General features: G+C 46.0%; 95 protein-coding genes, 1 tRNA gene and 1 other RNA gene (1 of these 97 running past the window's edge). 26 read left to right on the forward strand and 71 right to left on the reverse strand.

The genetic code is table 11. The annotated features are described in order from the left end of the window. Positions 1-61: 61 nt before the first annotated feature. From queA to lepB, 6 genes are all read right to left on the reverse strand, one after another. Positions 62-1105, reverse strand: coding sequence for a tRNA preQ1(34) S-adenosylmethionine ribosyltransferase-isomerase QueA (queA, locus tag DC28_RS00535; RefSeq protein ID WP_037544570.1), 1044 nt, complete (start codon positions 1103-1105; stop codon positions 62-64). Next, a complete protein-coding gene (gene ruvB / locus DC28_RS00540) occupies positions 1080-2102 on the reverse strand; it encodes a Holliday junction branch migration DNA helicase RuvB (RefSeq protein ID WP_052078335.1) in 1023 nt (340 codons plus the stop codon). The genes queA and ruvB overlap by 26 nt, the downstream gene beginning before the upstream one ends. An 85-nt stretch (positions 2103-2187) precedes the next feature. Next, on the reverse strand, positions 2188-2850 hold the full coding sequence (gene ruvA, locus DC28_RS00545; RefSeq protein ID WP_052078273.1) for a Holliday junction branch migration protein RuvA: 663 nt from the start codon (positions 2848-2850) through the stop codon (positions 2188-2190). After that, on the reverse strand, positions 2822-3328 hold the full coding sequence (gene ruvC / locus DC28_RS00550) for a crossover junction endodeoxyribonuclease RuvC (RefSeq protein WP_037544571.1): 507 nt from the start codon (positions 3326-3328) through the stop codon (positions 2822-2824). Before ruvC ends, ruvA begins: the two co-directional genes overlap by 29 nt. Before the next feature lie 22 nt (positions 3329-3350). Next, positions 3351-4088, reverse strand: coding sequence for a YebC/PmpR family DNA-binding transcriptional regulator (locus DC28_RS00555; RefSeq protein ID WP_037544572.1), 738 nt, complete (start codon positions 4086-4088; stop codon positions 3351-3353). 210 nt (positions 4089-4298) lie between these two features. Next, on the reverse strand, positions 4299-5081 hold the full coding sequence (gene lepB, locus DC28_RS00560) for a signal peptidase I (protein ID WP_037544573.1): 783 nt from the start codon (positions 5079-5081) through the stop codon (positions 4299-4301). A gap of 106 nt (positions 5082-5187) precedes the next feature. Between lepB and smpB the strand changes: the two genes are divergently transcribed. The 3 genes from smpB to ssrA all read left to right on the forward strand — a co-directional run bounded on the left by smpB (position 5188) and on the right by ssrA (position 6821). Further along, positions 5188-5652, forward strand: a complete 465-nt coding sequence (gene smpB / locus DC28_RS00565) for an SsrA-binding protein SmpB (RefSeq protein ID WP_037544574.1) — start codon at positions 5188-5190, stop codon at positions 5650-5652. Beyond that, a complete protein-coding gene (locus tag DC28_RS00570; RefSeq protein WP_052078274.1) occupies positions 5639-6442 on the forward strand; it encodes an inositol monophosphatase family protein in 804 nt (267 codons plus the stop codon). Before smpB ends, DC28_RS00570 begins: the two co-directional genes overlap by 14 nt. 31 nt (positions 6443-6473) lie before the next feature. After that, positions 6474-6821: a transfer-messenger RNA gene (gene ssrA / locus DC28_RS15995) on the forward strand. 492 nt (positions 6822-7313) lie between these two features. Here ssrA and DC28_RS00575 read toward each other — a convergent pair. Genes DC28_RS00575 through DC28_RS00590 form a run of 4 tightly spaced genes read right to left on the reverse strand, consistent with a single transcriptional unit; the run spans position 7314 to position 11049 of the window. Beyond that, on the reverse strand, positions 7314-8630 hold the full coding sequence (locus DC28_RS00575; protein WP_052078275.1) for a M18 family aminopeptidase: 1317 nt from the start codon (positions 8628-8630) through the stop codon (positions 7314-7316). 15 nt (positions 8631-8645) lie between these two features. Beyond that, positions 8646-9809 carry a THUMP domain-containing class I SAM-dependent RNA methyltransferase gene (locus DC28_RS00580; RefSeq protein WP_037544575.1) on the reverse strand — a complete coding sequence of 388 codons (1164 nt, stop codon included), beginning with the start codon at positions 9807-9809 and terminating at the stop codon, positions 8646-8648. Between the two features lie 12 nt (positions 9810-9821). Continuing rightward, positions 9822-10826 carry a calcium/sodium antiporter gene (locus tag DC28_RS00585; protein WP_037544576.1) on the reverse strand — a complete coding sequence of 335 codons (1005 nt, stop codon included), beginning with the start codon at positions 10824-10826 and terminating at the stop codon, positions 9822-9824. Positions 10827-10845: 19 nt separating this feature from the next. Continuing rightward, complete coding sequence (locus DC28_RS00590) at positions 10846-11049, reverse strand: hypothetical protein (RefSeq protein WP_037544577.1); 204 nt, start codon at positions 11047-11049, stop codon at positions 10846-10848. A gap of 149 nt (positions 11050-11198) precedes the next feature. On the opposite strand from DC28_RS00590, the gene DC28_RS00595 reads away from it, so the two are divergent. From DC28_RS00595 to DC28_RS00605, 3 genes are all read left to right on the forward strand, one after another. Then, positions 11199-11271: transfer RNA gene (locus tag DC28_RS00595), tRNA-Val, on the forward strand. 604 nt (positions 11272-11875) lie between these two features. Continuing rightward, the gene (gene fusA, locus DC28_RS00600) at positions 11876-13900 is read left to right on the forward strand and encodes an elongation factor G (RefSeq protein ID WP_037545004.1); all 2025 of its coding nucleotides are present in this window, start codon (positions 11876-11878) and stop codon (positions 13898-13900) included. An 86-nt stretch (positions 13901-13986) separates the two neighbouring features. Continuing rightward, complete coding sequence (locus DC28_RS00605) at positions 13987-16074, forward strand: elongation factor G (RefSeq protein ID WP_037544578.1); 2088 nt, start codon at positions 13987-13989, stop codon at positions 16072-16074. 362 nt (positions 16075-16436) lie between these two features. Here the strand turns inward: DC28_RS00605 and DC28_RS00610 are convergent, their stop codons facing one another. From DC28_RS00610 to mfd, 4 genes are read right to left on the reverse strand one after another with little or no spacing between them, the layout of a single operon-like run. Next, positions 16437-17789, reverse strand: coding sequence for a citrate/2-methylcitrate synthase (locus tag DC28_RS00610; RefSeq protein ID WP_037544579.1), 1353 nt, complete (start codon positions 17787-17789; stop codon positions 16437-16439). A gap of 42 nt (positions 17790-17831) precedes the next feature. Then, on the reverse strand, positions 17832-18563 hold the full coding sequence (trmB, locus tag DC28_RS00615; protein WP_037544581.1) for a tRNA (guanosine(46)-N7)-methyltransferase TrmB: 732 nt from the start codon (positions 18561-18563) through the stop codon (positions 17832-17834). Next, positions 18556-20868 (reverse strand): phosphoenolpyruvate--protein phosphotransferase, encoded by a 2313-nt coding sequence (gene ptsP / locus DC28_RS00620; RefSeq protein ID WP_052078276.1) that lies wholly within the window; start codon positions 20866-20868, stop codon positions 18556-18558. Before ptsP ends, trmB begins: the two co-directional genes overlap by 8 nt. Before the next feature lie 26 nt (positions 20869-20894). Further along, a complete protein-coding gene (gene mfd / locus DC28_RS00625) occupies positions 20895-24419 on the reverse strand; it encodes a transcription-repair coupling factor (protein ID WP_037544583.1) in 3525 nt (1174 codons plus the stop codon). A gap of 47 nt (positions 24420-24466) precedes the next feature. On the opposite strand from mfd, the gene DC28_RS00630 reads away from it, so the two are divergent. The 3 genes from DC28_RS00630 to DC28_RS00640 all read left to right on the forward strand — a co-directional run bounded on the left by DC28_RS00630 (position 24467) and on the right by DC28_RS00640 (position 26462). Further along, on the forward strand, positions 24467-25420 hold the full coding sequence (locus tag DC28_RS00630; protein WP_156104519.1) for a hypothetical protein: 954 nt from the start codon (positions 24467-24469) through the stop codon (positions 25418-25420). Beyond that, positions 25420-26085, forward strand: coding sequence for a hypothetical protein (locus tag DC28_RS00635; protein ID WP_037544585.1), 666 nt, complete (start codon positions 25420-25422; stop codon positions 26083-26085). Before DC28_RS00630 ends, DC28_RS00635 begins: the two co-directional genes overlap by 1 nt. 62 nt (positions 26086-26147) lie before the next feature. Next, on the forward strand, positions 26148-26462 hold the full coding sequence (locus DC28_RS00640) for a hypothetical protein (RefSeq protein WP_052078278.1): 315 nt from the start codon (positions 26148-26150) through the stop codon (positions 26460-26462). A 288-nt stretch (positions 26463-26750) separates the two neighbouring features. On the opposite strand, the gene DC28_RS00645 is transcribed toward DC28_RS00640, so the two are convergent. From DC28_RS00645 to DC28_RS00655, 3 genes are read right to left on the reverse strand one after another with little or no spacing between them, the layout of a single operon-like run. Beyond that, a complete protein-coding gene (locus tag DC28_RS00645; RefSeq protein ID WP_052078279.1) occupies positions 26751-27275 on the reverse strand; it encodes an OmpH family outer membrane protein in 525 nt (174 codons plus the stop codon). A 38-nt stretch (positions 27276-27313) separates the two neighbouring features. Further along, entirely contained in the window at positions 27314-29926 is a 2613-nt protein-coding gene (gene bamA, locus DC28_RS00650; protein ID WP_037544587.1) for an outer membrane protein assembly factor BamA, read from the reverse strand. Between the two features lie 24 nt (positions 29927-29950). Continuing rightward, positions 29951-34369 (reverse strand): translocation/assembly module TamB domain-containing protein, encoded by a 4419-nt coding sequence (locus DC28_RS00655; protein WP_037544589.1) that lies wholly within the window; start codon positions 34367-34369, stop codon positions 29951-29953. Positions 34370-34455: 86 nt separating this feature from the next. Between DC28_RS00655 and tmk the strand changes: the two genes are divergently transcribed. Together tmk and DC28_RS00665 are read left to right on the forward strand one after the other, a co-directional pair. Further along, entirely contained in the window at positions 34456-35088 is a 633-nt protein-coding gene (gene tmk / locus DC28_RS16060; RefSeq protein WP_037544591.1) for a dTMP kinase, read from the forward strand. Next, positions 35089-35706, forward strand: coding sequence for a hypothetical protein (locus tag DC28_RS00665; protein ID WP_052078281.1), 618 nt, complete (start codon positions 35089-35091; stop codon positions 35704-35706). A gap of 61 nt (positions 35707-35767) precedes the next feature. Here DC28_RS00665 and dtd read toward each other — a convergent pair whose 3' ends face one another. The 5 genes from dtd to rpe form a co-directional block, all read right to left on the reverse strand. Further along, positions 35768-36223, reverse strand: a complete 456-nt coding sequence (gene dtd / locus DC28_RS00670) for a D-aminoacyl-tRNA deacylase (RefSeq protein ID WP_037544592.1) — start codon at positions 36221-36223, stop codon at positions 35768-35770. Positions 36224-36230: 7 nt separating this feature from the next. Continuing rightward, positions 36231-37319: a tetratricopeptide repeat protein gene (locus DC28_RS00675; protein WP_156104520.1), complete on the reverse strand. Its 1089-nt coding sequence runs from the start codon at positions 37317-37319 to the stop codon at positions 36231-36233. Between the two features lie 18 nt (positions 37320-37337). Then, positions 37338-38435, reverse strand: coding sequence for a hypothetical protein (locus DC28_RS00680; protein ID WP_156104521.1), 1098 nt, complete (start codon positions 38433-38435; stop codon positions 37338-37340). Positions 38436-38476: 41 nt separating this feature from the next. Continuing rightward, a complete protein-coding gene (locus DC28_RS00685; protein WP_156104522.1) occupies positions 38477-39460 on the reverse strand; it encodes a tetratricopeptide repeat protein in 984 nt (327 codons plus the stop codon). 83 nt (positions 39461-39543) lie between these two features. Next, positions 39544-40215: a ribulose-phosphate 3-epimerase gene (rpe, locus tag DC28_RS00690; protein WP_037544602.1), complete on the reverse strand. Its 672-nt coding sequence runs from the start codon at positions 40213-40215 to the stop codon at positions 39544-39546. A 59-nt stretch (positions 40216-40274) separates the two neighbouring features. Here rpe and DC28_RS00695 point away from each other — a divergent pair, with 59 nt between their 5' ends. The 10 genes from DC28_RS00695 to DC28_RS00740 all read left to right on the forward strand — a co-directional run bounded on the left by DC28_RS00695 (position 40275) and on the right by DC28_RS00740 (position 53000). Next, a complete protein-coding gene (locus tag DC28_RS00695; RefSeq protein WP_037544604.1) occupies positions 40275-41213 on the forward strand; it encodes a tetratricopeptide repeat protein in 939 nt (312 codons plus the stop codon). A 103-nt stretch (positions 41214-41316) separates the two neighbouring features. After that, the gene (gene greA / locus DC28_RS00700; protein WP_037544606.1) at positions 41317-44058 is read left to right on the forward strand and encodes a transcription elongation factor GreA; all 2742 of its coding nucleotides are present in this window, start codon (positions 41317-41319) and stop codon (positions 44056-44058) included. A 242-nt stretch (positions 44059-44300) separates the two neighbouring features. Continuing rightward, a complete protein-coding gene (locus DC28_RS00705) occupies positions 44301-45590 on the forward strand; it encodes a hydroxymethylglutaryl-CoA synthase family protein (RefSeq protein ID WP_052078283.1) in 1290 nt (429 codons plus the stop codon). After that, positions 45577-46677, forward strand: coding sequence for a type 2 isopentenyl-diphosphate Delta-isomerase (gene fni / locus DC28_RS00710; RefSeq protein ID WP_052078284.1), 1101 nt, complete (start codon positions 45577-45579; stop codon positions 46675-46677). Before DC28_RS00705 ends, fni begins: the two co-directional genes overlap by 14 nt. Next, on the forward strand, positions 46674-48155 hold the full coding sequence (locus DC28_RS00715) for a phytoene desaturase family protein (protein WP_037544608.1): 1482 nt from the start codon (positions 46674-46676) through the stop codon (positions 48153-48155). The genes fni and DC28_RS00715 overlap by 4 nt, the downstream gene beginning before the upstream one ends. Further along, positions 48148-48996 (forward strand): phytoene/squalene synthase family protein, encoded by an 849-nt coding sequence (locus DC28_RS00720; RefSeq protein ID WP_052078285.1) that lies wholly within the window; start codon positions 48148-48150, stop codon positions 48994-48996. Before DC28_RS00715 ends, DC28_RS00720 begins: the two co-directional genes overlap by 8 nt. Positions 48997-49007: 11 nt before the next feature. Further along, positions 49008-50486 (forward strand): phytoene desaturase family protein, encoded by a 1479-nt coding sequence (locus DC28_RS00725; protein WP_037544610.1) that lies wholly within the window; start codon positions 49008-49010, stop codon positions 50484-50486. A gap of 1 nt (position 50487) precedes the next feature. Beyond that, on the forward strand, positions 50488-51156 hold the full coding sequence (locus tag DC28_RS00730; protein WP_052078286.1) for a carotenoid biosynthesis protein: 669 nt from the start codon (positions 50488-50490) through the stop codon (positions 51154-51156). Positions 51157-51201: 45 nt separating this feature from the next. Next, positions 51202-51906 (forward strand): fatty acid desaturase, encoded by a 705-nt coding sequence (locus tag DC28_RS16895; protein ID WP_408020223.1) that lies wholly within the window; start codon positions 51202-51204, stop codon positions 51904-51906. Further along, positions 51906-53000 (forward strand): polyprenyl synthetase family protein, encoded by a 1095-nt coding sequence (locus DC28_RS00740; protein WP_052078287.1) that lies wholly within the window; start codon positions 51906-51908, stop codon positions 52998-53000. The genes DC28_RS16895 and DC28_RS00740 overlap by 1 nt, the downstream gene beginning before the upstream one ends. Positions 53001-53129: 129 nt before the next feature. Here DC28_RS00740 and DC28_RS15015 read toward each other — a convergent pair whose 3' ends face one another. The 8 genes from DC28_RS15015 to DC28_RS00775 all read right to left on the reverse strand — a co-directional run bounded on the left by DC28_RS15015 (position 53130) and on the right by DC28_RS00775 (position 62354). Continuing rightward, the gene (locus tag DC28_RS15015; RefSeq protein ID WP_052078288.1) at positions 53130-53936 is read right to left on the reverse strand and encodes a GNAT family N-acetyltransferase; all 807 of its coding nucleotides are present in this window, start codon (positions 53934-53936) and stop codon (positions 53130-53132) included. After that, on the reverse strand, positions 53917-54903 hold the full coding sequence (locus DC28_RS00750; RefSeq protein WP_037544612.1) for an aldo/keto reductase: 987 nt from the start codon (positions 54901-54903) through the stop codon (positions 53917-53919). Before DC28_RS00750 ends, DC28_RS15015 begins: the two co-directional genes overlap by 20 nt. 12 nt (positions 54904-54915) lie before the next feature. Then, entirely contained in the window at positions 54916-55821 is a 906-nt protein-coding gene (locus tag DC28_RS16065; protein ID WP_081941752.1) for a GNAT family N-acetyltransferase, read from the reverse strand. Next, positions 55818-56525: a DUF2161 family putative PD-(D/E)XK-type phosphodiesterase gene (locus DC28_RS00755; protein ID WP_037544614.1), complete on the reverse strand. Its 708-nt coding sequence runs from the start codon at positions 56523-56525 to the stop codon at positions 55818-55820. Before DC28_RS00755 ends, DC28_RS16065 begins: the two co-directional genes overlap by 4 nt. A 97-nt stretch (positions 56526-56622) precedes the next feature. Then, positions 56623-58173 (reverse strand): glutamine-hydrolyzing GMP synthase, encoded by a 1551-nt coding sequence (gene guaA / locus DC28_RS00760; RefSeq protein ID WP_037544615.1) that lies wholly within the window; start codon positions 58171-58173, stop codon positions 56623-56625. Then, positions 58158-59387, reverse strand: coding sequence for an adenylosuccinate synthase (gene purA / locus DC28_RS00765; protein ID WP_037544617.1), 1230 nt, complete (start codon positions 59385-59387; stop codon positions 58158-58160). The genes guaA and purA overlap by 16 nt, the downstream gene beginning before the upstream one ends. An 18-nt stretch (positions 59388-59405) precedes the next feature. Further along, positions 59406-60842, reverse strand: a complete 1437-nt coding sequence (gene guaB / locus DC28_RS00770; RefSeq protein WP_037544619.1) for an IMP dehydrogenase — start codon at positions 60840-60842, stop codon at positions 59406-59408. Between the two features lie 69 nt (positions 60843-60911). Beyond that, positions 60912-62354 carry a lyase family protein gene (locus tag DC28_RS00775; RefSeq protein WP_037544621.1) on the reverse strand — a complete coding sequence of 481 codons (1443 nt, stop codon included), beginning with the start codon at positions 62352-62354 and terminating at the stop codon, positions 60912-60914. Positions 62355-62435: 81 nt separating this feature from the next. Between DC28_RS00775 and DC28_RS00780 the strand changes: the two genes are divergently transcribed. After that, positions 62436-63977 carry a pallilysin-related adhesin gene (locus tag DC28_RS00780; RefSeq protein ID WP_037544623.1) on the forward strand — a complete coding sequence of 514 codons (1542 nt, stop codon included), beginning with the start codon at positions 62436-62438 and terminating at the stop codon, positions 63975-63977. Between the two features lie 239 nt (positions 63978-64216). Here the strand turns inward: DC28_RS00780 and DC28_RS00785 are convergent, their stop codons facing one another. The 6 genes from DC28_RS00785 to folD form a co-directional block, all read right to left on the reverse strand. Continuing rightward, positions 64217-65383, reverse strand: coding sequence for an SPOR domain-containing protein (locus tag DC28_RS00785; RefSeq protein WP_156104523.1), 1167 nt, complete (start codon positions 65381-65383; stop codon positions 64217-64219). After that, positions 65383-65706, reverse strand: a complete 324-nt coding sequence (locus tag DC28_RS00790; protein ID WP_052078289.1) for a lipopolysaccharide assembly protein LapA domain-containing protein — start codon at positions 65704-65706, stop codon at positions 65383-65385. The genes DC28_RS00785 and DC28_RS00790 overlap by 1 nt, the downstream gene beginning before the upstream one ends. Positions 65707-65770: 64 nt before the next feature. Continuing rightward, on the reverse strand, positions 65771-67024 hold the full coding sequence (locus DC28_RS00795; protein WP_037544627.1) for an IMP cyclohydrolase: 1254 nt from the start codon (positions 67022-67024) through the stop codon (positions 65771-65773). Then, positions 67014-67727 (reverse strand): hypothetical protein, encoded by a 714-nt coding sequence (locus DC28_RS00800; protein ID WP_037544629.1) that lies wholly within the window; start codon positions 67725-67727, stop codon positions 67014-67016. The genes DC28_RS00795 and DC28_RS00800 overlap by 11 nt, the downstream gene beginning before the upstream one ends. 20 nt (positions 67728-67747) lie before the next feature. After that, a complete protein-coding gene (gene folE2, locus DC28_RS00805; RefSeq protein ID WP_037544631.1) occupies positions 67748-68521 on the reverse strand; it encodes a GTP cyclohydrolase FolE2 in 774 nt (257 codons plus the stop codon). 40 nt (positions 68522-68561) lie between these two features. Continuing rightward, on the reverse strand, positions 68562-69464 hold the full coding sequence (gene folD, locus DC28_RS00810) for a bifunctional methylenetetrahydrofolate dehydrogenase/methenyltetrahydrofolate cyclohydrolase FolD (protein ID WP_037544633.1): 903 nt from the start codon (positions 69462-69464) through the stop codon (positions 68562-68564). 154 nt (positions 69465-69618) lie between these two features. Here folD and DC28_RS00815 point away from each other — a divergent pair, with 154 nt between their 5' ends. Both DC28_RS00815 and DC28_RS00820 read left to right on the forward strand, forming a co-directional pair. Further along, positions 69619-70275 (forward strand): TP0733 family outer membrane beta-barrel protein, encoded by a 657-nt coding sequence (locus DC28_RS00815; RefSeq protein WP_156104524.1) that lies wholly within the window; start codon positions 69619-69621, stop codon positions 70273-70275. Between the two features lie 16 nt (positions 70276-70291). Next, on the forward strand, positions 70292-71557 hold the full coding sequence (locus tag DC28_RS00820) for a hypothetical protein (RefSeq protein WP_037544637.1): 1266 nt from the start codon (positions 70292-70294) through the stop codon (positions 71555-71557). Positions 71558-71767: 210 nt separating this feature from the next. On the opposite strand, the gene DC28_RS00825 is transcribed toward DC28_RS00820, so the two are convergent. The 33 genes from DC28_RS00825 to DC28_RS16580 form a co-directional block, all read right to left on the reverse strand. After that, positions 71768-76798 (reverse strand): chitobiase/beta-hexosaminidase C-terminal domain-containing protein, encoded by a 5031-nt coding sequence (locus DC28_RS00825; RefSeq protein ID WP_037544640.1) that lies wholly within the window; start codon positions 76796-76798, stop codon positions 71768-71770. Between the two features lie 22 nt (positions 76799-76820). Beyond that, on the reverse strand, positions 76821-77429 hold the full coding sequence (locus tag DC28_RS00830) for a phosphoribosyltransferase (RefSeq protein ID WP_037544642.1): 609 nt from the start codon (positions 77427-77429) through the stop codon (positions 76821-76823). Positions 77430-77443: 14 nt separating this feature from the next. After that, positions 77444-78904: a Do family serine endopeptidase gene (locus DC28_RS00835; RefSeq protein ID WP_037544645.1), complete on the reverse strand. Its 1461-nt coding sequence runs from the start codon at positions 78902-78904 to the stop codon at positions 77444-77446. A gap of 15 nt (positions 78905-78919) precedes the next feature. Continuing rightward, positions 78920-79669 (reverse strand): type I methionyl aminopeptidase, encoded by a 750-nt coding sequence (gene map, locus DC28_RS00840; RefSeq protein ID WP_037544647.1) that lies wholly within the window; start codon positions 79667-79669, stop codon positions 78920-78922. Beyond that, positions 79666-81399, reverse strand: coding sequence for a hypothetical protein (locus DC28_RS00845; protein ID WP_037544649.1), 1734 nt, complete (start codon positions 81397-81399; stop codon positions 79666-79668). The genes map and DC28_RS00845 overlap by 4 nt, the downstream gene beginning before the upstream one ends. Before the next feature lie 12 nt (positions 81400-81411). Next, complete coding sequence (nusB, locus tag DC28_RS00850; protein ID WP_037544650.1) at positions 81412-81825, reverse strand: transcription antitermination factor NusB; 414 nt, start codon at positions 81823-81825, stop codon at positions 81412-81414. Between the two features lie 7 nt (positions 81826-81832). Next, a complete protein-coding gene (locus DC28_RS00855; protein ID WP_156104525.1) occupies positions 81833-82882 on the reverse strand; it encodes a peptidyl-prolyl cis-trans isomerase in 1050 nt (349 codons plus the stop codon). Positions 82883-82911: 29 nt separating this feature from the next. Then, positions 82912-83694 (reverse strand): J domain-containing protein, encoded by a 783-nt coding sequence (locus DC28_RS00860; protein ID WP_037544652.1) that lies wholly within the window; start codon positions 83692-83694, stop codon positions 82912-82914. A 29-nt stretch (positions 83695-83723) separates the two neighbouring features. Next, on the reverse strand, positions 83724-84134 hold the full coding sequence (locus DC28_RS00865) for a hypothetical protein (RefSeq protein ID WP_037544654.1): 411 nt from the start codon (positions 84132-84134) through the stop codon (positions 83724-83726). 61 nt (positions 84135-84195) lie between these two features. Beyond that, positions 84196-84567: a preprotein translocase subunit SecG gene (gene secG, locus DC28_RS00870; protein WP_238565735.1), complete on the reverse strand. Its 372-nt coding sequence runs from the start codon at positions 84565-84567 to the stop codon at positions 84196-84198. Between the two features lie 275 nt (positions 84568-84842). After that, the gene (gene tpiA, locus DC28_RS00875; RefSeq protein WP_037544657.1) at positions 84843-85595 is read right to left on the reverse strand and encodes a triose-phosphate isomerase; all 753 of its coding nucleotides are present in this window, start codon (positions 85593-85595) and stop codon (positions 84843-84845) included. 18 nt (positions 85596-85613) lie between these two features. After that, positions 85614-86795 (reverse strand): phosphoglycerate kinase, encoded by a 1182-nt coding sequence (locus DC28_RS00880; protein WP_037544660.1) that lies wholly within the window; start codon positions 86793-86795, stop codon positions 85614-85616. A 169-nt stretch (positions 86796-86964) separates the two neighbouring features. Next, positions 86965-87981: a type I glyceraldehyde-3-phosphate dehydrogenase gene (gene gap, locus DC28_RS00885; RefSeq protein WP_037544662.1), complete on the reverse strand. Its 1017-nt coding sequence runs from the start codon at positions 87979-87981 to the stop codon at positions 86965-86967. A gap of 306 nt (positions 87982-88287) precedes the next feature. Further along, on the reverse strand, positions 88288-90315 hold the full coding sequence (locus DC28_RS00890) for a tetratricopeptide repeat protein (protein WP_162180174.1): 2028 nt from the start codon (positions 90313-90315) through the stop codon (positions 88288-88290). Positions 90316-90320: 5 nt separating this feature from the next. Further along, positions 90321-91091 (reverse strand): hemolysin family protein, encoded by a 771-nt coding sequence (locus DC28_RS00895; RefSeq protein WP_037544665.1) that lies wholly within the window; start codon positions 91089-91091, stop codon positions 90321-90323. Then, positions 91088-91567 carry an rRNA maturation RNase YbeY gene (gene ybeY, locus DC28_RS00900; protein ID WP_037544667.1) on the reverse strand — a complete coding sequence of 160 codons (480 nt, stop codon included), beginning with the start codon at positions 91565-91567 and terminating at the stop codon, positions 91088-91090. Before ybeY ends, DC28_RS00895 begins: the two co-directional genes overlap by 4 nt. Then, positions 91564-92544, reverse strand: coding sequence for a PhoH family protein (locus DC28_RS00905; RefSeq protein WP_037544669.1), 981 nt, complete (start codon positions 92542-92544; stop codon positions 91564-91566). Before DC28_RS00905 ends, ybeY begins: the two co-directional genes overlap by 4 nt. Positions 92545-92597: 53 nt before the next feature. Beyond that, positions 92598-95636, reverse strand: coding sequence for an LPS-assembly protein LptD (locus tag DC28_RS00910; RefSeq protein WP_037544671.1), 3039 nt, complete (start codon positions 95634-95636; stop codon positions 92598-92600). Between the two features lie 287 nt (positions 95637-95923). Then, positions 95924-98758 carry an excinuclease ABC subunit UvrA gene (gene uvrA, locus DC28_RS00915; RefSeq protein ID WP_037544673.1) on the reverse strand — a complete coding sequence of 945 codons (2835 nt, stop codon included), beginning with the start codon at positions 98756-98758 and terminating at the stop codon, positions 95924-95926. A 54-nt stretch (positions 98759-98812) separates the two neighbouring features. Then, positions 98813-99742 (reverse strand): tetratricopeptide repeat protein, encoded by a 930-nt coding sequence (locus DC28_RS00920; protein ID WP_238565736.1) that lies wholly within the window; start codon positions 99740-99742, stop codon positions 98813-98815. A 189-nt stretch (positions 99743-99931) separates the two neighbouring features. Continuing rightward, a complete protein-coding gene (locus tag DC28_RS00925; RefSeq protein ID WP_037544677.1) occupies positions 99932-100360 on the reverse strand; it encodes an ATP synthase subunit K in 429 nt (142 codons plus the stop codon). A 39-nt stretch (positions 100361-100399) separates the two neighbouring features. Further along, a complete protein-coding gene (locus tag DC28_RS00930; protein WP_156104526.1) occupies positions 100400-102190 on the reverse strand; it encodes a V-type ATP synthase subunit I in 1791 nt (596 codons plus the stop codon). A gap of 32 nt (positions 102191-102222) precedes the next feature. Continuing rightward, the gene (locus DC28_RS00935) at positions 102223-102828 is read right to left on the reverse strand and encodes a V-type ATP synthase subunit D (RefSeq protein WP_037544681.1); all 606 of its coding nucleotides are present in this window, start codon (positions 102826-102828) and stop codon (positions 102223-102225) included. Positions 102829-102831: 3 nt separating this feature from the next. After that, positions 102832-104139: a V-type ATP synthase subunit B gene (locus tag DC28_RS00940; RefSeq protein ID WP_037544683.1), complete on the reverse strand. Its 1308-nt coding sequence runs from the start codon at positions 104137-104139 to the stop codon at positions 102832-102834. Between the two features lie 12 nt (positions 104140-104151). Beyond that, positions 104152-105921, reverse strand: coding sequence for a V-type ATP synthase subunit A (locus tag DC28_RS00945; protein ID WP_037544685.1), 1770 nt, complete (start codon positions 105919-105921; stop codon positions 104152-104154). Between the two features lie 3 nt (positions 105922-105924). Beyond that, the gene (locus DC28_RS00950; RefSeq protein WP_081941757.1) at positions 105925-106521 is read right to left on the reverse strand and encodes a DUF2764 family protein; all 597 of its coding nucleotides are present in this window, start codon (positions 106519-106521) and stop codon (positions 105925-105927) included. Between the two features lie 18 nt (positions 106522-106539). Further along, positions 106540-107133 carry a hypothetical protein gene (locus tag DC28_RS00955; RefSeq protein WP_037544689.1) on the reverse strand — a complete coding sequence of 198 codons (594 nt, stop codon included), beginning with the start codon at positions 107131-107133 and terminating at the stop codon, positions 106540-106542. Positions 107134-107250: 117 nt separating this feature from the next. After that, the gene (locus DC28_RS00960) at positions 107251-107652 is read right to left on the reverse strand and encodes a hypothetical protein (protein ID WP_037544691.1); all 402 of its coding nucleotides are present in this window, start codon (positions 107650-107652) and stop codon (positions 107251-107253) included. 4 nt (positions 107653-107656) lie between these two features. Beyond that, positions 107657-108286: a hypothetical protein gene (locus DC28_RS00965; protein WP_037544694.1), complete on the reverse strand. Its 630-nt coding sequence runs from the start codon at positions 108284-108286 to the stop codon at positions 107657-107659. Beyond that, on the reverse strand, positions 108287-110704 hold the full coding sequence (locus DC28_RS00970; RefSeq protein ID WP_037544696.1) for an endonuclease MutS2: 2418 nt from the start codon (positions 110702-110704) through the stop codon (positions 108287-108289). After that, positions 110701-111654 carry a ribosome small subunit-dependent GTPase A gene (gene rsgA, locus DC28_RS00975; RefSeq protein ID WP_037544698.1) on the reverse strand — a complete coding sequence of 318 codons (954 nt, stop codon included), beginning with the start codon at positions 111652-111654 and terminating at the stop codon, positions 110701-110703. Before rsgA ends, DC28_RS00970 begins: the two co-directional genes overlap by 4 nt. Continuing rightward, positions 111647-112462, reverse strand: a complete 816-nt coding sequence (murI, locus tag DC28_RS00980) for a glutamate racemase (protein ID WP_052078292.1) — start codon at positions 112460-112462, stop codon at positions 111647-111649. The genes rsgA and murI overlap by 8 nt, the downstream gene beginning before the upstream one ends. A gap of 6 nt (positions 112463-112468) precedes the next feature. Then, positions 112469-112864, reverse strand: coding sequence for a hypothetical protein (locus tag DC28_RS16580; RefSeq protein WP_193382270.1), 396 nt, complete (start codon positions 112862-112864; stop codon positions 112469-112471). A gap of 72 nt (positions 112865-112936) precedes the next feature. On the opposite strand from DC28_RS16580, the gene DC28_RS00985 reads away from it, so the two are divergent. Continuing rightward, the gene (locus DC28_RS00985; protein WP_037544700.1) at positions 112937-113524 is read left to right on the forward strand and encodes a pentapeptide repeat-containing protein; all 588 of its coding nucleotides are present in this window, start codon (positions 112937-112939) and stop codon (positions 113522-113524) included. 17 nt (positions 113525-113541) lie between these two features. Next, complete coding sequence (locus DC28_RS15020) at positions 113542-114159, forward strand: MBL fold metallo-hydrolase (RefSeq protein WP_052078293.1); 618 nt, start codon at positions 113542-113544, stop codon at positions 114157-114159. A gap of 30 nt (positions 114160-114189) precedes the next feature. Here the strand turns inward: DC28_RS15020 and DC28_RS00995 are convergent, their stop codons facing one another. Together DC28_RS00995 and DC28_RS15025 are read right to left on the reverse strand one after the other, a co-directional pair. Beyond that, positions 114190-115131 (reverse strand): RluA family pseudouridine synthase, encoded by a 942-nt coding sequence (locus DC28_RS00995; RefSeq protein WP_037544702.1) that lies wholly within the window; start codon positions 115129-115131, stop codon positions 114190-114192. Further along, positions 115121-115343: the 3' portion of a hypothetical protein gene (locus tag DC28_RS15025; RefSeq protein WP_052078294.1), read on the reverse strand. Its footprint extends 281 nt past the window's final position; only the last 223 of its 504 coding nucleotides appear in the window; the start codon falls outside the window, past its right edge — the gene reads right to left on this strand; the stop codon is at positions 115121-115123. Before DC28_RS15025 ends, DC28_RS00995 begins: the two co-directional genes overlap by 11 nt.

Consider the following 115343-nt stretch of genomic DNA (forward strand, 5'->3'; position numbering starts at 1 on the left):
GTGTGCTCTGGGGGTTTCTGAGGCACAAAAAAGTTACAGGCTTTTGCGCACTGTCTATAGCTTACAGAAGCAACATGGCATCACCGTAGGAGAAGAAACGGTATTCAAGCTGCACTGCGGTGGCATAAATCTGTTTTATTGCGTCTAAACCGGCAAAGGCACTTACCAACATGAGCAACGTAGATTCCGGTGTATGAAAATTAGTAAAAATTCCGTTAATCACCTGGAAGCTGTAGCCCGGATATATGAATATGCCTGTTTTACTCATGCCGCTCTTCAGTTGTTGGGTACGGGGATCCCACGCGGATTCCAGGGTGCGTATAGATGTTGTGCCGACGGCAATGATCGGTCGACCCTCTTCCTTTGCTTTGTTGACCAACTGGGCTGTTTTTTCCGGAATGGAATAGTGTTCGGTATGCATCCTATGCTGTTCTATGTCTTCGGTTCGGACTGGGAGGAAGGTTCCTAATCCGACATGGAGGGTCACATATGCGATAGTATGACCTTCAGCCGTTAGAGCTTCCAGGATTTCCGGGGTGAAATGCAGGCCGGCCGTTGGAGCGGCAACGGATCCGGTGTGGTCTGCTCTTGCATAGACGGTTTGGTAGCGTGTTTCATCCAGGGGCTCATCAGTTCGGTCGATATAGGGGGGGAGCGGAATATGGCCGTTCTTGTCTAGGTAGGTATCCGATATCGGTTGTGAAAACTGCAGTAGTTTCAGATTTGCATCATTTCCGATTATTGTTCCCTGGACGCCCTGTGGAAACCTGTAAACAGTACCTTCACGTTGCTTTTTTGATTTATTGGCCATAGCCTTCCAGGTGGTAGGGTCATTGGTTTCTTCCACGAGCAAAAACTCAACCCTGCTTCCGGTTTTTTGATTGGTTCCGAATATTCTGGCCTTTCGCACCCGGGAATCGTTAAAAATAAGCAATGAACCGCTTGGTAGATGTTGGGAAATTTCCTCAACACGAGTATGGGTCATCCGAGGAGCGGAACCCGGTGTGATGTTCGCTACAAGTAATCTACTAGTACCCCGTTTGTCTGACGGGTATTGGGCAATGAGATGTTCTGGTAGATTAAAAGAGAAGTTGTTGGTCTTCATGCGTTGAATCCGGTCCTTTTCTTTGTTCAATGGATTTTGCTTCAGGGACTGGAAGGCCCAGGTGGGTATAGGCTCGCTGGGTTACCATTCTTCCACGGGGAGTGCGTTGGATGAAGCCTTGTTGAATGAGATATGGCTCATAAAAATCCTCTAATGTATCAGTAGACTCCCCAACAGAAATAGCCAAGGTGTCTGCTCCGACTGGCCCGCCTTGATAGAATTCGATGATAGATCGGAGTATCCGGCGGTCCTGTTCCTCTAATCCTAGGAGATCTATTCCAAGTCTGGAAAGACTGTCTTTCAGGATTGATTCGGTGATAATGCCATCACCCAAAATCTGAGCAAAGTCTCGCATACGGCGGAGCAATCTATTCGCTACCCGGGGTGTGCCGCGACTACAGTGGCTGAGAAGCTTTGCTGCCTGCTCTTCAATTGATATTTGTAGAATGGATGCTGATCTCCGTAACACGAGGGCAATTTCTTCAGGTGGATATAGATCTATACGCAGATTTATGCCAAACCGGGTGTGCAGCGGGCTTGAGACCATCCCGGGCTTTGTTGTTGCGCCTATGAGGGTGAAGGCCGGCACAGGCACCCGAATAGTTCTGGCTGCAGGCCCCTGTCCGATTACCCAATCTAGCTGAAAATCTTCCATCGCCACATAGAGCATCTCCTCCAGAGCAGGTTTGAGCCGATGGATCTCATCAATAAAAAAGATGGAGCCCGGTGTCAGACTCGTCAGGAGTCCGGCGAGATCTTTTGGTTTCTCCAGGGCGGGAGCTGAGGTTATGCGGATTTCACCGCTCATTTCGTGGGCGATGATCTGGGCCAATGTTGTTTTACCCAGTCCCGGGGGGCCGTTTAAAAAAATATGGTCCAGGGGTTCCTGACGCTCCCTAGCAGCGGAAATAAAAATTCCAAGGTTCTCTTTAAGATCTGCTTGCCCCTGAAAATCTCGTAGCAGGAGAGGTCGTAGAGCTAAGGTCCCATCATCCATTGTCTGGTCGAGGTTGTTGATACTGGGGTCTAAGTAGCTTTCGTAGGATTCCACAGATATAGACTATCAGGTTAGAAGCGCTTTGTTAACTCAGTTCGATGATTGCACGACGCATTAGTTCTCCCTCAAAGGCGTTCCGCTCACCGGATGGTAACTTTTCTAAGCTTGCGAGGTTCGTAAGTTCTGGATGGAGTTCCCCTAGAATGGTTGTTCCAATCTCCGGGAGCGCTGTTATCACCACCCTTCGTTCAAATCCCATTTCTATCAATGCTGTTGCTATGGCGTCTATGGTTTGTGGCAACTTGCTGCGTGGACTTTTCTCACCGGCGGGATGTTCAAGGTAGAGTTTGCCGGCCAAGGCGAGTAGGATTTTTTGGGCAGTTTTCTTTCCTAATCCCGGAAGACTTTCAAGGTGTTTGATGTCCTCACGTTCAATAACGGAAATAAAATCCTCTGGGGATATTCCGGAGAGGATTTTAAGGGCCTGTTTGGGACCGATGCCAGAAACCGATAAGAGCGCAAGAAACACCTCCTTTTCCTGAAGGGACGCAAACCCGTAGAGCTGGAGCAGATCTTCACGGACATGAAGGTAGGTATAGAGTGATGTTTCTGATTGCTTGGATTGTATCTGAGCCAGAACACCTAGGGTTGTCTGGGATACCTCAAGTTGGAAGGAGACCCCCCCCTGTTCCAGAACCACAACCCCCTCCAGCAGTTCTTCAATGGTACCGCGGATTCGATAAATCATGCCACTTACTCCTATGGTACAAGCAGATAGCAGCAGCCAGGGCATCTGCTGCATGGTCAGGCTTTGGCTTTTGGGTTAATCCAAGCAGAAATTTTACCATTTCCTGTACCTGCTCCTTGGTTGCCCTTCCCACCCCTACAATAGATTGTTTTATTTCCAGGGGGGTGAATTCCTGGGTTAGCAGCGCCCGTTGTTCGAGACAAAGCAGTACAACACCGCGAGCTTCTGCAACGGGTAATGCACTGGTGACGTTTTTGGCAAAAAATAACTGTTCTATCCCGACCCCGGTAGGTTGGTAGAGGTCAAGGAGACGAGAAATCTCTTTGTAAAGGATATTGAGGCGTTTCCCGGTAGCATCAGATGATGAGGTACGGATGACTCCGTGGTCACGATGTACGATTGCGGTACCCCGGACGGAAATGACGCCGTAACCAGTAGCAGCGAGACCCGGGTCGATTCCTATAAGTACCTCATCCATGGCAGGTGTAGTTCATGCGTGATTAGTAATCAAAATCATCTGGGATATCAAGGTTGGTAGACACATTTTGAATATCGTCATTATCCTCCAAGGTTTCAATCAGGCGTAGTACCTTCCTGGTACTATCCTCATCCAAACTGAGGGTAGTGTCGGCCACAAGCATTACCTCCGAGTTCTCAGGTGCAATTTCTGCATTCTCCAGTGCTTGAGTAACAGATTCAAAATCCTCGGGGGTGCACTCAATTTCGATATACTCGCCTTCATTTTTTACATCCTCTGCACCTGCTTCGAGGACAATCTCCAGAACCTGTTCTTCAGAATACTTATTTCCATCAAGGGTAATTATACCTTTTTTATTGAACATGTAGGCGACACAGCCTGTCTCACCAAGATTTCCTCCGGCCTTAGTAAGGGTGCTTCGTACATCGGCAGCGGTTCTATTCTTATTGTCTGTAAGGGCTTCGATCATGATCGCAACCCCGCCGGGAGCATATCCTTCATAGACCAACTCTACATAGTTCGCCCCATCGGTATCTCCAATACCCTTTTTTATGGCTCGCTCAATGTTATCCTTGGGCATATTGGCCGCTCGGGCTTTATTGACTATAGTTCGTAGTTTTGCGTTTGTCTCAGGGTCCCCACCACCCATTTTGGCTGCCACCATTATTTCTTTGATAATTTTTGTGAAGATTTTACCGCGTTTAGCATCGGCAGCGCCCTTTTTATGACGGATCGTTGCCCATTTACTATGACCTGACATTGGTTCTCCTTAGAACGAATTATACTATGAATTCGGGATTAAAAAATAGCACACCAAAAACTTGGCTGTCAATGAACGCCCAATCTCTCATATAGTGCGCAAAGGGTGTACCATTGCCCCCTGGCGACACTACCCAACATAGGTTGTTCCGTTATATTGGTGTCGTTTATAACGCTTTTGCGCGATAGGTATTACTTAGGGATGGGAGCGCTAGGGTAATAATCCAAAATCAGCCATTGGTTTGTACCGAAGAAATATCTTACCACGAATATTTTTCCGGTTTACACCACCCCAGTGACGGCTATCCATGGTGTTCCCGCGGTTGTCAGCAGCAACAAAATACTCACCTGGTCCAAGGATTTGTTCAGATTGAGTACCGCTTAACGGAAGGGTTGGCGGCAGATCATAGGCCATAGAGGCATCGTAGTATCGCGATTTATGTAGGTATTCTTCCTCGGTAATGAACCTGTTGCTCCCCGCCGGTTTGATAAAAAAACGATTTGCTTCCAATAGAACCGTATCACCCGGGCCGGCGATGATGCGTTTGATCTGCAGGGGTTCTTGGAGACCGGACAGAGGTGAATCACCCAGGGAGGAAAGAAACCCTAGGGGGCCGGTGAAAAAAGAGAGTACTCTTTCTCCAAATGATTGAGCCTGTTCATATGGGGCGAGAAGAGTTACGAGATCGCCTGGCTTAGGATTCCCGTACTGAATAATTGTGCCCAGGATCGGCAGGGTGAGTTGATATGCCAGTGGGCTTGAGAGGACATGATCTCCAACTTGAAGGCTCGGCCCCATACTATCGGTGGTAATCGATATGGGGCGTATTACAACAGTGGTGAACAGGCTGTGTAATAGTAGGGTTAGTAACAGAAAGGCAAGAAGTCGTTTCCCAAAAATAAGGACTGGACTTTCGGGGCGATAGCGACTGGCATGCCGTGAAAATCCCTGGGTTTTTCTTGCTGTATGGTGCGGGGAGTGTAGGATCGCCATGAAGACAGATACTACCATGTAGACCTTGGGCGTTCAATGAGATGCATCGGTGGTTTGTAGAAAGGTGCTGTGCATCACGTAATCCCTGGTATATACTACACCGGTTATGGCATTACAAGCAGGAAAAAAGTTAATCGGAAAAAATCGAAAAGCATTTCACAATTATCATGTTGAAGAAACATTAGAATGTGGGATTGCCCTTCAGGGTACAGAAGTTAAAAGCCTGCGGGCGAATCATTTCAATTTTTCGGATGCGTATGCTCGCATTATCGACAATGAACTGTGGCTACTAGGGCTTCACATTAATACCTACGATCAGGGGAACATATTTAATCATGATCCTGATCGGAAGCGGAAGCTTCTGGTGCACCGTTCGGAATTGGCTAAGCTCCGAAAAAAGGTCGAGGAGAAGGGTTTCACCTTAATACCCCTGGCATTTTTACTGTCCCATGGTCTGGTTAAAATTGAATTGGGGATCTGCCGAGGTAAAAAAAACTATGATAAACGACAGGATATTAAACAAAAAGATATACGACGTGAATCTGAAAGGGAGCTACGTGGTAGATTTTGATCTTCCTCCAATGAGAAAAGAGTCTCTATTACAATTTGCCCAGGATATTGCAAAACAGGCCGGGGATAGTACAAAGAGTTTTTTTAAAACTGATCTGCATATCTCACGTAAAAGCGATGAATCGCCAGTAACAGAGGCAGATATCCATGCAGAAAAACTGTTACGAGAGCTGATCAGCGAACACTATCCGGACCATGGAATCATCGGTGAGGAATTTGAAGAAAAAAATCCCACGGATGGATGCCTATTCCAGTGGGTTGTAGATCCTATTGATGGTACAAAATCATTCATTCACGGAATCCCCTTGTACACAACGTTGATAGCACTCCTCTATGATGGTAAGCCTAGTATTGGGGTAATCTATAACCCAATACTGAATGAATTAACCAGTGCTTGTGTGGGGGTTGGTGCCTTTTATAATCAGCGAAGAATAGCAGTATCAGAAGAGGCTTCGCTTTCCAAAGCATGGCTTCAGGTAACAGATCCAACCGATTTACTACGACGCTATCCCGACTCTGGAGCGGAGTTGATTAGTTCGGTGGGGTTCACTCGGACCTGGGCAGATGGTCATGGCTATGCTTTGCTTGCCAGGGGGGAGGCCGATATCATGATTGATCCTATTGTAAACCTTTGGGATGTGGCATGCCTCCACCCTATCATTACCGAGGCAGGTGGGCGCATTACGGATCTTAGTGGAAACCCTGGTCTGGGAACGAGTGCATTAGCTGCCAATCCCGCCCTTCATGGGAAGGTGCTTGAATTGTTCAATAAAAATGAGTACTATGTTTAGAGCGTTGGATCCTACGGATCCTAGTATATCCGGGGGTGTTCCGGATTCGACTGGGGCTGTGGTGGCCTACGTTGCAGGTGGAGCGCCATCTCCTGATTGGCAAACAGTATAACTGCCGATAATAACGCAGATTACGCACTAGCAGCCTAAATACTGCTACGGATCACCTGGATGCTGCTCTGAGTTCAGGATGGTCTGAAAGATCCCGGAGCTTACCATGGAATTTCGTCTGCATTTTCCATGGGAAATTCATGCAGACTAAGGGTTAAGAGGTGTGTTTCTTCCCCTCCTTAGCTCTGACAGACAAAAAGAGACTAAACCTGTAGTAGCGTAGTCTATGCACCTTAGGACGCGGGTTCAACTCCCGCCACCTCCAAAAACAGTCGCCGGCGCGACTGTTTTTTTTGATCTATTTCTATTCACAGCATTCCAAGGACATGACAAAGCAGTTTTCACCAGTAGGCTTATGTAGGGGGAAAATTATAGGGGATATCTCAGCCTCACTGCATCGGGTAGTGCCTCGAATACGCTGCTACAACTGGCGAATAGGGTACACAGCGTTTGCGTACTATACGTGGCAGGTCTTACGGAACTGATTATTGTTTGGTGTGAGTGTGGTGTTATTTGGATATCCCATAGAGCATCAGAAGGTACAGTAGCCAAACCATGGATTTTTCCATGGCCCGTATCCTCCGAACCTGTTTAAAAAGAAAATCCCAAGGTAGTTCTGACCAGGGAAGATCAAGAATCCACATGGATCTGTGGTTATGCGGTATTTTCACGGTTACCCTCCAGGGGATATACCATGGAAAATTATCAGTTCACTTCAAAAATTCGTGTTTTATCTGTCTGATGTGGATTAATTTCTGAGTCATACATGGTTTCGGTTATACATTTCTGTAAGTATCTGAATTAAATGGTGATGGTCGGTAGCTGATCCTATTTCCCGGGTGCTGTGCATGGCATGGATGGGAATTCCGATATCAATGGTCGGAATGTCCGTACGGGAAACGGAAAGCGGGCCAATGGTTGTCCCTGATGGTACATCAGAGCGGTTTACCATAATTTGAAAGGGTACGCCTAAATCTTCACATATCTGGCGTATCGGTTCCATGGTAACCGGCGTGGTGGCGTATCGTTGGAGCGCGCTGATTTTTACAACAGGACCCTTCCCTAACTCAACGGGATACGCCGGGTCAAATTTCTCCGGGTAGTTAGGATGATTTGCATGTGCGGCGTCCACAGAAATCTGGAAGGACTTAGCTAGGCTGATGGTTATTCCCTCTTCATCTGCACCGGATAGAAGACAGATTCGGCGTAGGTTTCCGTGGATGAATTGTCCGTTAGCGCCTGAAAGACTCATGGACCCTATCTCTTCATGGTTATAAAAAACCGCAACTTGTGTAGTATCCCCTGCTTGGGTAGCGCAGAATGAGCGTAACACAGCATGGCAACCAGCTAGATTATCAATCCTTCCGGAAGAGATTGTGTGGTCATTGTACAGGACTGGTATCTGTGAGGGGACGAGATACCAATCTCCTCCAATGATCTGGGTAACCTCGATGCCAAGAGCCTCTGCGATGAGATACTCTAGGGGCTTACTCAGATGCTCCTCTGAAATTGAAGAAAATAACAGCGCCTGAAGATGGGTCTGGGGGTTATACTCAAACCCCTTATTGATTTCCCGATTCAAGTGTATCGCAAGATTTGGGATTTGAGCGACGGGATGCTGAAGGGAAAAGCTCTCCAACCGGGGAGATTTTTCACCTGAAGTTTTAATCAGAGCACTACCGGCCAGGGTAAGCTCACGATCTACCCATGAAGAAAGTATCGGTCCCCCGTATACCTCGACATTCAACACCTGGCCCCCACCCATGGTTCGGATGGATTGGGGTTTTACCTTTAATAACGGACTATCGGTGTGCGCAGCTGCAATACGAAATCCTGTTTCATCCGGTGATCTCATACCCATACGGAATGACATAATTGCACCTTGCTCTCTCGAGATGTAGTACAAACCGCCGGGGCTTAGGTCCCACCGTTCAGTCTCTTCAAGTCGTTTTGCGCCGAGATTGCTCAGTCGTTTCTCAATCTCTGCATGGGCATTATGCATGGTCGGGCAGGCAGTAATAAAATGCTGGAGCTGTTTTTGTGCTGCAGACAGTTCTTCGGCAGGTATGGATTGCATTGATTCCTCCAACAATTAATACAGGGTGTAGATTAGAAAGCGGCCGTCCAAAGGTCCGTTTTTTATGGTGATTTTGCGATCAGTGCGCAGACCGATGTGTTTTGCTTGATTACCATTGGCGGTAAATACCCCTGCAACCGCGCCACTCCATTGCTGCTTCAATGTATCCCCAATATCCGTATAAAGGCCTGGATCGTCCTGGAGATTAAGACGTTTATCATACGGCGGATTCATCAGGATGAACTCCTGGTGGTTCTCTCCCGAGGATGATAGACCTGATCGAATACCGGCAGTCCGTTCATGAAGTTGGTTAAAGGGAGAATGTACGAAATGAATATCCATCTCTACCCCGGCGCGTCGGGCGTTCTGGCGTGCATACTTGATCATTTTTGGATCTCGGTCTGCGGCAATGATACAAAACTCTCCGTGCAAGGGTTCTGGGGAAAACTCAGCTGAGTCCTGCCAACCGAAGGCCTTTTTATCCGGCCAGTGAGAGATTGCAAAACCTTGGGGACGTGATCGCTGCGGGTACAGTCCCTTGGATATCAGGGCTGCTTCGATGGCAATAGTACCGCTCCCGCACATCGGGTCAATAAATACTCCCCTGCCCTGCCAACCGAGGATATTGCAGAGCCCCGCGGCTATGACTTCGTTCAGGGGGGCCTCACCAGCCTGGGATCGGTAACCCCGGAAGGAAAGAGGTTTGCCCGCAGCGTCTCTGTAGACGGTGACATTCGAATCCCCTAGGAAAAGAGTGAGGGTAACATCAGGATTTTTAGTATCCACTGAGGGCCGTTTGCCCTGCTTTAGGGAAAGCCGGTCAACGATACTATCCTTGATCCGAAGGGTTAGGAATCTGTCGGATGCTAGGCTGGAGCGCCCGATAGTAAGGATCTTGAAGGTTTGCCAGGGCCGTAAAAACCGCTCCCATGAAAAGCGAAAAAGATGTTTTTCAAGATCTCCTTGAGACTGAAAATTACCCTGAAAAATAGGATCAAGAACCCTTAGAACCGTCCTGGTGAACAGCAGTAGTCGAGTGAGATTTTCCTTTTTACCCCGGCATCGAATAAACCCCGAGGAGGTTGCCTCTATAGTAATACCAAGCCCACCGCATTCCTGGGCTGCAACATCTTCTAAGCCCGGGATGGTTGTAATTGCGAACTCTATTTCTCGACTCATACCTACCCGCCCTTACACCGAGGCATTCTGAAGGAGAAAAATGACATACCCAATATAGAGAGCCAAAAATACACCTCCAGTCCAACGCTGAATTTTTCCCAACACAATAAAAACCAGATAGAGAAGTGTTGAAATAGCCACCATTATTAGAAAATCTAGACTAAATTGACTGAACATTACCGGCAGGGGTTGTATGACTGCGGTTACACCTATTACCGCAAGGGTATTGAAGATATTGCTGCCAATGATATTACCGACGGAGATATCAGCTTCTTTTCTGGCCATGGCTACGATGCTGGTAACCAGTTCCGGGAGACTTGTCCCAAACGCCACAATAGTAATCCCTACAAAGCGTTCACTCACGTTGAAGACATGGATAGCAAGCCAGCTTGCGCCATTAACTAGTATTTCCGCCCCGAACGCAAGGGCTGCGATTCCTCCCAGGGTTTTCCCTAACAGCGGTATCCATGGTTCATCAGCAGAGACATTATCGAGCTCATGCAGATCAATAACCTCAAGGTCTGCGCCGTTTTGGTCTGCAGTTTTGTTTTTTCGGTACAGGGTAAGTATGTATACCACCAATACGCCGAGGAGGATGAACCCTTCTACACGGTTAATAATGGAGGCTTGTTCTTCGGTGAAACCCCAAAGGAGTATACTTAAAATCAATAACCCGTAGCTCAGGAACATAATTGGCGTGTCCCGGCGGACGATGGCTTTCGAGACCGGTATAGGCATAAAAATGGCAGACAGTCCGAGAACGAGCGCAATATTGATTATGTTTGATCCGATTACGTTGCCCAGGGATATGGAAGCCAAGCCCTTGAGTGCTGAGAGTGAGCTCACGAAAAGCTCCGGTGCACTGGTCCCAAAGGCTACGACAGTGAGTCCGATTACAATAGCCGATATTTTTAGCTTTTTTGCAATTCCCCCGGCACCCGCAACCAGAAAGTGGCCACCTCCATACAGAAAAACCAGGCCCAACAGGACCGCGCCGGTATTGATTAGGATATCCAAGATGGTAACTCCAAGTAGTTTAGTTCCGGTTAAGTAGGGTTTCGATTTGGCTGCGATTCAGCATCCGCTCTTCTATGACCTCAACCCGTTTGATTTCAACCGGGTCTTCGATTCCTTCTGTCCGACAATAGTTTATTGCCTCGTATACCGAAGGGAAGTTCTCAAGACTAATAAGTTCGCCAAGTTTTTTGTAGGTTAATACATATCGTATTTGTTGTGCCATAGAGGTTAAGTATAGTTGGTTTTCTATGATTGGTGAATGGGTGATCTGAATTCACCGACCGGTTTTTTTCTCTTGAAAAATCCTTGCAATAATAACCGGAAACCTCTTGACCATAAATTGAATAGCGTGATAAGTTCTGCATCGTTCACGGGCGATTAGCTCAGTTGGTAGAGCGCCTGCCTTACAAGCAGGATGTCGGCGGTTCAAGTCCGTCATCGCCCATTTTTTCTCTTCTGCTTTATTATAATACCCTTTTCCTATTACTTTTAATCAATTACTATACAAGAAATTTATGTTGACTACGGTTAGTGGTACGAACAATCCTGTACGTTCATTGGCTCCTACGCACCCACTCCCCCACATTATAACGGACACCGTTACAGTTATCGGGAGGTTCATCCTGGGGGTGCGTAACAGTATATTCCAGATCTTTAGTTCAATCCTTTACAAAGCCGTACATAGTGCGCAAAAGGTTGTAACTCTGCCCCTATACGGCACCATTCCTGGGGCCGAATCCGGTGCAGCACAGCTGTATCTGGCGTAGTTTACAAGCTTCTGCACACTGTACAAGCCGTGCATAAGATAGCCACTGTTCTCCTAAACCGCCGGCATCCCCATACCCCCTGGATGATCGCTGCGAAGCGTTCCACGCCGATAGTGCTTCCCGCTATGGGCGGATGAGGCTGCGGAAGGCCATGAGCATCCGAGATAATCGTTTGAAGCGGTGCAGCAGTCCGTTCTCATGATAGTAGATGAGCCGGCCACTCCTACGGGGGTATTCAGCTGGGCTATAAAAAATTTTTCTTTTTTGCTATACTTGCGCTCTATGGAAACTCAGAAAACACGCAATATTGGCATCATGGCGCATATAGACGCCGGAAAAACAACCACAACCGAAAGAATTCTCTTCTATACAGGGCGCAGCCACCGACTTGGCGAGGTTGATGATGGTAATGCCACCATGGACTGGATGGAACAAGAGCAGAACCGCGGTATAACCATTACCTCAGCTGCGACTACCTGCTATTGGAAGGATTGTAAAATCAATATCATTGATACTCCCGGCCATGTGGATTTTACTGCCGAGGTTGAACGTTCATTGCGGGTTTTGGATGGTACGGTTGCAATTTTCTGTGCTGTCGGCGGTGTTGAGCCCCAGAGTGAAACGGTTTGGCACCAGGCTGATACCTACAATGTACCTCGAATAGCATATATTAATAAAATGGATCGGATTGGGGCTGATTTCTTCGCGGTAATTGAAGAAATGAAGGAAAAATTCCAATGCGAGCCAGCCGTCTTAACCCTCCCAATCGGAGCAGAAAATAACTTTGAAGGTATTATCGACCTTCGCACCATGGAGGAGCGGCATTGGAATCCAGATAGTAAGGGCTCGGATATTGAAACCAGGCCGATACGTGATTCTCACCTTGAAGAGGCTGCGCGGTGGAGAGAGGTGCTTCTTGATCAGCTGACACGGTTTTCGGATTCTCTTACCGAGAAGGTATTAGACGGTCAGGAGGTTAGTGCAGCGGAGATTAATTCGATACTCCGGGAGCAGACGATTCAACGGGCACTGATACCTGTTACCTGTGGAGCCTCTTTGCGGAATATCGGTGTACAGCTTGTAATGGATAATATCGTTGATTTTCTGCCAGCGCCTGATGAATTGCCTCCCATTGAAGGGTTGCATATAAAAAAGCAAACCAATGTATTATTCAACCGGTCAACGGATGAGAGCCCTGTGGCTCTCATTTTCAAAATCCACCATGACCGAGAAGCCGGCCCCATGTGTTTCGTGAGAGTCTATTCCGGAAGTATAAAAGCCGGGACAGCAGTATACAATGCTAGCAAAAAAAAGCGGGAACGAATAAATAGGCTTCTCCGTATGCATTCTAATCGATCCGAATCAATCGATGTTCTGAATGCCGGGGATATTGGGGTTATTATTGGATTTAAGATTGCGCAAACCGGAGATACCATTGCCTCCGAGGGGCTGCCGGTGATTCTGGAGTCTATGCATTTTCCTGAACCTGTTATTTCAAGTGCCATTGAACCGAAAACCTTATCCGATCGGGATAAACTAAAGGAAGTACTATCACTGATTGCCCAGGAAGATCCCACATTTTTCTGGAAGGAGGATGAAGAGACCGGGGAATTGATTATTTCCGGTATGGGAGAACTCCATCTCGATGTTGTAACTACAAGAATAAAGGATGACTATAAACTAGCCGCAAAAATGGGCAAACAGCAGGTTAGTTACCGGGAAAGCATTAGCAGCCCTGTGGATCATAGCTTTAGTTACGAGAAAATGATTGGCGGGAAGGTTCAAACAGCCCGGATCCAGTTCACTATTGCTCCGAGTGAGAAAGCCGCCGGAAACAGATTTATTTCCAAAATCCGGCCGGGACAGGTCCCGGAGGAATTCATCCGGGGTATTGAGCAGAGTGTTACATCCGCTTTTTCATCGGGAATTCGCTTTGGCTATCCGTGTATCGATATCACCTTCACATTGACCGGTATCGATTTCACGCCGGAAACCGATTCAATCTTTGCTTATGAAGCGGCTGCAAGTATGGGGTTTGATGAGGCAGCGGAATTAGCCGGTCCAGTGTTACTTGAACCTGTAATGAAAATCGATATCATGACGCCGAAAGAATACCTTGGCGAGGTAATCTCCGGAATTACTATGCGCGGCGGATTGGTACAGCAGATTGAAAGCAGAACAGCTATTGAGCACATCAAGGCTCAGGCTCCTTTGGAGAAAATGTTCGGGTATTCCACCAGCCTACGAAGCATGACCCAGGGGAGAGGTACCTTCGCTATGGAGTTTAGTCATTTCTCCCCAAAATAGATTTGACAGTTCAAAATACCCCCCCCTATCATAGAAGCAACATAGATGGAACGCTCCCATGGTAGGGATCGGAAAGGAAGGGGTATATGAGCTACAGCACCGAAGACATTAGAAACATCGCGGTTGCTGGCCATGGAGGTACGGGTAAAACCACCTTCGTAGAGAACCTGTTATTTTCTGGGGATCAGATTGAAAAATCTGAACCGGTTGAGTCTGGCCGATCAGTAAGCGATTTTACAGAAGAAGAAATTGATCACAAGATGTCCATTCACACGACCCTATCCCATATTTTTTGGAAAGGTCATAAGATAAATATCTTGGATACACCCGGGGCGAGTGACTTTGTCGGAGAGGTGATAGCCGCATTTCGGACGGCTGAGAGTGCTGTGATGCTTGTAGATAGCCAGGCAGGCGTTGAGATTGAAACCTTGAAGCTCTGGCGTCGTCTGGATAAGCGTAATAAACCCAGGATAGTTTTCGTTAATAAGATGGATCAGCCTCGGGCCGATTTCAATACTGTTTTGGAGGATATCCGAACCAAGCTTGGTGATGATAAAAAACCCTTCATCCCGATTACCATACCCATTGGTGCCGGCGAAGACTTTCGTGGGATTATTGATCTGATACATATGAAAGCGTATATGGTCCATGCTCCCGGTGAGAAGGAACGAGAATCAGAGATTCCTGAGGACATGAGGGAACTTGCTCAAGAGTTTCATGAGGCGATGATTGAAGCTGCAGCTGTCGGTGATGATGAGCTCATGGAGAAATATCTTGAAGAGGAAGACTTAACAGTTGATGAAGCCATCAGGGGGCTTACCGAAGGTCTGGTAGATAATAAGCTAACTCCGGTATTCTGCGGGGCTGCTCTGCTAAACACCGGTGTATCAGCTATCTTGGATTTCCTGAATATCGCAGCGCCCTCCCCCGCTGGAATCGACGAAATCTATTATGATGATGAACATACCGAAAACCATGTTGCGATTCATAAGGATGATTTTTTCAGTGCCTTCAGCTTTAAGACAAGCATTGATCAATATGCCGGTAAGCTTTCGTATATTAAGGTTGTAACAGGATCCCTTAGGTCTGATGTTGATATCTTGAACACCCGGGAACATAAGAAAGAACGCATTAGTAAAATATATATGTGCCAGGGAAAGAAGCTGGAAGAAGTGGATGAATTGTTCGCAGGAGATCTCGGTATTATCGCCAAAATTGCCAGCGCCCATACGAATGATAGCTTCTGTTCACCCGAGAAGAACCTGTACTATAAGCCCTTACAGCTTCCTCAACCCGTCCATTCAATCGCTATCAGCGCTTCCACAAAAAAAGACCAAGATAAATTGGCAGAATTACTACAAAAGGCCACCGAGGAAGATAAAACTCTCAACCTCAGTTACAACAAGGAAACCCATGAGACGGTATTCTCGGGAATGGGAGAGCTGCATATCAATTTGGTGCTTGAGAAGATTAAAAAGAGTACTAAAATGGAAATTCAAACCTCCACCCCCAGGGTTGCGTTTCGGGAAACCATGACGATTCCGGCTGATGCGGAGTATACCCACAAGAAACAGACAGGAGGGCACGGGCAGTATGCACGGGTCGTTATGAAATTTGCCCCCTTACCTCGGGGCGAGCAGTTTAAGTTTGCCAATGAGATTAAGGGGGGAGCCATTTCCCGGGGATACATGCCCGGGATCGAAAAAGGGCTATTGGAAGGTATGGAGGAAGGCATTGTCGCCGGGTATCCGGTTGTTGATGTAGAAGCTACAGTCATCGATGGAAAAGAACACCCGGTAGATTCTTCGGAAATGGCCTTCAAGCTTGCCGCCCGGGGAGCCCTCCGGGAAGCCCTTGGTAAGGGGAAGTGTACCCTTCTCGAGCCAATAATGGAACTTCATGTGTTCATTGATGAACAGTATCTAGGGGATGTCTTATCTGACCTATCCTCCAAACGCGGTCGCGTGTTAGGCCAGGAGTCGCTAGGGGGAGGAATAATGGAGATTAGTGCCGAGGTGCCCCAGTCCGAGCTGTTGCGCTATTCCATAGACCTACGCTCCATAACCTCGGGTACGGGAAGTTTCGAAATGAATTTTGTGTACTACAACCCGATCTCCGGCAAGGCTGCGGATGATGTGGTAAAACAGGCTCAGCTGCTTAATTCTCAGGAGTAGGCATACCGGTCATTCGGTCATTACGCTGTTCAGATTTCCGGAGGAAGTGCCGGGGATCTGAACAAGCTGTTGAAGAATTTCAGAGGTAGAGTGCACAACTTTGTGCCATTACTCATGATTGGGGCTACCCCTTGAGCCGGACCGCCGATGATAACGCTTAATCCGGGGTTGTTACAGCTTCTGCACACTATCAATTGTTTAGTGCGTACCCCACCATGTTATGGGATTCGGTATTGCCGACCCCCGGAGTGGATTAGGCGGAGTATGTCTTCCCAAGGATAGATTTTGCGGCTCTGGGCCCTAAATCCGGATTGCGCTGCATTACGCCGGGATAAACATGTTTTTTTTAACTTCCCAAGAGATTAGCGATCGTTTAGTCTGCTGTAGGCCTGACCGCCAAGTACATTCTTGTATGCCGGGCGGTAGATTCTGCTGCCGATAGAGAGCTCTTCCATACGATGAGCTGCCCAACCTGCTATTCGGCTTAGGGCAAATATAGGGGTATACAGCTCAGGGGGAATGTTCAACATCTTATAGACAAATCCAGAATAAAAATCCACATTGGGAGCAACAACCTTATCGGATTTTTTTACCCGCCTGAAGACTTCCGGGGTAAGGATTTCCACACGTTTATACAGTTCAAATTCCTCGAGGAGTTTCCCGCCCTTGGCTTGTGCAAGCTCTTCCGCCTTGGCCTTCAATAGAATGGCCCGGGGATCGGAGAGGGTGTAGATGGCGTGTCCCATTCCGTAAATTAAACCGGAGTTATCGTATTCCCTTCCTTCTAATAGAAGCCGTAAATGACTGGCAATTGCATCTGAATCATCCCAAGAAGAGATCTTTTCCTGTAAATTATGCATCATACCCATGACGCGGTTATTAGCACCACCATGTCTTAACCCTTTCAGGCTTCCTACTGCAGCCGAAATTGCGGAGTAGGTATCCGTATATGCAGAACTGACGACGTGGACGGTGAAGGCCGAGTTGTTGCCGCCGCCATGTTCTGCATGGAGAACCAAGGCCAGATCAAGAACCTCGGCTTCGAGTTTGGTGAAGTGCTGATCGGGGCGAATCATCTGGAGGAAATTCTCCGCAGTTGATAATCGCGGGTCAGGACTGTGGACATGTAGACTTTCATTATCAAAAAACCGTCTTTTGGATTGGTAGCTGTACGCTACCAGGGCCGGAAATCGAGCGATCAACTCGATACACTGCCGTAGAATGTTTTTAATGCTGTAATCTTCCGGGTTTTGATCGTAGGAGTAGGCACCCAGGACGGCACGACCGAGCTTATTCATGATGTCCGTACTGGGGGATCGCATGATAATATCTTCCCAGTATCCGGTGGGCATGGAACGTTTTTCGCCTAGGAGTTCGATAAAATCGGAGAGTTGCTGCTGGGTGGGTAAGGTGCCGAAAAGCAAAAGATATACCGTCTCCTCATATCCAAAACGGTTATCCTGTTGAAAGCCGCTGACTATGTCTTTGACATCGATTCCCCGATAACGTAGTCTACCTTCAACGGCGGTTTTTTCGCCTTCATCCAGTATGTAACCATGAACATCCCCAATTTCAGTTAAGCCGACAAGTACTCCCGTGCCGTCATCATTGCGGAGACCACGTTTGACACCGTATCGGGAGTAAGATTCCGGGGTGATCACCCGTAATGATCCTGCGTAAGCTGCATGCTCGTCTAAAAAGGTGTTTTCATCCATGGTATGATCTTATCATAGTCCTTTTTGCAAGTATATAGACTATTATTGTATATTAATGCGTCTTTTCTGGATAAACAATTCATAGATGCGATGGTTTTTTGCCAAGCCCTTACGTTCGAAGGCAGTCTGCGGCCGCCACTCAATATCAGAGGCAAAGGAGCCATGGTAGGCATTTGTGAAATCTGGGTGGTTATTGGAGGTTTCTAACATCTGTTGTGCATAATCTTCCCAATCGGTCACTGCATAAACATATCCTTCAGGTATTAATTTCTCACTGACGATGGAAAGGAGACTGGATTGGAAAATTCGACGCTTTTTGTGCCGCTTTTTAGGCCAGGGATCTGGGAAGAAGAGATGGATCCCCTCAATACTCATCTGGGGAATCATATGTATGAGAACTGGAATGGCATCGTGCTGAATCACTTTCAGATTTTGGAGATTGTTTTCTTCGATTCGCGCCAATAAAGCCCCGACACCGGGTGAGTGAACCTCGATGCCAAGAAAGTTTCTATCAGGTCGTTTCCGTGCGATCTCAGCAGTAGCATGCCCCATACCAAAGCCGATCTCAATGATTAGCGGATTGTTCTTAGGATAATCCGCTCCTGTGATTACCTTGTTCGGATCGTAGGTGAAACCGTATTGGGGGAAAAGTCCATCATAGGCCCGTTGTTGAAGATTGCTCATACGGGATTGCCGGAGCACATAAGACCGTATCCTCCGTTTCTGTCGCTGGGTTTGTTCGTCGATTTTTCTCTTATGGATGGATTCAGACATGGTTGTAAGGTACTCCCTGTTCATCAAGATAGGCTTCTATATCCCTTATACTTGAAAGGGTTTGTAGATCTTGGGCAAATGTTGATACAGCAGCAGTATTTTGCTCGGAGATGTAGGTTTTCAGGGTCGGGATTTTATTGGGATCGACAGATAATTTCCTGATACCTGAGCCGATTAAAAACTTCGTGAGTGCTGGATGGTTCGCTGCCTCACCGCAGACACTGAGGTGGTTAATTGAGGTTCCCACATTCTTGAATAACCGAGAGAGCACGCGGAGGACTGCGGGGTGATGGGACTTATACATTCCTCCGATATGCTCATTGGTACGGTCAACAGCCAGGGTGTACATTATCAGATCGTTTGTGCCCACTGATAAAAAATCAGTTTTTTCAGCAAGTTCCCCGGCAATCTCAACGGCAGCAGGGAGTTCAATCATTGCCCCTAATTGTGGGGCATCATTAAACTCAAGTTCATCCTTCGAGAGTTCATCCATAGCTCGGAATACCTCGTCCTTAGCGGCTTCGTATTCATCCAAGGAGGAAATCATGGGGAACATTATTTTTAATCTGTGGCCTTGTCCTGCTCTCAGGATTGCCCGTATTTGCTCCCTGAAAATATCAATATTTGCTAGGGAAAACCGTATCCCACGAAATCCTAGAAAGGGGTTTGCTTCACGATACTGCTGATGAGCACCGAGAAGTTTGTCACCACCCACGTCAAGGGTTCTAATTACTACCTCGTAATCACCCATGGGATCTACAACACGCTTGTACAACCGGGTTTGTTCCTCCTCGGATGGAAAATCATTTCTCACCAAGAATGGAAATTCACTCCGATATAAACCGATACCGTTGGCATGACAGGAAAGCGCCAGTTCCACATCCTGGATAAGATTCACGTTTGCCATAACTTGGATATCCACCCCATCGGTAGTGAAACAGTCTTTCTTACAGCCTTCAATTACCGCAGTACTACTGCCCATACTGTTTCGGAGTGCCGTTTCATATCGGGTGATGACGTCGCTGCCGGGTCCTACATACAACCGATCCTGGTTGCCATCAATGATGAGGGGCGTTCCGGTTTGAATTGAGAGAACGCTTTCCTCGGAAACAAAGAGGGCCGGTAGCTTCAATGATCGAGCTAATAAGGCGACATGTGCTGTATGGCCGCTTCCAAGGGCTACCAGACCGGCGGCGTTCTGAGCTGAGAGCTTGACTACCTCGCTTGGAAATATATCGGGTACTATGATAATCTGACCGCTATAATCACCTTTTACATGTTCAAGCTTGGCAAGGTTCCTTACCATTCGGTAACCGAGATCCAAGATATCCTGTGCCTTTTCCCGCACCCGTATATTCTCTTGACGACCGAATAACTCCACATAGGAATTTACCACCGAAATGACGGCCTCATCAGCTGTGGACCCAGCCTGAATCTTTTCTTGCATGGCACCAGAAAACTTTTCATCCCGTAACATTAGCAGATGGGCACTGAAAATGAGATCTGCAACTTCAGCGACACGATTATCCAAGGCCTGCTGCATCTGCTCAAGCTGGGTCTTGGTATGGCTGAGGGCATGGGCAAACCTGGTTAGTTCATGGGTTTCTGAGAATTCAAAATTTGCCTCCCGCGGCGGGATGGGAAGGGTTCGAAAGGATGCAGTGCGGGTACGCAAGATTAGGGCACTACCGATGGCAATGCCGCTACTAGGAGAAGTCCCATCCACCTCCGTCAGAGTTTTCAGAGAGGCATCCTGTCCCTGGTAAAGCTCAATGAGGACCTCGGCATTCTCCAGGGTTGAGGCGAGCTGACTGGCAATCGCTTTAAGTGCTCGAGTATCCTGGCTTGTAAACACATTAGGTCTTTTATCTTGGAGGGTCAAAACACCTATTCGGTTTACTCCCCGGCGTATAGGCACTGCTAAAAAAGCTTGGTACTGTTCTTCCTCGATTCCCGGAATGGGTTTAAAAAAGGGATTCTGGGATGCCCTGCCCTCCCGGATCGGACGGCTTTCTTCAAAGGATTTACCTGTTATGCCTTCACCAGGTTTTAGCCTGACGCTTCCGTCTTGAGAGTGATTGAGACCCTTTGTAGCACGTAATAATAGTTCCCCATGGGTGTCATTGTATAAATACACGGAGCAGACATCGGCATGCATGTGGCCGGCAACCATACGCACAACATCTTGAAGAAATTCAGACACTGAACTTTTTTGCTCAAATAAGGCTGTTAGCTCAGCCATATTACACAGGAGTTCAAAGTTTTTTGCGTCTTTTTTATTTGGATTAATTGAATCGATCTGCATGTCGCTCTCCCCATAGAGTATACCAGCTATCGCAAGAGTTGCGAAAGCCGACCACGGAGAAACTCGCTTTTTTCCTTCAGTCCGATTCCATCGCTTTTCATGCGTATCGCATTGAGTTTATTGGGAACCGGTTTGATCGCGCCTCCAGAAGTCTGTACCATTTCGACTAGGCGTTGGATATTTATTTTTGCCATTTTCCCAAACTCAATCTCAATACTACCCCGTCGTTCTTTCAAGGATGATATGTACAATTTTGCGCAAAGAACACGAAGTTCAGCAAGGGATAGAAGACTCTGCACCTCCTCAGGGGTAGGTCCGAAGCGATCCTCAATCTCAGCCTGTATGGTTGAGAGTTCTTCATCCGAGGCTACCGCAGAAATCTTTTTATAGACCTCCATCTTTTCCATGGGTTCGGTGATATAAGAATCAGGAATAAAACCGGTGTATTCAAGCTCCAGGTAGGTTTCTTGTATCTGCTCATCCTCGATAGGTGGAAGCTCAGGTAGACCGCTAACATCCTCACCCGCTTCAACTGCTTTACGCCGAGATTCGATTTCTTCTTTGGCAAGCCGTCGAACAGCCTCGTCCAGCAAACGAAGGTACAAATCGAATCCTACCGAATAAATGTCCCCGCTCTGTTCTGCTCCAAGAAGATTCCCTGCGCCGCGAACCTCTAAATCCTTCAAGGCAATCTTAAAGCCTGAGCCGAGTTCGGTATAATCTGATATGATCTGCAGACGTTTCATGGCAAGTTCACTTAAGGCACTCTGCTCAGGATAGAACAGGTAAGCGTAGGCAAGCCGGTCAGAACGGCCGACCCGTCCGCGGAGCTGATAGAGCTGGCTGATTCCGTACATATCAGCACGGTCGATGATAATGGTATTTACGTTGGGAATGTTAATCCCGTTTTCTATGATGGTGGTTGCAACAAGGACCTGGAAACCGCCATGAATGAACCTATGCATAATATCCTCCAATTCTTTGGAAGACATCTTGCCATGGGCCGTTTCAACTAATACCTCGGGAACGAGTTTTTCTAAAAAGAGTTGGATGTTTTCCAGGGTTTCAACCCGGTTATGGAGGAAGAACACCTGGCCACCTCTCTGTATTTCACGACGGATGGCCTTTGCTACTAATTCATCATTAAAGGCTTCTACATATGTTTCTATTGGCCTTCGGTTATGCGGGGGGGTCTTCAGTACTGACATATCACGGATTTTTAGGAGACTCATATGAAGCGTACGTGGTATCGGCGTTGCACTCATGGTTAGTGAATCCACCGAGTACTTCAATTCCTTCAACCGTTCCTTATCCTTGACACCGAATCGCTGCTCTTCGTCAACTATCAGTAAACCAAGATCCTTGAACCGAACATCCTTTTGTATGATTCGATGGGTACCCACAAGTATATCTACGGAACCCTCCTCCACGCCTCCCAGAACTCGCCGTTGATCTGCCTTGGAAACGAACCGACTCAACATTCCTAGGTTAACCGGAAAACCTTCGAGCCGTTCTTGTAGGCTCTCCAAATGCTGTTCGGCAAGTATAGTGGTCGGGGCAAGGAAGGCGACTTGTTTGCCCGATGCAACCGCTTTAAATGCAGCCCGCATAGCAATTTCGGTTTTTCCATACCCGACATCCCCGCAGATAAGGCGATCCATGGGCAGGGGTTTCTCCATGTCTGCCTTAACCTCTTCGATGCAGCGGAGTTGATCCACGGTTTCCTCAAATGGGAAGGTTGATTCAAATTGTATCTGCCACTCCGAATCCTCCGGAAAAGCAAAGCCTTGGGCCCTGCGCCGACGACTATAGAGATTAATTAAATGCGCAGCCAGGTCCTCTACCCGCTTACTTACCCGGGCTTTTCGATTTTCCCAGCTTTTCCCTCCGATTTTATCGAGGCGAGGATCATTTCCCTGACTTCCGATATACCGCTGTATTAGATTAACCTGTTCGATGGGGACGAAAATATACTCGGAATCCGCATATTCCAGCTTAATATAATCTCGTTCTGTTCCAGCTGCCTGAATCCTTTGAATTCCAAAAAATCTTCCGATTCCATGGTTAACATGAACAATAAAATCACCGGGCTCTAGATCCACAAAGGATTCTATTGCCTCACTTTTAACCTGCTTAACTGATCGTGGTGCGCGTTTCCGTCTGCCAAATATTTCATTTTCTTGGATAACAACAATTCTAAGATCCGGCAGAGTAAATCCAGAACGGAGTCCCAACTGCTCAATGTGGATATCCTGAGTATTAAGGAGGGTTTTAAGGCGCAGGCTTTGAACCTCGGAGTCGGTTATTACAAATATCTCATACCCAGATTTACTTAGTACCGTTAGCTCGTCCTGAAGAAATTCTATATTGCCAAAAAAGGAGCGTGGTCCATCACTATTGAAGTGAAGGATTTGACCGGCCGAATCCTTTGTGAAATCACGCAGTACAGGCATTGTTACCTTCCTCGGTGTCCTGGTAACAATATCGTTAAAGCCTTCCAATAACCGCTCGGGCCGAGGAAGAGGCTGAGAGTGGCGTAGTTTTCTATACAAAGAATCGAACTCCCGGTGTAGTGCCTCCTCGGCGTTCAAAAGCCGTTCGAACTCGAGGAAAAATACCGGCCAGGAATCAGGTATGTACTCGATCAGGCTTACGGGTTTCTCAAAAGAAAGAGGGTACCAAAGTTCCTCGCCCTCAAAACCGGGAGTATTCCTTACAGCCTCCAGGATTTGGGCTGTGTCAGATTTCAGTTCCGGTAATCTGGCCAGGGTTTGTTCCAGTTGGGTAATGCGTTCTTCGTTCCAGATAACCTCCCGTGAGGAATGAATGGTAACCTCATCAAGTTTTTTGATGGATGACTGATTCGATACATCAAAAGAGCGTATCTCCTCAATTTGGTCAAAGCTATATACAATCCGGAACCCATAATCTTCACCAGGAAGCATAATGTCCAGGACCTCACCTCGGAGAGCATACTCACCGGGCAGGGAAACCTTTGAGACTCGAGTATATCCCCGGTGGGTCAATTCACGGGCGGTCTCGGTGGGCTGGATATGCATCCGTTTCCGTAACGTCAGCAGCGATTTACGGAGCACATCTGAAGGAGGAAGGAACCCCACAAGTCCACGCAACGACGTAAGGATGATCTGCCGCTCCCGGTTGGCAAGATTGGTAAGTAATCGAACCCTGCGACCGAAAACAGGTGAGTTTTTAGGTAAGGGACTGTATGACGCCGTACCCGTCCAGGGCCATATCTGATTCTCCACACCGAGGGAAGCGAGATCCGCACTGAGTTGCTCAGCCTCCTTTTCAGTAGGCAGTACCAGGAGCATTCCGTGATGCCCCTTGTCCACTAATCGGGAAAGAAGAATCGCTAAAAAACTCCCCTGTATGCCGCTTACCGTGAGGTCCAAGGTATTACCAACCAAATCTCCAGATTCGGGTACAGGTTTTTTATGGGATTGCGGGGGGCCTAAAAGGGTGGTAAGGTCCTTAAATGACGGGAGATCCTTTAATTTTTGCGAGATACGCCGATACATTAATGAGTCCATACGCGCTGTCCAAATAAACGAAATTTAGTGTAGAGGGAGAAGTTCGAGTGACACATCTGAAGAAAGCCATCCTATTGGTACTGCTCTGGTCAGGAGTTATGTTGGGAGCCTACCCTCAGGAGGCAAACCAAGTACGGTTCTCCATTAGTTTTTTTAATCAAGAAATCTATTATCCTGACAGTGCAATACAGGTCAAAGTTAGTATACTAAACAATTCACCGGGGGTGTATCGCTTCCGTTTGGCTGACGATCGAAAATTCAACCTTGACTTCACCATAGTCGATCTGAAGAATACTCCCCTACCGACCAGCCCAGAATTTACCACAGCAAGAACGAGTAATCAACGTATTTATTTCCGAGAAGTAAGCCTAAATCCAGGGGAAGAATTCTCATTCACCAGTACTCTGAACGATTACCGAATGGTAAAACCAGGGATTTACGTTGTACAGGGATTGTTCTATCCCGAGCTGGTTGGTAATGCAGGTAGTAGAACGTTATCGTCTAACAGACTAACCCTTTCAGTACGCCCTGAATATACCCAAGAGGAGCGGACCGTGTTCCGGGTAGAAGAAGAACAACGGCAACTGCTCCAAGAGGCCGCTCTGCCGCCTGACGAGGTAGTTGCGTATATGTTGGACGCCCGTATGCATAGTCGGAAAGCCCAGTTTTTCCTGTACGTGGATTTAGAACAGCTTTATAGGATGGACCCTCGTCGGGATAGCCAGTTCAGAAGACTATCCGAAGCAGAACAACACCAAATACTCCAGCAATACGAAGAAACCCTCTGGGAGCCAGAAAATGATGACAGCATTCGTCGCATCCCCCTTTCATACGAGATTCGACGTACCAGTTACGATGCAACCACAGCTCAGGTAGATGTCATCCAGCGGTACCAAATGGATTCGTACATCGAGATAAAACGCTACATCTATACGCTGCAGAGAAGAGACGGGATCTGGTATATCACCGGATATACTGTCAGCAACCTTGGAACCGAATAATGCGGATACTCTTACTTTCAACAGAGAATTCTGTTACCGAACGTATAACAGCGTTCTGCAACACGGCGAACCTTGATGTATTTCATTACCAGGATTTTATCAATGGTTTGGGGAACCTCGATAAACTAACTCCCGGGATAATACTTTGCAACGCCTCAGACTTTCCCCGCCAGTGGAAGGCTCTCGCAGCGTTCATTCAAGCCGATCAGGCCTTGGCTAAAAAAATAACTCCCGCCATTGGAATTTTTGCTGAGAATCCCTTACCCGACAAGGAGGTCCAGAAGGCAGAAACTCTGGGTATACGGGTTCTCAACCCGGATGAGTCCGAAATAATCGCATTTATTACTGCTAAAATGGATGGTAGTTCTTCTTTTCAAGGTGATTCAAATGCTATACCACACGATGATCCCGGGGGCGAACCCGGCCCTCTCTCTCCTCTAGCCGCCTTGGTTATTCTCGAAGCCCCCCGGAGAATCCGAATCTACGAGGTAGAATCCATAGGCACCCAGGAACTCTCTCTTAAAAATAGTACCGAACTACATAATCAAGGGAAAGAAACTACTTTGTACATCACGGCAATGGAGGAGGATGATCCCTGGGACGGCAGGGGCCTTACTGTCGTCCCAGCCAAGAAAAAACCCGATACCTTTTACGTACTTGAGTAGCGCATCAGCTTGGCTTGATTTTCTCTCAATATGGCATACACTATAGCTGTGAGGTTGCGATAATGATACATTCTCTAACAGTTCTACCCATTCAAGACCTGTTGAAAATCTCCTCAGCACAGAGATACCATTCCAGCAGCGTTGCCTACCACGGTTCTCCGCGGCGTCACCCCACCGATGAGACCCGTGTTCTTCTCATTTGTGATCTCCTATCTCCTCAGAAACGGATTTATGAGTTTAAAAAGAGTGATATTCTACATGTGGATCAAGCTGAGCAGATTTCTTTAGAGAACGGTGACATCCTAAGCCTTGTAACCCTCTGGATCCGTAAAGGCAGTAGGGGAATTGAGCTGCTACCCTTTGAAGTTAAAGATTGAATTCCTACACAGGGCACAGGGGTATTCGTATTCAAGAAATTCTTAGTACGTAATAGCTTGTAGCTTACCCCATTTACTGCGCTACATCCCTGGGGTCTGAACCCAAGCAGCTCCGCTATACCCGGTGTAGCTTACAAGGTATTACGCACCATCTATTGGCAGGTCAGTATAAAGAAATACGCCATTCTACCTACCACCTGAGCCATTCAAAGGCTGTATAGCACACACCAAAAGACCACAGCAGCTCCTGGACCCGATAGCAACTGTCTCGGGTTTCGATCCTTTACCCTATCGCAGCCTGTCTAATACCTTGTTGGTAATATCTACTTCCCGGCTCCACCACTGGAGGCCTTGGGATTTAGCATCGATGATAATGGTAAACCCCGAACTCTCCGCTTCTAACCTGATAGCTTCTTGCAATCTTCGCAAAAAATCATCTGATTGAGAAAGTGAACGCTGGCGTTGTTCCAACTGCTGGGTTTTGACCCTCTGGAAATCTCGAATGAACTGAGCCTTCTGAAAAATTTCTTCATCCAATCTGAGGGCAAGGCTCTCATTACCCTGGCTTTCCGCGGAAAGTTTCTGTTCCTGAAGGCGTCGAAGTTCTGCAGCATGGGAGTCCAGTTCGGACTGGATTTCATTCCTCAGGGCTTCAAGCTGCCGCACCGCGGCGCTATCGCTAAAATAGCTGAGATAGATCGATTCTGTATCAACGACACCGACTGTGGTTAATTGCTCTGACCAACCAGAGAATGTCGTTCCGAAAAGAAGCAGCGCGATAAGACCAACTAATTTCATGTTAAAGCGGTACATACTCCGTTTTCTCCTTGGGTTTTGCGGTTTTTTCTATCCTAGAACAGGCTGATAGCGAAGATGAAGTCAATTCCTGATCCGGGTTTATCCGGGTCTGGAAAGAGGTTCCCCTGCTGCCATTCTACCTCGCCTGTTTCGGAGATCTCAAAGCGTTTCCCCAGATATAGCCTCAGGGGAAGCTGCGGAATGGTCAGGCGAAGCCCTGCACCAAATCCGAACATCCAGCCTTCAGATCCTCCTGAAAAGATGTCCTCACGAATTTCTGTAAGACGGACACCTTCAAAGAACATATCGAACCAAACAATATCTTCAGAAATCGGCATACGCAGTTCAACCCAGTTATTCCAAATCGCCTCACCGTTACTCCTGGGGGCCCATCCTCTTGCTACCGTCATACCGTTTGTGTACAGCAGGTTTTCACCCGGTGCGAAGTCGTTTCCCTCCAGCGTCCAGAATTGGGGGAACATCAGTGACAGGGATGAATTGGCAGCCAATACCATTTTCCAGTTCCAAACCTCCGCAACCGGTATATCGAACAGGGTCAGATACCCCTGCAGGGTGCTGTCCGATCTGATGTAGTGACGGTTACCGAAGAGGAACCCGCCGGTGAAATTAACGTTTTGGGAAAGATAGTATCCCGAAGATGGATTAAAGGCGACATCCCTATCATCCAAGGAAACGCTGATCCCCAATTGGTTAACCAACCGAATTTGATCCAGGTTATCCCGGAGTGCCGGACTAAAGGGTCGGTAGACATCGGGATCGTAGGTAACGTAATTCAACGATCCGCTGATTGAGGCGTTCGCACCCAACCAACCCAAGGGTGTTCTTCGCCGTATTCCGGTATTCACACCGAGGCTGATGTTATACTGGTCATAGGACATACGGTATTCACTCGGCACGGCTCCAGAACCGCCGGCGTAGACATAGTCGGTTTGTAGACTGTACTGGGATATTTGATCGCTGCTGGGAATCCCAGGAAAATAATCGCCAGCGGTATATTCTGTCCCGTTGAACTCGGTATCCTTTGAGAACACATAGTCTCCGGTAAAGGGGTCGGGCACCCGGTTCGTATCGCTATCAGAAAATACCGGCCCAAGGCTGTCTTGGAGTTCATCAGACTTTTTACTATGGCCTAGGGTAAGGTTGATTCCACCGCTGAAACGCTCACCGAATAGCCATGCATCGGAGAAATTAAAGCTCAGTTGCTGATCTGTGGTATTGAGATTGAGCTCGGCACCCAGACGCTGTCCGTTACCCAAGAAGTTGATATCGGATACGCTGAGCAGAAGCCCCCCCTGACCGCTTCCGCCAATTGATACACCGCCGCGAATATCGAGGGTTCCCCGTTCTTCCAGGGTAATGACCACATTCCGTAACTCTGGCTCACTTCCTTGGGGCGTATCTACTATGGGAATACCCTCAAAATATTGCAGATTATAAAGGTTTAACAATCCCTCGCGAATTTTTTTTGCGCTAAAAATATCACCGGTTTCGAAGGGTAGTTCGCGCTGAATTACGTGATCCTTAGTTTTATTATTCCCCCGGATAACAATATCCTCAATGTACGAACGAGGCTTTTCCTTAATAACCAGTTCGAAACCAATGGTCTGTTCACCGTCATTTCGGTTTTCATTCAAGGAGATTTCATTATTGAAATACCCGTTCTGGAAGTATACGTCGATGACCTGTTGTACACCGTTTCGAAATTGGGGTAGATTTAAAATAGAACCTGGCTTCTGACGAATCTTAGAGAGTAGTTCTTCGGTGCTAAAAATTGTATTTCCGGAGATCGTGATACCATCATAGACCCAGCGTTCGCCCTCCTGAATGATGAAGGCCACATCTACTCTTGATTGGGTTGGATCATCAGATTCAACGGGGGTGGTAACGACTTCTTGGATTTCCGCATCAATGAATCCGTTTTCTTGGTAATACTCTAAAAGAGCTTCCTTATCTGCCGCAATATTCTCTTCCTTGAATAAGCCAGGGTTAAACAACCCTTGTTCCTTACTGGTTAGTACACGTTTGAGGGCTCCGTTGGTTCCAAACGCATTCCCTTGAAAGGTTATAGTACGAATAGTAACCTGAGGTCCCTCATCAATGATGAATGTTACCTGCTTCGATCCGTCTTCAAGATCCTCAATGTTCTGGGTGACGGAGACGTCGGGATACCCTTGATCCCGGTAAAAGGCCGATAAATTGGCGGCGGCGGTTCTCGTACTCCCTGCTGTATAAAGATCCCCCTGTGATAGGGTTATGGAGTCCAGTAGTTCTGTAATTCGAAAACGGGTGACACCCTGAAACTCAATGCCTCCTACAACTGGCCGTTCTTCAACCTCAAAATGGAGAATTACAGTGGAATAATCATCATCACCGGGACGAGCTTCGGGGAGCAGATACTCAAAATAATCCAAGGCATAGAGCCGCCGTTGGAGATCTAGGAATAGAGGCTCGGAGAACTCTTGGCCGATGAAGGGTTGAGTAATACCACGCAATTCATTGGTGCTAATTCGAGACAACCCAGAAAAACTGATGTCAGTGATTGTTTTTCCCACATACCAATCCTGCTCCGTCTGCGCAGATAGGGAGGTAAAGGAGTAGGTTACCAGGCATATGAGCAAGAACCAGGCTGTTTTTCGGCGTTTCATTATAATCTCCTCAAAGTTTTGACTCTAGTTGAAATCCCACGAGAAGGTCAACAGGTGATCTGTTACAAACAGATTTTTTACATTCTCCGGTGTGAATTGTGGATTGAAGTTCCACTGTAACAGGAACAGAGGTGTTTGCCATTCAATGTTAAACTCCCAGGATAGTTCAACACCAATGGGGTCATTGAGAGACCGGGATAATGGATTTTCCTCGCTGATTTGAAACATAGTTTCCAAGAATACATCATCGCCGATAAATTTTCCCACCAAAACGGTTGTATTTTCAAAATAGCGGCCGAAGGAAAAGGAATCCTCAGTATCAATAACATCCCGGACAATATTCTGAAACAGCCCGGTGCGTATAGAGAAGAGATCTAGCGCCAAGGTGCTGCGAATTGTGTTCTCTATGTTCCTCATGATTTGAAACTGACTAAAAATATCCGCACTGGTGATAAAGGCTTGGGATACTATATTGTAGGGATCCTGGGTATTGGTAGGTAGCAGCCCGCCTCCAAGCATGGCATTTAATTCTTCTATTGAAAGTATTGGATCGGAGGTGAACCGTGGTTGAATATCCGTGAGATAGTTTTCATCAGCTGCCAATTTGATAATCACCCGTTCCCCGTTCCATGATGTACGATTTTCAGCAGATAGGGACAATCGTGGATTAAAACTTTCCTCTGTTTCATTAAACAGCATGACACCGCTACGAACATAAAAGTTACGGTCGAAATAAAAGATTTCCCCTCCTCGGAGAGGAACATCTCCTCGTAGGAGTAGCCGATTTCCCCGGGTATCAAACTCAAGACTTAACTCCGCATCGGGCTCAACCAATCCCCTGAATAGTGGTACGTCTGTGGTTGGCCAAAAGAACTCCACCCCACGGTCGGATTTAAATTGAAAATTGACGTAGGTATCCGTCTCTATTGGTTCTGAAGTTTGTTGGTCGTTTCCTGATGTCAAGGCTGGTGATAATGTGATGGCGGTCTGGGCTGCGGTGATATTTCCGGTTACCTCAACCAGGTTTAGATCGCCTACGACATCCACCGTGCCGTACCCGTATCCCTGGACCACCACAGTATCAAAATCATACTCAATTTCAAGACCGCTATTTTGGTCATCTACCGTGAATGAAAAGTCATAGGTTTCAGGTATCCATCGGCTAAACCCAAGTTCACCTACCACCCGGGCGACGGCATTGCCGGCAGTAACCGTAAACTCCGGGATAATCATGGTCTTATCTTCAAAGATAATGAAGGCATCGGCTGGTCCTATGTTTTGCGGACTGTACTCGAGCCAGGCTTCGAGGTCGGTAACCCTGAAAACGCCGTAGAAACTCGGATCATTGATATCCCCTACGATCCGTGCATTCCCCTCAGCCCTGCCCTTGTTGATGGAAAAAATATCGAAGAACAGGAGGGAGGAGAGATCAGGAGAATTCCAAATTGCATGGGGGATGTCGATATCTATTTCTCCTCCCTGGATTCTACCGCTTCCCGAAAGGGTGAGAAAGAGGGGTTGTTTCAATAAAACGTCAAAACTGCCATCAGAATGGACCTGGGCGAAAAGACTCTCCGAAGGTCCTCCAGATATTACCAGGGTATCTGGTTGTAGATCATCCGGGGCTACCCTAACCTTCCATGCAGAAACATCGCTCAGAAACTCTGGAACATTCTGGAGGTCCATATCTGCTACTAGGGTATTGAAGAGAGATGGATTTTCGGCTGTCCCGGGGCGCAGCCTAAACCGGGCAGACATCGTCAATCCTTCCTCGGTATCAATGATATCAGGCACAATTACTGCGGCATCAATAGTACCGGTGGAGTTTTCCAGGTCTATAAACCCATCGTTTACCCTGATCCCGATAGCTACAAGACCCAATTCGAGCTGATTTAATCGGATCCCGGATGATTCATATGTAGCGGAAAATTGTCCGCTTAAGGGATCAGCATTAAAGAAGGCTTCTTGTACGGTTCCCTCAATTCCTACCGAAGGATCCAGGGTGGTGCCCTCTACCGTTATACTTGCATCTAAAAATCCCCGTAATCCATCAACCTTCATACGTAGGAGATTAAGATTGTCGATATTGATCCTGGCATTCATGGCGGATTCTTCATAGTCTCCGACAAGTGAGATCTGCTCTCTAGGATTCTTCTGGTTTTGTAATTGAAGACTTGCCCCTATTTTCATCTGGGCACCTATATCGAGGCTGACCTCACCGCTCCCGGTTATTTCGGACTCGTTATCGTTGTAAGCGAATTGGTCAATCTGTAGATCAGGATAAGAACCGGTTATCGATAGCCTAAGGTTGGGGTCTTGGCTTCCTAACCCAGGTGGAAGAATTGATGAGAGGCTGATGTTTAATCCTGAAATATTCCAGGACGTAAGATCATTGAGATCACCCTGGAGAGAAAAATCTAAGCGGCCATCCTGGGATAACAGGGTAATGGGTATTCCCTCTCCCTTAGCGGTAAGAAAGATGTTCTCAGTGGAGAAATCCAGTACTGCATTGAAACCGAGATTTGAATCTACCGCTGCTCTACCGTCATTCACAATGCCGTTGAGCAGAATCTCTTGTTCCAGAAGGTTCGTTCTCAGACCGAAACGCACTGTTCCGGTTTCACTAATACTGGCCAACCCATCAAAGGTCCCTTGGAAATCACGGGTGATAATCTGAGTGGTGGTAATTCGGAGATTTCGTTCCCGTAATTGGGCTCCTCCGGAGATTAGAAAGTGTTCATCTTGTGAATTGGTAAGTATCACATCATCAGCTGTAATGAGGGGAGTGCCATCCCTGAAGAGTATGTGGGCATTGAGGGAAAGCGTTACGGTTCTGAGAAACGATAGGATTTCGGGAGAGATTGTATCAGCCTCCGATATATACACGCGTAACAATTGATGGACTACTCCGCCGTGTAACTTGTTTATAAATAGGGAAATACCAAGATCATTCAGCAGGTCTGAGGGACTATCGCTATCCGAGAAGGATGGGCGAGGTGCTATCAGTCCGATTTTTACGGAATTTTCGTATAGGCTCTGACCCGGCCAAGGGCTTAACCGAGCTACCATATCAAGGGTCAGTTCTTCCTGACCCACCGACCCAATAACGGACAGTTCAGGAATAGATATCGAACCGATGGAAAGTTTTGTTGTGCTGAGCTGTAACTCGTTGTCTTTAGATCGGAGGGTTATATCGGTGTCGATATTAAATCCCTGGTAGGATATCTGTCCCTGGGGCATCATTGAACGAGGATCTATGCTGCCACGGTAGCGTATCCTTCCCCAATGCTGGGTTGAGAGGGTTAAATTGTCTATGGATATGAACGTATTAGATCCTTGCAGTTTTATGTCACTTTGCAGCCTACCAGACAGACTGGGAAGATCGGCCTCAAGGGAGAGGTCACCGGTGAAACTATCGATGCTAATAGGTTCGGACTGTGGTCCGTCAAAGCGCAATAGGGTTTCTACCGTGCCTGATAGGGTTAAACCCCGGAATAATTCTTGCATAATGGGATCCAGGTATTGGATCGAGGACGAACTGCTCTCTACAGGTTGCCAGGCATCAGCAACCAAGGATATTTTGGCTTGTGATAGGTCGGTGGGAATCTGCACCTCTGCAGTGAACGGTTGAGCATCCAGAACCTTGGCAATATTTATTCCCTGGGAGGATAGATCGATTTGGAACTGCATCGGCTCAGCGTCGAAAAAAGATCCACTGAGATGAGATAGGGATAGCAGGAAATTGGAGTTTAAGGTTCTTCGACTTATGGTTCCCAAAACCGAGGTCCTGGCATCAATTTGTAGACTCTGGGTGTGTTCAAGGGATGAAACCCATTGATCTGCGATCCATCGTCCTGCAAGGTCTAATTCTAATTGAATGAAATCCCTCTCCACGGAGATCTCACCAGACTGTAGAAATACTGATAGCTCTGACCCTTCAGTCGCGTAGCTTACCAGAATTCCATCAGCACTAATTGGTAGATTTGCGGGAAACTCGGAAACTATCGGAAGAAGTAGTCCCTGTAGATTTTCCCAGATATCATCGTTTTCTCTGCTTTCGTTCTGTAGAACAACTGAATCTGGAATGGAAATGGTGCCACCACGGATCTGTAATCCCGTAGGAGCGCTTAAAAAATCCTGTTTGAGAAGATCGGTCAACCTGTAGAAGAGCCTGACTCTGGATAGATTGAGAATGGACGAATTATTCTCATCACGGAGCCTGAGGTTCCGGATCTCGATATACGAAAAAATTGATGGACTTACTGAATCATAGGAAATAGTATACCCTAATTGCGTTTCTAGCTGCGCAATAATTCTCTGTTTTGCCTCCTCTAGGCGCTCGGTGAGGGTCCGGTAAAGAGGAATACATACAAGTAACAATGAAATTATAATAATGAGGCTTACAACGCCGGCGAAAATTCCCGGCAGTAATGATTTTCTCACATAATCCTTCTTCTGCACACTGATGACAAGCTTGGTTTCTTTCTATACTGTATCACAGTCTCATACTAGTAAAAAAGGCAGTATCCGTGTTAAGTAACAGAGAAATTTTACAGCGCTTTGTTGTTATTGAGGGGATTGATGGTGCAGGCACAACCACCCAACTGAACCTCCTGGGAACGAGGTTTACTCAACATGGGTGTGCTCATGTTGCTACTGCAGAACCCACAGATAGTCCAATAGGTCAGCTCATCCGTCGGTATTTAGGTGGTGATCTTCACTGTCATCCTGGCACTCTGGCTCGTTTGTTTGCAGCCGATCGGTTTAACCATCTGTTTGATCCGGAAAATGGAATTAAACGCCATCTGGATGATGGGGCGTGGGTTTTAAACGACCGGTATATCTTCTCTTCCCTGGCCTACCAGGGTACACTCTGGGATTACGAAAGAGTTCATGAGCTTAATAGAGAATTTCCTCTGCCGGAGTATTTGTTTTTTATCAACACCCCTTCCGAGATCGGTTCAAAGCGCCGTAACTCTCGTTCCCATAAAGAAATCTATGAACAAGATTCTATACAGAGTGAGGTCTATGATGGATACCTTAGGATATTAGAGGAATACAAAAATACGGGTATGCACATTCACGTCATTGACGGAGCGCTTTCAGAAAACGAGATTCATGAAATACTTTGGCAGGTGTTGAAAACTTCCGATACTGTATAAGTGCACTGGAAGAATACTATTAGATTTTGGTTCCTTCTCCTCATAATACCCTTGGTTTTTCCTGAGACCGGACTTGCTTCAACCATACGCTATAAAGAACAGTTCTGGAGGATGTACCATCAGCAATTATATATGTATCCCTTAGATATCGCTGAGAACATTCACTGGCTTGAAACTGCTCTCCGTATGGATTTTGCAAATCCTCTTTGGGCGATAGCGCGGATAGAAAATGAGCGGGAATGGGAGAAGTACAGGAATCTATTTTTAAGCCACATTTCTGTAAAGCTGGTTGAACTGTATCTACAATGGGGAAATGAGCATTATAAACATCGGGCTTATTTTTATAATGCGCCATGGAAACAGGAAAACCTCGAGAGTTTAAGCAAGGCAGAATCTCTCTTTGAGTTTGCGCTCGTTTATTGGGAGGATGCGAAGGAGTATGCAGAGGCTGCGCAACAATTTTCCTGGATAAACCTTGAGGAGATCCAGAATTGGGAAGACGAAGCCTACCGAATTCAGACCGGGCAGCTTGATTATGAAGCGATAATAAATCGGCATCTCACTAGATTGAACGAAACACGTCGAACATTCGAAGAAATGGATTCGTCCACATATTAATGTGTGCGAAGACCCTTATGCGCTTACTGTGATCTAGTAGGTTTTAGGCCGTCTACACCGACTATAGTTTCTTTTCCGAATCCAGCAAGATCGATATGGGACCTTGAAGAATTGGTTTAATCACCATGTGCTCCTGAAACCGTCCTTCCTCTACCCTTCCAAGGGTATACCTGGATTGAGCATAATCCATAAGGTACCGAAACAACGGATGGGCGTCCTTAGGCTGAGCAGCTTTATTAAATGAGGGACGTCGTCCCTTCCTGGTATCCCCATACAAAGTGAATTGGGAGACGAGAAGCAAATCCCCTTCAACATCAGAAATGCTTTTATTGAGCTTCCCTTCCTCATCTTCGAAGATTCTCAATGCAAGCATTTTATCGACTATATAGTGTATGTCAGCTTGTTTATCGGTATCGTTGATACCGATAAACACCAGAAGACCGTGGTTGATCTCGGTGCCATGGCCCGACTCGGTGCGAATGGAACAGTGTGAAACATGTTGTAGTAACGCTCTCATGGTGAAGTTACCTCGTAAATCGAATTGATGCAGCAGTGAGTTCAAACCCTACCATTGTTACGGTACTTTCTATGAGAGAGATTTCGCCGATAATTTCAACGTTCTCTCCACCGTTTAGTTCAACCGGGAAAAACACTTGAACGGGGATAACAGCTTGAAGCACCTGTTGTTCCTGATATCCCACCAGTAAATCGAACCGTATACGATCATCAAGTTGAACCACGTTGCTTACCTTTCCCGATACCAGGGTGAATACACCCTGGTATTGTTCAGGATTGGGGGTATTTAAAACCTCTCTGAGTTCCGGATACCAAAAAGGGTCAACAAAATTGGGGGGTGCTAAGTGGTCCTGAAGTAACAAGGTTTTTGTTTTTATATCTTCAGCGGCGTTAGAGTGTTGGAGTCTGTTTATTAAAAATCGTACCCGGTTATCTTGGTATGCCTCGAAGGCATCAATAGTTTTATTGAGGATATCTTCTACCTGTGCTTCTGTGAAAATCAACGAAAAGCTCCCGCTACTGCCGATGGTTTGGGTATCGCTGCTGAAAAGCAATACTTCACCACCGGCACGCGTGATTTCTCGTGGTTTCTGAAGAGTAGTTAAGACCCAAAATCCTCCTAAAAGAATAACAGATAAACCAACTACGGCAGAAACGACCCGTATAATCGGCCGCCAGGCGAACCCCGTCGGGGGCAATAGAAAATCAGTTGGGTGATTCGAAAACCATTCAGGCCAGTCCCGGTCTTCCGGCGCCGACTTGATGAGATCAAGGCCTTTTTTGGCCTGTGAATTTGAGTCATCATTCTCTATAACTTCCAGCCATTCTTGCAATGCCTGGGTTGTACGTCCCCTTCGTACGAGGATATAGGCAATCCCCAATTTCGCAGTGGTGTTTTTTGGATCAATATTTACGACCCGCTGGAAATAGGTGTACGCCCCGCCGAAATCATTGCTTCTCAAACAAGCCTGGCCGAGGATTTCATGGAATTCGGGGTTGTTCCGATACAGAAAAATCTGGGGTGTCAGGAGATGGATAACCTTACTGTATTTTTTTTCAACTAAAAATCTTCTTGCCTGTTTTATCCCTTTTGTCATGTCATCCATCGTACGAACCTAGTTGCTCATAGCGCGCCGTAAAGACTGCACCATTTCCCGAAGCTGATCAATTTCATCTTGTGAATTCTTGGGATCGCCCTGCAAGAGTTGATTTATTCTATCAAGAAGCTGTCTGATTCTAACCTGTAATTGGCGATGTTCAGAGAGCGACTCTTCATCAGAATCATCGGAGATTGCGGGCATAGTCTCTGGAATGGTAGGTTCATTCGTTTCGCTGCTAATGTAGGAGGTAATAAATTCAGGGTCGTGGGATTGAAACGCGTGGAAATCTATTGATGTAAGATCCATACTCTCTGAGGATTGAAAATCTGACATGAAGGTTACCAGTATTCCGGCACTTGTAGTTTCACCACGCCTGAGAGATTGGGTTCCCTTTGATACCAGCATGGCTGAATCATTTACTGAAAAAGGCAATAAATTGAAGTTCCGATTTTCGTTCGCTTGGAGAATCCTACTTGTATCATGCAGCCGCTTCCAATTCGCAATAACCACGGTTAACGGGTCTAGTGGTGAATTCAGAGATGGTTGGGTTAGTAACAACCCCGGCATCGTCTCAGTTCCTGACCAGACTCGGTCAACGAGAACTACATCTTGGTTTTTAGGCGGTGCGAAGCCGAGGGAGAAACTTAGTTCTCTGTTAACTGATGTATCGTCGATTAAAAAATGGCTTGAACTCCGTTCTCCAATAACCGTATCCAGAAGAAGGTTGCTGGTGATTTCTTTTCGACGATCGCTGCTATTTAATACTCCCCAGGTTAGTAATAGTGAATTACCTGCCGCATCAGACTTTTCGGCTGATAGCCAGGAATACAGTCCGTCAGGTAATGCATAAATGATGACTGATCCCTGGTCAAACTCTTGGATACTGAACGGGTATGAGTGCTCCTGTAAAACCCGATGAACCGTCTCGCCATCAAAGACAAGCAGGCCCGTGGTAGCAGGATCACCGTTAAACAACAGTGGTATCCGGGTTCCCGAAATAGTTCCGATCAGTTCGAGACCGCCAGATTCTTGATCAATGCTGAATGAAATTCTCGCGCCCCGTTCTTGTTCCTGGGCGAGAACAGGGTGCAAAGTAGGAATTACTAACAACATGCAAAAAATGTATATCGTCTTAGAAAGCAAGCGGTCTACCATCATTCCTCCTGTGCCTCTAGGAGATCAAGCATTAGCTGTAGGGTTTCCTCCTTAAGATCAAGAAGCTCACTACGCAACCGAAGTGTTTCAGCTTCGCTACCTGAAGGACTAATTTCCGAGTTCTCGAGCTGCAGTTCCAATTCGGAGATCCTTCGTTGGGATACCTCTAAATTGGTTAATACACGTTGATAATCGTTGTTCAAGGCTCGTAATCGGGATTCGGTTTGTAGTGCCTCTTCCTTAAGCTGGGCAATCTGGGTGTTCAGCGCCTGTACCCTAGGGTCGGCCCCACCTTGAGTAGAGCCTCCCCCGGTCCCTTGAGACGAGATTGCCTGTTCGTAGGTAGCCTCCCTGATCCGGAACTCGTTTAGGTTCTTAATGGATTCTTCTTGTACCCATTGAAGAAGAGTCAGGAGTTCTTGTTCACGCTTCTTCATTGTTATTACATCGATACGGTAGCGAGCCGCTTCATACCTGGAACTCGCTTGGAAACGATCAACAATTACCGTAAAAAAAACCTCAGCTTCATCGTACCGACCCAGGGAAAATAAACTTTCTCCGGTCCAGTAGTAGGCATTCGGCACAAAAGGTGATCGCTGATGATCCTTAACGAAGGCTGCGAAAACCTGAATCGCCGCCTCATAGGATTTCTCTAAGAAATGTATCCTCCCCCGAAGGTATTCGGCTTCAGGGATGTTACGATTTTCCGGATGACGGGTGAGGAAAAATTCAAGGTTTTGGTCTGCTTCGCCGTACCGCTCCAAGGCAACGAGGGTCTTCGCTGTCCAGAAATATGCATCACCACGTAATTCTACAAGCCCTGGATCGCTCAAAACCTGTCGGAATTGCGCGAGGGCCTCCCGGTAATTGCCTTGTTGAAACAAATTTAAGCCCTGAGCTACGGGATTAGTTTGTGTTTGTTGGGGATACCCTGCTGATACAATCATCACAGTACCTATGACTACCAAGAGTAATCGTTTCAATTCATTCCCCCTCAAAAGTCTTTACTTTGTAGTTCGGCAAGTTTGGGTATTAAAATAACATATTTACAGGTACCGCCCAATAGTTAACAAGATAGCAAAAATGACGTAAAGGATCTTGGATCAGGATCGGAAAAAAAGGAACTGCCGGTAACCAAAATGTCTGCACCTTTCTTCCATAATGAAGGAGCAGTAGAACTGTTAACTCCCCCATCAACGGAGATCCTAAAATTGTATCCCATTTTAATTCGAATAGCATCAAGGGATTTTATTTTATCGCTAGCTGATTCTATAAGAGATTGACCCCCGAATCCAGGATTGACCGTCATTACCAGTACGATATCAACAAAGGACAGTATTTCTGAGAGCGCTGACACTGGAGTGGAGGGAACGATGGAAACCCCCGCAAGCTTTCCGAGGGCTTTAATCGTCTGGATGCTTCTATGGAGATGAATGACTGCTTCGCTGTGGATTGTGATTGCGTCTACCCCTGCTTCTGCCATCAGGGGGATTAAAAAGTCAGGATTTGAAACCATTAAATGCGAATCAAGAAAACGATCGGTTTGGGGCCGAAGATCTTGGATTATTTTAGGCCCGAAGGTTAAATTGGGAACAAAATGCCCATCCATTACATCCAGATGGATCCATTGCGCCGATGTATCATGAACCTTCGCTATTTCCGTGGATAACGTGAAAAAATTTGCTGCTAATAATGACGGTGCAACAATTCTATTTTCTTTCGAGTTTTCTTGTAACATAGCTGTAGTATGACAAGACTTCATTGACTAAGACAAGTCCCAAGCTATAATGATTTACCATGGAACAATCAGACCATAAATGCGAAGCAGAACTATCATCTTCCTGGTCTTGTCTTCGATCCGGTGATCTCGCCGGATCATACCAGATCCTTAACGATTGTTTATTAACGCATTTTGACCACCCTGACGTCCTGACTGCACTCAAGTATGTAAATTTTTGGCGAGAACGAGAAAAATACCTTGGAGACCATAGGGATGTGTACACGAAAATTGAATACCTCCTTCAGCAATGGCCCATTTTTTTAGAGTTCCAAACCCGGAATCCTACAAATAATGAGGAGTGCAATTACGGATTTAGGTTTTATTTCTTTGGGACAGTTAACAGGATGTTGGATCAGATACTCCAAAAAACAGACATTTTGGAACCCGCGCTTCAACTGCGGAAAGGGATCTGCTTTAAAGGAATGGGTGATTATGATCAGGCGGTGCAGATACTTGAACAGGCTTCCTTGGAGAAGGCAGAAGACCCTGATATTATTGCGCAGTTAGCCGATGCATACGCCCTTGTTGGTGAGACCAATTTAAGTAAGGTGTTTTTTCGTGAAGCGTTTTTTATCGGTCCGAATGAAATATCCTATGTATTTTTAGAGTCGGAAATGATTCAACGACTTTTTAAGGCAGTTCAGGAGAAAGTTGGTACTGATAAACTATTTCTAGAATGGGTTCCGGTGTACGGTGAGTTATTTCGTGTATTTTCCGTAAAAAGGGAACTACGCGCTGTTGAGTACGGCAGGCTCCGGCAATCCGTCTACGCATTAGAACGAGAACTCGCCAATCAACAGGTTTCCGATCCAACTATCATGCCCCGTTTATTGACAAAGTATTTTTGGATCATTGATCATCTGATCAGTATCCACGAAGAAAAAAGTCGTATTCAGGAAATTCTCTTGAAAATAAGAAGCCTAAATTCGGAGATACACACCCTGTATACAAAATGATCACGTATAGGGTATACTAATATCCACATACCCTAATCAAGTTAATACTATCCTGGTTCCGCTCAGGAAGGTGAAGAGTTAGATAAAACAGGAGCTACAATTCATGTCGGAAAAGATCCTCGAAGCAATCAATGAACAGCTTAATGAAGAAAAATGGACCCGTGCGGCCCTTAATAACTACACAGTCAATAATTTAACAGAACTTGATGATCTTCTGGATCAGGTTTTTGATGCTAAAATTGAAGACGAGGTGGAAAAGCTTTGTGACGAACACTTACAGCACACAAAGAACTCCATTGTGGCTCTGTACTTATCCGGTGTGATTCATCTCAGCCGTCAATCTATAGACGACTCAAATCTCTTAACCTTGATCACTATTTTTACTGAAAATCATCGTTGGAAAATAGTCGAGTTTTTAAGCGAGAGAATTCTAGACTTCGGTGAAAATAAACATGCTCTCCGTCACCTATCAGATTGTTATGAACACACCGGCGATAGTCAAAAACAATTTGAAGTTTGGGAACGGCTAATCCGCGTAGATTATGATGAGGCCGATATCGCAAGAAAGCTGGCGGTTCATGCTGAGGAGGAATCCCGTATTGAGGATGCGGTGGATTTTTATAAGAAGGCAATCCACCGATACATAAACAAAAAGACGTTCAGTCAGATCATGGAGCTATGGCGGAAGCTGGTGGAACTAGTACCAGAAGAAGTTGATTTCTTCTACCATGCCGAATCCAAGGTGTCAAAGCTCATCAATCAAGATCGATCGGTACAGCTTCTTGAGGAACTGTATCCATATTTCAAAAAGCACGGAAAATGGGATACCGCGATTGAACTCCTTAAACGGATACTGAGTTATGATTCATCCAACTCCTGGGCCCGAAAAGAAATAGTAGAGTGTTATCAGAATAAATTCGAAGGCCATAGTCAGCTAGAAGAGTATATTTCTCTATCCAATCTGAACCAAAGCTGGCGTGATGTACATGAGGCGATCGCAGATTTCGAAAAACACATCTCCTTTGATAAGGGAAATTTTGTTTTTCACCGCCATTGGGGAGTGGGTAGAATTAAATCCATTAAAGACGATGAGATTACCGTACACTTCGTGAAGAAACGTAATCATAAGATGTCATTAAAAATGGCAGTGAATAGTCTCACCATACTTGGCCGCGATCATATCTGGGTGTATAGAATTACCAAGAAAAAGGAAGTCCTCAACGAACGGTTCAAGAAAAACCCCGAATGGGCGCTAAAGGTTTTAATCAAAAGCTTTGACAATGCCACCGATATGAAAAAAATTAAGGCAGAAGTAGTACCCCATATCCTTTCACAGAATGAATGGTCTACCTGGAGTACGAAAGCCCGACAGATACTTAAGACTAATGAAACGTTTGGGAACCTCCCAGACGACCCCGATACGTATGTGGTCCGGGATCAGCCTATTAGTCTTGTTGAAAAAACCTTCAACAGATTTAAGGCAGAAAAGGACTATTGGAACCGGGTAAAAATCATACAGGAGTTCCTTAAGTACCTAGAATCGGAGGATGATAGTTCCTCTATCGAAACCGATATGTTCCGGGAGATGTTTGAGTATTTTGTTTCATATGTAAGAAATATTACTACCGTAACGGAGATTACCATCGGTTCCCATCTCCTCATCAAAAAACTCATTGCCAGTTTCCCTTTTCTGAATCCAGGATTGAGTTTGAATTTTCGGGATCTTTTTAATGCTGTAGAATCCTGGGAACATGTATTTCCTAATATCGATAATCCGGAATTACGCCGTGACTTTCTAACCCAGGTTCGAAAACAGATAAAGAACTGGAACGAAGTCTACATAATGTTAATCCCCCACTACCTACAGAAAGAACCGGTAAATGAATTGGTGCGAGGGGGGTATAAGGATGCAGTTATCGAGTCCTTCATGGGCATCTACCAGAATTACAAAGATCAGCGTGAGCCGTTTATTTGGTATGTAAAAAACTGTGCACAAGACGAATGGTTCCAGGATCTGCCTGTAACCAGAGAAAAAATACTAATCGCAATGATTCACCTTGAAGATATTACTGCCCGGGAGATTGATAATAGGAAAGATGTATCGGTAAACAGGAAGTTGAATAGGCAGGTTGAAGCCTACCTCTACCGGGATGGAACTATTTATGATTATATCGAAAACGGTGAAGAAGAATCTATTTCAAGAATTTTTTCTCTTATTGAAGATGTAAAAGACTTGGATCCCGGGGTTATTCGTGATGTTCGCTTTGCGATCTTAAAGAAGTACCCCAATTTCCAATTCTATGGCGATCAGGAAACCCCAGTCGCAAGCATCAGCCGTGGTACCTTCTATACTCTTGCACGTAGCTTGGAAGAAAAGCAGAAAGCCTTACAACATCTCTTAGAAGTGGAAGTCCCCAAAAACTCAAAGGAAATTGCGGCCGCAAGAGATTACGGAGACCTTAAGGAGAATGCCGAATATAAGGCAGCAAAAGAGCGACAGGATATTCTGAATAATACAGCCGCTCGTTGGAAGGAAGAATTAGAGCGTGCCCAGGTTGTACGAAAAGGCGACATCTCAACTGATTCCATTGGCTTTGGTACGAAGGTTATCCTTGAAAACCTAAAAACCGGAAATCTTGAGCAGTTCACCATCATGGGACCCTGGGAATCAAATCCCGAGAAATCTATCCTGAGTCATCAATCTCCCTTCGGTATGGAACTACTGAACAAGAAGGCTGGACAGGAACTGCGATTTGTCATCAATGAGAGGGAATATAACTATCGGATCGATTCAATTGAGCTTGCCGATGTTGATTCAATCCAACCAAACCCCTCTAATGTCTAGCAGCCTGATATAAGTTTGCCCTCCAACGGTCCTTTTAAAGGGCCGTTTTTTTTCTTTAAATTTCTCGGTTCTTTGATAAAATTATAGCGATTCGATTATTATTGGAATGTAATCATCGGTTGAACATATTTTTTCAAATGTCTTCATAATTATGTTTGCCAGGGAGGAGTACTCTTTGTATATTACGAAGTGTAATAAAGAAGCTGGATAAACGGAATCACTTGCTGAAGAAAGGAAAATACATGACAGAACGTGTTGGCATAAGTGATATATCATTGTATTTGCCAAAAAACAGAATTTCCCTTGATCGTATTTTGGAGAAACGAGCTGCAGATGATCCGAAATTTGAGAGAAGGTTGTCTCGAGCAATTCAATCCACGGACCAAAAGGCGATTCGCTTCCCGAGCCCATGGGAAGATGCCTCTGTGCTTGCTGGGAATGCGTTGATTCGTTTACTCAAACAGGGAGTCTCCATAGATAAGCTCCGATACCTTGTTGTCGGTACGGAAACCTCAGTGGATATGTCGAAATCTATGTCTGCCTATGTACAGGGAATGATTGACCAGACCGAATTTGCATTACCCAGCACCATATCAAGCTACCAGGTACAACACGCTTGTGCCGGGGCGACCCTGGGAATGTTGAGCATTGCCGGTATGCTTCAATCCTCGGCCCTACCCGGTGAAAACGGTATCGTAATCGCTTCTGATATCGCACGCTACGATGCGCCGTCCACAGCAGAAATAACTCAAGGCGCCGGAGCTGCAGCCATGCTAATTGAACAGAATCCCCGCCTACTTTCCCTTGATCTCCAGACCCAGGGTTTCAGCAGCAAGAACGTTGATGATTTTTTCCGGCCCCTAGGTTCGACCACAGCTAAGGTGAAGGGGCGGTATTCAGTGGATTGTTACAATAATGCCCTTGATGAGGCTTTTCTTGATTACTGTTCAAGAAGCAACAAGAGTCCCCAAGAGGCCTTACAAGCGACCGACTATTTTGTATTCCATGTACCCTTCGCAAAAATGGCGAGTACAGCCGTTCGACGTCTTCTAGGCACATACATGGAGATGTCTCAACAGAGTGCAGAGGAATTCTTAACCAATCGTGGTTTTTTCGAAGCCCTCGAGGTTACGGCCAATGTTGGAAATATGTACACAGGTGCAATCTACCTAAATCTTATGGCTACCCTGTATCAGGATTATCAGCGTGTAGGAAAAGACATTATTGGGAAGAAGATTTTGTTTAGTTCCTACGGCAGCGGAAATACCATGCTCGTGTTCGAGGGTGAGGTGCTTCCCGATGCCCCGGCTGTGATAGAGGCTTGGAATCCCGATGATTTCTTAAATCACTATGTGGAATCGGATTTTTCGTCCTATCAATCTTGGCTAGATAGAAACTACGAACCGCAGACCTATAATGAGCAGGCCTCACGGGATTCGTATACAGAAACGGTAGAACCCGGCTGCTTTTATCTAGAGTCAATACGTTCAGATGATGAATATAGGGAATACAAGTACCGTGAAACCCGATAATACACAGCAAGATGACGCGAAGCGAAAGGCTGATCACCTCGAAATCTGCAGTAACAACGAAACATTTCCGGTAGAGTCTAATTCTTCTTTTTTTGACGAATTGAATTTCGTACATAATCCACTACCTGAACTCAGCTTTGATTCAATTGATTTAACGGCGGATTTTCTTGGAATGAAAATCAATGCTCCCCTATTCATCTCTTCTATGACGGGCGGGTCAGACGGGGGATACCAGGTGAATAAGGATATGGCTTGGGTTGCCCAACAACTCGGAATACCGGTTGGTATGGGCTCTATTAAAATTCTCTTCAGGAAACCTGAAGTCATTCATCACTTTCAGTTAAAAGAATTTGCACCGGATGTACCGATATTTGCCAATCTCGGTGCTGTACAGTTGCGAGAAATCCCCCATAAAAAAATAATCGAAACCTTATATCGTTTGCAGGTTGATGGCATTGCAATACACCTTAATCCTGGCCAGGAACTCATGCAGCCCGGGGGGGATCGCGATTTCCATGAGGTACGCTCAAGTATAGCAAGGTTCTGTGAAGCAAGTCCTGTTCCTATCATTGTAAAGGAAACAGGATTCGGCATCCATCCAAGAATTGGTGAAGATCTATTGAATTTAGGAGTTTCCTACCTGGATGTCGCTGGAGCAGGTGGGGCGAACTGGATGCGTATTGAGGGGTTTCGAAATCCGGATTCGGTATACTCGGAAGTTAACCAATTTGATGCCTGGGGTATACCTACCGCTATTAATCTTGCCCTGTATACCGACGGTGAGATTAATGGCGATACCCCAGTACAAAATAATCTGTTGTCTAGCGGCGGTGTACGCTCATCCATGGATGTAGCAAAAAGTATAGCGCTCGGGGCTCATCTGGCTGGACTCGCACTGCCGTTGATCCGGGAACATAGACTTGGGGGGCGTGATAGAGTCCTCTCCTATTTGGATATGGTAATTCAGGGCCTTCGGAAGATCTGTCTTTTAACAGGCACCCCTACCGTTAATGCTCTGAAGGGAGCATACTTGGTTAAATCGTTGTCCTTCACCCATATTCTCGAACAATACAGGAGTTACCCATGAAATCACAGAAAGAGGTTGTAGTTGTCGGAGCTGGATTTGCCGGTTTGAGCGGGGCAGCCTATCTTGCTCGGCAGGGATTTAGGGTGACCCTGGTGGAGAAAAATGGAGAAATCGGCGGACGAGCCAGGATTTGGAACGCCGGTGATTATACATTTGATATGGGACCTTCTTGGTACCTCATGCCTGAGGTATTTGATCGATTCTTTTCCGATATTGGAAAGGACCGGTCGGACTATTACCAACTGACAAAACTGGACCCCAGCTACCGGGTATTCTTTGAGAATCATAAACCGGTAGATATAAGTCCGAACCTGGAAAAAACAAAGCGCGCTTTTGCCGATCTTGAAACACAGGGTGATCAGAAACTCGAATCCTATCTAAAACAGGCTGAGTATAAGTATTCTGTAGCCATAAAAGAATTTCTCTATAAGGAGTATACGTCTGTATTTGATTTTCTTAACAAGCGAATGCTCACCGAAGGTCTTAAATTAAATGTATTTCAAAACCTAGATAAATATGTGCGGAAGACCTTCAATTCCGTTGAGGCCCGGCAGATACTGGAATATGCCATGGTCTTTTTAGGAACAAGTCCCGAAGATGCCCCTGCCCTCTACTCACTTATGAGTCATGTTGATATGAATCTCGGAGTGTACTTTCCCACCGGCGGTCTTGGTGGTGTCGCCCTTGGAATGCTGAAGGCAGTACAGGAACTTGGTGTCGAGGTTTTGACAAACACCGAGGTTACGGGATACCAGATGAGTGGGTATGGTATAGTCGGTGTTCAAACCACGAATGGAACCATTCCTGCCGATGCTGTTTTATTCACTGGAGACTACCATCATGGCGAGGTGGATCTCCTGCAAGATAATTCCAGAAGTATTTCTATCAATAAATGGAACTCCATGGTCCTTGCTCCTTCGATGTTCATATTATACCTGGGCGTGAAAAAACCGCTAACCAAGCTGGCTCACCATAATCTCTATTTTCGACATGATTGGGATGTGCACTTTAATTCTATATTTAAGGATCCAGATTGGCCCCAAAATCCGTGTTTCTACTTAAGCTGTATCAGTAAAACTGAAACTGAGTTCGCTCCCCAAGGAAAAGAAAATGTGTTTGTCTTGGTACCGACTGCCCCAGGACTTTATGATAGCGATGAGGTTCGGGAGGAATATACCGATACACTACTCAAACATATAGAAGTCTCTACAGGTGAAGAAATATCTGAGCACATCGAATTAAAAAGAATATTTACTCAAAGAGATTTTTCTGAGGATTACAATGCTTGGCAAGGAACTGCTCTGGGGATTGCCCATACCCTCGGTCAAACTGCGGTGTTCAGACCAGGTATAAAAAGCAAGAAGATTAGAAACCTATTTTACAGCGGCCAGTTTACCCACCCTGGTGTAGGAGTACCAATGGTATTAATTGCATCAAAACTAGGCGCTGCAAGAATTGAAAGGGAATTACATGGCTGATTTTCCTTTTACCCCATTAAATTTTACCGAAGAGCATCGAAGTGTTTTTCAGGGAGGAAGTAAAACCTACTTTACTAGCACTCGATTCTTTCCTCAGGATAAGCAAACCCTGGTCAGTATTCTGTACGCATTCGTCCGAATCGCTGATGGCTACGTCGACGATACCCCCCAGGATGTTCAGGGATTCTATGATTTTTGCCGGAAGTATAGAGAGGCCAGAGACAGGAAACTACCTTCGGGTAACCTGATTATTGATGAGTTCGTGAAACTTGAGGCTCAATTAGCATTTCCTCACGTATGGACTGAAGCCTTTTTACATTCCATGGAGCTGGATATAACAACCTCATCATATAACAGCATAGATGAAACCCTTTCGTATATATACGGATCCGCAGAGGTTATCGGGTTGTATATGACACGGATTATGGATCTCCACGAAGGGAGCGAGCATTACGCAAAACTTCTAGGGAGAGCTATGCAATATATCAATTTCATACGGGATATTGATGAGGATAATCGATTAGGGAGAAGATATCTCCCCCTCATTAATACCTCGTTAAAAAGTCTATCCCGGGAGGACGCGAATAAGCATCCGGATAGCTTTATTAATTATATCAGGCATGAGCTTGATAGGTATTTTTCATGGCAACAAGAAGCAGAAAAGGGATTTGAGTATATTCCAAAACAGTTGAGGGTCCCCATTAAAACGGCGAGTGAAATGTATAAATGGACTGGGAGACAGATCTACAGAAACCCATTTATCGTTTTTAATAAAAAAGTTAAGCCGAGTAAGCTACGGATATTGGTTTCCGGCTTGTTCTTAGCTCTACGCACAAGTTAGCGGTTGGACCTATGAAGATCGGTGTTATTGGTGGTGGCCTAGGCGGACTCTCTGCTGCCCTAAGTTTGGCAGCCTCGGAGCACCAGGTTACGATATTTGAAGCAGAATCTGAATTCGGCGGAAAGGCAGGAAACCTAGAAGCGGCGGGATACCGGTTCGATACCGGACCTAGTCTTCTCACCTTACCTCATGTTTTTGATAGACTATTCAATCTAACAGGTGTTTCCCGGGAGGATTATTTTAGCATACTCCCCCTTGATCCCATAACTAACTACTGGTTCTCCGATGGCACACGGTATAAATCGCGTCCTGTACCATATTTTACGGATTCGCTTGTAGACGTCTTTGATGTAGCAAAAGAAGAGGCAGAGAGGTATTTACGGTACTCAAGGAAAATTTATGACCTTACCCATGAGATTTTTTTGGAGTCGTCCCTACAGCAGGGTAAGACTTTCGTATCACAGGCGGCATTACGTGCCTATCCTCAAATCCTTTCCATTGATCCGCTAAGAAGTATGCATAGGGCGAATCGTGATTTCTTCAGGGATCCACGGGTGGTACAATTCTTAGACCGGTTCGCAACGTACAATGGTAGTAATCCTTACAGGGCACCGGCAACCTTAAATAATATCATCTGGGTGGAACATGGCCTTGGCGGGTGGGCGGTGCTGGGCGGCATTTACCAGATAGTGAAGGCCATGTTGCGTAGAGCCCGGGAACTCGGCATACACCTTGTCTCTTCCTGCAAAATTATAGACATCCGTACTGATTCACACAGACGAGTTAGAGGGTTGGTAGACTGTCAGAATACGGTTCATGATTTTGATGCAGTGGTAAGTGATGTGGATGTATCTACCCTTTACCACACCATCCTAAAGAACGATTTGCATAAAGAATACCGACGCTATCAATCTCTGCCATCAAGTTCATCGGGGGTTGTGTTTTTTTGGGGAGTAAACAGAGATTTTCCTGACCTAGGGCTACATAATATTTTCTTCTCAGAAAACTATGAATTAGAATTTCAACAAATACATTCCGAGGGGATTCTGCCCCACGACCCAACGATCTATGTAAATATAACAAGTAAAGTAAATCCTGAAGATGCACCCCAAGGTTCAGAGAACTGGTTTGTTTTGGTGAATGCACCGCCTCACGGGACACAGAACTGGAACTCTGAAGTCAACGAGCTCAGGACGAGGGTTCTGCGTAAACTATCCAAAACTTTGGGAACCACCCTCTCCCCGCACATTGAATACGAGTCAGTACTCTCTCCCCAGGATATTATGGAGCGTACCGGTAGTTGGCGGGGCGCGTTGTATGGTATCTCGTCAAACAGTCTCTCGTCGGCATTCATGCGGCATGGAAATGTCTCAAAGCAATATCGTGGACTGTACCTTACAGGAGGAAGTGTTCACCCGGGCGGCGGTATGCCGTTGGTAGTACTATCCGGGATGATTGCCGCGCAACAGCTTTTAAGGAGGGAGAGTTGAGATGGAAAAACGATATAATACTGTACCGGCCATGATCTTCATTGGTGTTTTTTATGCCATTGGCGTGATTGGGCATGCAATACCACGATTTTACCCATTCATGCTTTTACTCACACCCTGGGTTTTAGGAGTGTTTGGAGTCCTAGTAACAGCCTTGGCATTTTACTCAGAAAAGAACGCAATTCCCTTTCTCCCTACACTCTTATGGTTAGGCGTTGTCTATATTGCTACCTTTCTCCTAGAGGTGTTGGGCGTAGCAACAGGCTCGGTATTTGGCGAGTATAGCTATGGTGAAACCCTCGGCATACAAGTTTTCCATACTCCCATCGTTATCGGTCTAAACTGGGTTATCATCATTCTCGGTCTAACGATATTTGTAGGGAATTTCGTACGCAACATGTATGTACATGCCCTGGGTACCGGGATTTTAGCAACACTATTCGACTTCATCCTCGAGCCTGTAGCGATAAGTAAGCTTGATTATTGGACATGGGCAGAAAGAAATGTACCAATACAAAATTACATCGCGTGGTTCATTATATCGTATATCTTTGCTTTGGTTTACATTCGGTTTGTTCCTCACCAGCTAAAAGGATGGACACTTCCCGGCTATGTATTAATCCAGCTACTATTCTTCCTTTCACTTCGAATATTTGTATTGGGGGGGTGAAAAATGGGTATTTTCTGGGCTTTCATAATTATAAGTCTTTGGACAATGAATCTCGTCTATTCGTTGTTTCTATTCGATCTGGTTGGTAGCGGCTTTTGGTGGATCATTTTAGTTGTAACACAAACGTACCTATTTACAGGCCTTTTTATTACCGCTCACGATAGTATGCATGGAAGTATCTGCAAGAATAGGAAGCTAAATTCTTTTATTGGTAGACTGTCCCTAGTACTATTCGCTGCCTTTTCCTATTCGAGGGTCTATAAAGAGCACATAGCACATCACCGGTATCCCGGGACGGAAAAGGATCCGGATTTTAGCCCCCAAAACCAGCGATTCTTCCCATGGTTAGGTCGGTTTTTAATACATTACATTACTCCTATACAAATAGGTTTTATGGCGGCGGTTTTCATGGTGATGCAGTATGTCCTCAAAGTTCCAGTTCCGAATCTTCTGTTACTCTGGATACTTCCGGCATTGTTATCAACAGTACAACTGTTTATGTTCGGTACCTACCTACCCCATAGAAGGCCCCATAATCCTGAAATGAAGCCTCATAATGCACGAACTCAGAAAAAAAACCATATCCTCGCAATGCTCAGTTGTTACTTTTTCGGATACCATTTTGAACACCATGTATCTCCACGTACTCCATGGTGGAAATTATATGCTGTAAAACAGGAATATGAAGCCGGTACTCTTGTGGACCATACTGGCTTGTCAAACTCTATGCCAAAGGAAGAAGGGGAATAATGATTTTCAACTACGTAACAGACAAAAAAAAATTAACTTCAGCCTTTTTAGGTACCTGGTTTTCAGAAAAAGCTGATTTGTTAAAGGATCTTTTTCCGGAGTTCATCGGTAGTTTCGATCGTATACTCAGGTTTACCACTAGTGGAAAAATGCTCCGTGGTGGACTAGTATTCTTGCTTGAGGATTTATACCGACACGCTCCCCATATCGCGTCTTCTTCTGAACAAGAAACAGTCAAGGTAGCCGCTGCAATGGAGCTCATACAATCCTTTCTCCTGATTCATGATGATATAATGGATCGTGATCAGGTTAGACGTGGCGAGCCCTCGATGTACATGCAGTATGCTAGTGATATATCACAATTAACCCCGCATATTACCTCAGGTGAAACCCAGCGTATTGGCGAAGCCCTTGGCATTTGCGCCGGGGATGTAACCAATTTTTTTGCTTTTGAGATTTTATCGGAGTTGGCAATTGAACATGACAAGAAACAGAGGATTTTTAGTCATACAACCAGAGAGCTTTCGCGGGTGGGATTCGCACAAATGCAGGATGTACGGTGGAGTGTACTACCGACCTTCCCAAGCCCAGCTCAGATTATAACAATGTATATTAATAAAACAGGCAGGTATACCTTCAGTCTTCCAATGATCGTCGGAGCAATTCTAGGCAACTGTCCGGATAACGATATTGAGGTCATAAGTGAAATTGGCGATATCCTAGGCATCCTTTTTCAAATGAGAGATGATGAGTTAGGACTATACGGGGAGCCGACCATTACCGGTAAATCTTCGGGTTCAGATATTCGGGAAGGGAAGAAAACCGTTTTTATGGGAGAACTCGTTTCTGAACTACTCGAAACCCAGGAGTCCCTTGATCTCCCAGGTTTTGGCAAACATGATGCCTCCGATTCTGAGGTAGCTCATATTTTAAAACTCATGGAAACATATAATGTCCGTGGGAGGGTTAATAGCCAGGTTGCCGGCCTGAAATCCCGGGCTGACCGATTGATTGGGAATTTACATACCGCTAATGATGAAAAGAAAACACTCCTCATCGACTTACTCAACTACGTACATACCCGGGAAAAATAAATTTTTATTCCATGTATAGTGCGCTAAAGATCCTAGTTTACGCCCTATTTCACGGAGTAATCCGGTATTCCGGCCAGGGGTGGAGAGGACGAGGTGAAAAATGTCATCTTTTACGCACAACCTAAAATTTTATGCCTTTTTTCCCTGGATAGAAATTACTGTATAGGAGTACCCTTGGCTAAACCCCAGTTTCCGTGCTAATTGTGCCGAGCGGTAGTTCATGGCATCCCAATGCGCTTGTAAGCCCCTTCCTCGGCACTCCGATAAAAAGAATAGTCCTAAAGCATATCCTATCCCATTCCCCTGCCAATCCGGTAAAACATCAATCTGGATTTCCACCCATCCGGGATACAGGACATAGGTGCCTATACTACCCACTACCTTCCCCTGGTCGTTTATAGCGCATAACCCAAAACCATTTTGTAAAAAACTCTCGGGTCCGCCCAGGGGAATAAGGAGATCGGATAATTCTGGAATATTGATAATGAGGCTTGCATAATCGCTCGTTATTGGAAAAATACGAATTCCCAAATCTCTTAACCGGGAGATTACTTCCATTCTCTGTTTTTCAGAATTTCCAAAACCCGTGAATGCTGTTTGGAAGGAATAACGAATGGTTTCTTCAAAAATAAAGTACTCATTCAACCATGGTAGCAATGGGTGGTAATCGGGTAGGATTTGGGATCCTATCCGAAATCCTGCACACGAATAGTGAAATTCATCGGCCAGGGAACAGATTAGGTTTGAATCAGTTCCCTGGATGAGATTGAAATCTCCAACTTGAATGATTGCGGCTTCTTTTTGTCGTCCAGGATAAACTGCCGCTCTGCCGGCAACTCCGCTAGTAAATGCCTTAATGATCCGGTGTTCAGAATCAAGGGATAGAGTGGGATCGCCAGGCTCTAGTATTTCTATTCTACCATTGTTGGTGTACATAGGGGGCAATATACTCCTTGTAAACCTCCTGGACGACATTCATTTCTGTATCTGAGAGCGGTGGTACATCTGATGCTTCACAATTGGAGGTTATTTGTTCAGGACGACTGGCCCCTGGGATAACAGTACTTACTGCATCAAACATCAATATCCACCTGAGTGCCAAGAGGGGCATGTTATAATTTGAGGTGAGTCGTTGTTGCAGAATCTCCACAGCAGCAATCCCCTGCTCAAGCGGGACTCCAGAGAAAGTTTCACCTCTATCAAAGGCTGCACCAGACCGGTTAAAAAAACGATGGTCATCTTTTGCAAAGGTTGTATTCTTGGTTATGGTCCCAGTAAGTAAACCGCTAGCCAGCGGAACCCGGGCAATAATTCCAATATTCTTCTTCTGTGCTTCTCGAAAAAATAGTTCGGTTGGCCGTTGGCGAAACATGTTTACTATGATTTGGACCGTTGAGACTATAGGGTATTCAATGGCTTTAAGGGCTTCTTCAACCTTTTCCACGCTGACACCAACATGCCCGACCTTTCCCGCCTCTTGCAGTTTTTCTAAGGCAGCAAAATATTCTGGCATGTAGTAGATATCAGTTGGTGGGCAATGAAGTTGGATGAGATCTAACTGTTCGAGTCCTGTATTACGGAGGCTATCCTCAATGAACTGCACTATGCCGTTAACCGAAAATGTTTCCGTCGTGTGGGGTTGAAAACGTCTGCCGCATTTAGTTGCCATGGTGATGTTACTGCCATATTTTCTTTTCAATGCACCCACGGCTGATTCACTTTTTCCACCCTCGTAGACATCCGCCGTATCAAAAAAGGTTATCCCCTGTTCTATTGCGGCTTCCAGAATCTCCTGAGCCTTGGGCTCATTAAAACCGGTTCCCCAACGGCCTCCTACCTGCCATGTTCCTAATCCAATCTCCGAAACTGAAATACCTGTTTTACCAAGCTGTCTGCTTTTCATGCTGGTTCCCCTTTATAAATCTAGATGCATTTCCCATTGACTAATGGGAATCTGAAAATCTAACGCTCGTAGCAGTCTACATTCCCATGAATCACTTAGTATATTCGTCCATGAGAAATGATGTACTGTTGAAGATTCTCCGATACTTCTGACGAAGGTTGATAATTCATACGGTGAAAGTTGTTCTGAAAACCAGCCATGTATCACTCCTCCGGCGTTATCTGTAATTACCGTAGCCCGTGTATTTGAGGTATGGGTATCGACCAGGGAATAGCAAGTGGTTTCGGATTGTATCTCCTCATAGGCAAAATAGCTATTCTGCCAACTCGGATCCCACCCGGATAGTGAATACGGAGGCGGTATAATCCCCATCGGAATGGTCTCGCATCGAACCTCTGATTGCGGTACGATATCACTCTCGATTGGTTTTCCAGTCTCCCCATAGTACGGAGCTATTGCCACCGAGAAATGTCGTTTTTTCTGAAAGCCAAGGGTTGAATAGAGATTGAGAGCCGAGGTATTGGTATCTATAACCTCCAGACTATAGTGTCGACAGCCATTATCGGCTAAAACTCGAATCACCGCCTCAAACATATTTTTTCCTAGTCCCTTTCCTCGAAAACCAGGTCGAATAGCCATACCAGCATTATACACTTCTTTTTTGTCTGGAGAAAAACCATTCAGGATAATACCCACGGGATGGTGTTGATCATACCGGGAACCAGTGGGCAAAATGTAGGAGTGGTCAAGATCTACCCTTCGTCGTCTACAAAAGTTTCGAATTGATTTTTCCGTCATCGATACAGGTAACATATACCCTTCAAAAATCTCATTGAAGTACTGAGCTAGTGTCTGATAATCAACACCATGAAGATTATGTATACTAAGTCTATTATCGCAAAGGGTACTATGCTTCATAGGTCGGGCTCATTCCAATACGGCAAGAGAGAAGAGATGTATGGCCGATAATAACCAGTGACTGCAGCCCTCCCTTCTTCGGAAACGGCGTAGAGCCCACGCGATAGTTTGTCAAACCAGCCGTAGTGATTAGCCCTAAGAATATCACCTGTGGTGACCGGACAGCCGTATGTTCTGAGATTCTGAGGAGTCGATACTCCGTTGTCTTTTACAATCATTGTCCAGGCAATTCGAAGTGTTTTTTGCCTGTACGCCGTCAACACCGGCTCGGTAGACGGTAGTCCTGCACCTGTCAACTCGGTATACCTACTATCAATCTCCCGCAGAATTCGCTGTCTCCGTTTACCGCCATGGGCAGTTTGGGATGGATGTATTTCTGGGACAACTGTGATGTTCCGCGATGTAAACCGTACAACTAACAACCCTATTCCAAGCTCTTTCAATAAGCCCTTGGCGTCAGAGTGGTTTGACAGCCTGCCCTTGGAACCTCGTACGGGAACACATACATATACACTGTCAGCTGTTTTTTTTCGGCGTAGTGCCTGATAGACTAGGGATAGGCAGAAACGAAGTTTGAGCTCTATTGCAATGAGCTCGCCATCCTTGACAGCTGCGATATCCCAGTTAGTAACTTCTCCATGAACAGAGTACCCCTGGCCCTCTAGGTAGGTTTTTACAGGGACGAAAAGTTCTTGTTCTCTCATCGTATCAGTATTGTAGGTTCTTACCGTAAAAGCTGCAACTCCCTGCTCAGTAGACCACCCCAGGGTTCTCCTGGGGTGTGTACCCCTGATCTAAGCTCTATTCCCATTCGATAGTAGCGGGGGGTTTGGATGAAATGTCGTATACAACCCGGCCGATCTGATGAACTTTATTGGTAATAATACTTGATATTTCTAAGATATCCTGCATCTCAAAGGGATACACATCTGCGGTCATACCATCTGCAGAAATGATTGCCCGCAATGCTAATACATAACCGTATTCTCGGGCATCGCCAGCCACACCCACACTACGCACAGGGAGTAGAACGCAGAAGGCCTGCCAAATTTTATCGTATAAATTCCGAAGTCGTAATTCTTGAATGAAAATAGCATCTGCATCTCGGAGGATATCACATTTTTCTTTCGTAACCTCCCCGAGTATCCTGACCCCAAGTCCAGGTCCTGGGAAGGGATGTCTGCCTACAATCTTTTGATCGATCCCTAACGCAAGACCAAGGGCCCGAACCTCATCTTTATAGAGTAAGGAAAGGGGCTCTATGATTTCCCCGCGTTCCCTTTTTTTCTCGACTAGGGGTGAACGTACATTATGGTGGCTCTTAATCACCTGAGCCTTTGTCCCGACTCCCTTCCCTGATTCAATTAAATCCGTGTAGAGAGTTCCTTGGGCTAGAATTGAATTCTCGATTGTTCGTTTGGCGATTTCTTCTTCCTGAACTGAAATGAACATATCTCCAATGATTCTTCTTTTTTCTTCTGGATCAGAGACACCCGCCAATGCTGGAAGGAAAGAATCTTCTGCATTAATTAAGTACAGATTCTTAGCCCCTAACGAGGCCAAGGTAGTTGCTACCCGTTCACTCTCACCTTTTCGCATCAGTCCCGTATCAATGTACATAAGGTGTACCTGCTCGGCCGGTAAAGCTGACAGCAGCAGTCCACCAACTACCGTGGAATCGACTCCACCTGAGATGAGTAACAGTACCGGACGATCCTTAACCTTCTTTCTGATATCCTCGCCTGCTAACTCTACATACCGCTCCATGGACCATTCGGCTTTGGCTTGGCAAATTTCAAAAACAAAGTTCTCCAGGATTTTCATTCCATATTCGCAGTGGCTCACCTCAGGATGAAATTGTATCCCGGTAAAATTATACCGTTCATTCCAGACACAGGCTGGATGATGATTCTCGCTCTCCGCAACGAGTTCGAATCCATCTGCCACGCGGTCCAAACTGTCTCCATGACTCATCCAGGAGACAAAACGATCCGGTATGGTATGGAACAGAGGATGGGGGATTCGAAACGAAATACGGCTCCGCCCAAATTCTCTTGTGTGCTTCCTTTCGACGGTCCCCCCCAGGTCGTGGGTAACCCTCTGTAATCCATAGCAGATACCGAGTTTAGGAACCGGAAGCGACAGTATTTCGGGGTCTAACTGAGGTGCATCCTCAGAATATACGGAATACGGGCTCCCGGAAAAAATGATACCCCGTACGTTTTGGGTATCTATGTCCTGATGGAGCGTGTCGCCTGAAATAATTTCCGTATACACACCAATCTCACGGATTCTGCGGGCAATAAGTTGGGTTGTCTGACTTCCGAAATCAAGTATTAGTACTTTGTCCATGGTTCCCTTCTCACTATGGTCTGAGATCTATCCGATCCGACTGATACAATGGTAATCGGTGTTTCTGTGTAGTCCTCAATAAACGTAATGTAATCCTTCGCAGCCTGGGGCAGATCACCATATCGGGTAATCTTCTCTAGGGGGGTCTTCCATCCCGGAAAGCCCTTTAAAACTGGCTGGGCATTTGCAAGTTTTTCCGAACACGATGGGAACTCCTTGGTCTCCTTACCATCAATCCTGTAAGCGACGCATGCTTGCACGGACTCCATGGCGTCATAGATATCAATATGGGTCAGTACCAATCCGTCAATCCCATTGCTCTGACAGGCATACCGGAGTGCGACTAGATCGAGATAGCCGCATCGCCTTGGCCTGCCGGTAGTTACCCCATACTCATGGCCAAGTTCGCGTACAAGATCTTCGAGGTCACCGTCCCGTTCTTTTTTGAATTCTGTCGGGAAGGGCCCATTCCCTACCCGTGTTGAGTACGCTTTAAAGACGCCCAATATGCCATCTATTTTTCGAGGGCCTATCCCTGCTCCCAGGGCCGCTCCTGCTGCTGCGGAGTACCCGCTTGAGACGTAGGGATATGTGCCAAGGTCAAGATCAAGGAGAACCCCCTGAGCGCCTTCCAGGAGCATTCGTTTGGGTTGTTCGCGATGAATGTACCCGGTAATATCCACCATCATGGGTTCGAGTCTTTCCGCATACGATAATAAATACTCGCGGTCATTGGGATCAATTAAATCCAGCCGCGCCGGATTAAATAAATCAGCTAATCGCATTCCATCTCGCATAGATTTTTGGGCATAGGTTACACCGATCCCCCGACCTGTTGTTCCGATGGGTTGACGTCTATGCTTATCAATTTCTATATCCTGTCGCTTGTAACCCGGAAGTACCAGATGAGCTCTGCTCGAGATTAAAACTCGGCCCTTCCATGAAATCCCTTGTTCCTCTAGGACAGAGAGTTCGCGAAAGAGTGCCTCCGGGTCGATAACCATTCCAGTGCCCAGAATTACCGTTTTATTCTCATAGATAATCCCTGATGGGATCAAGTGTAGTTTATACGTTCTGTCACCATGTACAATGGTGTGTCCGGCATTTGCTCCCCCGGAAAACCGGACTATTAAATCCGCATCGGCAGCAAGAAAATCAACAATTTTCCCCTTACCTTCATCACCCCATTGGGCGCCTATAACAGTGATATTCATAGTGTATCCTTCCAAGCTCTATCGAGAGTAGTTTGGTGGTTCTTGGGTGATGGAGACATCGTGTACATGACTTTCCTTCAAACCAGCAGCTGTTATCTTAATGAATTTTCTATACTCCCGCAATTCAGGTATGGAGCGGCAACCGGTATATCCCATGCCCTTCCGAAGGCCCGTAACAAGTTGATGAAGATACGGTCGTAATTCACCCTTGTAGGCTACTCGGCCTTCAACACCCTCGGGCACTGGATCTTCATGCTCTTTTATTTGGTACCGATCTCCGGATCCTGATTTTATCGCTCCGAGACTCCCCATTCCCCTGTAGGCTTTGAAGATGCGGCCTTCGTAAATAATTTCACGTCCTGGCGCTTCTTTTAGACCTGCAAACAAACCGCCAATCATGACTGCCGATGCTCCTGCACCTATGGCTTTTACAATGTCTCCGGAATATTTGATTCCCCCGTCAGCTATTACCGGAATACCGGCCTTTGCAGCTTCCTCGGCAGCCCATAATACAGCACTGAACTGAGGGACTCCTATTCCAGCTACGATCCGGGTAGTACAGATAGATCCCGGGCCCACGCCGACCTTTATAGCGTCGGCTCCTGCCTCTATAAGCAATCGCGCACCTTCTTTGGTGGCAATATTCCCTCCGATTACCGGTATGGAATAGTTCGATTTTATGAAGCGAATTGTTTCCAGTACTCCCTTACTGCTCCCGTGGGCTGAATCAATAACAACAAAATCAACCTTCGCAGCTGTGAGTAGCTTCATACGGTTTTCAACATCATTCGTACCAACAGCAGCTCCGACAAGCAGTCGGCCTTGAGAATCCACTGCAGCATTGGGATATTTTCTATGTTTTTCCATATCTTTGACGGTGATAAGTCCGGTTAATACACCGTCATCGTTAACAACCGGCAATTTTTCAATTTTGTGGGTATCAAACTTTGCTTGAGCACTCTCAAGGTCTGGAGTTCCGGTTTCGCAGATTGGGCTATGGGTCATTACCTCAGAGACTTGTTGGGTGTAATCCTTACAAAACCTAAGGTCCCGGCTGGTAATAATACCTTTCAATAACCCCTGGCCCTCAATAACCGGGAGTCCGGAAACACCTTCTTTATTCATGATATCCCAAACCTCTGCAACAGTTTGTTGGGGCGTCACTGTTATCGGATTTTGTATGATCCAGTTGAGATAGCGTTTTACCCTGGAAACCTGGTCTGCTTGAATCTCAGGTGGGAGGTTTCTGTGTATTACCCCCACTCCACCTTCTAATGCAAGGGCAATGGCAAGATTTTCTTCCGTTACTGTATCCATAGCCGCAGAAACAACCGGCAAGTTTAAGTGTATGCCGGGGAGAATCTGAGTAGTAAGATTCGTTTCACCGGGGAGTACCTCACTGTAACCTGGTTGAAGTAAGACATCGTCATAACTGAGTGATTCTAAAAGCTCCATACTTTCTCCTTATGTGTAACTACCATTGCTTTATGAAAAATGGCTTGCACACGGCAAGCCCTTCTAGTGTTATCGTGACCGATTCCCGGCCTCGTTGAGACCTTGCATTCTCTTTCGCCACTCTTGGGCCAACTCATGGGCCTTGATGGCAGCCATGCCGCGGTAATTAGCAGGGCTTGAAAAGAAGGTATCAGCGTTTTGTCCGGTAATCTGGGCAAGACGTGCAGTTACCTTCTCCCAAACGGCAGGGTCCTGTTTCATGGCCTCCACGAAAGTGATATGCTCCGTGTTTGCTTTGAGGGTGAGTTTTCTAATAATTTCATGGGCATCAGCTTCGCCCTGTTGACTGAGGAGAATATAGGCCGGTTCGGCGAGTACGCTTGAACCAGCTCGCTCCTCCAGAGTGGTAAGCAATTGCTCCCTATTGACCGATAGTCCGGAAATGATTTTATTCATACGACGGACCGCTGCGGCAAATCCCGCAATATACTCTGCTACGAATCTTCCCGATGCTGAATTTGTCAAATCCCGTTGATGCTCTGAAATCTGATCCATATAAAACGTCATAACCCTGGGGGCAAAGGCTTTCCAGAGACTTTTCACATGCTCACAGTTCCAAGGATTACGTTTTTGCGGCATGGTTGATGAACCTACTTGGGTTGGTGAAAAGTATTCCCGTATTTCATCAATTTCTGATCGCTGGAGATTCCTAAAATCATCCGCGAGATTCGCGATGATCCCAAAGGCTGTGTTGATCTCGAGCAGTAAGCGAAGCAAATACTCAGGTTCCACCATCTGCGTCGAATGATCAGATGGTTTAAGCTCCAGCAAGGCAAGACAGGTTCTTTCTAACTCGTAGGGATCACTGGTTATCATGCTAGTAGCATTATAGGCGCCGACTGCCCCAGCTAATTTCCCTCGGAGGTCTTTTGAAAAATCAAGGATTTTAATAATGGATTTCCCTAACCTACTGACGTATTCTGCTACGGTAAATCCGAAGGTTATTGGAACAGCGTACTGACCGTGAGTCCGTCCAACCTGGGGTGTTTCGGCTTCCTGTTCGCATAACTCACAGAGCTTCACTTCTAGGGCTTGTAGCTCAGGTATAATTACGTTCTGAACGGCATCTCGGATTTTCAACGCATTTGCTGTATCCAGAATATCAACACTAGTTGCGCCCATATGAACAAAATGCCGAATATCTTCGGGGAGCAGCGGCTTAAGAGTATTTACAAGAGCGCGAATGTTATGTTGAGTTTTTTCCTCTTCCTGATATACAATTTCGGGTGAAATCTTTTCTTGGGCGACATCAATCGCCTTGATAAGCTGTTCACTGTCCAATTTATTCAATGCGAGATGTGTTTTTAAGAGCGCAAGCTCAACCTTTGCACAGTAACGAACAGAGGCCTCTTCACTGAGGTAGCAGGACAATGAATCGAACAATTCTTTATTAGATTGATAATACCGATGATCCAGGGGTGAAATGTTAAGAAATATTCCTCGGGTTTCCATGGCCAATAATTGCAAAATCAGAAAGGTTTGTCAAAGGTTGCTGGATAAAAAAACTGAAATAGCGCATAATAGTGCTCGCATATGAAGTTCTATTCTACACTGTTACTAATCTTCAGCTTGTTTGGTTCTGCTCTGAGCTCATGCACATCACCCGTTACCGAAAGTGTTCCGTATCCGCCGCAGAAAACCGGGATTGTTCCGATTGAATCGGATGAATACCGACTATACCAGGCGGTTACAGAGACGGCACTGGACCCCGCTAGTATTACACGCATCAATAATCCCCGAATCGCCCTACCCAACCATATAATAAGCCATCAAACGATCGATTTAAACCTGGATGACGATGAATATGATGAGCAGTTGATTGTATATAAACTCAGAGAAGATCCTGAGGATCGAATCTATTTAATGGTTATCGATTTCGATGCCATCCGTTCATCATTCTATTTGAGTTGGCAGGGTGAGACTTCAGCCACCAACCTGCGTTCTTTTACCGTATACACTGATGACCTTATCGGAAATCAATTGCCCGAGATTGTCGCCTTCGGTCTAAACCAGTCCGGCGAACAAACATTGGATAGTTATGGACTTATTCCCAGCGCACCGGGGTACGGGATTCAATACCGGAACATTCTCAGTATTCAAAGTGATGTGAGTATTGAGGTGTCAGAAACTCAAACCCTCACAGGAACCAAACAGGTAATCGCTAATAGTAGAGACCTTAACTCATCTAACGTATTGGATATGATTCAGTCGAAATACGCCTACGACTTTCAAGAGAGCCGGTACATCCTGGTGGATATGGTACCCATCAGTGGCTCCAACATCGCTGAGGCTCAGCTTGCTGAGTTGTATAACAGCGACGTCACAACCTTTACGAATTATATCCGGGGGCCCTGGTACAAAATAACCGCAAACCAAAATGAGATTAGTCCCTCATTAATCCGAATAATACATTTCGATCCGGAACAACGAAACATCAGCTTTTACCGTGACACGCGCACTATCAGCTTTGATTGGACTGGATCCACTAAGTCTACCTACGGTGGGAGATTACGAGTTGATATTCAAAACGAAGTAATTCCTACCATCAGCTCTGTTGGTTGGGTGACGTTGCGCGATCTTGATACCCTAGAGGTGAGCCTTTCCGGTACTGATAAATGGACGAGTTTACCACAGGAATGGACGGGCAGATATCGACGGTTGAATGAGGCTCAACGAAATGAAATTATCAAAGAAAACTCATATAACACTCGGCTAAATGTACTTAATTTTTCAGGCCTTTATTCTTCGCCCGACGGCGGTGAACTCTTTTTTTCCTATCCCTCGGTGACCCTGCGTAGTGCGGACTCCATACAACGCTCTGGAGGATATGTTGTATATGATTACCGTGGAAACACTATTCTGCAAATCATGATACTGTCGGAAAATCAAACAATTGAATCGTATGAGAGCTATCAGCTCCAATATGAAGAATTAGAGACAGATACAGAGCTAATTCGACGGTTACTCTTACAGCCAATAGATTTGGTAAGCTCTGGAGTAGTGTTGGATGGAGACTTCATCCAGCGGTATGAGCAAAGGTTAGAGAAGAATAATAATTCATCAGACCCAGAATAGAACTAGGCTATCCATGCTTATTCACAATAGATTATATAATGTGCATAAGCCGATATGTCTTGATGGGGGTCACTGCGTATCAGCTTGTGCGCACTAAGAATAGATGCGAGTTCTTGCACAACTTTCTTTTCCAAGAACCATGTGCGAGACCAACTAAAGTAAATCATTTCATGGAAATGGTTTACTCCCCCCCCCATTCTTGGGCATGCCACATTCAAATGACTTTTGCAATTGGCTAATTATTCAGAAATAGAAGTGATGAAACCCTCAAAACCAGCATCCTTCAATCCTAGTACCAGTTGCTGCGGGTTATTCCCCGCTGGATCTATATACACGGTTATACCCCGGGTACCTTCATGCACCAGGGCAGTGAACCCTTCGGTTGCCAGGAGCTGAACCAGTCTTTCTGCATTATTAGAATCCTGGAAAAAACCGACCTGAATGATAGACTTTCCGGTAGTGGATCCTTCGGTTTGATTAGATCCTTCAACAGAAATTCCTCCCGCCTCTCCACCATCCGTCGTTTCCATCGCTGTGACAGAACCAGATCCCGGCGGATAGGGTTGTAACTCTTGAAGTGCTAAATAGGATGAATCCAGGTAGGGGACTAGATTCCCAGGATTAGGAAAGGGGTACACCCCTGAGGTTTCACTCTCTTGTACTAACCTTGAAAAGGAATTGGGAAAAAAGGATTGTCCGTATCGTTTCGTCTGCCTTGAAAGCTCTTCATCCTCGGTATCCTTTGCCAGGGTGTACAAGAGCAGGAGAGCACGATCGGAGTACGGTTTCGGATTTGATTCTTCAAATCCAGGAAAAAATCTATTCTTCAATATCTGAATTGCTTGGCCGTCCTTCTGTTCCATGTAAAATACTCGGGCGAGATGAATTGCAGCTAAGTAGAGAATATCTGTGTTTCGGGGTTTCTCAAGGTAACTGGATAACCATTGTTTTGCCTGATCAAGCTCGCCGAGTTGAATTCTATACTCAGGGATTAACAGGAATAATTGATCTATCGTTTCAAAACCAAATACTCTCGGTATTGCGGTGTTTTGTAGCATCGATGGGTGTGCAGCCTCATCCCACTCTCTGAATAGGTGTTCAAGACCGAGGACTGCTAAATCATATCGCTGCATAAGTGCCATGAGAGATGAGGCCTTCGAAATAAGAAAATAAGCCTGTTCTGACTGCTCTTGAGAAGTACCCGCTTGATCCATAACCGCCTGTAGATCCAAGAGGATCCTTTCAGCCGTTTTCACGGCTGACCCGGGGTTAGAGAGCCCCTGCTCGATCGCCCGCAGTTCCCAATCGGCTCCCTCATGGACGGTAATCTCATCATCCGCCCATACGGCACTCGTCACAAACAAAAGTGCGCTAATAATACAAACACGATATAGTGATAGCTTCATTATTCTTGAATATCGGTGGTCTCGGGTTGTTGCTTATTTTTTTTTGGAAATTTAGGTTCCTGTTTTGTCCCCTTTTGAGGCAAGGATTTAATGGTCTGATTATCAGCGATCTTTTTTTTAGTCTTACGGAATCCACCGAAGGTTATAAAAACCACTGTAAAAACCGCCCCAAGAAGAAACGCAATGCTAAGACTGATAAATACAGGCACGGATTCAATCTGGAAAAAACCAAAAGATATTACAGATGTATTTTCTAGATTAAAGCCCGCGAAAGCAATGAAAAGACCGAATAATAATAGAATGAATAAAAGTTTCCAGGGCATAATCCCTCCCGTATTCTTAGAAGAATCTCAACGTGAACGTTACTGCCTAGTATAGCATATTATACTAATGTCGAAAGCTCCGTTGACCGGTGAACATCATGGAAGCACCATACTCATTACAGGCTTCGATAGATTCGAAATCACGGAGGCTTCCACCCGGCTGCAGTATGGCCTTAACCCCCTCCCGTAATCCAACCTCGGCGCCATCCCTGAAGGGGAAGAAGGCGTCTGAAATCATAACACTCCCTTCTAGACCTCCATTCACTGCGGATACCCTCCCATTAATTTCTTCTCTCATTTTATCTGTATCCAACAGATTGAACGGTTTGCCGAAGAGCTCCCAGGAAAGCCTGTCTGAAAGTTTCCTGTACGCCTTATCCCTTGCAATCTCTGCTACCCCTACCCGGTCCTGTTCGCCTGTGCCGATACCACAAGTAACCCCGTCCTTTACAAAAATGACCGAGTTGCTGGTAACGCCTGCCTCAACCATCCATCCGAAATACATATCCTCAAGCTCCTTCTGGGTGGGTTTCCGGTTTACAGAATATTTTTTCCCTCGGTATTCAGTTTCGGCGGGAAGGAAGTCTTGGTAGGATTTGGCTTGGGGTTCAAAGGACCACTGGGTTACCACCCCTCCATCAATAAGAGATTTTAGTTCTAAAAATCTTCCTGAAGAAAAATCTTGCAACCGGTCAATATTTCGAATCTTCATTACTCTGAGATTTTTCCGTTTTGATAGAACATCCAGAACACCGGATTCAAAATCTGGTGCTGCGACTACCTCAAGGTAACTCTCCATTATTTGTTCGGCAGTGGATAGATCCAATTCCCTATTAACCGCTACAGCTCCACCGAAGGCTGCAAGCCTATCGGCTAGATAGGCTTTTTGATAGCTTTCACTAAGTGTCTCAGCCTGGGCTACCCCACAAGGATTGTTATGTTTCATGATTATCGAAGCAGGTTTTTCAGTAAGATATCGCAGGATGTTCAATGCGGCATCAATATCGGTAATATTGATTTTACCAGGATGCTTTCCCGATTGAAGCAATTCAGGAAGGCTTGCCAGATGGTTATTCGGAGAAATACTAACCACATCTCCAAGGCTCAGGTTTCCACCTACAAGCCGATAGAGCGCGGCCTGCTGTTCTGGGTTTTCTCCATAGCGTAATCCAGCTTCCTCGCCCCCGACATCCCAGGTGGTTTTTTCATAACTGAGTACCTGTATATCTGATTCATCATTGAATAGCCGGATTTCCATATGGTTTGGGAAATGGTCCTTATTAATGCTTCGGTACTTCTGAGATAGATTATTTCCCATTGATTCGTTCCTCCCAGGTGGTGGTTTGCTGATACATAGCAAGGTCGTTCTTCATTCTATTTGAAAAATACTCTGTGATATCAGCTTCATATTGAGCCGTATGATTAAACGTTTTCTGAGCGAAGGATAGCCGATCTGCAAGGGACGTGCATCCATTCTGCTTCCGTAGGATACGTAAAAAATCGGAATAATCTGAGGGCTGGCATAGACTCGTGACTCGTAAAAAGTTCTTTGCGCTGGATCTCAACATGGTAGGCCCGCCGATATCTATGTTCCCGCGTGCAGCCTCAAGGTTGTCCGGATTGGCTGTGATGGTTTTTTTAAAGGGGTACAGATTTACTACAACAAGATCAAAGTAAATAGCACCGGTTCTATTCAAATCAGATTGATGATCCGGGTTATACGCTTCTGCCAATAAGCCGAGGTATATTTTGAAATCGAGGGTTTTTACTAATCCGCCTTGCATTTCTGGTTGGCCGGTAAACTCCGAGACCTTAATTAGATTGCTAGTATCACTACCGTGAGTGGAAATCAGGATTTGTTTGATAGCATCATACGTACCGCCGGTTGAAAAGAGTCGAATCTCCGGATTTATTTCTAGTAATCCACGAACAAGGTCTTCAAGACCTGTTTTATCAGATAGGCTAATAAGCGCATGTTTAATAAACACAAGATCCGGTGTTTTACTCACCATATTCTTCATATAGACTCCTCACGTCTTTGCTATTTTACACCACGTTCTACATAGGCATAGGCATCATGAAGATGTATGCTCTCCATATTTTCAGCTTCTACACTAAACCATGGAAACTTGTTTAACCCTTCAATTTTAACTGTAACCTCCCGTACGAGATCCTCAACAAAGGTGGGGTTATCGTAAGAGTGTTCAGTTACCCATTTTTCATCTTCACGCTTTAAAAGTGTAAACAATCCACAGGAGGCAGAATTTTCAATTAATGTTATTATTTCTTCGATCCAAAAAAAGGATCCCATTTTAAGGAGAACCTTCACCATACTCCGCTGGTTGTGGGCTCCTCTATCTGAGATCTCTTTTGAGCATGGGCAAAGAGTGAGTACTGGGACCTCGATACCAACATAAAACTCATGATCAACTGGCCCCGCGGTTCCCTCATAGGTGCAATGATATTGCATCATACTGGCTTGACCCGAAACAGGTGCTTTTTTTTCTATAAAGTATGGAAAGGCAATTCTTCCGTAGGCTTGCTCGGCATCCAGAACGCTCCTTATGCTATGCAGCATATGAATAAAATTTTCCATTTTAACATTCTTGGAGTGATCGTGAAATACTTCGATAAACCTACTCATATGTGTACCCTTGAAGTGGTGTGGCAAATTGGCATATAAGTCAACCGTGGCAGTAGTGGCCTGGGTTTTATTTACCTTATCCAATACCACGATAGGGTATTTAATATTTTTCACACCAACCTTCTGGAGTGGTATATTTCTTCCATCGGGTTGGCTTTGTACATCCTGCATGAATAATCCTTTTGGGTTGTCCGGAAGGCCCGCAGCTATGCTATCTACTACTCTGAATCTTTTTTTCCAGGGTATTTTTTGCAGATTGCACCGTATTGAACAACAGCATGGTGATGGTTAGCGGTCCTACTCCCCTAGGAACAGGGGTGATGGCTTTTGCTTTCTTTTTGACTGCATCAAAATCTACATCCCCTACCAACCGGAACCCCGATTTCTTGGACTCATCAGGCACACGATTGGTTCCTACATCAATAACCACTGCACCGGGTTTAACCATCTCTTCGGTAACTAGTTTTGGGCGTCCAACCGCTGCAATCAAGAGATCCGCCTGTATTGTATGGTCCTTCAAGTTGGGAGTGCGGCTATGGCACACCGTAACCGTCGCATCTCCCCATTTCCCCTTAGATAAGAGCATATTCGCCAGGGGTTTGCCGACAATATTACTTCTGCCCAGAATAACAACATGTTTCCCACTCGGTGAAAATTCTATGGCTTCAAGTATTTTAATAATTCCATGGGGTGTACAGGGTAAGAAGGTGCTTTGTCCCTGGAGCATTCTCCCTAAACTAACAGGGTGGAATCCGTCCACATCCTTCTCCGGAGAAATGGCCTCAATAATATGTTCATCATGGATATGTTCAGGCAATGGTAATTGTACCAGAATTCCATGAATCTGATCATCCGTGTTAAGATCCCGGATGATATCTAGGAGCTGCTTTTCCGACGTATCTCCCGGCAGCCGAATCTCTCTGGAATAAATACCGTTTTCATCGCATGCCTTCTCTTTAGCTGTAACATAACTCACACTGGCAGGATCCTCCCCTACAAGGATCACAGCCAATCCGGGTTGTGTGCCACGCCTGGTTAAGGAAAGCGCTTCTTCCGCGATTGAGGTTCTCAAATCCGACGCAATAGTTGTACCGTTTATAATAGATGCTTCCACGGTAGTGAATTACCATAAAATCCGGGGTATTGCAATGGTCAAACCCCCTCAGATCATTCATTGCAACCCGGTGCATCAAGTGATAGTATTCTTCAAAGTTGAAACGAATTGGAATCTGAACTGTTTGTTGAATACCAACATTACGAGGTGAATTGTGAATCAAAAACGAATGGTGCTAGTTTTTCTTATGCTCAGTTGTATAGGGTTGTTATCGGTACAAACGGTTTTTTCCCAGAGTGCCCCGGATATTAATATGAATCCGAATACCTTGGTCCTATCCCGAAAATTAGGGGATCAAATGTTAGGGTTTAACGCCGGAGTCTATCTTCCGCTCTTTACCCATAATCCCAATACGGGTGTAATAACTCCTCAGATAGGTGATCCGGACGGGATGACATTAGGAGGAAGCGGAACTCTTCGATGGGGAGCTTTTCTGAACAGCATAATGAATCTAGGTCTTGATCTCAGCTGGAGTTTTAACTTTGGTCCAAATGACGACCTAGTCAGTCAATTCACCCCAATCACTGCCCGCCTATCCACCTATCTCCGAACGGGTTCCTTTGAGTTCCCTATTCATGTTGGTGTTGGGCTTAACGTGTTATCCTATAAGATTACTACCACCCTAACCCCAGTCGTCAAACTGGGAGTGTCAGGGCTCTATAATATAAGTCCGGATTGGGGCTTCGGACTGAATCTCATGTACTGGTGGGTACCTGATATCTACGGATCGAGCACGGAAACCCCTCCACCAGCTGATACACGCTTCGGAAACTTTTTAGAAATCAGTTTAAGTGCAATTTATAACTTTTAGATACAAGGAACTACGAATGAAGAATAAACAACATCGCTGGTTAGGAATACAGGTCTTCTCCACAGTATTATTTGTGGTTCTGGCTGGTTGCACCTACGGCCCCCAGGGGGTATTTGCAGGCCTGGAGTTGGAAAAATCCGTAACTACAATAGACAAATCTGGATTATCAGAATCCATGAGCCCTTCCGCATTTGCCTACACCGCCCACGTTGAGGCAGTGGCGGGACCTGCCCTGTTTTTGCGCCAGCCCACCGATTCGAACACATCACCCGACGTTCAAAACCCTTGGGAAAGCATTGAAGTAGGAGCTGCCGGGACCGATTCGACCCTGACGGTTGAAACCGTATTTGCATTGGCCACAGTAGATTCTTACCTCTACGTCGCAGCTAGTCTGAGCGACGGGTCAAAGGCTCTGTACTATACCGATACATCCAGTTTTTCGTGGGACGACAAGGGTATACTGACAAACGATGATGCAATCGAATGGGAAACTGTTGATATCGCTTCTTTTGGCCAGGGGACCCTCGAAGGCTTAATCGGAGTGGGAGAACGGGTCTTTTTCTGGACAACCGATAGTTCTAGCTCTACCCAACATCTCTTCTCCGTGGTAGCAAATGGAGCCCCGGTAGAACAGGCAATCCCGGGACTATCCAGCAGCTTGACGGGGTTAGACGGCTACTACGATCAGAATGCAGATGAATACTGGTTTGCATCCACCTCCCAGGTGTTCGGCGGCCAACTTGGCAGTCTTGGGCTTGATTCTAATTTTCCTGGGTTAACCATCGGGGAAGGTCCGGAAGCAGGGGATCGCCTGGTTTTCCTTGAGGCGGTGGGTTCCGATGCAGCCATCGCAGGTAGTAAGTTAGGACGCCTCTACCTACGAGAAAATGGCACAACCTGGTTTACCATGGTCGAGAATGATAACTCCGTCTTAAGTTTTGTGAACAATCCTGGAGACATAGATGCGGCCTACCTTTCTGTGGCTACCAATAGCGCCTTTTATGACACCGACATCCGTTCGAATACCCTGTTTTTAGCAACCGAAGAAGGATATGATCTAATAACCTTTAATATAACTGAGAAAACACTGTCCTATTTTGATGGGAGTACGCAAACCGAATTTAGTAATCAAAACTCTGCTGCATTCTGGTCTGCCCCTGTCCGAAAACTGGTATATAACACCATTGCCAGTCGCATGTACGTCCTCAGCGTTGGCCATGGACTATGGACAAGCGTCATGAATGAGGATGGATACTTGGAATGGGAGTGGTTAAAAGACTAGGATTCTAATAAATTCTTAGTGCGTAAAAGCATGGACCTTTCAGGGCCGGTAACAACCCACCTGGGGAAATACCAGGTGGCATATCCTTTTCCAAGGCTGTCACAAGGTTATAAACGTTAGCCTAGGATTCTGATTAGTAATCATATAGCGCCTATCAACGTGGTAGTTATGTAGTAAACCGATCATAAGAGATCTATGGTCGGTTTAACACTACAGTCCCTGTCTTATCTGATTTCCTGAGAATATTTGCCCCTCGATGCTTCCTGCTTCCAATGCTGGAATATCAATAATACGTGTTTGGGCGTCAAGACTTGTTCGCCAGCCGGGTTCGTTTTGTAGTAATAAGGTGTTCCATCCCTCAAAAATGTTGTTCCGAACGTTTAGTTTTGTGTCTGTATCAGCCAGGTAGAATACCAGACTGTTGCCCCCGGCTCCCATGATCATATTCTCTACAACCACATCACGGGCGTTTTGAATCTGAAACCCCAGGGTTGAACCGGTATTCGTGAGGTCAAGATCGCCGTTAATCCAATGAACCCTAGACCTGTCAATGGTATTCAGGATGAGTTCAGCCGTGTTCCACGCTTCAATGCTGGTTAAGTCCTCGATAACGGCTGAAGAATTTTGAAAGTTAAAAACGGTAATGAAATCCTCTGCGGAGTTAGCGACGATGGTATCACCGACCGAGGTGATTTCTGATAGTCGGGTAATCATTCCAGATGCGGATCGTTGACCGCTGGGATGCCAGGAGTTGGATTGAGAGTCGAATACTCCCTCTTCAAGCCGGACAAGGGCGGTTGAAGGGGTCATCAAATCACCATAAAATATCGAATTTTTAGCGGTAAAAGCCCCGCCAATGCTATGAACGCCTATCCCCAAATCATTTGCCTGACCTACGAAGATGGAGGAATTGCTAATCGTAAGATCAGAGTCCTTTGCGAAGATTACACTGGTTAAGGAACCAGACGGTCCATGGATCTCTGAATTAGAGATTGCAAGTTTGGTGTCTAGAGAATGGAGACTATATCGAGTCAGAGCAGAGCCAGTATTCTCATTACGATTGTTACGTAAGAATGCAGGAGTCCTCGTATACTCTATGAGAATTTCATTCAAAGACAGTTCAGATGCATTATCACTGTGGATAAGCTGCCTAACAGTACTTTCATTAGCAATGATGTGAGTCCGTTCAACTAGAGTATTGCTTGCTGAATATGCAGAGAGTACTTGCGTCTTTCCGGTAACCACCAAACTGAGCGTATCAAGCACAATAGAAGCTCCGGGATTCACCCGAAGAAGTTGTTCGGTTACCCCTCGTTGATCTGTGATGAAAAGATTGTGGAGGTAGGTGGTATTCCCTGCAGTGAAATCAAACACGGTCTCATCGGGAAAATTGGCATCCAGGGCTAAGACGGTTTCATTTGTACTGGGCTGCCAATTCCTATCGAGTCCCCCCCGAATAATTAGGCCGGAGATGTTTTCTATACCCTCACCCAGAAGGTAGGTGCCTTCGGTAAGGTACAACCGATTCCTATTCTTCTGGTACAACAATTCTTTCGCTTCGGTAATAGACCGTGCAGGATTCTCACGGGTTCCAATCGGGGCACGAGGATTACGGAGGTCATTATGGTTGGACAGGTAAATTGAAGCGCGATCAACAATTACTTCAAAACGACGAGATCGCGAACTGATATTACCAGCTTCATCCTGAGCAACGGCTTCTACTTGATATAACGTAACGAATCCTGCTTCACCGGGTAGGCGTATTCTCCCATTATGTTCGGTGTAATTGGCAAGGGGTTGAACCGAACCGATACTAGTGGGGACGGTGAAGCCGGGAATCTCATGGGGTTCAAAGGCTTTCTTGGTGATTTTCAAGAATATCGTATCAGTTGGCGCCTGTGTGGACAGTAAAAGTGTTCCCTCATTGTAAAAAATATACCTGAATTGTTCATCCTCGGTTTCTGGAGGTAAGGGGGGGGTCGTGTCTATGATAAAGGATTCATACACAGGTTCAGAGGGCTCAATTCCCGGGGCGAATTGACGAAAGACAATCCGATACTCCAGTGTTTCCCCGGGGGTGTGGTTCAGATCAAGGGATCCATCCCATACCGGGGATCGGTTTGTAACATCGGGCACAGGGGAATCGCTGAAATATAGTTCATACCGGATGGTGGCATTTTCTATGGTTGGTTGGAGGGTGATCTCCGGTACGGTGGTAGAGATTTTATCCTGGTCTTCGAGGAGTACGATTGGCCTTGGCGCTGTATTTTTTTCATCTATTTGGAGGGTGGATACGTCGCTTAGATTGCCTGCCTCATCGATACTCCTGTAAAAAAATCTCAAGGTATCTACACCGGGTTCTATGGTCCAGGAAATCGGCCTAGTATAGAGCTGGAAATCCATTTGGTTGGAAAATCTATATTGTATTGTATCATGAAAGTCATCCCAGCTAATAAGTCCGGAATTTCCATCACGAACGACTACCGGCTCAGGAGGTGGCTCGGGGATTTGCTGATCGATGATGACGGTGACCATCTCTGTAACCGCCCCCCAGTTTCCCACATCATCCTTTCCCCGGGCTAACATACGGTACTCGATAACGTTCCCACGCTCACCGGTTAGGCGGATACTACCGGTGTACTGAGGAGAATCAAAGGACGGAATGGCGGGTAAAGAACCGTTTGTGCTTAATTGGTAATACAGCGTGCCCTCGCCTTCTAAGATGATATCGACCGGCTTAGCAGTAACAATTCTACCATTTTGTGAGAACTTGGATTCATTTTCATCCACAACCAGTACCCGGGGTATTCCAGGTGGCTCCCGATCAATGGTTACAACCTTTTTCACCGGCTGAGATTGATTGCCCGCCACATCCTGGGTAAACGCGAGAATCTCAAAATCCTGTACGAGTCCAGGAGATCCTCGAAGGGTAAGTGGTGAGGTATAAATGCTTGGTTCAGATCCGTTGATAGTGAGGTACACCAATGCCGTTTCACCATTATCATGGGTGACAGACAGGGTTACTGAATTACCGGTAACTTCATTTTCGGGGTCCGTAAAAATTGTAGGCGCCAAGGGAACAACAGTATCTACCGAGAAGCTGTATCTCATACGCTCGGATTCTAGGCTCGGGTCATACTGTGATTCCGCCCAGAGTTCTAGGGTGTACCGGGATTCTTCCAACCCAAAGGATAGCTGTAATTCGCCATCCTCAAACGTTCCCGTTTCAAGATCCTCGGTATCTATGTTGAGAAGGGCATAATTATACTTCACTGCTTTTTCTATGAACCCGAGGGGTAGAGTAATCTGCTCCTGTGTGAAGATCTGATCATCTAGGAGTCCTGTGAGAACCGGTTTTTTTGGCGGTACCATGTGGATAACATGCTCACGACTGGTTGGGATGGACCAATCATCCTCCCCAAGCTGCTCCCGAGCTTCGATCCAATACACCAGATTAACCCCGTCCCGGCCCTCAAGTTCAACTGGTTGAAGATACTCGATAAACTGGGGTTGTATGGAGGGGGCCTGTGGATCTGAGGCATTGATTCTGTACTGGAGTTTACTATCTGCATCGCCGGGTTTGACTACAAGGGTATCATCACGAATCTCGATTTCTGGTCCACGGGGAACTGGAGCATAGAATTGAATTGTTGAGCTGCCTATTTTTTGAGGCGGCAATGATCCTGATGATGGTGTAAAAAAGGCGAATTTCATGGTTTCAGAGAGTTCTCTGGGGAGTGATACCTCTACCGCCTCCTCTAACAGTACAGGATGATGATCATTAATAGAAACCAAGATTCCTTCGGCTGGTGGGTTGAACCTGATTATATTGTCCTCAACCTCTACCAATGATTCGATTGGTTGCTCAAGGTTCGAGGGTTGCACAACAGAATAGGATTGGACAGGGCTCGTTTTCCCTGCCGGGTTTTGCGTACGTAGCCATATGGTGTTCTCTCTTGAGAACGTCAACTCAGAAACCAGGAGGTTCTTAACAGTACGCCATGGCCCTTCTGAGGATTCGGTAGCGATTTGCAGCCTATGCTGCTCATGTCCACTCCCGACCAGGATATCCGAGGTGTATACTGGATCATCAGTATCAATGTTTCGGTAAACAGGATTGTACCCTGAATCACGCCTTAATACCTGAGCAGTGAAATCTGGTGGAGGAAATCCATCGAGTAAGAAGAATAACCGGTATTCTCCCCTATCCGGTTTATGAATCCGTAGGGTTAATGCACGGAGAGATCCGTCCTGGGGACGAATTCTAAGTGGCCGGTTGAAAGGCAGGTCAAATATTCCAGGGCTACGTTCTTCGGCGACGTAGGTCATATCACTGTACAACACGGGGATTTCTAGGCTGTTTCCTGTGAAGCCCTGGGCAATCTCTCCATAGGGTGTTGTTCCAGTAGTGAGTTCTACATTTGCATGGTATTCTTTTCCATTGCCATCAATGGACCAGACACGTAACGAAACATCTCCGGATACGGTGGTAATTCCCTGGTACACCTCACCAAAAACCTTAGGATCAGTACCATTTACCGTATAGCGAATGGAGTTCATCCCAGAGGCTTTAATATATAGGGCCTGTGGATTTATGAAGGTTCCAGGCACCGGTGACAATATCTGTAGGGAAGGCTCTCCCCGTTCCGCCGTACGATCGATAATAAACCTTCCGGTTTGTACGGGGCTCTTGTTCTCAGCCTCATCCACAGCCCACACCTCCATGGTGAACTGTCTTCTTTCACCAGGACTACCGGCTAGGGGTATGAACTCATCATATACCTTGGGTTCTGAATTATTGATCCTATACCAGTAGGTATCCGTTGCATTGCTACCGGATAGCTGAATTCTCTGGGCAGAATTGTATATTCCGGGTGGCTGACTAAAAACTGGGATCCTTGGCCGTTCCATATCAATGATATAGGTTAGAGGGCCTGACTCTGTAAACGTGCCATCCCGATATCGTATAACGGTGAATATGTATTCTCTACGCTCTCCAGGGAGGGAAGTCAGAGGCAGGGGTTCTCGCAATTGGAGGGGAATCCCCGTCCCGCCGCTTTCCGGAAGGAACTGAAGAAGCAACTCATCGGTATGGTCGGATGCTTGTAGGATGATGGGTTTATTATACAAGCCGGGAGGCGGACTGATTGCAGAGTCCGCTTCCTGGGTAAAGCCTGGAAATGAAGTAACTACCAAGAGTGAGACAATTCCAACGTAGAAAGTAGTAAATTTCCTGACCATTCCTAGGACTCCCAGCATAATCTTAATAGTCTCGGAGCTGTTTTAGCAATGCCACAACTTCCTGGTCATCTGCATAATTATGTTCTATTTCTTCGTCCGTTAAGCCAACTAGTTCATGGCTAAGATAATGAATCCAATTGTCCTCCGTCGGAGAGCTGACAAGGTGTTTGCGACAAAAATAATCCGGTTGGATAGGGAGTTGATTTGATAGATAGGTACGAACCTTATAGTCGTGTACCGCAATCTTAATATCACGACGAGGCACACCCTTCTCCAACAACACCTCTACCAGGTGGTTTATCGTCCTGCCGGAGTCGAATATATCATCAATGAGAAGAATCTTATCCCCCTGGCGAAGATGCTCCGGTGAGTAGGTCCAACCGTCTACACGTATTTTATACTGTTCTTTTACACCTGAATAACTATGGGCAACCAGGGCAGCATAAAAAACAGGACGCTGCCCTTCAGGTCGGACCACCTTAAAATACTCGCTTATGACATTGCCCACGTAGGCTCCCCCGCGTAAGCTCACATAGATTACATCCGGTGTGAAGCCATCGGTGTGCATTCGATGGGCAAGCTTTAGAGAGTTATTTCTCACTTGCTGATACGATAAAAATTCTTTTGACATCACCTATCCTTATTTTAATATATAATACTTACCTTCAATTCTACGCCATCACGATAAAATTGAAAGTCAATTTCCCCATCTTGCCTAGAGTTAAGGGCTGTGTAGAAGTCTTTCAAGGAAGCAACTTGCTGTCCATTGACTTGGTTGATTACATCACCGCTTTGAATTCCGGCGATTGCTCCGGGGCTTCTGCGAATAATGGAATTTACAATCACCCCCTGGATTGAATCACCGAGTTCGGCATTACGTTTAACATCATCGGTAAGGGGATATACGGAAAAACCCGGCCAGAGGTCTCTGGATTGGCCAGCGATCTCTTCCTCGGACTCCCTAGTAGTAATTCTGACATCAAGGATACGCTCCTCTCCGTTTCGGATGATCTTGAATTTGGCTGTTTCATCAACCGGAAGGTCGCCCACCCGTAAAACCAGCTCATCTGATGATTTGATATCCCAATTATTTACACCAACGATGAAATCCCCGGGCATGATCGCAGCTCTACCAGCCGGTGAGGTGCGGTATACAGAATTAACCAATGCACCACGGTTTGTAGGCAGTTCGAGTCCCTCTTGAATCTCGGATGTGATTGAAGAGATGCTAACTCCTATCCAGCCGTATCGGACTTCACCATTATTGATAAAATCATCTATTGCTTTTTTTGCATTATTGATTGGAATGGCAAAGCCCAACCCAACGCTTCCCCCCGTTTGGGTTGTTATCCACGTGTTAATTCCAACAACCTCACCATTGAGATTTACCAGGGCTCCCCCAGAGTTACCCCGATTAATCGCAGCGTCGGTCTGAATAAAGTCGCTTATATTCCCAGCAGGACCACCCGTACGATGGAGGGCGGACACAATGCCGGCTGTAACGGTGGATTGAAAACCGAACGGACTCCCCATGGCAAGCACCCAATCTCCCACTTGGAGGGATGATGAATCGCCGAGAGTAGCTACCGATATGTCCTGTTCATCCGTAGTAAAGGATACCAGTGCCAGATCCTTCCTCGTATCCTTACCTACTAATTCAGCGGTGTACTGCCGCTCATCATCAAGGGTGACAAGGATTTCTTCTGCCTCCCCTATAACATGGGCATTAGTCAGTACAAACACCTCCTGACCATTTCTTCCGACGATTACCCCTGAGCCTAAACCCTGATTCCTAAACTCTTGTGGACTGTCCCCACCGTCGGGGTTTCCAAAGAAAAAATCAAAAAACGGATTCGACTGATCCTGAGGGAGGGTTTGGGTTGTAACCTCCACAACATCAATCCGTACTACGGCAGAGAGCGTATTCTGTACTACCTCTCTAAACGAATTTTGCAGTTCCTCAAGACTCTGAACAGAGGGGATGCTCGGGGCCGGTTGGCTCTGTGAATCTTGGATTATGCTTGTCTTCGGTGAGTTACATCCGAATACAAGGATGCTCAGTAGAATCACCGTAATAGTAAAAAACCTAGTTCTTGGACGAAACATGCTACCTCCTCCTAGTTATTCCCACGATGTTAAAATTTCCGGACCATCTTCCAGTATCGCGACGGTATGTTCAAAATGCGCAGATGGTGTACCATCACGTGTAACAACAGTCCAGTCATCGGGTAACACCCGAACATCATCACCACCAAGATTTACCATTGGTTCGATGGCAATCACCATTCCTGGTTTTAGGCGAGGATTCGGCCCTCCTCCAACATAGTTTGGAATCTGTGGATCCTCGTGTACATACAATCCAACCCCATGTCCACAGTAGGGGCGGACAACCCCGTATCCCTTGGCGTGCACATGCTTATAAACTGCCCGGGAGATATCTTTTACCCGGTTGCCCGGCATTGCCTGGGAAATACCCTTAAACAGGCTCTCCTTGGTACTCGTGAGCAAATCAGAAATCTCCGGGGAAACCTGACCGATTGGTACAGTGAATGCCGAATCGCTAAAAAACCCGCCCAGGTTAATACCACAGTCTATACTGAGGATGTCTCCATCACGAAGAGGACGGTCATCGGGTATACCGTGGATAACCGCTTCATTGACCGAGGTACATAATGTCCCTGGAAATCCATGGTGTCCAAGAAATGCCGGCTTTCCGCCATGGCTGACGATAAAGTCATAGGCGATCCCGTCCAATTTCTTGGGGGTGATTCCCGGTTTTATATGGGGCCGTAGAACCCTAAAGGTTTCAGTCAACAAACGGCACGAAGTACGAATTCCTTCAATTTGCTCAGGTGTTTTCATAATAATCATGGTGTTATCCTTGCTTGTTCGATCCAATATCGTAATCTCGGGATATTGTTATGTTCAGGTACCAAGGCAAGAAGCTTTTGATACCATTCTGTAGCGCTTCTATAGTTTTTTGTTATAACGGCAAACCAGGCATGGAGATTATACCATTCACCTTGAAGTTCCTGAGAGTTCCCAGCCGTGTACCCCGCTACCTCCATAGGTACGCCAAAGCCTTCAAGGATTTGGCTTGATTCCTCAAGGGTAGAATCGACCGCCAGCAACAACCTCAAGAGCGGGAGTCTATACCTTCCCAAACTTGGTGATACCCCTTCTAGGCTATCTATAGCTGAAAGATACTCATTTTTTTTCATGAGGAGTAGTCCCTCATAGAAGGACACCCAGTCGGGTATGGCATACGGTCGCCGGGCCTTAGTTAAATCTATCAGTAGGGTTAAACCGGAACGGTCATCATGGGTCCAGAGTAGGTATCCTAATAATCCCCCGATGTCTGGGTTGAAATCTGAATCATTATATAGATTCCAGACTTTAGGGATTATGGAAAGATCCGGCGATACCTGATATTGATATAAAACATGTAGTAACCTATGGATGGGATCATGTTCATAGGTTGAGGTAGAGTTCGCCAGGATTTTTGCCTGCTCTAGCTCCCCCCGCCGTAGGTGATACCACAATAAATCCTTGGTGAGCAGACTACTCCTGGGATAGGTTTGGAGGCCTTTTTCTACTATTTCGCGAGGTGAGATCGGATGATCACCCATACGCTCAGGATGAGTATCTAACCGCTCAAGTAACAGCCAGTAATAATTATGGTATCCGATCTCGTTCAAATCACCCTGAAAAAAGGACTGCTGTAAGATGTGCAAGGCTTCTTGAATTCTGCCCGTGAGAACCAGCAGATCTAATTCTACTTCGTACAGCGGGGTATCTCCGTTGTTTTTTAGCGACAGATACGCCTCATGGGGAGATAGAGCGTCTCTGGACACGAGGGCGACCATATCAGCCCACTGTTGTTTCGCATCCTGATTTTGGTTCGCGAAATTTTGATTCTTCCAATATTCCTTACTCCCCTGTAATGCCTCGTGGGCACGGGTTAGATTCCCCCGGGATAGCAGCAGTAACGTTGCATTAAGCATATAGCGGATGTCCCGGGTTATAGAAAATGCTTCCAGAAATGTATTAGGATCCGTAAACTGTTGCGGCTGAATGGGAGCGTAGTCAAGATCATCGGCCTGTTGGAGTAGCTCCCTATCCAATCCCCTCCCTGTCTTCAGGGTTGATTCTATTTTTAACGGAACCCACAGGGGATCCGTAAGTTCTTTGGCGATTTCATAGGCAAGATCGTCCTTATGTTGCTGCAAATACATGTCTGCTATGAATCCTCTCAGCCTTTGGTTGCCGGGGAATAAGGCTAGGAGCTCTTCAAGATACATCTGCCAATCTGAAGGAAGGGCTATTTCTTCATACAGGAGACGAAATCGTTTTAATACACCAAGCGCTTCCTGGGCAGTCTGAATGGCTTGAGAGGCAGAAAGTAAATCCTGCTCTGCCTCCACATACATGCCATCCTCCAAGTGAATATCGAATCGAATTATGGAGAAATCGTAATCATTGTTCTTCCGTATGCCCATTACCTGAACAACGATCACAACAAGGACTACGAGGAAAAATAATGCTCCGCTTATAAAAATAAGCCGCTGAACATGTTTTTTTTCCAGGTTCTCCTCTTTCATACCCAGAGCACCTTACAGTTTTTTCTTTTTAGCAATTCCGTCCAGAACCCCGTTCACAAAACGATACGATTCCTCAACGCCATACTCTCGGGCAATTTCAACTGCTTCATCAATAGCGACGCTGACAGGTGTTTCTTGATTGAACGTCAGCTCATACACTCCCAGGCGGAGAATGGATAGATCGACCTTATTCACTCGGGAAAATGGCCAATTATCCAGCTGCCCGCTTATGAGTGCATCTATTGCATTCATATTCTCAAGTACTCCTTGGACCAATAACCGGGGGAAGAATAAATCGCTATCCGAATACTTCTCGCGTTGTTCGATCCAAGAGAACTTGAGAAGTTCGTCCAAGGAGGTACGGGTTATTTCCCATTCATACAGGGTCTGAAAAGCAAGAATGCGCGACTTCCTTCTTGATATCATGTAATGCCTACCAGGATAGGTTTTGAGTGAAGATGCGTACATCCGCCTCATTCCGTAATTCTTCCGTCGTTTTTTCGATGGCCTCCGCCAACCGTTGCTGTTGCTGTTGTGCACGAATGTACTGGATGATCTGTTGTCGTACTGTTAGATTCTGCCCGGGTACCACCGGGTCATTCAGAGTAAGCAATTTCGGAGACCGCTTATCCGTAATCCGTAGAATGTGGATACCCACATTGGATGTTAAAACATCACTGAACTCATTTTGGTTTAGCGCAAATGCTGAGTTTATAAAGGCTTGTCCGAGGACCTGGGTAGTTGATTGCTCATTCTTAGGCAAATACCCGAAATCACCGCCTGATAAACTCGGGTCATCCACGGAGCTTTGCATATACCTGTTAAAGGCAGAGTTGCCGCTACTTCTAATCTCACTGTAAATATCTTCCATTCGGGAAAGCGCCTGTTGTTTATCTTGGGAATTCATTGACCGGGTATCGATGAACAAATGATCAAATCGAACATAGGCGGGGCTCACAAACTCAGCGGCGTTATCCTCATACACTGATTGAATTTCACTGGGGGTAGGATTGGTAACCTGTGAGAGGAAGTCCTGGTTTCTTTGAGCGATAAATTTTTCTTGTATGATTCGGCGTTTCAGACGGTCTGTATAATCAGCCCAAGACATTCCCATTTGTGATTCGATCAGTTGCCTGAACTGAGTATCTGAGATTGCCTGCCCGCCGGCTATCCCTGCTTTCTGCTGCTGAATTGCACCTTGAATCTCTTCCTGTGCTGCAGTAATACCCTCACGTTCGGCTGCCTGCATGATTAATTCCGTATCTATCTCGCTATTAAGCAGACTAGTTTTTTGTTCCCCGGAGAGGGTTATCCCAAGTTCCTGTTCTAACAACTCTACCTTTGACTCAAATTGTCTTGCGGTTATAACCGTATTGCTTGTCAACCTAACCGTTGCCAGCGGCTTATCAAGGCTTTGGGAAAAGATGGGTAATACCACGGTTGCCAAAATAAAGGGGATAAACAGATTCTTAGAATTCTTCACAGATTCCTCCACATTGTTTGATTCAATTTTTAAATTCCTAGGCTTTGTTTTAACTTTTTTATTCCGCTCAGGGAATTATCAAGTTTTAATGCTTCTTTAAGATAGTACTGAGCCCGTGATCTATCATGTTCTGATGCGTATAGTTCTGATAACTTTTTGAGATAAAACGCATTTTCTTTTGGGCTAATACCCAAGCTAAGTAATTCTTCTATATAATCGACCTGAGTAGCGAACGAAAGTTTCCCTGATACGGCATTTATCAGGTTCCTCAGACGGACTAACACTTCTTCGAAAAAGTGCTTAAAATAGGGTTTCTCCAACTCATATTCTGCGATCACCTTGAGAAGATTAAAGGCACTTTCAAAGTTTTCTTCCTGTTCAAATTCCTCAGCTAGGAGAAAGGCACAGTCCATAAAATCTTCACGATCTAGATGTTTGGAGAGATCAAAATTTTTTTGCTCCACCAGGGTTTCATAGAGGCGAAGAGCATCTTGCTCACGGTGGTGTAATAGATCAAAAAATATGAGTTTGGACTGACTTTGATGATCCTGAGTTCGTTCCTTTAAAAATTCACGGTAATCAAAATTAGAAACACCGAAAATCGCACGGTGCTGGGTGTTATACACCTCCCGCTTGTAGGGATCCATGAGAACTTCATAAGCCTTCAAGAGATCCCGCATACGTTCTAGGGCACCCTCGGAGTTATTGCCTAAATCCGGGTGAATGTGTTTAGCCCGACGCCTAAAGGCGCGTTTTATTTCGTCACTAGTCGCATCGGAGGAAATCTCGAGAAGCTCATAGTAATTAACCACTGACGATTTACTCCTTCGTATTAAATGCCTTAGATATGAAGCCGCTTCGCAATCTCTTGTGCTTCATCGGGGGAGGAAATTATCTCCGAGTACTTCAAAAACATTCCTTCACCCTCCATTGCCTTCATTAGCCTTGAGAGAAGCTTTTGTGCAAAAAATGGCTTCTTCTTAATAAACGCAAAGGAACGCTTCCCCACAAGCTGACCAGAGTTTTTTAGTAGCTCTTTCAGCCGGTTCGGTATTGACGCGTTGAACAATCCATTATTAGCCAATCCCAGGGCGATATAATCAAACCCGGTAAGCTTCTTTGCCTCATCTATTCGTGCATCAATTACTTCTGTATGTGCACCGGTTTGTTCGAAACCTTTTCCTAATGCATGTGAAATAGCCTTAAGCTTTTCATCTTGTTTTTCTGAGTAGTAAACAACTGCAACCCTCATTTGTTACTCCTTTATTTGTAAAAACAATCGGCTCCAATGTCTGAACATTGGAGCCTTCATGTTATTCGGCAGAGCCTTGAGAGTTTTCAGCTTCCTGAGATTCATTCCACCATTCAACGGATTGTTCAGCATTTTGTTGACGGGCTGCGGCTTCGACATTCCCAAGATCAGGTGTCCTGTTTAGCCACGCCAGTCCTAACGAACTAAGAATAAAAACAAACCCGAGAATGGAGGTTGCTCGGGTTAAAATATTTCCCTTCCGGTTCCCGATTTGTCCTGAACCTCCACCTCCAAAAATACCGCCGAGTCCTTCTCCTTGTTCATCCTGTACCAGAACAAGAATAACCAAGAGCACTGCGCTTAAGGCGAAAATTACTAACAGCAAGATGGATAAGATTCCCATTGATTCCTTCCTTAATATCAAATAATTCATGAAGAATATCATACTTCATGAAGTTAGTCATGGTGTTCTATTAAAAATAGATACAGCCATTACCCTAAGATAATGGCTGTACTGTGAACTCCAGAAATGTCACATTGCTGTGTGGTGCACAGGTGTGAGAATCTGCCTCTTCTTATAAAGCTCCATAAACCTTCAGTTTGAAAGAACCATACGCAGTACAAAGCGTACGTACATCATTCTAAAAATGATTTACGTTTCAACCAGTACTGCCCAAGACAGTTTCATATTACATCTGCAATGGGACCCTATCTATTAAAATTTACGATAGCAGTGAAGTCTTCAACCTTCAACGAGGCTCCTCCAACAAGAGCACCATCAATATTTGGCATAGCCATAAGCTCTTTAGCATTCCCCGGCTTTACCGAACCACCATACTGGATAATCAGTTTTTCCGCGGTAGCAGAGCTATAGGTTTTACCAATGGTTTGCCGAATTACTTGGTGAACAGAATCAGCATCCTGGGGGGTCGCTGTTTTACCGGTACCGATTGCCCAAACTGGTTCGTAGGCGATCACAACCTTGGCTAACATTTCCTCAGTTACACCTTCTAACCCACTGAGTAGTTGTTGATTTACAACCTCCTCAACCTTACCGGCTTCTCGTTCTTCCAGGGTTTCGCCTACACAAAGAATTACCTCGAATCCATGTTTCAGGGCGAGTTTGACCTTTGTATTTATAAGCTCATCTGTCTCACCGTAGATTGCACGCCGTTCGCTGTGACCAAGAATAACTACAGACACACCAAGATCTTTCAGCATGATCGGACTAACCTCTCCGGTATGAGCGCCCTCCTCAGCTGCAGCCATATTTTGTGCACCGAGAAGAACCGAACTTCCGTGTAGGGCCTTTCCCACAGCATCCAGTGAAGCAAAGCTCGGAGCAACCATTACCTTTTGGCTCGTTCCCTTCAAGGTTTCTGAAAGCTCCTTAACAAAGGCAGCACCCTCGGTGGGGGTCTTAAACATTTTCCAATTACCAGCAATAAAATAATCTCTCATATACCATTAATCCTTTTCTTATTTTTCAAGTGCTTTGATACCAGGTAGAGTTTTTCCTTCAAGGAATTCCAAACTTGCGCCACCGCCAGTAGATACATGATCCATCTTGGATGCCAGATTGAATTTATTTGCAGCGGCAACACTATCTCCTCCGCCTACCACTGTTGTACCTGCACATTCCGCAATAGCATTAGCGATTGCTTTGGTACCCTCAGCAAAGGAATCGAATTCAAAAACGCCCATTGGACCATTCCAAACCAAGCTCTTTGCCGATGAGATGGCTTCCTTACAGGCTTGGATCGACTTGGGTCCGATATCCATTCCGATTTTTCCAGCGGGTATATCTACTGAATCTACAACTAACGGCGCAGCTGACTCGCTGAACTCATCTGCAACGACGTGGTCTACGGGCAACAGGATGGTGACTCCGGCAGCCTCTGCTTTTTTCATAAGCTCCGTGGCGGTGGAGATAAAATCTTCTTCGAGAAGGGAGTTGCCGATCTGGTGCCCCTGAGCCTTTAAAAAGGTGTAGGTCATTCCACCACCGATAATCAGCGTATCACATTTAGGCAAAAGGCTTTCCAACACACCAATTTTCGTTGACACCTTCGCGCCGCCGATTACAGCGACCATTGGCTTCGCAGGGTTGGTAACAATGGGTTCAAAGAAAGTTACCTCTTTTTCAATCAAAAACCCTGCGAAGGCAGGAAGTTTATGCGCGAGGCCCTCCGTGCTTGCATGGGCCCGATGAGCGGTTCCAAATGCGTCGTTTACATATACGTCCCCAAGTTTGGCAAGATTGGTTATGAACTCGGGATCATTCTTCTCTTCACCTTTATAGTAGCGGACATTTTCCAACATGAGAATTTCCCCGGCCTTTAAACCTTGAGCCATAGATTCTACTTCGGGGCCGACCACGTCATCCGCCATTACCACCGTTTTTCCCATGAGTTCTTCAAGCTTCTTCGCCACTGGTTTTAAACTGAATTCAGGGTTTTTCTCCCCCTTGGGCCGACCAAGATGGGTCATAATGACCACCGAAGCTCCTGGTTGCTCAAGAATGTATGCAAGTGTGGGAATCGCAGCTTCAATCCTTGTCGCGTCCGTGACGACACCGTTCTTGATAGGACAGTTAAAATCCACTCGAACCAATACTCTTTTGTTGCTTAAATCTGCTTCACGAATTGTCCGTACAGCCATGGTACACCTCACTAAAAATTAATTACGTTTTGATTGGAAGTACAACTCTCTATTTGATTGAGAGGGTTCTACATCCAAGCAAACCAATCCAGAGTGTACAACCCTTTGTACACTAAGAAATCTATCAAGAAAAAAGCCGGGATACGAATATCCCGGCTCGTGATACTGCTTAGAGGTAATCTTTAAGTTTAATCGCAAGATCGACTACTCGATTAGAGTAACCCCACTCGTTATCATACCAAGAGAAAACTTTTACCTTGTTTCCTTCCATTACCATGGTTGATTCAGCATCGAAAATGGAGCTGTGTGTATCATGGATGATGTCCACGGAAACAATAGGATCCTCAGTGTACCGAAGAACACCCTTCATCGGGCCCTCGGCGGCAGCTTTCATGGCAGCATTAACCTGCTCGACTGTTACATCTTTTTTGAGGATAGCAACAAGGTCTACGAGAGAACCGGTAGGAGTAGGAACCCGTACTGCACAACCGTCGAGTTTTCCGTTTAGGTTAGGAAGTACCTTACCTACAGCTCTGGCTGCACCAGTGGTAGTAGGAATCATGCTCACAGCACAGCTTCTGGCCCTGCGAAGGTCCTTGTGGGGAGCATCAAGAATAACCTGGTCATTGGTATAGCTATGAATGGTGGTCATAAAACCGGATTCGATACCAAAGGAGTCATCAAGAACCTTTGCGATGGGTGCAAGACAGTTGGTGGTGCAGGAGGCGTTAGAAACACAAACATCTTCTTTTTTAAGATCTTTGTCGTTTACCCCGAGAACAACCATGTTATCGATGTTTGAATCCTTGGCTGGAACAGTCAGAATGACTTTTTTTGCAGGGAACTGAGCATTCTTCAGGTGATCACCATATCCACCCTTAGGGCTTTCCTTGGTCACAAATACACCGGTAGATTCAATAACTACATCAGGTGCCTGTCCCCATGGGATATTTGCAGGACTGCGTTCGGCGCTAACCTTGTACTTCTTGCCGTCTACAATGAGATTCTCATTGTCAAACTCGACAGTTCCATTGAACTTCCCCTGGGTTGAATCGTACTTCAAAAGATGAGCCAATGTCTTGGTGTCGGTGAGGTCATTGATAGCTACGACCTCAACGCCCTTTTCAAGGGCAATCTTGAAGACGTTTCGGCCGATTCGGCCAAATCCGTTGATTGCAATCTTCATTGAGTTTCCCCCTCATAATAATTTGGTGGTTTTCTAGACTATACGAAAAAGCCTATACCCTGTCAATCGAACAGGATATGCCCATACTACCTTAGAACACCATTAGTCTTCAAGACTAACGATATTTATTTATCGTTTAAATCCACGGAATGTTCCTTGTATCCCTGGTACGCAAAAGAAGGTAAACCACGCCAGATAAAGTGGTACTGCCCGGTCTCCAGCCAGGGAATAACGAAGCTTAGATAAAATTACCATTCTTTTGGGTACCAGCGCTATGACCTGAGATTACTCTTAGTGGAGTTACGCCTAGCGTAAATCACGAATCTCCGCATAAATGCTTGGAAACTGCCCAAGGGATTGTCCAGGTTGATCAGCATTCAATGGCTCACCGGCATTAAGAAACTCCTCAAACAGTACAGAATCACCATGGTTAATGGTATCGAAGAATGAATTACTCGATATTGTCCCGGACGAAACGAGAGAATCCACCTCGTCGATGGTTATCAGGCCCTGAAGTGCGTTCTCTTCTGCCGAAAATGTAATCCCATTTATGGACAAGAGTATTTGATTCGGATCAGCGATTTGAAGGGTATCACCGGGCTGTACTCCATCGTACTGGCCGAGATTGATAAGTCCGCGATTATCACGCCTTTGAATGAGGCTGCCATGGAATGGAAGCCGATCATAAAGCTGATTCTCTAACCAGATGAGGGAATCCATAACGCGCTCATTGCCTGTTCGAGTCACCGTACCATGCCATACAAGACGTCCTGTTCTCGCAAGATATATTCTCGCTGAAACATACACCTCTCGCTCGTCCTCTTGCATATCAATCACGAGATAAAAATCCGCATTCTGCTCTCTAGCAAGCATGAAAGCCTCATCCATTTCCGTAATCTTCATAGGTGACCGGAACCGTCCATTGAGCTCCGGCATGGAGGTAAAAGAAAAGCGATTTCCAGTCATGAGCAAATCACTCAGAGCGAGGGCTAGGAAATCACCTGCTTCGGGATGAATGGTTGGTCGAGCTCTATAAAATATGGGCATTACAATATAATCCCTGGGAATTTGAAACTGTTGTATCCCCCATTGGGAAGATACAGACTGTTGCTGTTCGTATTCATATACCTCTAGGGCATCGGTAAGCTCAATAGTAGTGACATTTAATCTGTTTACGATAAACTGCAATTCTTCCACGTATGAGGCAATCTTTCCTTGGGCACGAAGAAGAGAAGCACGAGCGAGGCGAACAGTAGGATCTGTAGGGAGAAGGCTTACAGCTCGCTCAATGTAGACTGCAGCCCGAGAGAACCTATTCTGGGTTAAGTACTCTTGGCCCTGACGAGTTCGGTACTCACCAAGTTGACGACGGACGTCGTCTTCATATCCAAGATTATCGATAGCAATCGACTCAAGAAACAAGCGTACCATTTCGTTGTAGGGAGCAATCGACAACCCCCTCTTGAGACTCTCGATCGCCTGGGGGATATTCGCCTGTCGATATTGTATCAATCCCCGGGAGTACCAATATGTGCTGTTTTGTGGTTCTAAACGAAGAGCCCGTTCGAGAAACTCTAGTGCTTGGGCGTACTGCTCTTGCTGAATTAGTATCAAAGTCTTTAGGTGAAGCGCCTTCGTCAGATCGGGATTGAGGGTTAAGGCAGTATTTAAGTGTCCTAAGGCGGTACTGAACTCATCCCTATCGGCATAGAATTTTCCGGCCAAAAACTGTACCTGGTAGTTTTCACTGAAGAGATCCAACGTCCTCTGTAAGTATCGCTCAGCCTCATCGCGTCTACCAGCAGCCTCCAGGACAAGCGTTAGAGATAGTAACACCCGCCGGTCACGGGGATGGAGAGAGAGGGTGTCTAAAAATAACGATTGAGCTTGGGAGAATTCTTGGGTGGCCAACAAGAGCTCCCCCTTCCCGAGGAGTGCTTCCTTATTATATGGATCCTGAGCCAATATGGCGGTGAAGATGGAATCCGCCTCATCGACAATTCCCTGAGCTAAGAGAATTCTGGCAAGTTGATTCTTGTATGATATATTTCCCGGGGCCAAGCTGATGGCTGTTTGTATTGAATTCTGAGCCTCATCATATTCTCCAAGAAGGAAATACCCCTCAGAGAGCCCCCAGTAGGCTTGTGCATACCGAGGATTCAATTGGGAAGCATATTCGAATTGTTGGATGGCCCGAAGCAGACGATCCTGCTGAAGCAACTCCACCCCGCGTTGGTAGTTTTGTATGGCATTATTTTCAAGTCCTTGGGAAAACACCATATGTGTTATTAATACCAATGAGATGGCTACCATGGATGTTTTTCGGAAACTCATCGGGCTCATGGTTGGGTTTTAATCACTTTGATTGTTCTGATTTTATGACCGTCCATCTCTTGGATTATGAAAACGAGATCCTCATAGTTAACCTTTTCATACCGAACCGGAATTTTGCCGAATAAATCGAAGACAAACCCACCGAGGGTATCAAAATCCTCCGTCGGTAGCGATATAGAAAGTTCCTCATTTAAATCCTCAATATTTGCCCGGGCATCACATAAGAAGGATCCTTCACCGAGGGTGATAACATCCTCCCGTTCGTTATCAAATTCATCTTGGATGTCACCAATGATTTCTTCAATAATATCTTCCATACAAACGATTCCGCTCACACCGCCGTATTCGTCAACAGACACTGCGATGTGTACCCGTCTGCGTTTCATTTCTCTAAGAAGTGAATCCAACCGCATACTCTCAGGAACAAAATAGGGTTTTCTGAGAAGCGCCTCGATGGTTACCGGTTCCTTTGTTAGGAGAAACCGTAGCAGGTCCTTGGCATAGAGGATACCGACCACGTTATCGATGGTGCCGTCATAAACAGGGAACCGAGAATGACCGCATTCAACAATTTGTTCCAACAGGGTAACCACGTCCGCTGTCTTTTGGAGGAGAACAACATCAATACGCGGAACCATTACCTCTTTGACCGTTGTTTGTGACAGCTCCACCACACCACGAATCATATCGCGTTCTTCAATGTTAAGATCACGGTATTCTTCCTTGGGATTTGGAGTGCTTGACCGTTTCTGTAATAATCGTCTAAATACGTTCATATGGTGTATATACGTTCCTTAATGGCTTGTAATAGGGATTCTTGTTTCGCAAGCATTGGTTCGGTTAAATCATTGCTCTCATGGTCCATACCCGACAGGTGTAGAATACCATGAATAAGCAGTCTGCGTAGTTCTTCCTCAGGTGATACCTTGAAAAAGCTGGCGTTTTCTTGAACCCCATCTAGGGAAATAAGTATATCACCGGCAAGAAAGAAATTGTTCTCTTTTTTTAATTGCGCTATATCGGGCAGCTCGTCAGGTGAGGCTACCTGTGGAAAAGATAACACATCAGTCGGCTCGTTTTTCCCCCTATATGCATTGTTTATGTCCTTCATGTATTTATTTGTACATAAGATAATGGAGACTTCCCATTGATCAAGTTCGAGTTTTGATAACACACCTTCTACATAGGCGATGGCAGCAGATATCCATGACGGAGGATCAACCTCTTCACAATGGACTTCAATTCGGTTCATTGTTGATTTCCTGTTTGATTTTTATAAAAATCATCATAAGCGTTGATAATCTTTTTAACAAGTTGACTTCTCACGACATCCTTAGTAGTAAAATGTGTGAAGTGTATTTCCGGTATATGACGAAGAATCGTACTAGCCTGGATTAGTCCAGAGTTTTGTTTTTTTGGTAAATCAATCTGGGTTATATCCCCGGTGATGATCGCCTTTGACCCCTCACCGAGACGGGTTAAAAACATCTTCATTTGTTCGCGAGTAGTATTTTGAGCCTCATCGAGGATGATATAACAGTCTTTTAAGGATCGGCCTCTCATATATGCCAGGGGTGCAACCTCAATGATTCGATTTTCCTCCATCCGGGAAACCAACTCACTCGGAATTAAGGCATCCATGGCATCATAGAGTGGCTTAAGGTACGGGTTTAATTTCTGAGTTAAATCCCCTGGTAAAAATCCGAGGGATTCCCCTGCCTCGACCACCGGTCTGGTTAGGAGAAGCTTTCGCTTTTTTTTTGCTAAAACCTCGGATAATGCATGGGCGATGGCCAGAAATGTTTTCCCTGTACCCGCTGGACCGATGGCAATTGACATATCGTTGGTTTCCAAGCCTCGCATAAAGGTAGCCTGATTAATGCTTCGGGGGTACACCCTCGAAAATCCTTGAGGAAGAACAATATACTGATTTTTAAGATGGGTACTTTCGTTAGGGTGTTCAATGATGGTTGTGAGGAGGTTCTGTACAACGGTTTTATCAATTCCATGCCCGGAAGAGACCCTTTGTTTTAATTCCCCGATTAGTATTGAGAATTGTTTTACTTTGTTATCATCAGTGCTATCAACTATTAGTTGGTTACCCTTCGAGTAAATCGGACAACCTATCGTTTTTTCGATAATTTGTAGATTTTCATCGTTTATTCCACAAATATCCGCTAAAAGAGTGCCGCTTTCCAGTTCATGAGTAGTTTGTATATCTTGTATCAATCCAATGCTCCATCTCCAATAGTATCTAGGTAGGAATTATATCGTCAAGGTCATTATTGATCTAGGATAATAGTACCATCATCAATAGATATCGAACGATTAACTTCCGTAATAGCCTTCCATTCAATGCTTAGGGTAAACAGGGAGGACCACTCATAGGCCGTCTTATCGGGAGTGAGTTGGGGAGAAACACTTAAATCAGCCTGTAACAACCAGTCACCTAAATCATGGACTAGACCGAATGATAATTTATCCAAGTTAAAATCTGATTGAGCCAAGGCAGTGGGATTAAAAATATTAACTCCATTAAACAAGTCTACGAATATATTTTTAGCTTCTATATTCGGTAATTCGGACTCTACCCTCTCAATGAATCCGGGAAAATACTTGTACATGGATTTATTTGCGGAACTTACAGAAAACTTAAGATCCAGGAATTCACGAATCGATAGAGTTAGATTAATCGTGCTGGAAAGGGTGGAATCAGTAAAACGAAGCAAGCCCTGGTTCCACCGGATATCAAAATTTACCGTCCCTTTCATGCGTTCATTCCACACAGGGCCCCAAGCGAGGGTTTCGTTCGCCTGAAGTGTTAAACGAGAAAGTAAAAACGATTTTTCACCCTCCCGATACCATCCACGAGCAACGGAGTATAGTAGGGGTTGTTGATAATCAGCAAAAAGACTAGCCTCTAAAAAGAAGAGGTTCATGGTAGCTCGCATGGCGGTCAACCGAGTTAGTTCCGTATCGATGGTCATCTGCTGGGTCAGCCCCAGGGTCTTTTGGTTCCCCAAGGATGCAGAAACAGTAATTGGTGAGAGGGGATACTGCTCGGTAAAGGAAACGGTCGTCTTGCCGGTGAGAGATATCATCTCCAATACATCCATCTGCACGCTTAAATCCATGGTCTCAGTGAGGGGGGGAAGATTATACGAGAGAGTATTCACGAGTACAAATCCCGTAGTTCTATAGCCAAGACTTAAACCGACGGAATGTTTGGATATAGAATCAGCGTTCCATCCGATCCTTTGGTCTGTGTACACAATAGTTCCGTTTTCATCAACAGTTTCAAAAACTCGGTTAAAATAAATCGGATTAATAGTATAGGTTACCTTCCAGTCCCGTAGGGGTGAGGTTTCTGGAAAGAATTGCCAAGCCAGGGTGAAATCCTGGCTTAACCGGATTGAATTGGGCCGAGAAATACTTGTCACATCAGATGCGGAATATTCTTCGGTCCGGATCCATTTGAGAATTTCATTCTGGGTAATCTGCGCTTCCGATCCCAGGGTTAGTTTTAATCTGTTTCCAAACCCACTGAATGTTCCTGTAAGATTAAATTTCCCCCTCTGATTTACTTGCCAGAATTTAGGCGAGGTGAAAATCTCTTCGATTAGTATCGGGCTTTTATTGCCAAAGGGAGCCAAATACTGCATGCTCCCGGAGAGATTATATCCCAGGGTAACCTTGTTTTGTGCTGCAGAACTGGTGTTGCTTTGGGGCTTAATGTTCACCCCAGGGGCTTCGTAAGTAACCTCTGTTGACCCTTCTTCCTGTTCAGGTTGGGAAGACTGTGTTTCAGGTTCTCCCGATTCATCCCTCGGGAAAAAGTAATCCGATTCCGGAGGCGCGGTGGTTCTCGATGTATCTCTGGCTGGGTCGGTTCCATCGGGAATGAAGCTGCCTTGAATACTGAGAGCAAGGGATAATGGTGTGAGTTGTTGGAGAAGAAAGATTTCCTTCTCGCTGGTTTTTGTTGCTTCTTGAGCAAGCGGATCTACTTCGGAAGGCTCCAAGGAGAATATCTGCCACCTCGCTTCACTAGTAAGGCTATTCAAGGTAATGGATTGTATAAAGGGAGACAACAATCCAGTATTCAAGCGACCGTTCGCACCCAATCTCCAGGTGAAACTTGAAGTTTTTCCAGAGCCGAGCCCCAATCCGATATCAATTTGATTCTTTGTATTCTCATCAGAGCCGCTGGATAACTCTAGCAGTTTTGACCACTGAATATCTTGACCCCGTTTTCCAAAATCTGAGATATAGGTGGGATCAGAATAAAATGGGAATTGCACTGTGACGGTAAAGGGTTTTGGATTAAGTGTAAGACTAAGATTGAGCCCAAAACGGAAGGGAATAACCAAGTCGTAGAGTCTGGCTTTGTTCCAAGAGACAGCTGTACTTTCATTCTCCTCATCCATGTAAATTGAAGTTAAACCCTGGACTGCCTGGTAGAGATTTTTAGTAAACCCGACTCCTGCATAGCCCCTTAGGCGTGTAAGAATCCCTAGGTTTTCGACATCGGCGTACACCCCGCCATGGAATCCAAACAAGGTTGACCCATCAAATAGAACCATGATTCGGTTATTTGTTTCCCTCGGACTAATAGATTCCTCAGTACTTCGGAGAAATAATCCTTCTAAACGCGTCTGATAATCGGTAGCGTCCAAATCTGCTATGGAAAGAAAACTGAAGCTATCTTCTTTTTCAGTCTTCCGCCCCAATAGGTAGGTCGTAGTGTAGAAAAACGCTCCTCTGTCGGATTCGAACCCAAAACTTGGGTGAAAAAAGATTTCTTCACTTGGATGGAAAAAAGCAGGTAACCAGAATACCGGTATATTCCCAACATAAAGGGCACCACCTGTTATAGACCATTCTCCGGGGGCATATACAATTATTTCATCAGCTCTAATACTGTAGGCAGGCGGGGTCCACTGGGATGATGTTACAACGCCCTGGGACAACCTAATGATATCCCCGCTTGAGCGTTGAATAAAATCACCCTGAAAGGTAAACTGCGGCTTCTCTGAATCATCCTTTGGATTCTGGGTTGTCTCCCCAGCCACAAAAAGACCGGCCCAATTATCCACGTCAAACTGAAGTTTTTCCCCAAAAAACACATCAGTCCGCTCATTACCAGAAAGGGTGTACTCTACAGCCCCCTGGGCAGTGAGAATGGATTGGGCTTGGTTTAAGACAATCTCATTTGCAGTAATGGTGTGTATTGAGCCATTCTCCTCCTGGAAGAAAAAAACGGTTACCCCGCCCTGGAGAGTTATCACCTCATCCTGTTCCTGATGAGCAAAGCGCTCCACACGATTAGCTGTCGAAATTTCAATGTTCGATGATTCGGATCCATCTATTTCTGCTTCACGTGAATCACTTGGTATTTTATAGAACGTGTATAAGATTGATTGAAGAGCCTGTCGATTTCCCTTGGGCACTAGACCTAAATCAATTATCCAGGATGAAAGTTCCGCGTATGAGGCTGATTCAATATCCTTTTTCAGTAACTCTGGGGGCACTGAAATTTGTGCGAATACGGTGGTACTGCAAAGAAATAATAGGAAACACGTAAGTGGTAAGAAGAGATTTTTCAATCCTAGGGGTGATGAAATTCTAGAAACTCTCGTAAAAACCTACCTGTATGCGATTCTTGACATTGTGCTACATCCTCGGGAGAGCCGGAAACCACTAGGGTGCCACCCTTATCCCCCCCTTCGGGTCCTAGGTCGACAATGTAATCGGCTTGTTTTATGACATCAAGGTTATGCTCAATGAGTATAATGGTATTTCCCAACTCTACCAACTGTTGAAGGACCTTCATTAGCAGCATTACATCCGCAAAGTGCAGCCCAGTAGTGGGTTCATCCAGTATATATAGGGTCTTCCCGGTACTTCGTTTGCTAAGCTCCAGGGATAGCTTCACCCGTTGAGCCTCACCTCCCGATAATGTAAGGGCGGATTGACCGAGCTTAATATAACCGAGTCCTACCGCATGTAGGGTTTCAAGCTTCCTATGTATTTTGGGGATGTTTTCGAAAAATGTCACCGCTTCATCCACGGGCATTTCGAGAACCTCATGGATGTTTTTACCCTTATAATGGATATCTAAGGTTTCTCTATTAAACCGCTGCCCCTTGCATACATCGCAGGTAACATATACATCGGGTAAAAAATGCATTTCAATCTTTATCGTACCGGCCCCCTCGCAATGTTCGCACCTTCCACCCTTCACATTAAAACTAAAGCGACCCGGCTGGTATCCGCGTGCCTTGGATTCAGGGAGGCTGGCAAATAGGTCCCGTATGGGGGTAAACAGGCCAACATAGGTGGCAGGGTTTGATCGCGGGGTTCTCCCAATAGGGCTTTGATCAATGTTTATTACCTTGTCTAGGTGTTCGAGCCCTGATATAGATTCCACTTCTCCTTGCACATGGTGGGAGCCATTCAAGTGGTTTGCTACCCAGGGATAGAGAACATCGCTCATCAATGTTGACTTACCGCTTCCACTCACGCCGGTAATAACACTGAGGCAAGATAGAGGGAACGATACATCGATTCCTCGGAGATTATGTTCACAGGCACCTGTAATTGTGATAAATTTTCCGTTCCCAGTACGCCGTTCAGCAGGTACGGGTATGTATAATTTCCCTGCCAGGTACTGCCCGGTAAGACTATCCGAGACTGACATGACCTCTTCCAAATTACCTGCAGCGACAACATAGCCGCCATGCACCCCGGCCCCGGGCCCAAGATCTACAATGTAGTCAGCGGTCTTTAAGGTCTGTTCATCATGTTCCACTACAATTAATGTGTTCCCGATATCACGTAGATGTAATAAAGTCTGTATAAGACGTTCATTATCACGTTGGTGCAGACCAATACTAGGCTCATCCAGTATGTAGAGTACCCCTACTAAACTTGATCCTATCTGAGTTGCCAAACGAATCCGTTGGGCCTCTCCCCCAGATAGGGTTCCTGCAGACCTATCCAGGGTCAAATAGTCTAACCCTACGCTCTCCATAAATCCTAAACGATCGTTAATTTCTTTTAAGATTTGCCGAGCGATTTCACTTTGGGTGGAGTCCAACTCAATGGTAGAGAAAAATGAAAGGGCGTCACGAACGGATAAACTATTAATATCATGGATGCTCTTTTTGTTAATGAGAACAGAGAGAGCCTCGGGTTTTAATCGTTTCCCATTACATGAGGAGCAAACCCTCTGGGACATTAGACTCTCGAACCAATCCTTCATCCCGGTGGAGGTTGTTTCATGATACCGTCTTTCAAGTTCACGGAGAATTCCGTCAAAACTGGAGTTATATTCAAAGCGTCCCGTTTTTTCCTTATTGATGTAGGTGAACTCGATGGTTTCTTTCGTACCATGAACTAGGATTTCCTGTATATGTGCAGGCAGATCTTGGAAGGGGGTCCGTAGAGAAAAATCGAAGTGGCGGGCCAGGGCTTCGAACTTGCTTTTTACCCAATTCGAACTCGGCTTAAAACCCTGGATTCCATTTTCATAAAAGGACTTAGATTTGTCGGGAATAATCTTATCCAAATCGAATTCCATCATTATGCCTAATCCGGAACAGGCAGGACAGGCACCGAAAGGGCTGTTAAAGGAAAACAGTCTTGGTTCTAGCTCTGGAAAACTAAGATTGCTATCGGGATAATAATACTGCTCAGAGAAGCTCTGTTCCCATTCCTGGTTTTCGAAGGAACAATGGACCTGTACGAGTCCACCTGTGGCCTCAAGGGCTGCCTCAACGGACTCCGCTATGCGTGAACGGTTTTCAGACTTTACTATTAAACGGTCGATGACAATATCAATGGAATGCTTTTTATTTTTCTCTAACTCTACCGGCTGATCTTCAAGATGAACCATCTCACCATTTATCCGCGCACGGATAAAACCGGTCTTTTTTGCATCCTCTAAAACTTTTTGATGGGTTCCCTTCCTACCCCGGACTATTGGTGCAAGGATCATTACCCGTGCGTCGCTGGGTAGTTGTAACACCTGCTCAATAATCTGATCCACGGACTGCTTTTCAACTGGCTTTCCTGAACTAGGGTCATGGGGAATTCCGATACGGGACCATAGAAGTCTGAAATAATCGTATATTTCTGTGATGGTCCCAACGGTAGATCGAGGGTTCCGGTTTGTAGTCTTCTGTTCGATGGATATGGCAGGACTCAGTCCCTCGATATAGTCAACATCCGGCTTGTCCATTCTGCCAAGAAATTGACGCGCATATGCCGATAGCGATTCCACATATCTACGTTGACCCTCAGCGAAAACCGTATCAAATGCAAGTGATGACTTTCCTGAACCGCTGAGTCCTGATACCACTATGAGTTTATTTCTTGGCAGGTCAAGGTCTATATTTTTGAGGTTGTGTTCCCGAGCGCCTTTGATTATTAATCGTTCCATGTGTTTTCCTGGGGTAGGATTATACTATACATAAATTAAGTCTTCTACTTGTTTTTAGTGAAATTGTTGCGCATCGGGGATTTTTTCAAGGGTGCGGTATATCTCATCCGCAGTTACAGCCCTTGTTGGATCAAAGCGATGTAGCGATTGAGCGAGATAAAACATACTCTCGTAGACCAAACTTTCACGTAAATAATCCCGAACCTGTTCATCGTCTTTCAAGCGTAGCCATAATTGATCAATACTTGAAAAGGTATAATCGAGGTCTTTTTCTCGAACCAATTCGATTGCTTCGGAAATCGGCTGCATGATGCTGATCAGCAGTTTATTAATTGCTTCGGTGTACCTACCGGTATTGAAGTAGAATACCCCGAGCTGCCGGTAGGCTTCCCTGCTCGGAGAATCCGACACCCGATAGAGAACTAGGGTTCTATTCAGACCCCGCTCGATCAAAGCCGTCCTGCCTGCGTCGAGTAAATCAAAGCCCTCAGGTCCAGACAATCGAACGGTTCCATCTAAGGAAATTATTTCATTTAAAATCTTTTCATAATCTGCAAAGCGATCTTCTATAGTGTAGATTCTCGCGAGAATGTATCGAACCTCATACTCAATGGCAAGATCTCCCCGATTACCAGCCTTAGAAAGGGCACGGTTTAAATGGTTCTTTGCTTGGGTAAAATCACCCGCCTGGAGAAATGCCTGTCCGAGTTCTTTTTCTATTTCCGGATTGTTTGGTGATTTTTCTAATGCTAATAACAGAAGATAAAATGCCTGTGTTAGGTTGCCTGTCAAGCGGGCCGTTTTACCCTTTTCTAGAAGCAACCATCCGGGATAATCATGGGGAATATCGGTTTGAAGGGTATTCGGACTATTTTGGGCTGATTCCTGTGGTATAGGACTACCGTTCCCGGAGTCGTTTTGAGCAACCAGGGAAAATGAAACAAAAACGCATAGAATCATGAGGCATGGTTTACGGAAATTCATTGAATATCTTCTCACAGTAGTACCTATCGGCATCTTTCAAAACAGACCTAGTAAAAAGCTTCAAAGAAAACAAGGCTCCTGGAAACCAAGAGCCTTGGGAAAAGTATCTCTGATGATGCGGAATCCGCGTTGTTGTCCTGGTCATTACCGATGCTAACAAACAGGAGGTAATGCAGGGGTAGGAATTTCTTAGAATAATCCCAGCAGAAAAACCATCACAAACAATGCTACCGTCTCAATGAGTCCCAGGACTAGAATGAAATTTCCGAATCCCTTGCCAGTCTCAGCCAAGGCATCGGACGCCACTGCACCGGCCTTACCCTGGAGCCATGCTGAGGCTGCCATTGCGAGCCCTCCCAATACACCTGCACCTAAAATGAGCCAGTCGTTTGCATTCCCTGCTGCTGCACGGAGAGCATTCATAAGTATAAATCCATAAATCGTCTGTGTAAGGGGAGCTCCTACAAAGGCTACGAGCATAAAGGGTGCCGGTTTATTTTGAAGAAAATTCTTTTTCCATGCACCGATAGCTGCCATCCCCGCACCTCCTGCCCCTAGGGCAGAACCAATAGCTGCCAGAGCAAGAGCCGCACCCACACCAATTAATCCGAAACTCATTTAAATCTCCTTTTCTTCTGCTCCATTTGGATTGCAGAATTACTGTATTTGTTCCTTGAATGGTTTGTAGGCAAAACCTGCCCACTCGTTTCCAACATGGTTGGAAAACTCCAACATATTTAATCGAACACCGTGTACAACCACGGATAACCCTGCCATGGCAAGATTTAGCGTATGTCCTAACATGACAACTACTATTCCCGCAATGATGCCACCTATCCCGGATTCCATCATACCCTGTGCCATAGAATTGAAACTCTGTGCTATGGCAAAACCTGACAAACCTACAGCGTACAAGCGGATATATGAAATTATATCAGAGAATGAACTGACACCGCTGAGAAGGGTCGGAATAACATTAGCCAGGGAACTCAGGACTCCCCTAAAGAAACCTTCGCCCGATTGATTTTCAAAGAGAAAAACCAGCCCCATACCAATACCAATCATTGGGACTGCTAAATCGGGTACCGGATAGGTACTCGAACTAATGACTACATTCAGAACCAGATAATAGAGTCCCAAAACAGTTACCATCCAGCCAATCTGTCCGAAGGCATGAATATAAGGTTTCTCAGTAATTTTTCTGAAAAACTGAATGCTATGAGCAATAACTATATGGACGGTTCCAATAACGAAACAGATTAACTTAACGGTATCTGCACTGCCCTGGGTATATGTATTGATAGATGGGATTATAAGATCTCTGAAGCCGGGCAACCTGGATATAGGCTCATAGGCGAACCAGTTACCGGTTATCGCTCCCCATACTACGGTTGCAAAACTAAGCAGGGTAAATAGCTTTAACCCGTCACCAACCGTTCCCTTCCGTGACTGTTTTAAGGATAAGATGATACTAACAACCAGTAGCAAGGCACCGTACCCCGCATCACCTATGATAAAGGCGAAAAACACGGTAAAAAACATGAGAAACCAGAGACTGATATCATGCTCGCGATACCCCGGTATAGTACCAAGTAAGTCGAAAACAGGCTGGATTATTCTCACCGCTGGGGGATTTTTCGTCAATGTTGGAACCTGCTCATTGCTGTCTGGCTCTTCTAACGTGAGCCCCCAGCTGTTTTTTGCTGCAGTCTTCTTCAATGCGTCAACTTGGTTTGAAGGAAGGAATCCGCTGATAATAAGGACAGGACCTGTAGCGTGAAAATTTTCTTCCACCGTTGCAAACTCTACCTGATCTTCCAGTTTTTGCTTAAACGCAGCCAATTGATTGCTTTCCATATCCAGGGTAGAAAGATGATTCGTCAATTCGCTAATTTCATTATCAATTTTTGTAATTCGCCTACGCATGGAATTGAGGGATTGATCAGGAGGATCTATCAACGATCCGAGAAATTCTTCCGGCACCTCTCCCACGACACAAATTAGGACCCCAGCCTTAAGCCTTCGGACCTCAAATAGCGGAAGTTCAGCATACCTTTTCTTGAATGTTTTCCACTCGTCCAAACCCAAGCTAAGCAGGTTTACCGGATAATCCGTATCCCTCAGACTCTCAATGATGGAGGGATCAAAATTGCCCCAATTACTCCACCGGCTTTCTTCCCTGGTTAGCTTTTCACGTTCTTCAAAAAGTTTCTTCAGGGAAGCACCAAGATTCAAGACCCTGGCGACCAAGTCTTCGGCTTCATCCTCCTGAATCTGAGGATAAACCTGATCCTTACCCGGCTCTGGCAACAGCCCGAGGGCGCGATCGATACTAGAGATTTTCTCTCTGAGCCTTTCGATCTTTTCGGAGGAGGTTACCGTTATTTCGGGATGCAGCAGCCCAAGGTTCTTTAATTCCTTTGTGGACTCTGATTTATGGGATTCCAAGGCAAGTATTCTCGCCTTGGTCATAGGTACAATCATGTGGTGCCTCCCTCAACGCCGAGCTTGCCTTTGGAGATTTTACCTCTTACAACCGCTGCGGTTTGTTGATCACCCAGGTATATCTGAATCTTCCTAATATTCTCTCTTGTCTCAGGAATCTTCACCTTTTCGAAGAGGTTTACCCGCTGACTTGTGGTTCGCAGCTCCGCAGAAATCAGTTCATACTGTTTGTCGAGTACGTTCAATTCAGCATCAAACCCAAGAATCTGTTTCAACCCTTCTATCGCCCGGTCGACCCAGAGCGGGTACTGAAAAAGGTCGTAATCAGGGTCCTCAAAGGTGAGCTCCTCAAAAACCGGAATATCTATACCCGCGATGTTTCCGGACCCGGTTTTGATTCCCTTAATTACAATTAAATCTGCTATGGGGATTTGCTCACCGAATACGGCGATCCAAGACTCTATTCCCTGATATATAGCGTCTCTTTTTTCTACCAGATCCTTTCGTTTCTGCTCGATCTGGCGTAATACCATTTGCAGCTGTTGTTTCTTCAACTGCAAGGTAGGAAGATACCGCCTATACCGTTTGAGGTAGTCTTTTTGTTTTTTTAACTCATTTTTTGTGAGTTTTACCTGTGCCATACGCTAGTTTGATACCTTTTCCTTTGGCCAGAAATCCTTGGTGAGGTCGGTTCTCAACCCTGTTTCATTGGGCTCAAAACAATCTGCGAGGATTTCCCACCCAAGATCCAGGGCTTGCTCCAGGGGAATATTCACCGAGAGATCCATCATTTTTGACTCAAACTGATCGCCGAATCGCAGCAGCTTTTCATCCCATTCGGTCATCCTGAATCCCATGGACTTCTTTTCCAATGATTCCTTAAACGAGGCATACAGGGTAATCATAGCATCCATAATTGACCGATGGTCTTGTCTCGTATCCTTGTTAACCATCTGCTTTAGCCGGGAAAGAGAACCGAAGGGCTCGATTCTACCGTTCTTGAGATAGTACTGCCCCTCGGTTATATACCCGGTATTATCCGGGATAGGATGGGTTACATCATCCCCAGGCATAGTTGTTACACCCAAAATGGTAATAGAGCCGGCCCCTTCGAAGTCTACGGCCTTCTCATACCTACTGGCTAACTGACTGTAAAGGTCACCTGGATATCCACGATTCGAAGGTACCTGTTCCATGGTGATTGCGATTTCCTTCATTGCATCGGCAAAGTTTGTCATATCAGTCATAAGAACTAAAACACGCTTGCCTTGAAGGGCGAACTGCTCCGCAACAGCGAGGCTGATATCCGGGACCAAGAGCGCTTCGACGATGGGATCGCTAGCGGTATGTACGAAGAAAATGGTACGAGATAGGGCGCCCCCCTCTTCCAGCGATTCCTTAAAAAACAGGTAATCATCGTATTTTAGGCCGATACCGGCAAGAATAATCAGATCAACCTCGGCCTGTAATGCGATTCGTGCGAGGAGCTGATTATAGGGTTCTCCAGAAACGGAGAAAATGGGTAGCTTCTGACTCTCAACAAGGGTATTAAATACATCGATCATGGGTATCCCGGTCCGAATCATGTTTCTCGGTATGACACGTTTTGCCGGATTAACAGAGGCACCCCCTATCTCAATCAGGTTTTCTTCAATACTTGGTCCGTTATCTCTGGGACGGCCGGAACCGTCAAAGATCCTTCCCAAAAGATTATCTGAAAAAGAAACTTTCATGGAATGTCCGAGGAATCGCACTTCATCCCCCGTTGAAATCCCCCTAGCCCCATTAAAGACCTGAAGGGACACCTTATCTCCCTTTAACCGGATAACCTGGGCAAGTGAATCGCCATGGGCTGCACTAACAAGAGCAAGATCATCGTACCGAACACCTGCAGCGGTTACTGTAATAACATTACCCGCGATTGACTCAATTCTGCTATATACCTTCTGCATGCTACCCCTCCCCTATGCGTTAACTGCCATGAGCTTCTTCGCCCCAGGATCAATTCCGTTCTTTTTTTCAGCTACCATTTGTTTTATTTCATTTTCCAAACGCTCGAATTCATCACTCTTCCATTCTGAACCGTTATAATCTAAGAAATTTTGTCGTAACTTATTGAAGAATTCCCGTGCTTCACGTTGGCTGGCGAAATTGTATTGGGCTGCCAGAATGTCAAAAATAAGGTTAAAGACATGACGCTGCCGCTCCACGCCTACCGAGGCATCCACTGGGTCGAAGCTGTCCTGTTGGAGATACACACGATCCAAAAACTCACTCTTCTGGTAAACGGTGTAGTCGTCTAAGCCGGTGCCCTCTTCCCCGACAACCTTCATCATCTGATCAATCTCATTTCCACGGAATAGTACATCCCTGGCGTATTGGGTGAGTTGGGGATCAATGAGACCGCCGTATTTACTCCAACTGTCCAGGGGGTGAATTGAAGGGTATTTTCTGGCATTGGCCCGATCTCTGGAAAGACCATGAAAGGCACCCACAACCTTAAGAGTAGCCTGGGTTACCGGCTCTTCGAAGTTTCCTCCGGCAGGACTTACCGTACCACCAATAGTCACCGAGCCCTTACTGCCATCCTTCAGCCGAACCAACCCTGCTCGTTCATAAAAGCTGGCAATAACAGATTCCAGGTAGGCGGGGAACGCCTCTTCTCCGGGAATTTCTTCCAACCTGCCCGACATCTCCCGCATGGCCTGAGCCCACCGACTTGTTGAATCTGCCAGAAGGAGGATGTTTAACCCCATCTGTCGATAGTATTCTGCGATGGTGACCGCGGTGTAGACAGATGCCTCACGTGCCGCTACGGGCATCGAGCTTGTATTACAGATGATTACCGTCCGTTCCATGAGGGTTCTTCCGGTCCGGGGGTCGATGAGTTCGGGGAATTCCTTCAGAGTCTCCACCACCTCGCCGGCCCGCTCCCCACATGCGGCAACGATAACGATATCCACTTCTGCGTTACGGCTAGTCACCTGCTGTAAAACGGTCTTACCTGCCCCAAACGGCCCCGGAATGCAGTATGTACCACCTAAGGCTACCGGGAGAAAAGTATCAATAATACGAACCTTGGTTACCATCTGCTCATCGGGCCGCAAACGTTCCTCGTAATTGCTAATAGCCCTCTTTACAGGCCATTCGAACATCATGGTAACTTCATGAATACTGCCGTTTTCATCTTTGAGTTCTGCAATTTTTGTATCAACGGTGTAATCACCCTTCGATGCTAGGGAAACTACGGTAAACCGTCCCTTAAAATTGAAGGGCACCATGATTCTATGGGAGAAAATACCCTCAGGTACGGTACCGAGGGTGTCGGCGCTGGAGACTACATCCCCGATAGAAACAGCAGGGGTGAACTCCCATTTGGTTGTCCTATCCAGAGCATTGAGATAAATGCCCCTTTGAAGAAAGAAACCGCACTGACTCGCCAACTCCGGGAGAGGATTCTGTAATCCGTCATAAATCTGACTAAGCAATCCTGGACCCAACTCAACAGCAAGCAATTCACCGGAAAACTCTACACGATCCCCAATTCCGATACCTCGGGTCATCTCGAATACTTGCATTTCCACCATATCACCGGTTATTCGGATTACCTCAGACTTCAGCCGCTGATCCTCTAAAAGGATGTATCCGACCTCGTTTAGGGCGACATTACCGGAGACCTGAACAGAAACCATATTTCCGTTTACTCCGAGAATTGTTCCTGTGGTTACTGCCATAGTTTACTCCCTTATTTCTGTTGGGTTGTTCTGGGTTTCATCCAGCTTTTCTACAACCCGGTCATAGTGATTTTTATAAGATTCGGTTCCTCGTTCCACTGAAAAGCTGCTCTGCCTGGTAGCAATAAGTAACCGCAAATAGTACACCTGCAATGCTTCAAGGTCAAAAAAGTGGCTCAATGAAAGTTCATCCAGAAATCCCCAGCGCAGTTCATTGAGCCCAACCTCAGCTTGTAATGGGTTTGAATCCTGAATGGTACTTCTTACAGCATCAGCTACGTGCCCAAATCCACGAAGGATTTCTGAACCCGGGGCAGCTCTGAAGAATTCTTCCGGTGATTTACCAAAATTTGAGGCGCGCTGAGCGGTTAATTCATTCCGAAGGAGATATTCAAACTCCCACCACTGTAATAGCAATGCATTAGTACTTGTCTCATTCCATTTTGCCGGAGGAATTAGATTGGTGTTCCGGAGGATTGCGATATCCCGGGCAGACAACCAATCGCTACATTGAGAAAGAAAATGTTCCGGTGTCAGTGAGGGCTCACCCCCAAGAAATAATGCTGGGAGAGTAGATACTAGATAGTAATACTGACTCAAGGCAGACTCCTTTCGCTGTTACTCGTTCCCGGAAATGAGAGAAGATATATTGGTATTCAGGTATGCGGTAAGCGCCTTAGCAATGGCCGCACTAGAAAAATCATAGTACGCTGATCCATCTTTCTCCCTAAGGATGAATCCAGCATTAATCTTGTCATTGGGGACAATGGTTACTCCGTCTTTCAGTTGATTAGAAAGGTTTTTCTTTACAGAAGAGAATACCTGTTCACCCTGTTTGGCGGAAAGTTCAATAGTGCCGTCAGTACTCCAAGCCTTTACCACTGCCCCAATGGCGTCGGTAAGAACCTGTTCACTGTAGGCAGAGGTAACCGATGCTTCCACGACCTGAGAAAACAAGGTTTTTATGCGTTGCTCCAGAGATAAAACGAGGTCCCGCCCAGCCTGTTCAAGGGCTGATTTTCCGGATGCCATGATTTTGTCCGCCTGTGTTTGGGCGTGCTGAACCGTTTTTTCTGCATCACGTTGAGCTTGAGTCTTGATTGTTTCGGCTTCTTTCTCTGCCTGTTTCAAGATTTTTTGGGCTTGTTGCTTCGCCTCTTCAACTCCCTCGGATTGGATCTTCTCCAGGAGCTCTTGTAATTGTACTTCCATTCTTCCCTCCGCGTCTACAATGGTACTAAGACTATAAAATATGCGAAAGCTTCTATGCAACAGCCATTCGATAATTTCTTATAGTCTTAGGGTCAAATATGAGTCTTTTATTAATGATTAATACAAACTGCCCAGGGAAAAATCCCCTACTATCTTGTATAACCCACCATCCCGTTCTACCTTCAAATCCTTACCTGGAAAATATTTTGGTAGTAACGATTCGACAACCCCTGCTGTCTCTTGTAAAACTGCTTGCTTTTTTTCGGGTTTCACCGTTTCCAGGGTAGAGATTTTAACGTCAATGATATACCCCCTACCCGTTTCACTGCCATAGCCTGCCGTGAACTGAGCGCCAAGGTTAAATAACCCATCGGCAGCCTTATTGCTGGTAGCCCCGCGTTTAGGCCGATTTGGATGAATCCGGTAAACACCCTGGTATTTTTCTTCCAAATAGTCATCGACCTCATCGAAAAGATGCTTCATCTTCTTATCAAACGCCTGGGTTTTCGGATGATACATCGGGTTATTGACTCCAGGAAATTTCCCACACGAGGTCTTCTTGCAAACTTACCATCTCTTCGAACCCGATTGAAAGTGCGATAACATTGCCGTCCACAGTACCAATGTTTGCTCGTTGGATGGCAGCAGGTGCCTCAAGAACATACCGGAGTTCAAACCCTTCAAAGAAGGTCTTCATAATTTCCAGGTCCTCGGGGGACGGGGCATCTTCACCGGTTGCGGCGGGAAGCAGCGGCTGGGTATAGGTTGTTGTGTCACCGTTTTTTTCTACCCTGATGCCTTTCGCAAACTCGGATTGCTCCTCATAATACTGGTTCAAGGCTTCCACCGAGTCGAAGTCGAAGGCCGCTAGGATGGTGATGGCATTGCCGTCATCAATTTGCTCGAATGATCTAAAATGCAGTCCGGTTTTATCAACAGCATCCCTGAATTCAGCCTCATCCAGAGGTAATGCCTCTGCACTATCATCCTGCTCCAGCGCACCCATTTCATAAAAATCTTTTTGCATCGTATAAGAAATAGTAAAGGTCCCTCCATTCTGAGGGTTAATTTTAGTATTCATTTCTATCTCTATACAGCCGCCTAGCATCATGATCATAAGTCCCATGGCTAGGGCTAACAGTACTCGTTTCACCTAATCCTCCTTAAGATACACCAATGTTTTTCCAGTACCCCCGTCCTCAGGCCGTGCAAATGAAAAACTTTTCACACAACCGAGGGTGCCGAGAAAATCATGCACACCTTTTTGCAGTGCGCCGGTTCCCTTTCCATGAATTATACTAAAAAAGAACAACCCTTGCACCATGGCGTCGTCTATCTGCCTTGTAAGCTCCTCTATCGCTGCTTGTAGGCGCATACCCCGTAAATCCAAGGTAAACATAGCTGTGCGGCTAGGCCCAGAAGCAGTATGCTGGTCAGTCGAGAAAAACCGCTTTTGATCCGCTGAGGGTGTGAAATATCCAACCTTCGTTTCATTGGCCTCCGCTAAGGACAACTGGTCCTCAGCCACGGTCATCTTCACTACCCCGGCAGAAACAACCCACTTCCCATCCTTCTGTTTCTTCACCAACACCCCTGTTTGACTGGAACCAGAAATACGCACCCGTAAACCAGGGATTAGGTCTGGAAGGTGTCGGCTTCTCAGGTCTTTCAATTGACGGGTCGCAGCTAATTCGGCCTCATGCGTTTCTGTACTCAACAAGTTTGTTTTCTGATGAATCTGTTTTGTATCGACAGACCCCCCGGATGCCTTGATTTCCTGAATGAGCGCCTGTATCTCTTTGCGGGCATCTTTTAAATAATCGTTCACCCCGCTCAGCTGTTGTTTTTTCAACTCAGCAGCCTGAGCTTCAAGATCAATCCTCAGCTGCTCTACGGTCTGGCGCTCCTTCCCAAGGGCCTCCCGCTCGTGGGTTGCAGCCCTACCAGCCTCTTCTAAGGCTCTTTCTTTTTCCTGAAGTGATTCTAATAGCGTATCTAGCCGTGAGCCCTTTTCGCTGGCGAACTCCCTCGCCCTGGTCACAATCCCCGAAGGGAAGCCTACCCGTTGGGCAGTGTCAATTGCATGGCTTTCTCCCGGGACACCGTATCGGATGACAAAGGTTGGACTCAGCGTCGAGTCATCGAACACCATGGATGCATTCTCGACGGTATCATGCTCATAGGCATAGGCCTTAATACTGCCATGGTGTGTAGTAATAAGCCCAAAACAACGGTGATCAATGAGCGCCTCTAAAATTGCCAGGGAAAGCGCCCCCCCTTCTCTGGGATCGGTTCCGGTACCCAATTCATCAATGAGCACCAGGTCGCCGTCTTTCGCTTCGGCTATAATGTCGCCGAGGTTCTTCAAGTGAGCCGAAAAGGTAGAGAGGGACTGTTCAATGGATTGCTCATCCCCTATATCAGCAAATATTCGCGGGAACCAGGGGATAACCGAGCCTTCATCCGCAGGAATGGCTATGCCGGCACGAACGAGGAGGCTCATCAATCCCAGAGTCTTCAAGGCGACGGTCTTTCCTCCGGTATTCGGCCCGGTAATTATAATGATCCGCTTACCCTCTGTAAAACGAATATCCAAGGGAACGGCATGGTTTCCCAGCAAAGGATGACGGACCCCAGTGAGCGACAGGTGATCCTCAGATAGGTGCGGTACACTTCCACCGATGGAATAGATCCATCTGGCCCTCATGACCAGAAAATCAAAGTAATCGTAGAATTCCCGCAGCCTACTCAATTCTCCCAGGTAATCCTGAATGACTCTTGAACAGGTTCGGATGATTTTTCGAATTTCTATCTCGTAGGAAACCTGGGCCTGCATGAGTTCGTTATTTTGTTCCAAGAGGCTCTGGGGCTCCATAAAAAGGGTTTGACCAGTATCGCTACTCCCATGGACAATGCCCTGATATTTTCCCCGGGCATCACTGCGCATGGGCAAAAGAATCCTACCGTCTCTAAAAACCGGATTATCACTGTTAAACACAGCTGCGTCATTGCTTAATAATTGCTTCGCATGGTGTAAAACCTCTTGGTTCAACAGTTGAATTTTACGTCGTATGGTTCGTAACTCGGGAATCTGCTCCTCTTTCAATGTACCCTGGGAATCAAAATAGGGCAAAAGCATCCCTCCAAGGGTTTCAAGATCGGGCAGTCCGGAAAAAATTTCAGAGATGACAGAACAGGTGTCAGGGGCCAGGGAGAATAGTTGTTCCAACCGCTCCGGTGTCTTGTACCTAACGAGTGCTATGGCGGAAACCAACACCGGCATGAGAATCATGAAATCCTCAAGCTCCAGGGATGCCCCCTGTACACCCAATGTATTGATGACCGGCGTGAAATCCTCAATAAACGGCAGCCCGGGAAAATCGGGATGAGAAATCAGCGCCATCAAGGCTTGGCTTTTACCCATGAGGTCGACAACTTCCTCACGGGTTCTCTGGAATTCCCCCTCCGGATCTGCTTGTATCTCCTTACCCTTCCATGAAGTAAACCCGTACCCGCAAATACGGGCAAGAATTTTGTCAAATTCCAACACACGTATACTATGACTGTTCATTCATACTTCCTTTGTTTTGCTAGGGTAAGTTCTTGGAGAATCCGTAGATAGCTCTCATACCGATCCGGATGAATCAGATCATCCTCGAAGGCTTGCGTAACAGCACATCCCGGTTCATGGTCATGGGTACAGCTGGAAAACGCACACTGAGACCGGTATGGATCGAAATCCTTGAAATAAAACGACAAGTCGGCGGGAGTGATGAAGTTCATTCCTAGTTCGCGTACACCCGGAGTATCAATGATTTTGAGATCCGGCGTACCGTCACCAGACCAATGGAGGTACATCCGTGCAAGGGTGGTTGTATGCCGACCTCGCTGGTATTTTTCGGACACTTCCCCGATTTTTATTACCACCTCAGGGAAGATTGATTGTAACAAACTGGATTTTCCAACCCCTGACTGTCCGACTATCCCGGTGACCCTATTGGATAACAAGGATAGGAGCTCCGGCATTCCTTCGCCGGTTTCAACAGAAAACAATAGTACGGGGATTCCAAGCCCATGATAGACTGCTAACCGTTCAAGAACCTCATCAGTGACCCCGAGGTCAGTTTTGTTAATGGCAATAATTGGTGTGACCGAATCATATTCTGCACATATCAAGGCACGGTCTAAAAACCGCGGTCTGAATGGCGGGGTTCCTACCGAACCCATTATCACCACCTGATCAAGATTTGCCGCCAAGGTTTGTAGATTATTACGTTTGATATTCCAACGATGAAAAGCATTGGCACGGGGCAATCGTTCCAGGATGGTTCCGTGGCGATCCACCATGACCCTGTCACCCGGGGAAAGCGGATTGTAGGGATCATCATCCACTTTGAGACGCTTCCCTTTGAGCCGGCATTCCCAGGTCTCTCTGGGATCTTCGCCAGAGAGTAGCCCTAGGGCAAAGATATTGTTCGCCCCCCACAAGACTGTCCCGTGTCGGTGATTCACCTCATTCATAAACCGTTTCCTTGCACCACCTGCGAAGTTTTGCATCAGTCAACAACTGCTGGTATACAGCACCAGGGTTTCCACGCCCCCGGTGGTACAACCATGGTGCATGGCCGGTTTCAGGTGCTTCATCATATTCTATAGCAGGAGAAATCTTACGCAAAAAACTCATGACCCGGTTTATCACACCCTTCCGGGAATCAACCAGTGAAATGCCCGGACCAAATAACCGAGCCAGCTCGGCATCCGCATGGATGAAGTGGGTGCACCCCAAAACCACCCGGTCAATACCCGCCTCCTGATATTCCTCAATGACCGGTTGAAGAATTTCCCGGAGCACCGCAGGATTTCGATGCTGACCACTCTCAACCAAAGCCACGAGGGGATCCAGAGGCGTGATATGCACCAGACAGTCGGCGGCATAGCGACGGATGAGATCAAGAAGATACGGATCCTGGGAGGTTCTGGTGGTCGAGAGGACCCCGATGGCCCGATTTACACTGTTCAGAGCTGCAGGTTTTACCGCGGGAACGGTTCCGATAAAGGTAATTTCAGGGAATTCAGCCCGGAGATACTCCAGTCCAACAACACTGGCGGTGTTACACGCCAGTACCACAATCTGAGGATCCCAAACCCTGCAGATTTCCAAGAGAAGTTCATGTAACAAGCCTTGTAATTCTTCTACTGATTTGGTGCCATAGGGAAAGTTCTGCTGGTCCGCTACGTACACCAGGGACTGACCCGGGGCACGGCTACGCAACTCCCAAAGGTAGGGCAATCCCCCTACGCCTGAATCTATAAAAACCACCGGCTTCATGAATAATTACGTCTCATTCTCATCGCTGAATAGTGCTGAAAGAGGATTCGACTTCCCTTCTGCTTTGGATGCCCCATCGTCCGGATTCCCGAACAACCGAGCAACCTTCTTGCGCGCAGCTTCTTTGGCGAATTGTGCTTTGTCCTGGGCAGCAGAATCACCAGCACCGGTTTGCTGGGGTTTAAAATAGTCACAAAAATTGGACCGTTCTTTATGTACTACCGCTTCGGGGATTGTCTCAGCACAATCCCAATGACTACCCGGTGAGTAAAATGCACAATTCTTGCACACATGCACATCGGCATGACAGTTTACGCACTCCAGAGTACGCGAAACCGGTTCACGAGGCGATAAAAGGGAATCTAATGGCTGGCCACAAGAAAAACATACCATGTTGAACATACTATCCTATTTCGAATTGGGTCGCAAGATTTCTCCATTGCAGGAATCCGCTCCATGTCCTAATGTATACCTATGTTTAACCGCAAACTCTGCCCCATTCCCGAATGCCAGAACCTTCGAATCCCCGGTGAAACCAATTGTCCCATTCACCGCTCTGACCAGACTGGATATAAAGAGTTCCTTCTTACCCAAATCCAGGAATGTGAAACCTTAAATGATCTTTGTTTTAGCGGCATATCATTGTCAGATTGGGATTTAAGTGGAAAACAGCTTATCGGATGCGACTTTTCCAATTGTCAAATCGAGGGATGCAATTTTTCCTCTGCTACCCTCATGCTCTGTTTTTTTGATTTCACGGTCATAGAAAATACCGATTTTTCCGGGTCGCATATCATGGAATCAACCTTTGCTGCGGCGAAAATTTCAACAACTACCTTTTCTGGCTCGGATGTCGTATTAACGAGTTTTAACGGAAGCACGATCAATGAATGTGATTTTTCTGCTTCTGATTTGATGTACAGCCGATTCATCAACGCCCAGACTCGGGGAGTATCCTTCGAGGATTGCAATGTGAAATCCACATATTTTCTCAACACACGGTTTGAGGAGGTCAGTTTCCGGTATGCAAACCGTGAAGAGGCCATCTATGACCGGCAGTAAACCCAGGGGAGTTGGACATGCAGGCAGCTAGTTACTTTAGTACAAAACATCTGAAAAACACCTACATCATCAGTGCGGATAATTCGAACAAGACACTACTTGTAGATCCCTTTGAGATCGAACTTCCCCTATTCGAATTATTAGAAAAAAGAGGATTGATCGTTGACTCCGTACTCTTGACCCATGGAGATGCTCAGAATGTTCCGGCCTTGTTGAGCTTGCCGCGTATTTACGGTTCTATCTCAATCTACGGCGGTTTGGATGCCATTGCAGGCATCCCAATTACCAATGTCAAAGAAATGGCAGCCTTCAGAGCTGCAGATATCGAAATTGAGCCCATCTTTCTTCCCGGGCATCACAGCGATTCCATCATTTACCGGATAGGATCCACCTTATTTACCGGAGAGCTTCTTGAGGCTGGCCTTGTGGTAAAAGCCGACGAAAGTTACGGCCGGGCTTTGCTCATTCAATGTATAAAAGAGACCCTCTTTTCGCTCCCCAAGGAAATGGTCATTCTACCGAGCCAGGGCCCCCCCTCCTCTATCGGCATAGAAATCGAAACCAATGACGACCTCCAGGGAACTGAAGAGCGCATCACGAATTCCTACCTCCAGCGCCTCTTCACTGATTTTTAATCGGAAATTTCCCGGGACGGTACAATAGCATCACCATCCTTCCATGTAGCGGATGAATCGGTCCGGTATTGGTGCCTCAAATTCCCTGGGAATAGTCTCATTCGGCAGGGTGATTCGTAATCTATACGCATGAAGCATAAGGGTGTCGTCACGGTTTTTTGCTCCGTAGAGAGTATCACCCACCACACTGGCACCGAGGAAGGCACTATGAACCCGGATTTGGTGAGTCCTTCCGGTTTCAATTTTAATCTGAGCCAACAAGGAGGTAGGGCTCCCTCCTCGTATCCGAAAATGAGTAACAGCCAAACGTCCGGTAGAGGCTTCTGAATCGCTTTCAACAACGGCAAAGCGTTTCCGATTTAACGGATCTCTCCCTATCCGGTTCCTCACGGAATACCATTCGGTTTCTGGCATTGTTAGGAGAGGACTCTTTGGATCCCGGGGTTTATGCAAAATCGCAAGATACAGCTTTTCTACCCGACGATTTTTGAACTGATCGCTGAGCATTGCATGGGTATAGGAATCCTTGGCGACAATTATCACCCCCGAGGTATCCTTATCAAGTCGATGGACGATTCCTGGACGCAAGGGATCACTCTCTTGACTCACCTTATGGTGATAGAGCAGCCCCTGGACCAGGGTATGAGGGTGATGCCCGGCCCCGGGGTGTACAACCAGCCCCTGGGGTTTATTTAATACAATCACCTTGTCATCCTCATAAAGGACCTGGATATCAATGTCCTGAGGCTCTAGGTTCGGCGGGTTTAGTTCAACTAATTCCGCCTCAATCAAATCACCCAGTCTCAGCTGATGGGATAGTTTTACAGATTTTTTATTAACCCTCACAGCCTTGCAACGTTGCTTAATTTGACTTCGAGTCAATCCCTGTTCCACCATGGACAGCACAGCATCAACCCGGAGCCCCTCATGCAGAGGGTTTTCCACAATGAAGGTAATAATGTCAGTCTTCATTATTCGAAACACCCTTCGCCGCTTGATGATCGATGATTCCATCAATTATCGCCACCACTATGGACAACGCAGCACTGCTTACAAGTATCCCAAGGTTTTCTTCGGTGGTATTGCTGGGCTTATCCGGTGGTGAAAAGATAAAGGGGGCGTATCTTGGTGCCACATCTCGCCCTTCAATAGTAAACACCAGGTATCTTCCAATGTCGTAGGTG

It is taken from the genome of Spirochaeta lutea (assembly GCF_000758165.1).
GTDB lineage: Bacteria > Spirochaetota > Spirochaetia > DSM-27196 > Salinispiraceae > Spirochaeta_D > Spirochaeta_D lutea.

What these genes read in the sequence shown, in the direction of transcription:
- DC28_RS00680 (WP_156104521.1), bottom strand. Translation starts at nt 38,435, where the DNA reads ATGTTGTTAGTAATTCCTACTTTGCACCCTGTTCTCGCCCAGGAACAA.
- ruvA (WP_052078273.1), bottom strand. Translation starts at nt 2,850, where the DNA reads ATGATTTATCGAATCCGCGGTACCATTGAAGAACTGCTGGAGGGGGTT.
- DC28_RS00800 (WP_037544629.1), bottom strand. Translation starts at nt 67,727, where the DNA reads ATGAAGAATATGGTGAGTAAAACACCGGATCTTGTGTTTATTAAACAT.
- tpiA (WP_037544657.1), bottom strand. Translation starts at nt 85,595, where the DNA reads ATGAGAGATTATTTTATTGCTGGTAATTGGAAAATGTTTAAGACCCCC.
- murI (WP_052078292.1), bottom strand. Translation starts at nt 112,462, where the DNA reads ATGAAGCCGGTGGTTTTTATAGATTCAGGCGTAGGGGGATTGCCCTAC.
- secG (WP_238565735.1), bottom strand. Translation starts at nt 84,567, where the DNA reads ATGAATTATTTGATATTAAGGAAGGAATCAATGGGAATCTTATCCATC.
- DC28_RS00895 (WP_037544665.1), bottom strand. Translation starts at nt 91,091, where the DNA reads ATGAACGTATTTAGACGATTATTACAGAAACGGTCAAGCACTCCAAAT.
- DC28_RS00845 (WP_037544649.1), bottom strand. Translation starts at nt 81,399, where the DNA reads ATGAAAGAGGAGAACCTGGAAAAAAAACATGTTCAGCGGCTTATTTTT.
- greA (WP_037544606.1), top strand. Translation starts at nt 41,317, where the DNA reads ATGTCGGAAAAGATCCTCGAAGCAATCAATGAACAGCTTAATGAAGAA.
- fusA (WP_037545004.1), top strand. Translation starts at nt 11,876, where the DNA reads ATGGAAACTCAGAAAACACGCAATATTGGCATCATGGCGCATATAGAC.
- DC28_RS00610 (WP_037544579.1), bottom strand. Translation starts at nt 17,789, where the DNA reads ATGGATGAAAACACCTTTTTAGACGAGCATGCAGCTTACGCAGGATCA.
- DC28_RS00675 (WP_156104520.1), bottom strand. Translation starts at nt 37,319, where the DNA reads ATGACAAAAGGGATAAAACAGGCAAGAAGATTTTTAGTTGAAAAAAAA.
- DC28_RS00640 (WP_052078278.1), top strand. Translation starts at nt 26,148, where the DNA reads ATGATACATTCTCTAACAGTTCTACCCATTCAAGACCTGTTGAAAATC.
- guaB (WP_037544619.1), bottom strand. Translation starts at nt 60,842, where the DNA reads ATGGAGCTTTTAGAATCACTCAGTTATGACGATGTCTTACTTCAACCA.
- DC28_RS00890 (WP_162180174.1), bottom strand. Translation starts at nt 90,315, where the DNA reads ATGAGTTTCCGAAAAACATCCATGGTAGCCATCTCATTGGTATTAATA.
- uvrA (WP_037544673.1), bottom strand. Translation starts at nt 98,758, where the DNA reads ATGGAACGATTAATAATCAAAGGCGCTCGGGAACACAACCTCAAAAAT.
- DC28_RS00920 (WP_238565736.1), bottom strand. Translation starts at nt 99,742, where the DNA reads ATGAATTTCCGTAAACCATGCCTCATGATTCTATGCGTTTTTGTTTCA.
- DC28_RS15020 (WP_052078293.1), top strand. Translation starts at nt 113,542, where the DNA reads ATGCAGGCAGCTAGTTACTTTAGTACAAAACATCTGAAAAACACCTAC.
- DC28_RS00740 (WP_052078287.1), top strand. Translation starts at nt 51,906, where the DNA reads ATGATTTTCAACTACGTAACAGACAAAAAAAAATTAACTTCAGCCTTT.
- lepB (WP_037544573.1), bottom strand. Translation starts at nt 5,081, where the DNA reads ATGGCGATCCTACACTCCCCGCACCATACAGCAAGAAAAACCCAGGGA.
- rsgA (WP_037544698.1), bottom strand. Translation starts at nt 111,654, where the DNA reads ATGAATGAGGTGAATCACCGACACGGGACAGTCTTGTGGGGGGCGAAC.
- DC28_RS00835 (WP_037544645.1), bottom strand. Translation starts at nt 78,904, where the DNA reads ATGTTTCGTCCAAGAACTAGGTTTTTTACTATTACGGTGATTCTACTG.
- trmB (WP_037544581.1), bottom strand. Translation starts at nt 18,563, where the DNA reads ATGTCTGAATCCATCCATAAGAGAAAAATCGACGAACAAACCCAGCGA.
- DC28_RS00790 (WP_052078289.1), bottom strand. Translation starts at nt 65,706, where the DNA reads ATGCCCTGGAAACTTTTATTCATTCTATTATTATTCGGTCTTTTCATT.
- mfd (WP_037544583.1), bottom strand. Translation starts at nt 24,419, where the DNA reads ATGGACTCATTAATGTATCGGCGTATCTCGCAAAAATTAAAGGATCTC.
- guaA (WP_037544615.1), bottom strand. Translation starts at nt 58,173, where the DNA reads ATGGACAAAGTACTAATACTTGATTTCGGAAGTCAGACAACCCAACTT.
- DC28_RS00940 (WP_037544683.1), bottom strand. Translation starts at nt 104,139, where the DNA reads ATGCAGAAGGTATATAGCAGAATTGAGTCAATCGCGGGTAATGTTATT.
- DC28_RS00820 (WP_037544637.1), top strand. Translation starts at nt 70,292, where the DNA reads ATGAAGAATAAACAACATCGCTGGTTAGGAATACAGGTCTTCTCCACA.
- DC28_RS00575 (WP_052078275.1), bottom strand. Translation starts at nt 8,630, where the DNA reads ATGCAATCCATACCTGCCGAAGAACTGTCTGCAGCACAAAAACAGCTC.
- DC28_RS00715 (WP_037544608.1), top strand. Translation starts at nt 46,674, where the DNA reads ATGAAATCACAGAAAGAGGTTGTAGTTGTCGGAGCTGGATTTGCCGGT.
- map (WP_037544647.1), bottom strand. Translation starts at nt 79,669, where the DNA reads ATGATTATTATGAAAACACCTGAGCAAATTGAAGGAATTCGTACTTCG.
- DC28_RS15015 (WP_052078288.1), bottom strand. Translation starts at nt 53,936, where the DNA reads ATGTACACCAACAATGGTAGAATAGAAATACTAGAGCCTGGCGATCCC.
- DC28_RS00720 (WP_052078285.1), top strand. Translation starts at nt 48,148, where the DNA reads ATGGCTGATTTTCCTTTTACCCCATTAAATTTTACCGAAGAGCATCGA.
- DC28_RS00775 (WP_037544621.1), bottom strand. Translation starts at nt 62,354, where the DNA reads ATGGAAACCCGAGGAATATTTCTTAACATTTCACCCCTGGATCATCGG.
- DC28_RS00960 (WP_037544691.1), bottom strand. Translation starts at nt 107,652, where the DNA reads ATGTATCATCCGAAAACCCAGGCGTTTGATAAGAAGATGAAGCATCTT.
- DC28_RS16895 (WP_408020223.1), top strand. Translation starts at nt 51,202, where the DNA reads ATGAATCTCGTCTATTCGTTGTTTCTATTCGATCTGGTTGGTAGCGGC.
- DC28_RS00865 (WP_037544654.1), bottom strand. Translation starts at nt 84,134, where the DNA reads ATGAGGGTTGCAGTTGTTTACTACTCAGAAAAACAAGATGAAAAGCTT.
- DC28_RS00705 (WP_052078283.1), top strand. Translation starts at nt 44,301, where the DNA reads ATGACAGAACGTGTTGGCATAAGTGATATATCATTGTATTTGCCAAAA.
- dtd (WP_037544592.1), bottom strand. Translation starts at nt 36,223, where the DNA reads ATGAGAGCGTTACTACAACATGTTTCACACTGTTCCATTCGCACCGAG.
- DC28_RS00695 (WP_037544604.1), top strand. Translation starts at nt 40,275, where the DNA reads ATGGAACAATCAGACCATAAATGCGAAGCAGAACTATCATCTTCCTGG.
- DC28_RS00825 (WP_037544640.1), bottom strand. Translation starts at nt 76,798, where the DNA reads ATGGTCAGGAAATTTACTACTTTCTACGTTGGAATTGTCTCACTCTTG.
- folE2 (WP_037544631.1), bottom strand. Translation starts at nt 68,521, where the DNA reads ATGCAGGATGTACAAAGCCAACCCGATGGAAGAAATATACCACTCCAG.
- bamA (WP_037544587.1), bottom strand. Translation starts at nt 29,926, where the DNA reads ATGAAACGCCGAAAAACAGCCTGGTTCTTGCTCATATGCCTGGTAACC.
- DC28_RS00795 (WP_037544627.1), bottom strand. Translation starts at nt 67,024, where the DNA reads ATGGGAAATAATCTATCTCAGAAGTACCGAAGCATTAATAAGGACCAT.
- DC28_RS00755 (WP_037544614.1), bottom strand. Translation starts at nt 56,525, where the DNA reads ATGAGAGAACAAGAACTTTTCGTCCCTGTAAAAACCTACCTAGAGGGC.
- queA (WP_037544570.1), bottom strand. Translation starts at nt 1,105, where the DNA reads ATGAAGACCAACAACTTCTCTTTTAATCTACCAGAACATCTCATTGCC.
- DC28_RS00785 (WP_156104523.1), bottom strand. Translation starts at nt 65,383, where the DNA reads ATGAAGCTATCACTATATCGTGTTTGTATTATTAGCGCACTTTTGTTT.
- DC28_RS00830 (WP_037544642.1), bottom strand. Translation starts at nt 77,429, where the DNA reads ATGTCAAAAGAATTTTTATCGTATCAGCAAGTGAGAAATAACTCTCTA.
- DC28_RS00780 (WP_037544623.1), top strand. Translation starts at nt 62,436, where the DNA reads ATGAAGTTCTATTCTACACTGTTACTAATCTTCAGCTTGTTTGGTTCT.
- DC28_RS16065 (WP_081941752.1), bottom strand. Translation starts at nt 55,821, where the DNA reads ATGAAGCATAGTACCCTTTGCGATAATAGACTTAGTATACATAATCTT.
- DC28_RS00725 (WP_037544610.1), top strand. Translation starts at nt 49,008, where the DNA reads ATGAAGATCGGTGTTATTGGTGGTGGCCTAGGCGGACTCTCTGCTGCC.
- DC28_RS00730 (WP_052078286.1), top strand. Translation starts at nt 50,488, where the DNA reads ATGGAAAAACGATATAATACTGTACCGGCCATGATCTTCATTGGTGTT.
- DC28_RS00590 (WP_037544577.1), bottom strand. Translation starts at nt 11,049, where the DNA reads ATGGCACAACAAATACGATATGTATTAACCTACAAAAAACTTGGCGAA.
- rpe (WP_037544602.1), bottom strand. Translation starts at nt 40,215, where the DNA reads ATGTTACAAGAAAACTCGAAAGAAAATAGAATTGTTGCACCGTCATTA.
- DC28_RS00970 (WP_037544696.1), bottom strand. Translation starts at nt 110,704, where the DNA reads ATGAACAGTCATAGTATACGTGTGTTGGAATTTGACAAAATTCTTGCC.
- ruvB (WP_052078335.1), bottom strand. Translation starts at nt 2,102, where the DNA reads ATGGATGATGGGACCTTAGCTCTACGACCTCTCCTGCTACGAGATTTT.
- purA (WP_037544617.1), bottom strand. Translation starts at nt 59,387, where the DNA reads ATGAATATCACTGTTATAGGCGCCCAATGGGGTGATGAAGGTAAGGGG.
- DC28_RS00580 (WP_037544575.1), bottom strand. Translation starts at nt 9,809, where the DNA reads ATGAGTCGAGAAATAGAGTTCGCAATTACAACCATCCCGGGCTTAGAA.
- DC28_RS00935 (WP_037544681.1), bottom strand. Translation starts at nt 102,828, where the DNA reads ATGGCACAGGTAAAACTCACAAAAAATGAGTTAAAAAAACAAAAAGAC.
- DC28_RS00945 (WP_037544685.1), bottom strand. Translation starts at nt 105,921, where the DNA reads ATGGCAGTAACCACAGGAACAATTCTCGGAGTAAACGGAAATATGGTT.
- DC28_RS00955 (WP_037544689.1), bottom strand. Translation starts at nt 107,133, where the DNA reads ATGGAAGTACAATTACAAGAGCTCCTGGAGAAGATCCAATCCGAGGGA.
- smpB (WP_037544574.1), top strand. Translation starts at nt 5,188, where the DNA reads ATGGCATTACAAGCAGGAAAAAAGTTAATCGGAAAAAATCGAAAAGCA.
- DC28_RS00985 (WP_037544700.1), top strand. Translation starts at nt 112,937, where the DNA reads ATGTTTAACCGCAAACTCTGCCCCATTCCCGAATGCCAGAACCTTCGA.
- DC28_RS00995 (WP_037544702.1), bottom strand. Translation starts at nt 115,131, where the DNA reads ATGAAGACTGACATTATTACCTTCATTGTGGAAAACCCTCTGCATGAG.
- DC28_RS00555 (WP_037544572.1), bottom strand. Translation starts at nt 4,088, where the DNA reads ATGTCAGGTCATAGTAAATGGGCAACGATCCGTCATAAAAAGGGCGCT.
- DC28_RS00635 (WP_037544585.1), top strand. Translation starts at nt 25,420, where the DNA reads ATGCGGATACTCTTACTTTCAACAGAGAATTCTGTTACCGAACGTATA.
- DC28_RS16580 (WP_193382270.1), bottom strand. Translation starts at nt 112,864, where the DNA reads ATGTTCAACATGGTATGTTTTTCTTGTGGCCAGCCATTAGATTCCCTT.
- DC28_RS00750 (WP_037544612.1), bottom strand. Translation starts at nt 54,903, where the DNA reads ATGAAAAGCAGACAGCTTGGTAAAACAGGTATTTCAGTTTCGGAGATT.
- DC28_RS00880 (WP_037544660.1), bottom strand. Translation starts at nt 86,795, where the DNA reads ATGGCTGTACGGACAATTCGTGAAGCAGATTTAAGCAACAAAAGAGTA.
- gap (WP_037544662.1), bottom strand. Translation starts at nt 87,981, where the DNA reads ATGAAGATTGCAATCAACGGATTTGGCCGAATCGGCCGAAACGTCTTC.
- DC28_RS00645 (WP_052078279.1), bottom strand. Translation starts at nt 27,275, where the DNA reads ATGTACCGCTTTAACATGAAATTAGTTGGTCTTATCGCGCTGCTTCTT.
- ptsP (WP_052078276.1), bottom strand. Translation starts at nt 20,868, where the DNA reads ATGCAGATCGATTCAATTAATCCAAATAAAAAAGACGCAAAAAACTTT.
- DC28_RS00925 (WP_037544677.1), bottom strand. Translation starts at nt 100,360, where the DNA reads ATGAGTTTCGGATTAATTGGTGTGGGTGCGGCTCTTGCTCTGGCAGCT.
- ybeY (WP_037544667.1), bottom strand. Translation starts at nt 91,567, where the DNA reads ATGAACCGAATTGAAGTCCATTGTGAAGAGGTTGATCCTCCGTCATGG.
- nusB (WP_037544650.1), bottom strand. Translation starts at nt 81,825, where the DNA reads ATGATATCAAGAAGGAAGTCGCGCATTCTTGCTTTTCAGACCCTGTAT.
- ruvC (WP_037544571.1), bottom strand. Translation starts at nt 3,328, where the DNA reads ATGGATGAGGTACTTATAGGAATCGACCCGGGTCTCGCTGCTACTGGT.
- DC28_RS00605 (WP_037544578.1), top strand. Translation starts at nt 13,987, where the DNA reads ATGAGCTACAGCACCGAAGACATTAGAAACATCGCGGTTGCTGGCCAT.